The organism is Pseudomonas sp. GW821-FHT05H12 (assembly GCF_059419385.1).
In genome coordinates this window covers 75,351-158,204 of record NZ_JBWKRS010000015.1, presented here as the reverse complement: position 1 = coordinate 158,204, position 82,854 = coordinate 75,351, and the positions used below count along the sequence as shown (strand labels likewise).

Below are 82,854 nucleotides of genomic sequence, written 5' to 3'. Positions count from 1 at the left end.
GGCTCGGAGATATGTATAATAGACAGCTTCAAGGACCTCATCGCCGGCAAGCCGGCTCCTACAGGGAGGTTGTGGTGGCTGTTAGTGTGCGGTGGCCTGTAGGCCGGCGAGTAGCAGGCGCTGGTAGAGGTCTTCTTTCAAGCCTTCAGGCTTATCCAACCCCATCCGCTTCAAATGCCCGGGAAACGCCTCCGGCTCCGGCGCGTCCAACGCAGCCTTGCCCAACTCCAGAATCTCCGTCAGCTTGAATCTGCTCTTGAGCCAGTTCAACGCCCGCAACAGATCCCGCTCTTCCTCCGTGAAGTCGCTGCCCAGCGGGTACTCCGGAAACAACCGCCGATGCCGCGCCTGAATGCCCTTGAGCCGTTCCGGGGTGTTGTCGGTAAAACGCGGCTCCAACTGGAAACCCTCGGGTAACTTGCCGGCCTTTTGCGCCTGCTCGATCAACTCGTCCTGGAAGCGTGAGTCGGTGATCTTGAGCAACGCCTTGATCACGTTGGCATCCGTCTGACCGCGCAAGTCGGCAATACCGTATTCAGTGATCACAATGTCCCGCAGGTGTCGCGGAATGGTGCAGTGGCCGTAGTCCCAGACAATATTGGAACTCACCTCCCCCGCCGATTCGCGCCAGCTGCGCAAAATCAGGATCGAGCGCGCCCCTTCCAGTGCATGGCCCTGGGCGACAAAGTTGTATTGCCCGCCCACGCCACTGAGTACGCGGCCGTCTTCCAGCTGGTCGGCAACGCCCGCGCCCAGCAGCGTGACCATGATCGCGCTGTTGATAAACCGTGCATCCAGGCGCTGCAGGCGCTTGAGTTCTTCCTGGCCGTACAGCTCGTTGATGTAGCTGATGCGGGTCATGTTGAATTCGAGACGCTTGGCGTGGGTCATTTCCTGCAAACGCTGGTAAAAACTGCGCGGCCCGAGGAAGAAACCTCCATGGATCGATACACCGTCGGGCTGCGCGGCGTCGTCCAGCGTGCCGGCGTTGGCCTGCTCCTGGGTGGCCACATCCGGGTACACCTTGCGCCGTACGATCCCGGCATCCGCCAGCACGAGCAAGCCGTTGACGAACATCTCGCTGCAGCCATACAGGCCCCGCGCAAACGGCGCGACGCCACCTTCATGGCTGATCAGCGGCGCCCACTGGTACACATCAAGGTCGGTCAGCAACAAGCGGTAGGCTTCGTTATCAGCCTGACGGGCCAGCAACGCGGCGGTCAGCGCATCCCCCATGGAGCCGATGCCGATCTGCAACGTGCCGCCATCACGCACCAACGTGCTGGCATGCAGGCCGATGAAATGGTCCTGAAACCCGACCGGCATGTTTGGTGTGGAGAACAGCGTGGTGCTGTCTTTTTCATCGATCAGGTAATCGAACGCGTCCATGCCCAGCTCGGAATCCCCCGGCATGTAGGGTAAGTCGCTGTGGACCTGGCCCACCACCAGGATGGTTTCCCCGGCGTCGCGGCGCTTGGCGATCATGGGTAGCAGGTCGAGGGTGATATCCGGGTTGCAGCTCAGGCTAAGGCGGTCGGGGTGTTCGGCACTGCTGGCGACCAGTTGCGCCACCAGGTTCAGGCCGGCGGCGTTGATGTCGCGCGCAGCGTGGCTGTAGTTGCTGCTGACGTAGTCCTGCTGCGCCGAACGGCTGTGGAGCAAACTACCAGGCTGCATGAAGAACTGCTGAACGCGAATATTGGCCGGTAGGCTGTCCTTGTGCAGGTCAGCGAGGAAATCCAACTCGGGGTAATCGCCGAACACTCGCTCGATAAAAGGCCCGAGAAAGCGCTTCTGCAAACCATCACCAAAAGGCGGACGACCCAGGCTCAAGGCGGTGTAGATCGTCAGTTGCCGCTCTGGCAACTTGGCGATACGCCGGTACAGCGCGTTGACGAACAGGTTGGGCTTGCCCAGGCCCAACGGCATGCCCATGTGGATATGCGCCGGCAAGCGCGCCAGTACGTCGTCAACTGCTTGCTCGATTGAACACAACTGCACCATCCGATCCTCCCGAACATTCCATGATTAGGGGTTGGACCGAGCTTGCCGGGTCTTTGCTGCAATGAACAGCGCCGAAACACAAATGGCGGGCACAAAAAAGCCGCTTACAAGCGGCTCTTTTGGCGAAGATCGGTTGATCAGAGGCCGGACATCTTCTTGATCGCGCCTTTGAGGTCATCATCCGAGCAATCGGCGCAGGTGCCTTTTGGCGGCATGGCGTTCAGGCCGGTGATGGCCTTGGCCAGCAGGCCGTCGAGGCCACCCTGGTGGTCGGCGCGGTCTTTCCAGGCGGCCGTGTCACCGATTTTCGGGGCACCCAACAAGCCAGTACCGTGGCACGCGTTGCAATGCTTGGCGATCACGTCATCCGGAGTCTTGGCAGCACCGCCGCCACCTGCGGCCACGGCCACTTCCATGCCCTTGCATTCCTGGCCCTGGACACAGACCTGGCCCACGGGCTCCAGGCGCTTGGCAATTTCATCATTGGTCGCAGCTTGAGCGCTGACAGCCCATAGGGCCAGTACGGTTGCTGGTGCAGCCAGCATTTTCATAATTAGGTTCACGCGTTCACCCTCAATGGTGGCTATTCACGCCTGCGGCCACGGTTTCGCAGGCGGCGAAAGTATAACGGTTAGCCCGCCTGGCCGAAACAACCCTATTAAATAAAGGGAGATTCGGCGCCACGGTTAAAGCTGCGGGTGTGTCTGCAACGCTGGCAGCACGCCTCTTCTGTCAAAAGTTCGCCGGTGTGGCTGCGCTGATTAGTCGCGCCGGCACATCGAACGGGTTGCGAAAACGATGGGGCTTGGTGCTTTCAAAGTAGTAGCTATCGCCGGCTTCGAGCACAAAAGTTTCAAGACCGACCACCAATTCCAGGCGGCCTTCCACCAGAATCCCGGTTTCTTCGCCCTCATGGGTGAGCATTTCTTCGCCGGTGTCGGCGCCTGGCGGGTAGATCTCGTTCAGGAACGCAATTGCCCGGCTGGGGTGCGCCCGGCCTACCAGTTTCATGGTGACGGCACCGTCGGAGATGTCGATCAGCTCATTGGCTTTATAGACGATCTGCGTCGGTATTTCCTGGAGGATCTCCTCGGAAAAGAACTCGACCATGGACATGGGGATGCCACCCAGCACCTTGCGCAAGGAGCTGATCGAGGGGCTGACGCTGTTTTTTTCGATCATCGAAATGGTGCTGTTGGTGACACCCGCACGCTTGGCGAGCTCACGCTGGGAAAGACCCTTGAGTTTACGGATGGATTGCAGTCGTTCGCCGACGTCCAATGCAGGAGCCTCCTAGGATTCAGGCGTTGTTGTAATTGAGCGTTATCATGGCGACAGCGTTCAGTATTTACAACACTTGGGCCTAAATCCCGGGCACCTGCGTTCGTACCCGGCGGTCAAGCGCCGGAATAGAGCCTTGGCACGCGGCGCAGGTTGCAGAAGATCTGGTAAGGGATGGTCTCGGCGGCCACCGCAACATCACTGGCGAGGATGTTTTTGCCCCACAGCTCCACCGTGGAACCGAGGCCGGCCTGGGGCACGTCCGTCAGGTCGATGCACAGCATGTCCATGGATACGCGGCCCAGCAATTGGCTACGTTGGCCCGCGACCAGTACCGGCGTGCCGGTCGGCGCATGACGCGGGTAGCCATCGGCGTAGCCCATGGCAACCACGCCAATGCGCATCGGCTTGGGCGTGATGAACTTGGCGCCATAGCCCACCGGCTCGCCAGCCGGCAGCTCACGCACAGAAATCACTTTGGACTCCAGGGTCATCACCGGCTGCAAACGTGCGGCCACCGCCTGGTCTTCGCCAAACGGCGTGGCGCCGTAGAGCATGATGCCCGGGCGTACCCAGTCGCTGGACACATTCGGCCAGCCCATGACCGACGGCGAGTTACGCAGGCTGACCTCGGCCGACAAGCCTTGGCGCGCCGCTTCAAACACCGCCACCTGTTCATTGCTGCGCACGCAGTCGAGTTCATCGGCGCGAGCGAAGTGGCTCATCAAGACGATCTTGGCGACTTTGCCACTGGCCAGCAGGCGCTGGTACGCCTCGTGGTAATCCTTGGGGTGCAAGCCAACCCGGTGCATGCCGGAGTCGAGCTTGAGCCAGACGGTCAGCGGCTTGCTCAGCCTGGCCTGCTCGATCGCCTCCAGCTGCCACAACGAATGCACCACGCACCAAAAATCATGCTCGTTGATCAGCGGCAGCTCGTCGGCCTCAAAAAAGCCTTCGAGCAACAGCACCGGCGCCCGGATGCCGGCGGCGCGCAGCTCCAGTGCCTCTTCGATGCACGCCACGGCAAACCCGTCGGCCTCGGCTTCCAACGCCTGGGCCACGCGCACGGCGCCATGGCCGTAGGCATCGGCCTTGACCACGGCAAGCGCCTTGGCCCCCGTGACTTCACGGGCCAATTGGTAGTTGTGGCGCAGGGCTTGGAGATCGATCAGGGCACGGGCAGGACGCATGGCGGCAGGCTTCTAGGCGGCAGAGTGAAGAAAAACCGGCACCGACCAACAACGTCGGCACCGGGAGAGGGATCCAGGTTTAAGGCAGCGCCGCCACGACGGACAGCTCTACCAGGATTTCCGGTTCGCACAGCTTGGCTTCAACCGTGGCACGGGCCGGAGCGACGCCCTTGGGCAGCCACTTGTCCCACACCGCGTTCATGCCGGCGAAGTCGGCGTCGATGTCTTTGAGATAGATCGTCACCGACAGCAACTTGCTCTTGTCGGTGCCAGCCAGGTCCAGCAAACGCTCGATATTGGCCAGGGTTTCACGGGTCTGCTGTTCAATTCCGGCACTCATGTCGTCGCCGACTTGCCCTGCCAGGTACACGGTGCCGCTGTGGACAACGATCTGGCTCATGCGCTCATTGGTGAGCTGGCGCTGGATTGACATGTTTTGCGGACTCCTGGTAGTTGCCATAACGGGAAATATCGAGGCCTGCGGCACTAATTTGCGGGGTTTTCTTCGCCATCAGGTCGGCCAGCAGGCGGCCCGAACCACAGGCCATGGTCCAACCGAGGGTGCCGTGGCCGGTATTCAGGAACAGGTTCTTGAACGGTGTGGCACCGACAATCGGCGTGCCGTCGGGTGTGGTCGGGCGCAGGCCGGTCCAGAAGCTGGCCTCGGTCAAATCGCCGCCCTGAGGATAAAGGTCGTTGACGATCATCTCCAGGGTTTCACGTCGGCGCGGGTTCAGCGACAGGTCAAAACCAGCTATTTCAGCCATGCCGCCAACGCGGATGCGGTTGTCGAAACGGGTGATCGCGACCTTGTAGGTCTCGTCCAGAATGGTCGAAGTCGGCGCCATCGCCGGGTTGGTGATCGGCACGGTCAGCGAGTAACCCTTGAGCGGGTACACCGGCGCCTTGATCCCCAGCGGCTTGAGCAGCTTCGGCGAGTAGCTGCCGAGGGCCAGCACGTAGCGGTCGGCGGTTTCCAGCTTGCCGTCGATCCACACGCCGTTGATGCGGTCGCCGGCGTAGTCGAGGCGCTGGATATCTTGTTCGAAGCGGAATTCCACGCCCAGTTGCTTGCACATCTCGGCCAGGCGAGTGGTGAACATCTGGCAGTCGCCGGTCTGGTCGTTCGGAAGGCGCAGGGCGCCGGCGAGGATGTCGGTGACGCTGGCCAGGGCCGGTTCAACGCGGGCGATGCCGGCGCGGTCGAGCAGCTCAAAAGGCACGCCGGACTCTTTCAGCACGGCGATGTCCTTGGCGGCACCGTCCAACTGGGCTTGGGTGCGGAACAACTGGGTAGTCCCCAGGCTGCGGCCTTCGTAGGCAATGCCGGTCTCGGCGCGCAGTTCGTCGAGGCAATCACGGCTGTACTCGGACAAACGCACCATGCGCTCTTTGTTCACCGCATAACGGCTGGCGGTGCAGTTGCGCAGCATCTGCGCCATCCACAGGTATTGGTCGATATCGGCAGTGGCCTTGATCGCCAGCGGCGCGTGGCGTTGCAGCAGCCATTTGATGGCCTTGAGCGGCACGCCTGGCGCGGCCCAGGGCGACGCATAGCCTGGAGACACCTGGCCGGCGTTGGCGAAACTGGTTTCCATGGCAGCGGCAGGCTGACGGTCGACGACCACGACTTCAAAGCCGGCCCGAGCCAAATAGTAGGCACTGGTCACACCAATGACGCCGCTACCCAAGACCAGAACGCGCATTTTTATATCCTCATCGCGGGCATGGCCGCTGACGTGTGTTGTTCGAGCAATGATGTGCGCAGTGTAAAAAACTATTGCCAGTGCATTTCACTATATAAGTGCCTATATTTGGCGACAATTCTTGGCAAAAACCCTTTTCACAGAGGCGTATCCCCTATGCGTACCAACACCCAGACCAAGCGGGAGCTGGACAAGATCGACCGCAACATCCTGCGCATCCTGCAAACCGATGGGCGAATTTCGTTCACGGAGCTGGGAGAAAAGGTCGGGCTGTCCACCACGCCGTGCACCGAACGGGTCCGTCGGCTGGAGCGCGAGGGGATCATCATGGGCTACAACGCACGGCTGAACCCGCAGCATTTGAAGGGTAGTTTGCTGGTATTTGTCGAGATCAGCCTCGATTACAAGTCTGGCGACACCTTTGAAGAGTTTCGCCGCGCCGTGCTGAAACTGCCCCACGTGCTGGAATGCCACCTGGTGTCAGGCGACTTCGACTACTTGGTGAAAGCGCGGATTTCCGAGATGGCGTCGTACCGCAAATTACTGGGCGACATCCTGCTCAAACTGCCCCATGTGCGGGAGTCCAAGAGCTATATCGTGATGGAAGAAGTGAAAGAAAGCCTGAACCTGCCAATTCCTGATTAACCAAATGACACAACTCGGTCAAATGTGGGAGCTGGCTTGCCTGCGATAGCGGTGGCGACTGACCCACCGTCATCGCAGGCACCAGCTCCCACATTAACCGAGTTAAACCAGCACTTGCCGAGTGCTGGCCATGTACTCATGGATCTGCTTCTCCACCCGTGGGTGAATCAGCTCCACCGGCCGCCGCCCGTTCGGGCACGGCAACGTCTTGGTGGTGCCGAACAACCTGCAGATCAGCGGGCGCTCGTCATACACGGTGCAACCATTTGGCCCCAGGTGTACACAGTTCAGCTCGTCCATGGCCGCATCCTGCTCGGCAGCGGTCTTGCGGGGCAGACGCGACATTTCCTCGGGCGAGGTGGTCACCGGCCCACAGCAGTCGTGGCAACCCGGGACGCACTCGAACGATGGGATCTGACGGCGCAGCGCGCTGATTTTCTGACTGTTGCAACTCATCGAAACACGTACCGAACGGCGAATAGGCGTGGATTCTGCCGCAAAAGCCTGCGGTGAGACAGCTTCGCCCGACCGCTGTATCCTGCGTCAAATTTTCCAAACAGGGATGCTCCCCATGACCGCCAGCGCCCGGCACACCGCTTCCTACTACGCCGCCAGCAGCGTGCCGCAACCCGATTACCCGGCGCTGGCCGGTGAGGTGACGGCAGATGTGTGCGTCATCGGCGGCGGTTTTTCAGGGCTCAACACCGCTCTGGAACTGGCTGAGCGAGGTTTGCGCGTAGTGCTGCTGGAAGCGCGCAAGATCGGCTGGGGCGCCAGCGGGCGCAACGGCGGCCAGTTGATCCGGGGCGTCGGCCATGGCCTGGACCAGTTCACCCACGTGATCGGCACCGACGGCGTGCGCCAGATGAAACTGATGGGCCTCGAAGCGGTGGAGATCGTGCGCGAGCGCATCGAGCGTTACCAGATCCCTTGTGACCTGACCTGGGGCTATTGCGACCTCGCCAACAAACCCCGCGACCTGCATGGCCTGGCCGAAGACGCCGAAGAACTGCGAAGCCTCGGCTATCGTCACGAAGTGCGCCTGCTGCAAGCCGACGAGATGAGCAGCGTGATCGGCTCCGAGCGCTATGTGGGTGGCATGATCGACATGGGTTCCGGCCACCTGCACCCGCTGAACCTGGCCCTCGGCGAAGCAGCTGCCGCGCAGCAATTGGGCGTGGAGCTGTACGAACAATCCGAAGTGACCCGCATCGACTACGGCCCCGAGGTCAACGTGCACACCGCCTCGGGCAACGTACGCGCCAAGACCCTGGTACTGGCCTGCAACGCCTACCTGAATGACCTGAACCCACAGTTGGGCGGCAAGGTGCTGCCAGCCGGCAGCTACATCATCGCCACCGAGCCGCTGAGCGAAGCGCAGGCCCACAACCTGCTGCCACAAAACATGGCAGTGTGCGACCAGCGGGTGACGGTGGACTACTTCAGACTGTCCGCTGACCGACGCCTGCTGTTCGGTGGTGCCTGTCACTATTCCGGCCGCGATCCCCAGGACATCGGCGCCTACATGCGTCCGAAAATGCTCAAGGTGTTCCCGCAACTGGCCAACGTGAAAATCGACTACCAATGGGGCGGCATGATCGGCATCGGTGCCAACCGTTTGCCGCAGATTGGCCGGTTAGCCGACCAGCCCAATGTGTATTACGCCCAGGCGTACGCGGGCCACGGTCTCAATGCCACGCACCTCGCGGGCAAGCTGCTGGCCGAAGCCATCAGCGGCCAGCAGCAGGGCCGTTTCGATCTGTTCGCCCAGGTGCCACACATCACCTTCCCGGGCGGCAAGCACCTGCGCTCGCCGCTGTTGGCCCTGGGCATGCTCTGGCACCGCCTCAAGGAACTGGTCTGATCAATCGCGCCAGAAGGGTTTCAGGCCTTCCTGGCGCGCCTGTTCCAAGGTCAGCCCGACATCGCGCAACTGTTCACGAGTCAGGTGCAGCAACGCCTTGCGGGTGTGGCGACGGTGCCAGAACAGGTCCCAGCGACTGATATTGCGCGGCGCCCTCGCCCGCTCCTCTCCGGCCTCCAGTTCCTGGCTGTATAACGCCAACCGCACATCGCTCATGCCGCTCATTTTGCTGCCCCTCATTTGCTTGTTGCCATGAGTGACCAGAATGGGCGGACGGCCAAAACCGATACAGATTCAACCAACCTTTATTAAATGCATACAGACTCTGCCTATCAACGGCTGAATCCTGTATTTTCGTCTTATCTGTACTGGTCCCTTGGGAGCGACCGCCATGACCCTCTACGTCAACCTCGCCGAACTGCTGGGCACCCGCATCGAACAGGGCTTCTACCGCCCGGGCGACCGCTTGCCCTCGGTCAGGGCCTTAAGCGTGGAACACGGGGTCAGCCTGAGCACCGTGCAGCAAGCCTACCGCCTGCTGGAAGACAACGGCCTGGCGATGCCCAAGCCCAAATCCGGCTACTTTGTGCCGGTCGGCCGCGAGCTGCCGGCGTTACCTGAAGTGGGGCGTCCGGCACAGCGTCCGGTGGAGATTTCGCAGTGGGACCAAGTGCTCGATCTGATTCGCGCCGTGCCGCGCAAAGACGTCATACAGATGGGCCGGGGTATGCCAGACGTATTGTCGCCCACCATGAAACCCCTGCTGCGCAGCCTCGCACGGGTCAGCCGACGCCAGGATCTGCCGGGCCTGTATTACGACAACATCCTCGGCTGTATGGAACTGCGTGAGCAGATTGCGCGGCTGTCACTGGATTCGGGCTGCCAGCTGACCGCCGAGGACATCGTGATCACCACCGGTTGCCACGAAGCACTGTCCGCCAGCATCCACGCCATCTGTGAGCCCGGCGATATCGTTGCCGTGGATTCGCCGAGCTTTCACGGCGCCATGCAGACCCTCAAGGGCCTGGGCATGAAAGCCCTGGAAATCCCCACCGATCCCATCACCGGGATCAGCCTCGAAGCCCTTGAACTGGCCCTGGAACAGTGGCCGATCAAGGTCATCCAACTCACGCCCAACTGCAACAACCCGTTGGGCTACATCATGCCGGAGGCCCGCAAAAAAGCATTGCTGACCCTGGCACAGCGCTTTGACGTGGCGATCATCGAAGACGATGTGTATGGCGAGCTGGCCTACAGCTACCCTCGCCCGCGCACCATCAAGTCGTTCGACGAAGACGGCCGCGTGCTGCTGTGCAGTTCGTTCTCGAAAACCCTGGCGCCCGGGCTGCGCATTGGCTGGGTGGCGCCCGGGCGCTACCTGGAACGGGTGCTGCACATGAAATACATCAGCACCGGCTCTACCGCGACCCAACCGCAGATCGCCATCGCCGAATTTCTCAAAGGCGGGCACTTCGAGCCACATTTGCGGCGGATGCGCACCCAATATCAGCGCAATCGCGACTTGATGATCGACTGGGTCAGCCGCTACTTCCCAGCCGGCACCCGGGCCAGTCGCCCCCAGGGCAGCTTTATGCTCTGGGTAGAGCTGCCCGAAGGTTTCGACACGCTCAAACTCAACCGTGGCCTGGTGGAACAGGGCGTACAGGTGGCGGTGGGCAGTATCTTTTCTGCCTCCGGCAAATACCGGAACTGCCTGCGCATGAACTACGCTGCCAAGCCAACCCCGCAGATTGAAGACGCGGTGCGCAAGGTCGGTGCCGCGGCAATCAAGTTGCTGGCTGAGGCGGCCGACTGACCTTTCGCGGGAAATGGCCGTCATATGCCCACAACCGCCCTGAACTGGAAGCAGCGCCCTTGATGATTCGACGGCTTTTACCGTTTTTAATGCTGGGCGCCCTGGCGCTGGGTGGCTGTGCGACGGTGGATGTACCGCGCGTCCCCAGCGACGCACTGCCCGCAGCGCAATCCTCATTCGGCCGCTCGATCCAGGCCCAGGCGGCGCCCTATCAAGGACGCTCGGGCTTTCGCCTGCTGCCCAACAGCAGCGAAGCCTTCATGGCCCGCGCCGAACTGATCCGCAACGCCCAGGTCAGCCTCGACCTGCAGTACTACATCGTGCACGACGGTATCAGCACCCGCATGCTGGTGGACGAGCTGCTCAAGGCCGCCGACCGGGGCGTGCGCATCCGCATCCTGCTGGACGACACTACCAGCGATGGCCTTGACCAGATCATCGCCACCCTCGCCGCCCACCCCAAGATCGAGATTCGCCTGTTCAACCCGCTGCACCTGGGGCGCAGCACGGGCGTAACCCGGGCCATGGGCCGCCTGTTCAACTTGTCGCTGCAACACCGGCGCATGCACAACAAGCTATGGCTGGCCGACAACAGCGTGGCCATCGTGGGCGGGCGCAACCTGGGGGATGAATATTTCGACGCCGAGCCCAACCTGAACTTCACCGACATCGACATGCTCAGCGTGGGCCCGGTGGCCGAGCAACTCGGCCACAGCTTTGACCAGTACTGGAACAGTGCCCTGAGCAAACCTATCGATGAGTTTGTTTCCAGCGCCCCGTCCAAAGGCGACCTGGCCGCAGCCCGCGTGCGCCTGGAGGCCTCGCTGGCCGAATCGCGCCAGCAGAACCATGCGCTGTACAACCGCTTGCGCACCTACCAGACCCAACCGCGCATGGATACCTGGCGGCGCGAACTGATCTGGGCCTGGAACCAGGCGTTGTGGGATGCGCCGAGCAAGGTACTCGCCACGGCCGAGCCGGACCCGCGACTGCTGCTGACCACTCAATTGGCGCCGGAGCTGGAAGGGGTCAATCACGAGCTGATGATGATCTCGGCGTACTTTGTGCCGGGGCAACCCGGCCTGCTCTACCTCACCGGCCGCGCGGATGCGGGCGTCTCCGTGAGCCTGCTGACCAACTCCCTGGAAGCGACCGACGTACCTGCAGTGCACGGCGGCTACGCGCCCTACCGCAAGGCGTTGCTCGAGCACGGTGTGAAACTCTATGAGTTGCGTCGCCAACCGGGCGATGCCGGGGGCGGCAGCGGCCCGCACCTGTTTCGTCGCGGCACGTTCCGTGGTTCGGACTCCAGCCTGCACAGCAAGGCGATGATCTTTGATCGCGAGAAGTCGTTTATCGGCTCGTTCAATTTCGACCCGCGCTCGGTGTTGTGGAACACCGAAGTCGGCGTGCTGGTGGACAGTCCCGAGCTGGCGGAGCACGTTCGCAACTTGGCGCTGCAGGGCATGGCGCCTGCCTTGAGCTACGAAGCGAAATTGCAGGATGGCCAGGTGGTGTGGGTGACTGAAGACAACGGCCAGTTGCACACCCTGACCCGAGAGCCGGGCAGTTGGTGGCGGCGGTTCAATGCGTGGTTCGCCACCAGCGTTGGCCTGGAACGCATGCTGTAGGAGCCGGCTTGCTGGCGATAGCGGAGTGTCAGCCGAATAATTTGTTGACTGACATACCTCAATCGCCGGCAAGCCGGCTCCTACAGGGGTTGTATTTCAGGCAGGTTGTGCGGCGCCGAATGCGCCTTGGCGCAACAGCAGCACCACCAGGCCCAACGCCCCGGCAGCCATCAACAGCGGCAACGCATGCCCGCTGATCCACTGGCTGCCCGCGCCGGCCACCAACGGCCCGATCAGGCAACCGATCCCCCACAACTGCGCGATGTGGGCATTGGCGCGCACCAGCGCATCATCGCGATAACGCTCGCCGATCAAGATCAACGACAGGGTGAACAACCCGCCCGCACTGGCGCCGAACAACACCCACACCGGCCAGATCACCAGCGTGTGCAACACCACGGGAATCGCCAGGCTCGAGGCCAGCAACAGCACCGCACAACTCAGAAACAGCGTGCGCCGCGGCAGGTAGTCGGCCAGCGCGCCGATAGGCAACTGCAACAGCGCATCGCCGACCACCACCGTGCTGACCATGGCCAAGGCGATTTCGGCGGTGAAGCCCTGTTGCAGGCAATACACCGGCAGCAGCGTCAGAATCATTGCTTCGAACGCGGCGAACAAGGCCACCGCCCAGGCAATTGCCGGCAGGCTCAGGCAGAAGCGCCACAGGTCGCCCAGGGTCACGCTGAAGGATTCGGCGGTCGGCGCACCGCTGCGGCCCAGCAACAACAAGGGCGCTACCATCAGCAAACCCACGCCCACCCAGAAACCGTAGTCATGGTCGGTGCCCAGCACTCCCAGCAGCAGCGGCCCCGACAGCTGGCTCAAGGCATAACTGCAGCCATACAGCGCCACCAGCCGGCCGCGCCATTGCTCCACCACCAACTGGTTGATCCAGCTTTCGCCGAGGATAAACACGATGGTGAGGATCACCCCGATCATCAGCCGCAGCACCAGCCACACCGGGTAGCTTGGCAGGATCGCCAGCAAGCCAATGGACACCGCGCCGGCCCACAGGCACAGGCGCATCAGGTTGGCGGTGCCCAGCCACGACGCCATCCTACTGGAGACCTTGGCCCCCAGCAGGACGCCAAAGGCTGGCATCGCCGCCATCACCCCAATCGCAAAACTGCCGTAGCCCCAGCTTTCAAGGCGCAGGGACACCAGCGGCATGCTCACACCCAGGGCCAGGCCGACGCTGAGGACTGAGGCCAAGACGGCGAAATAAGTCGCCCAACGCATTTCCACGCTCCTGTGGATCATTTTTGAGGTCACACAAAACAGTGTGGGAGCGGGCTTATGTGGGAGCTGGCTTGCCTGCGATGCAGGCACCTCGGTTGTTCAGATGAACTGAGGTGATGCTATCGCAGGCAAGCCAGCTCCCACACAAGCCGGCTCCCACATGTTGCCAGCAGTGTTGCTTACAGCTTGATCCAGGTCGCCTTCAGCTCGGTGTACTTGTCGAACGCGTGCAGCGACTTGTCGCGGCCATTGCCCGACTGCTTGAAGCCACCAAACGGGGCGGTCATGTCGCCGCCGTCGTACTGGTTGACCCACACGCTACCGGCACGCAGTGCCTTGGCGGTCAGGTGCGCCTTGGAGATGTCGGCAGTCCACACCGCTGCGGCCAGGCCGTAGACGGTGTCGTTGGCGATCTTCACCGCTTCCTCGGCGCTGTCGAAGGTGATCACCGACAGGACTGGGCCAAAGATCTCTTCCTGGGCGATCTTCATGGCGTTGGTCACACCGTCGAAGATCGTCGGTTCGACGTAGGTGCCACCGGTTTCTTCCAGGGTGCGCTTGCCACCCGCGACCAGCTTCGCACCATCGGCGTGGCCGGCCTCGATGTAGGACAGCACGGTGTTCATCTGCTGGGTATCCACAAGGGCGCCGACGTTGGTCGCCGGGTCCAGTGGGTTGCCCGGCTTCCAGCCCTTGAGGGCCTCGATCACCAGCGGCAGGAATTTGTCCTTGATGGAGCGCTCGACGAGCAGACGCGAACCGGCCGTGCAGACTTCGCCCTGGTTGAAGGCGATCGCGCCGGCCGCTGATTCGGCAGCGGCCTTAAGGTCCGGGGCATCGGCAAACACGATGTTCGGACTCTTGCCACCGGCTTCCAGCCAGACGCGCTTCATGTTCGACTCGCCGGAGCGGATCAACAATTGCTTGGCGATCTTGGTAGAGCCGGTGAACACCAGGGTATCGACGTCCATGTGCACCGCCAGCGCGTTGCCCACGGTGTGGCCGTAGCCTGGCAGTACGTTCAGCACGCCTTTTGGAATGCCGGCTTCAACCGCCAGGGCCGCGATGCGGATGGCGGTCAGCGGGGATTTTTCGGACGGTTTGAGGATCACCGAGTTACCGGTGGACAGCGCCGGGCCGAGCTTCCAGCAGGCCATCATCAACGGGAAGTTCCACGGCACGATAGCGCCCACGACACCGACCGGCTCGCGGGTCACCAGACCCAACTGATTGTGCGGGGTGGCGGCGACTTCGTCGTAGATCTTGTCGATGGCTTCACCGCTCCAGCTCAGGGCATTGGCGGCGCCGGGTACGTCGATTTCCAGGGAGTCGGTGATTGGCTTGCCCATGTCCAGGGTTTCAAGCAGCGCCAGCTCTTCGGCATTGGCGTTGAGCAACGCGGCGAAACGCAGCATGACGGACTTGCGCTTGGCCGGCGCCAGGCGCGACCACACACCGGAATTGAAGGTGGCGCGAGCGTTTTCCACGGCGCGCTGGGCGTCGGCGGCGTCACAGCTGGCAACAGTGGCCAGCAGGCGGCCATCGACCGGGCTGATGCATTCGAACGTGTCACCGGAAGCAGCGGCGGTGTATTCGCCGTTGATGTAGGCGCGGCCTTCGATCTTCAGATCCTTGGCGCGTTGTTCCCAGTCGGCACGGGTCAGGGTGGTCATGCGAGTGTCCTCCTCTTATTGAATACAAGGGCCAGGCGATGTCCCCCGGCAGCCTCACAGAATTCTTGCCCGGCCAGCCAGCTGTTCGGCTCAAGGCAGTTGCCACCCTAAACCAGCGGCTGGGGATGTTTCAATATATTTGACATAACGCCGGCAAACGCCCTTGCGATGTTCATTTTAATAAACATAGACTTTGGGCTCTCCAACCGCAGGCCAGACGGGACACGCACATGAGCATCCAGGACATCGTCGACTTCAGCCAAGCCAACACCGCCCCCGATCGCTACCGCCCTGCTGCGGAAAAAATCCTCAAGGGCGACCCGGAGCAAACGATCTACAACCACTACAACAGCCCGTGCGGCCAGATGAGCGCCGGGGTGTGGGAAGGTGAGGTCGGGCAATGGAAGGTCAACTACACCGAACATGAGTACTGCGAGATTGTGCAGGGCGTTTCGGTATTGCGAGATGCCGCGGGCAATGCCAAGACCCTGCGCGCCGGCGACCGCTTCGTGATTCCCGCTGGTTTCAGCGGCACCTGGGAAGTGCTGGAACCGTGCCGCAAGATCTACGTGGTGTTCGAGCAGAAGGCCTGATCAGTAAATCGCAGGCAAAAAAAAGCCCGACTCGTGAGAGACGGGCTTTTTTTCACAAGGAGGAAAATCAATTACTTGATTTTGCCTTCTTTGTAGATCACGTGCTTGCGAACGCGCGGGTCGAACATTTTCTTTTCGAGCTTGTCCGGGGTAGTACGCTTGTTCTTGTCGGTAGTGTAGAAGTGACCAGTACCGGCGCTAGAGATCATTCGAATCAATTCACGCATGATAGAGCTCCTTAGATCTTGCCAGCGGCACGGATTTCGGCCAGCACGACAGTGATGCCACGCTTGTCGATGATACGCATGCCTTTAGCAGATACACGCAGGCGAACAAAACGTTTCTCTTCTTCAACCCAGAAGCGGTGATGCTGCAGGTTCGGCAGGAAACGACGACGGGTTTTGTTATTTGCGTGGGAAATGTTATTCCCAGTCACCGGACCCTTACCGGTAACTTGACAGACTCTCGACATGCCTCAGCCCTCTAAAACCACATGCCCAACCCGGCATGGGTTGGCCGCTTAATCTCTCAGTCATTTGGCGCCAGGCGCCGCGTTTCTTTAGGGTCTTACCGGCTACACCTACAAGCGAAGGAACCGGGCCCCTAGAAAAGAGCGCTGCTTTATACCAGAAAGACCCCAGTGCAACAACAGCCCGTGTGTTTTTACCGGCGTAAATCTTGGCAGCAGACGCCTAAACCGTTGCCAGGAGGGGCCGCTGTAATAGCCGACCGCTCGTCGCACAGAATGATTTACAGCGCCCGCCCGCACCGAAAAGTGAAGGGCGAAACGCGCTGAGGCGTCATCAAAACAGCATTTTGGCGAAAAGCACAGGCAAAAATGGGCTAGTCATTTGCCAATCAGACCACTACGGTAGGCTTTTTCCAGACTGCACTCGCAGATGGGCCTTCGATCTGCAAAGGAAACCGAATATGCGCTTCGCTGCCCTACCGCTATTGCTTGCCCCTCTCTTTATGGCGCCGCTGGCCCAGGCGGCCACCAACCTGAGTGTGTGTACCGAGGCCAGCCCCGAAGGGTTTGACGTGGTGCAATACAACTCGCTGACCACCACCAACGCCTCGGCCGACGTGCTGATGAACCGCCTGGTGGACTACGACGAGGCCAGCGGCAAGCTGGTGCCAAGCCTGGCGGACAGCTGGGACGTCTCGCCCGATGGCCTGACCTATACCTTCAAGCTGCACCCGGATGTGAGATTCCACCGCACCGAGTATTTCACCCCAAGCCGCACCCTGACCGCTGAAGACGTGCGCTTCAGCTTCGAACGCATGCTAGACCCGGCCAACCCATGGCATCAGGTCGCCCAAAGCGGCTTCCCGCACGCGCAATCCCTGCAACTGCCAACACTGGTCAAGAAAATCGACGCCCTCGACCCACTGACCGTGCGCTTTACCCTGGACCATGCCGACTCCACCTTCCTTGCCGCCCTGAGCATGGGTTTCGCGTCGATCTACCCAGCCGAATACGCCGACAAACTGCTCAAGGCCGGCACCCCCGAGAAGCTCAACAGCCAGCCGATCGGCACCGGCCCGTTCGTGTTCGTGCGGTTCCAGAAAGACGCCGTGGTGCGCTACAAGGCCAACCCGGACTACTTTGCCGGCAAACCGGCTGTGGATAACTTGATCTTCGCCATCACGCCGGACGCCAACGTGCGCCTGCAGAAACTCCACCGTGATGAGTGCCAGATCGCCCTGTCGCCCAAGCCCCTGGACGTGGGTGAAGCCGCCAAAGACGCAGCATTGAAGGTGGAAAAAACCGCTGCATTCATGACGGCGTTTGTCGCCATCAACACCCAGCACCCGCCCCTGGACAAACCGGAAGTGCGTCAGGCCATCAACCTGGCGTTCGACAAGGACAGCTACCTCAAGGCCGTGTTTGAAGGCACTGCCGAAGCCGCCAATGGCCCATACCCGCCCAACACCTGGAGCTATGCCAAGGATCTGCCGGGTTATCCACAGGACCTCGCCAAGGCCAAGGCCCTGCTGAACCGGGCTGGCCTCAAGGACGGCTTCAAGACCACGATCTGGACCCGCCCCACCGGCAGCCTGCTGAACCCCAACCCGAACCTCGGCGCACAACTGCTGCAGGCTGACCTGGCCAAAGTCGGCATCCAGGCAGAAATTCGCGTGATCGAATGGGGCGAGCTGATCCGCCGCGCCAAGGCCGGCGAGCACGACCTGTTGTTCATGGGCTGGGCCGGTGACAACGGCGACCCGGACAACTTCCTCACGCCGCAATTCTCTTGCGCGGCAGTGAAGTCCGGCACCAACTTCGCCCGTTATTGCGACCCGGCCCTGGACAAGCTGATCAGCGCGGGCAAGACCACCAGCGAACAAGGCGTGCGCAGCAAGTTGTACCAGCAGGCCCAGGCCCAGATCCAGCAGCAGGCACTCTGGCTGCCACTGGCTCACCCGACGGCATTCGCGCTGACCCGCAAGAATGTCGAGGGGTACAAGGTCAGCCCGTTCGGTCGACAGGACTTCTCCAACGTCAGCCTGAAACCCTGACCGCCCTGCCTGAAACACCGACCCCGCCCTTGTAGGAGCCGGCTTGCCGGCGATGGCGCCCCGAAAACCTCATGGATTTCATGGATGCTATCGCCGGCAAGCCGGCTCCTACAGCCATCCGTATTCAGCCATCGACAGCGGGTCACCATCGCCCACGATGATGTGATCCAGCACGCGCACGTCCACCACCTCCAGGGCCTTTTGTAGCAACTTGGTCATTTTTCGATCCGCCGCACTCGGTTCCGCATTCCCGGAAGGATGGTTATGACACAGGATCAGCGCCGCCGCGTTGTAGGCCAGGGCACGCTTGACCACTTGCCTGGGGTAAACGACCGCAGAGTCGATGGTGCCCTGAAACAACGCCTCGAACCCCAGCACCCGGTGCTTCGAGTCCAGAAACAGGCAACCAAACGTCTCATGAGGCTCATGCCGCAACAGCGCCTTGAGGTAACTGCGCACCGCCAGCGGGCTCTCCAGCACCGAATCACTGCGCAGTCGTTCGGCCATATGACGGCGGGACATTTCCAACACGGCCTGCAACTGGGCAAACTTCGCTGGCCCTAGCCCCAAATGCTGGCTGAACAGCGTCTGGCTCGCCTCCAGCAGCGGCCGCAAACCACCAAATTGCGCCAACAAATGGCGCGCCAGGTCGACCGCACTGCGGCCAGAAACCCCGGTGCGCAGGAAGATCGCCAACAATTCGGCGTCGGACAGACTCGCCGCCCCCCACTCCAAAAGCTTCTCCCGCGGCCGCTCCGCTACGGGCCAATCGCGAATACTCATCCCACCTCCGTGTGTACGTGCGCCGCTGTTGCCAGGCAGACGCTGTGTTATCTTAAGCCCTCTTTTTTGCCTGCGATTTCCCCTGGGGAGGGGGCATCGCAGGCGTCATTGAACTGGCATCACTGAACTGGAAAGGCAAACCAATGCAGCGTCTGTATCGGAAACGCATCGTTCTCGGCGTCGGCGGCGGCATCGCCGCCTACAAGAGCGCAGAGCTGGTTCGCAGGCTCCTGGACCAAGGCGCCGAAGTGCGCGTGGTCATGACCCGTGGTGGCAGCGAGTTCATCACCCCATTGACCATGCAGGCCCTCTCCGGCCACCCGGTTCACCTCGACCTGCTGGACCCGGCAGCTGAAGCCGCCATGGGCCATATCGAACTGGCCAAATGGGCCGACCTGGTGCTGATCGCACCGGCCACCGCCGACCTGATCGCCCGCCTGGCCCAGGGCATCGCCGATGACCTGCTGACCACCCTGGTGCTAGCCACCGACGCCACCGTCGCCATCGCCCCGGCCATGAACCAGGCCATGTGGCGTGACCCGGCGACCCAGGCCAACACCCAACTCCTGCAAAGCCGCGGCCTCAAGGTGTTCGGCCCGGCCTCCGGCAGCCAGGCCTGCGGCGACGTCGGCATGGGCCGCATGCTCGAGGCCACCGACCTGGCGCTGTGCGCCGCCGAGTGCTTCCAGCACCTGGCCCTGACGGGCAAGCACGTACTGATCACCGCCGGCCCGACCCAGGAAAACATCGACCCGGTGCGCTACATCACCAACCATAGCTCAGGAAAAATGGGCTTTGCCTTGGCAGAAGCGGCGGTTGAGGCAGGCGCGCGCGTCACCTTGATCACGGGCCCGGTGCATTTGCCGACCCCCGATCGGGTCACGCGAATCGACGTGGTCAGCGCCCGCGACATGCTGGCGGCCTGCGAAGCGGCTATTCCCTGCGACCTGTTCATCGCGTCGGCAGCGGTTGCAGACTACCGCCCGGAAGTTGTCGCCCCGCAAAAGCTCAAGAAAGACCCTACGAGCGGCGACGGCCTGCTCCTGCAAATGGTGCGCAACCCGGACATCCTGGCCACCATCGCCACGCGCCCGGACCGTCCGTTCAGCGTCGGCTTTGCCGCCGAGACCGAGCACCTGCTGGACTACGCCGCACGCAAACTGAAAGACAAAAACCTCGACCTGATCGTCGCCAATGATGTCGCCAACCCGAGCATCGGCTTCAACAGCGAGGAAAACGCCTGCAGCGTGATCGACCGCGATCTGCACGCCACCCTTTTCGCCCAGACCAGCAAGGGCAAGATTGCCCGCCAACTGATCTCTTTTATCGCCCAACGGCTGAACCAGGTTTAATTCACATGCACGCTTTGCAAGCCAAGATCCTCGACCCACGCATCGGCAGCGATTTCCCACTGCCGGCCTACGCCACACCGGGCTCTGCCGGCCTTGACCTACGCGCCATGCTCAAGGAGGACACTGTCCTTGAGCCGGGCCAGACAATCCTCATTCCGACCGGCCTGTCGATCTATGTCGGCGACCCCGGCCTGGCGGCTTTGATCCTGCCGCGCTCCGGCCTGGGCCATAAACATGGCATCGTGCTGGGCAACCTCGTGGGCCTGATCGACTCCGACTACCAGGGCGAACTGATGGTGTCGTGCTGGAACCGTGGCCAGACCGCGTTCAACATCGTTGTCGGCGAACGCATCGCCCAGCTGGTGCTGGTACCGGTGGTTCAGGCGCACTTCGAGCTGGTTGAGGAGTTTGTTGAAACACAACGCGGCGCAGGTGGTTTTGGGCATTCCGGCAGCCACTGACTAAGCTGAATCAGGCCGGGCGCCCTTGCCCGGCCCGATGCCACCGCATGGCTTTCCAGGATGAAGAATGCGCGAACCTTCTCAGCGAGATTTCGTCATTGAAATCAATGTATTACGCATCAAAAAGCACGGAGTGCCAGCGCCGATGGCATTTTTGCACCACGAACTCTCTGCCGAAAACGTCGTCATACCCTTCAGTTTGAGCCCGCCGGTCAGCCACATTCAGGCCAGCTTTGCCCCCTTCAGATGGAGTTTCCCCCCGCGATGAGTACCGCCGCCCGAGTAGCCCCGACTTTCCCCGACAGCATCTTTCGCGCCTATGACATTCGTGGCGTAGTGCCCAAGACCCTGACTGCCGAAACCGCCTACTGGATTGGCCGCGCCATCGGCGCCCAGAGCCTGGCCCAGGACGAGCCCAACGTCTCGGTAGGCCGTGACGGCCGCCTGTCCGGCCCGGAACTGGTCGAGCAACTGATCCAGGGCCTCGCCGACAGCGGCTGTCACGTCAGCGACGTCGGCCTGGTGCCAACGCCCGCGCTGTACTACGCCGCCAACGTACTGGCCGGCAAATCGGGCGTGATGCTCACCGGCAGCCACAACCCGTCGGACTACAACGGCTTCAAGATCGTCATCGCCGGCGACACCCTCGCCAACGAGCAGATCCAGGCGCTGCACGACCGTTTGAAAAACAACGATCTGACCAGCGGCAAGGGCAGCATCACCAAAGTCGACATCCTGCAACGCTACTCTGACGAAATCACCGGCGACGTCAAACTCGCCCGTCGCCTGAAAGTGGTGGTGGACTGCGGCAACGGCGCTGCCGGCGTGATCGCCCCGCAGCTGCTCGAAGCCCTGAATTGCGAGGTAATCCCGCTGTTCTGCGACGTCGACGGCAACTTCCCCAACCACCACCCGGACCCAGGCAAGCCCGAGAATCTGGTGGACCTGATTGCCAAGGTCAAGGAAACCGGGGCCGATGTCGGCCTGGCTTTCGACGGTGACGGTGACCGTGTGGGTGTAGTGACCAATACCGGCGAGAACGTCTTCGCCGACCGCCTGCTGATGCTGTTTGCCCGCGATGTGGTGGCGCGCAACGCCAACGCCGAGATCATCTTCGACGTGAAGTGCACCCGCCGCCTGACGCCGCTGATCAAGGAATACGGCGGTCGGCCACTAATGTGGAAGACCGGCCACTCGTTGATCAAAAAGAAAATGAAGGAAACCGGCGCCCTGTTGGCCGGCGAAATGAGCGGCCACGTGTTCTTCAAGGAGCGCTGGTTCGGGTTCGACGACGGTATTTACAGTGCCGCCCGTCTGCTGGAGATCCTCAGCAAGGAAAAATCCACGGCGCAGGAGCTGTTTCAGACCTTCCCGAATGATATTTCTACGCCAGAGATCAATATCCATGTGACCGAGGAGAGCAAATTCAGCATCATTGACGCACTGCACGATGCGCAATGGGGCGAAGGCGCCAACCTGACCACCATTGATGGTGTGCGAGTCGATTACGCCAAAGGCTGGGGCCTGGTTCGCGCGTCCAACACCACACCGGTGCTGGTCCTGCGTTTCGAGGCGGATACCGAGGCTGAGTTGCAGCGCATCAAGGACGTGTTCCACGCCCAGTTGAAACGTGTTGCCCCTGATCTCCAATTACCGTTCTGATTTTTTACCGGAGCCCTGAATGACCCTCGAACGCGAAGCCGCTGCCAATACCGCCAAAGTTCTTTCCGAAGCGTTGCCTTACATTCGACGCTATGTCGGCAAGACGCTGGTGATCAAGTACGGCGGCAATGCCATGGAAAGCGACGAGCTGAAAACCGGCTTTGCCCGCGACATCGTGTTGATGAAAGCCGTGGGGATCAACCCGGTGGTGGTCCACGGCGGCGGCCCGCAAATCGGCGACCTGCTCAAGCGCTTGTCGATCGAGAGCCACTTCATCGATGGCATGCGCGTCACGGATGCGCAGACCATGGACGTGGTGGAGATGGTCCTCGGCGGCCAGGTCAACAAGGACATCGTCAACCTGATCAACCGTCATGGCGGCAGCGCCATCGGCTTGACCGGCAAGGATGCGGAGCTGATCCGTGCAAAAAAACTGACGGTAACCCGTCAGACGCCGGAAATGACCCAGCCGGAAATCATCGACATCGGCCAAGTGGGCGAAGTGATCGGCATCAACACCGACCTGCTGAACCTGCTGGTCAAAGGTGATTTCATCCCGGTAATTGCGCCAATCGGCGTGGGCGCCAACGGCGAGTCCTACAACATCAACGCCGACCTCGTGGCCGGCAAGGTGGCCGAAGCACTGAAGGCTGAAAAGCTGATGCTGCTGACCAACATCGCTGGCCTGCTGGACAAGGAAGGCAAGGTACTGACCGGCCTGACCACCCAGCAAGTCGACGACTTGATCGCCGACGGCACTATCTACGGCGGCATGCTGCCGAAGATCCGTTGCGCGCTGGAAGCCGTGCAAGGCGGCGTCGGCAGCTCGCTGATCATCGATGGCCGCGTGCCGAATGCGGTACTGCTGGAGATCTTCACGGATACCGGCATGGGTACGCTGATCAGTAACCGCAAGCGTCCTTAAACGCTGAAAACAAAAGGCCCCGCTCAATTTGATTGAGCGGGGCCTTTTGTTTGTGCACGGTCCAAATGTGGGAGCTGGCTTGCCTGCGATGACGGCGGCGCATTCAACAATTTCATCGCCTGATACGCCGCTATCGCGGGCAAGCCCGCTCCCACAGGGGATTTGTGTCAGACGCCGAACTGCTCGCGGTAGGCGCGAACAGCAGGCAGATGCTGCTTGAGCTGCGGATCATCTTCCAGGAACTGCAGTACCTGATTCAACGACACGATGCTCACCACCGGAATGCCGAAGTCGCGCTCCACTTCCTGGATCGCCGACAATTCGCCATTGCCACGCTCCTGGCGGTTCAGCGCGATCAGCACGCCAGCGGCCTTGGCGCCTTCCTGGGAAGCAATGATCTGCATCACTTCACGGATAGCGGTGCCAGCGGTGATCACGTCGTCGATGATAAGTACTTCGCCCTTGAGCGGAGCCCCGACCAGGCTACCGCCTTCGCCGTGGGCCTTGGCTTCTTTGCGGTTGAAGCACCAAGGCAGGTCCTTGCCATGATGCTCGGCCAACGCCACGGCAGTTGCCGCTGCCAGGGGGATTCCCTTGTAGGCCGGGCCGAACAGCACGTCGAAGGGAATACCGCTTTCAACGATGGCGGCCGCATAGAAACGACCCAGCTGGGCCAGGGCCGAACCCGAGTTGAACAAGCCTGCATTGAAGAAGTACGGGCTGGTGCGCCCGGACTTGAGGGTGAACTCGCCGAAGCGTAAAACGCCGCGATCGATGGCAAAACGAATGAAATCGCGTTGATACGCCTGCATGAAAAAAGCCTCAGATACCACGGATTTAGCTAATTAGGTAGACGGCGTGTATCATACACGCACGCGATTTTTGGGGCCATTTATGCGGATCATCAGTGTGAACGTCAATGGTATTCAGGCTGCAGTCGAGCGTGGTTTGCTCAGTTGGCTGCAAGCACAGAATGCCGACGTCATCTGCCTGCAGGACACCCGCGCCTCCGCCTTTGAACTGGACGACCCAGCCTTCCAACTGGATGGCTACTTCCTTTATGCCTGCGATGCCGAAGTGCCCACCCAAGGTGGCGTGGCTTTGTACTCGCGGTTGCAACCCAAGGCGGTCATCAGCGGCCTCGGCTTCGAGACAGCCGACCGCTACGGGCGCTACCTGCAAGCCGATTTCGACAAGGTCAGCATCGCGACCTTGCTGCTCCCTTCGGGGCAGAACGGCGATGAAGACTTGAACCAGAAGTTCAAGCTAATGGACGACTTCGCCCGTTATCTGGATAAACAGCGGCGCAAACGTCGCGAGTACATTTACTGTGGCTCGCTGTACGTGGCGCAACAAAAGCTGGATATCAAGAACTGGCGCGACAGCCAGCAATCCCCGGGCTTCCTGGCGCCGGAACGTGCCTGGATGGACGAGATTGTCGGCAACATGGGCTACGTGGATGCCCTGCGTGAAGTCAGCCGTGAGGGCGACCAGTACAGCTGGTGGCCGGATAACGAACAGGCCGAGATGCTCAACCTGGGTTGGCGTTTCGACTACCAGTTGCTGACCCCAGGTCTGCGCCGGTTCGTTCGCAGCGCACGCCTGCCGCGCCAGCCGCGCTTCTCGCAGCACGCACCGCTGATCGTGGACTACGACTGGACTCTGACCATCTGAGGTCTTTTTCCAGGTACAAAAAAACCGACATCGCTGTCGGTTTTTTTGTGGGCGCTCGGTTATTCAACCGGGCGCCAGGTGAGGGGATAACGGTAGGCAATGCCTTTATTGGCCTTGATACCGGCAATGATCGTCAGCACCAACGCTCCGATCACCAGCACACCCATCAGCAGGAAGCCGATCACCACGAACCCGAGCACCATGCAGACCATCCAGGCGATTGCCACGGTGATCTGGAAGTTGAGGGCTTCCTTGCCCTGATCGTTGATGAACGGGTGCATATCTTTCTTGATCTGCCACAAAATCAGCGGCCCAATCAGGCTACCGAAGGGGAAGACCAACCCCAGAAACGCCGCGAAATGACACAACATCGCCCACTGGCGAACTTCCTTGGAAGGTTCCGGCACGGCCACCTGGCTGTCATTCATGGCGCTTCTCCTTGAAGCCTGTTCAGTCGGCCAATGCGGCGTTCTGCAGTTCGAAAATTTCAGTCATGCCCTTCTGGGCCAAGGCCAACATAGCGTTCAGCTCGGCCGGCTGGAATGGCGCGCCTTCGGCAGTGCCCTGCACTTCGATGAAACCACCGGTGCTGGTCATGACCACGTTCAGGTCGGTCTCGGCCGCCGAGTCCTCCAGGTAATCCAGGTCCAGTACAGGCTCGCCCTGGTACATGCCCACCGAAACGGCAGCGATCATTTGCTTGAGCGGGTCGCCGCCCTTCAGGCCGCCGCGCTTCTTGATCACTTTGAGCGCATCGACCAGCGCTACCATGGCACCGGTAATGGACGCAGTGCGGGTACCGCCGTCGGCCTGGATCACGTCGCAGTCGACGTACAGGGTCACGTCGCCCAGCTTGGACATGTCCAGGGCTGCGCGCAGGGAGCGGCCGATCAGGCGCTGGATTTCCAGGGTACGGCCGCCTTGCTTGCCACGGCTGGCTTCACGCTGGTTACGCTCGCCGGTGGCGCGCGGCAGCATGCCGTATTCGGCGGTCAACCAGCCTTGGCCCTGGCCCTTGAGGAAACGCGGCACGCCATTCTCGACGCTGACGGTGCAGATAACCTTGGTATCGCCAAACTCGACCAGTACAGAACCCTCGGCGTGTTTGGTGTAGTTGCGGGTGATGCGGATCGAGCGGAGCTGATCGGCAGCGCGACCACTTGGACGTTTCATAGGGGATACCTGTACTGAGGACGAAAAACTGCCGAGCATTATAGAGCCGTGAACCGCTTCGGGGCACTGCTAAAAAATTCGGTTACCAATGGTCGAGTTTGGGCGCGTCCGCCCCACTGCGCTACAATCCTGCGCCTTCTTAACCATTCAGCCCGTGTTTGCGGGCTGCAACGCGAGGTACCTCCATGGTGCACAGCATGACCGCCTTCGCCCGCGTCGAAAAAGCCGGCGCCCAAGGCACCCTGAGCTGGGAACTGCGCTCGGTCAACAGCCGCTACCTGGAGCCGCACCTGCGCCTGCCGGAATCGTTCCGCGACCTCGAAGGCGCCGTGCGCGAAGCACTGCGCCAGGGCATTTCCCGTGGCAAGCTGGAATGCACCCTGCGCTTTACCGAGGAAACCACCGGCAAACCGCTGCAGGTCGACCGCGACCGCGCCGCGCAACTGGTCGCCGCGGCTGAAACCATCGCCGGCCTGATCAAGCAACCCGCCGCGCTGAACCCTTTGGAAGTGCTGGCCTGGCCCGGCGTGCTGGTGGCCGACGCCACCGACCCACAGGCCCTCAACGCCGAAGCCCTCGCCCTGTTCACTCAAGGTTTGAAGGAGCTGAAAGCCGGTCGCGAGCGCGAAGGCGCCGAACTGGCCCGCCTGATCAGCGATCGCCTGACCGCCATCGAGGAAGACGTGGTCACCCTGCGCGAGTTGGTGCCACAGATGCTCGCCACCCAGCGCCAGAAGGTCCTCGACCGCTTCACCGACATGAAGGCCGACCTCGACCCGACGCGTCTGGAGCAAGAGATGGTGCTGCTCGCACAAAAAAGCGACGTGGCCGAAGAACTCGACCGACTGAGCACCCACATCCTCGAAGTGCGCCGCGTGCTCAAGTCGGCGGGTGCCGCCGGTCGGCGCCTGGACTTCCTGATGCAGGAACTCAACCGCGAAGCCAATACACTGGGCTCCAAGGCTTTCGATCCGCGCAGCACCACCGCTGCGGTCAACCTCAAGGTGTTGATCGAGCAGATGCGCGAACAAGTACAGAATATTGAGTAAGGCAACTTCCATGACCCACAGCACCGGCACCCTTTACATCATTTCCGCCCCCTCGGGCGCGGGCAAGAGCAGCCTGGTCAAGGCCCTGACCGACGCCGACGAGCAGATCCGCATCTCGGTCTCCCACACTACCCGCGCCATGCGCCCGGGTGAGGTGAACGGCGTGCACTACCACTTCGTCGAGCGCACCGAGTTCGTGAAGATGATCGAGCACGGCGACTTCCTGGAGCGCGCCGAAGTGTTCGGCAACCTCTACGGCACCTCGCAAAGCCACCTGCAGCAGACCCTGGACGAAGGCCACGACCTGATCCTGGAAATCGACTGGCAAGGTGCCGAGCAGGTACGCCAGCTGATGCCCAAGGCGCGTTCGATCTTCATCCTGCCGCCGTCCCTGGAAGCCTTGCACCAGCGCCTGACCAACCGTGGCCAGGACAGCGACGAGATCATCGAAGGCCGCATGCGTGAGGCCGTCAGCGAAATGAGCCACTACGTCGACTACGACTACCTGATCATTAACGACGACTTTTCCCACGCGCTGGAGGATTTGAAGGCGATTTTCCGCACCAATCAGCTCCAGCAAAAGCGCCAACAGCAGCGTTTCGGCAAATTGCTGGCCGAACTGCTCGGTTGATTGGCTCTTCCCAAAATGGCTGCAAGGGCTTTACATTGGTGCTTGCAGCGGTTTTACGAAGGCTCGCGAAAAATCAGCGCTTCCCTAAACGCTGGTGATTTTTTAAACTGCTCAGTCCGCTCGCCCAACCGGGCAGCGCGCATCTTGCATTCGCTCCGAGGAATACCATGGCCCGCGTAACCGTTGAAGACTGCCTAGAACACGTGGATAACCGCTTTGAGCTGGTCATGCTCTCTACCAAGCGTGCCCGTCAACTGGCCACTGGCGGCAAAGAGCCCCTGGTCCAGTGGGAAAACGACAAGCCTACCGTTGTCGCCCTGCGTGAAATCGCTGAAGGCCTGATGAGCTACGAGTTCATCGCCAACGCTGAAATCGTTGAAGACGAACCGCTGTTTGCAGCGTTCGAGGACGAGTCCAACGAGGCCGTCTAAGCCTATGCCTGGTCGACGTAGCACGGCGCGGGGTCACAGCCAACGGCAGGAGTTAACACTTTGCCGAGCATAGACGCCCTCGCCGATCGCTTATCGACCTACCTCGGCCCAGACCAGGTCAACCTGGTCCGCCGAGCGTATTTCTACGCCGAACAAGCCCACGACGGCCAACGCCGCCGCAGCGGCGAGGCGTATGTCACCCATCCTCTTGCGGTGGCAAACATTCTTGCCGACATGCACATGGACCATCAGAGCCTGATGGCCGCGATGCTGCATGACGTGATCGAAGACACCGGCATCGCCAAGGAAGCGCTCAGCGCACAATTTGGCGAAACCGTGGCCGAACTGGTCGACGGGGTCAGCAAACTGACCCAGATGAACTTCGAGACCAAGGCCGAAGCCCAGGCGGAAAACTTCCAGAAGATGGCCATGGCCATGGCCCGCGATATCCGGGTAATTCTGGTCAAGCTGGCCGACCGGCTGCACAACATGCGCACGCTGGAAGTGCTGTCCGGCGAAAAGCGCCGGCGCATCGCCAAGGAAACCCTGGAAATCTACGCGCCCATCGCCAACCGGCTGGGCATGCACGCCATTCGTATCGAATTCGAAGACCTCGGCTTCAAGGCCATGCACCCGATGCGCTCAGCGCGCATTTACCAGGCGGTCAAGCGCGCCCGGGGCAACCGCAAGGAAATCGTCAACAAGATCGAAGAGTCCCTGAGCCATTGCCTGGCGATCGACGAGATCGAGGGCGAGGTCAGTGGCCGACAGAAGCACATCTACGGCATCTATAAAAAGATGCGCGGCAAGCGCCGGGCCTTCAATGAGATCATGGACGTGTACGCGTTCCGGATCATCGTCGACAAGGTCGACACCTGCTACCGCGTGCTGGGTGCTGTACATAATTTGTACAAACCCCTGCCAGGCCGCTTCAAGGACTACATCGCGATTCCCAAGGCCAACGGCTACCAGTCGCTGCATACCACGCTGTTCGGTATGCACGGCGTGCCGATCGAGATCCAGATCCGCACCCGCGAAATGGAAGAGATGGCCAACAACGGCATCGCCGCCCATTGGCTGTACAAATCCAGCGGCGACGAGCAGCCAAAAGGCACCCATGCCCGCGCCCGCCAGTGGGTCAAGGGCGTGCTGGAAATGCAGCAACGTGCCGGCAACTCCCTCGAATTTATCGAAAGCGTGAAGATCGACCTGTTCCCGGACGAGGTCTACGTGTTCACGCCCAAAGGCCGGATCATGGAGCTGCCAAAAGGCTCCACGGCGGTCGACTTTGCTTACGCCGTGCACACCGACGTAGGCAACAGCTGTATTGCGTGTCGGATCAATCGTCGTCTCGCGCCGCTGTCTGAACCGCTGCAAAGCGGCTCCACAGTCGAGATCGTCAGCGCACCGGGCGCACGCCCGAACCCGGCGTGGCTCAACTTCGTGGTCACCGGCAAGGCGCGCACCCACATCCGTCACGCCCTGAAGCTGCAGCGCCGCTCCGAGTCCATCAGCCTCGGCGAACGCCTGCTGAACAAGGTGCTCAACGGCTTCGATAGCGCCCTCGACAAGATCCCGGCCGAGCGCGTGCAAGCGATGCTCCACGAATATCGTCAGGAAACCATCGAGGACCTGCTGGAAGATATCGGCCTGGGCAACCGCATGGCCTACGTGGTCGCCCGTCGCCTGCTCGGCGAAGGCGAACAGTTGCCAAGCCCGGAAGGCCCGCTGGCAATTCGCGGCACCGAGGGCCTGGTGCTCAGCTACGCCAAGTGCTGCACGCCGATCCCGGGCGACCCGATTGTTGGCCACCTGTCGGCGGGCAAAGGCATGGTGGTGCACCTGGACAACTGCCGCAACATCACCGAAATCCGCCACAACCCGGAAAAATGCATCCAGCTCTCGTGGGCCAAGGATGTCACCGGCGAATTCAACGTCGAGCTGCGGGTGGAGCTGGAACACCAGCGCGGCCTGATCGCACTGCTGGCCAGCAGCGTCAACGCGGCCGACGGCAATATCGAGAAAATCAGCATGGACGAGCGCGATGGTCGCATCAGCGTGGTCCAGTTGGTGGTCAGCGTCCACGACCGCGTGCACCTGGCCCGCGTGATCAAGAAACTGCGCGCCTTGACTGGTGTGATTCGTATCACCCGCATGCGTGCATAACCTGCCTCTTACAAGGAGTCACTCATGACCAAGACTGTTATCACCAGCGACAAGGCCCCGGCGGCCATCGGCACCTACTCCCAGGCCATCAAGGCGGGCAACACCGTCTACATGTCCGGCCAGATCCCGCTGGACCCAAAGACCATGGAGCTGGTTGAAGGCTTCGAAGCCCAGACCGTACAAGTCTTCGAGAACCTCAAGTCTGTTGCCGAAGCCGCTGGCGGTTCGTTCAAGGACATCGTCAAGTTGAACATCTTCCTCACCGACCTGAGCCACTTCGCCAAGGTCAACGAGATCATGGGCAAATACTTCGAACAACCCTACCCAGCCCGCGCCGCCATCGGCGTTGCTGCCCTGCCAAAGGGCGCACAGGTTGAGATGGACGCGATTCTGGTCATCGAGTAAAACACCCGGCGCAGCCCTCAAAGGGCTGCGCCGACTTTGTTTCAGAAGGATTTCGTAATGCGCAAAGCGCTTGTAGCCTCATCGTTGCTCGCCCTGTTGCTCGGCGGCTGCGCCAGCAACCCTGCCGACCTGGATGTGAGCGGCACCTGGATCAACCAGGTCGCCATCGATGCGGCAGCCAAGGGCGGCCCTTTGCGTGAAGCCCTGCAAACCTATGGCCCTAACCTTGAATGGGAAGTGAACACCAAGGCTTCACAGGCACGCTACTACAACGGTTTTGAAGTAGCCGAAGGCAAGTTGCTCGGTGAGAAATCCGGCGCCTGGAGCGTGGATTTCTACGGCAGCACGGCCACCGAACTCAAGCGCAAAGGCAAACAACTGCTGCAAGTGGCCAATGACAACGAGCCTGAGCAGCTGTTCGCCCGTGCCAAAGACCCTGCCCCGGAAGGCGCGCCACTGGGCGCCAACTTTGAACGGGCGCTGTATGCGGCCTACATGGGCGGCGACTGGAAGATCAAAGACGGCAACGGTGACGGCGCCACGGTCCAGTTCCAGGCCAATGGCCAGGTGGCTGGCCTGCCGGGTGTCGACCAGTATTCGCTGTGCCTGGCGGGCGACTGCGCCTCCATGAGCGGCGGTTACGACAGCATCTGGCTGCAACTGAACGGCAAGGGCAACCCGTGGATCTTTGCGCGCAAGGGCAAACAGCTGGAAATCTTCCAGGCGGTGAACACTGCGCAGGCGGATGAAGTGCCCTCGTTCACCCCAGGCCCCCGCCAGTGGCTGCTTGAAAAGCAGTAATCCGCCTCACGAGAATCCAAATGTAGGAGCTGGCTTGCCAGCGATGGCGGTGCCACATCCAATGCAGATGTGACTGACACACCGCTATCGCAGGCAAGCCAGCTCCCACATTTTCAACCGCGTTTCAGCCTTTGAGAATCGCGGCATAGCCTTCGCGATACGTTGGATACGTCGGCTTCCAGCCCAACGCCTTGACCCGTGCATTGCTGCACTGCTTGCTCCCCGCCCGGCGCACACTGGCGTCATCCGCCCACTCCGTCACACCCAGATACTCACGCAACCACCCCACCACCTCAGCCAACGGTGCCGGCGCATCGTCGACGCCAATGTAGACCTTATCCAACGCGCCGCCCTGCTCCACATGCCGCAACAAAAACGCCAGCAAGCCCGCCGCGTCATCCGCATGAATGCGGTTGCCATATAAAGGTGGATCGATTGCCACGCGATAGCCCTGGCGTACCTGGGTCAGCAGCCACTCTCGGCCCGGGCCGTAAATGCCCGTCAGGCGCACGATGCTCGCCGGTATGCCACTGTTGAGCGCCACTTGCTCGGCTTCGAGCATGATCTTGCCGGAATACCCCTGCGCCTGGGTGTCGGACGTTTCATCAACCCACTCACCGTTCTGCTGCCCATACACACTGCTGCTGGACACAAACAGCAAGTGTTTCGGCGCCTGGCCATAGTCCTGCAGCCACTCCAACACATGCTGCAACCCTTGCACATAAGCGGCGCGATAGCCGGCTTCGTCGTGGTCGGTGGCCGCTGCGCAATACACCAGGTAATCCACCCCGCCGATCGGCCAGGTGTCGGGGCAGTCCTTATTGAACAGGTCGCCGGCAATGCCAATCACCCCCTGCGGAAGCCGCGAAATATCGCGCCGCAGGCCGTGGACCTCCCATTTTGAGTCCAGCAATTGGCTGGCCAGACGACTACCCACATCACCGCAGCCGGCAATCACAACAGAGGGCGCAGACATTACAAAACTCCATGACTAAAGGCGCAGATTAGCCGCCGAAGATGACCAGCGGCCAGCAAAAGGACAAATTAAGTAACTGTATTACTTTTGTTAACAAGAATTACTTGCAATAATAACCGCCCATTTGTCCTCGACCCCCACGGGTCTGGCAGGACGATCACTCATTTTTTCTCTCAGGTCCGGCCAGCATGACACGTAATACAAACCCCGCTTCGCCAACCAAGCCTCACAGCCCATCCCGCGCCTGGCGTGCGATTGCTGCGTTGCTGTTCAGCGTAATGCTGGCACCGACCGCCGCATTCGCCGATGCCACTGCACCGTCTGCTGCTCCAGCTGCCGCAGCACAAACACCCGCAGCGCACGTCGAACAAATAGCTGTGCCAAAAAACGCTGACGGCACCGTCGACGTTTCCAAGCTGCCGCCGGAACTCAAAAACGCGATCGACGGCATCAATGCCCTGGGTGAAGAAGCTCAAGCCGAACAGGACAACTCCCTGGGCATGGCCCACGACCTGTCCCCATGGGGCATGTACCAGAACGCAGACGTCGTGGTGAAAGCCGTGATGATCGGCCTGGCCATTGCCTCGATCATCACCTGGACCATCTGGATCGCCAAGGGCTTCGAGCTGCTGGGCGCCAAACGCCGCCTGCGCACTGAAATCGTCCACCTGAAAAAAGCCACCACCCTCAAGGAAGCGAGTGAAACCGCGACCAAGAAGGGCACCCTGGCCAACCTGCTGGTCCACGACGCTCTGGAAGAAATGCGCCTGTCGGCCAACACCCGCGAAAAAGAAGGCATCAAGGAACGCGTCAGCTTCCGCCTGGAGCGCCTGGTGGCTGCCTGCGGTCGCAACATGAGCAGCGGCACCGGCGTGCTGGCAACCATCGGTTCTACCGCGCCGTTCGTCGGCCTGTTCGGTACCGTGTGGGGCATCATGAACAGCTTCATCGGCATCGCCAAAACCCAGACCACCAACCTCGCAGTCGTTGCCCCAGGCATCGCTGAAGCCCTGCTGGCCACGGCCCTGGGCCTGGTTGCCGCGATTCCTGCGGTGGTGATCTACAACGTCTTCGCCCGTTCCATCGCCGGCTACAAGGCCCAGGTATCGGACGCGTCGGCAGAAGTCCTGCTGCTGGTCAGCCGTGACCTCGATCACCTGCCTACCGAGCGCAGCTCGCAACCGCACATGGTGAAAGTGGGGTAATCGGCCATGGGCCTGCATTTGAATCAAGGCGACGACGAACTCGTCGAGAACCACGAAATCAACGTCACACCGTTTATCGACGTGATGCTGGTGCTGCTGATCATCTTCATGGTGGCAGCCCCCCTGGCGACCGTGGACATCAAGGTCGACCTGCCCGCGTCCAGCGCCAAGCCTGCGCCGCGGCCGGAAAAACCGATATTCCTCAGCGTGAAGGCGGACCAGCGCCTGTTCCTGGGCGAAGAAGAAGTCAAAGCTGAAACCTTGGGCCCGGTGCTCGACGCCAAGACCCAAGGCAAGAAAGACACGACCATCTTCTTCCAGGCCGACAAAGGCGTGGACTACGGCGACCTGATGAGCGTGATGGATGCCCTGCGGGCAGCCGGCTACCTCAAGGTAGGCCTGGTCGGACTTGAGACGGCAGCCAAGAAATGATCACGACGCGCCACAAACTGACGCGATATGGCACCAGCCTCGCCGTCGTACTGGGCGTGCATGCCGTCGCGATCGCTATCGCGCTTCATTGGTCAGCACCGCGTACGGTGCAGTTGCCACCGGCAGCCATGGTCATCGACCTGGCACCGATGCCAGCCCCGCCGCCGCCGGCACCGCCCAAGGTGATCACGCCGCCGCAACCGCCTGCACCGGTGGAAGAGCTGCCCCTGCCGAAGCTGGCCGAGGCACCCAAGCCAACGATCCAGGTGCCCAAGCCGGTCAAGCCAAAGCCTAAACCTCAGCCGCCCAAGCCCGTGGAAAAAAAGCCCGAGCCGCCCAAGGAGAAACCTTCCGAGGAGCCGCCGAGCGAAACCCCACCGACCAACGCACCCGCTGAGAAGTCGGCCCAGCCCGTTCCTGGCCCGTCGCCTCAACAGATTGCGGCCAAAGCGTCTTGGGAAGGCACCCTGCTGGCCCACTTGCAGAAGTACAAAAAGTACCCGCAAAGTGCCCAACAGCGTGGCAAGGAAGGCATGAACCGCCTGCGCTTTGTGGTCGATGCCGAAGGCAATGTATTGTCCTACGAACTGGTGGGCCGCTCCGGCAACGCCGATCTGGACCGTGCGACCCTGGAGATGATCCGTCGTGCCCAGCCACTGCCCAAGCCACCGGCCGATATGTTGAAGGGCGGCAGCGTCGAGATCGTCGCGCCGTTCGTTTACAACATCGAGAAGCGTCGCCGCTAACAACTGAAGCTGGTTTGTCGGATCGCCGCACCGCTGCGATAGCATCACCTCGGTGCAACTTAAGACCGAGGTGCCTGCATCGCCGGCAAGCCAGCTCCTACATTGATTTACTGCATCAGCAAAATCCTCCCTATTCCCCGCTCAATCCCCACCAAAGTTCTGATAACGTGCGTCTATCGATTGCAGCCGGTATGCTTGGCCCGCAACCTCATGGACGCTCGCTATGACTCTTACAGAATTACGCTACATCGTGACCCTCGCCCAAGAGCAGCACTTCGGCCACGCGGCCGAGCGTTGCCATGTCAGCCAGCCGACGCTGTCGGTGGGTGTGAAAAAGCTTGAAGACGAACTCGGTGTGCTGATTTTCGAGCGCAGCAAGAGCGCCGTGCGCCTGACTCCGGTGGGCGAAGGCATCGTTGCCCAGGCCCAGAAGGTCCTGGAGCAAGCCCAAAGCATTCGCGAACTGGCCCAGGCCGGCAAAAATCAGCTGACGGCACCGCTCAAAGTCGGCGCCATCTACACCGTCGGCCCGTACCTGTTCCCGCACCTGATCCCGCAACTGCACCGCGTTGCGCCGCAGATGCCGCTGTATATCGAAGAAAACTTCACCCACGTGCTACGCGACAAACTGCGCAACGGCGAGCTGGACGCGATCATCATCGCCCTGCCGTTCAACGAGGCGGACGTGCTCACCCTGCCGCTCTACGATGAGCCGTTCTACGTGCTGATGCCGGCCAGCCACCCGTGGACGCAAAAAGACACCATCGACGCCGGCCTGCTCAACGACAAGAGCCTGCTACTGCTGGGCGAAGGTCACTGTTTCCGCGACCAAGTGCTGGAAGCGTGCCCGACCCTGACCAAAGGCAACGACGGCGCCAAGCACACCACCGTGGAATCCAGCTCCCTGGAAACCATCCGCCACATGGTCGCCTCCGGCCTGGGCATTTCGATCCTGCCGCTCTCGGCAGTCGACAGCCATCACTACGCCCCCGGCGTAATCGAAGTGCGCCCACTCACGCCACCCGTGCCATTCCGTACCGTGGCGATCGCCTGGCGTGCCAGCTTCCCACGGCCAAAGGCCATTGAGATCCTGGCCGACTCGATCCGCCTGTGCTCGGTGGCCAAGCCGACTGTTGCGAGCTGATTAGCCGTATGACCGAGTTGTCACAGGTGTCGGTGACGGCACTCAAGGGTGTCGGTGAAGCCATGGCCGAGAAATTGGCCAAGGTCGGCCTGGAAAACCTCCAGGACGTACTCTTCCACCTGCCCCTGCGCTATCAGGACCGCACCCGTGTGGTGCCCATCGGCCAGTTGCGCCCCGGGCAGGATGCGGTGGTCGAAGGCACCGTCAGCGGTGCCGACGTGGTGATGGGCAAGCGTCGCAGCCTGGTGGTGCGCCTGCAGGACGGTACCGGCGGCCTGAGCCTGCGCTTCTACCATTTCAGCAATGCTCAAAAGGAAGGCCTCAAGCGTGGCACCCGCGTGCGCTGCTACGGCGAAGCCCGCCCGGGCGCGTCGGGCCTGGAGATCTACCACCCGGAATACCGCGCCATCACCGGCGACGAGCCGCCGCCGGTAGACACCACCCTCACCCCGATCTACCCACTCACCGAGGGCCTGACCCAACAGCGCTTGCGCCAGTTGTGCATGCAGACCCTGACCATGCTTGGCCCGAAAAGCCTGCCCGACTGGTTGCCCCTGGAACTGGCCCGCGACTACCAGCTGGCACCCCTGGCCGATGCAATCCGCTACCTGCATCACCCTCCGGCCGACGCCGATGTCGATGAATTGGCATTGGGCCATCACTGGGCCCAGCATCGCTTGGCGTTTGAAGAGCTGCTGACTCACCAACTGTCCCAGCAACGCCTGCGTGAAAGCATGCGCTCCCTGCGCGCGCCAGCCATGCCCAAGGCCACGAAACTGCCTGCGCAATACCTGGCCAACCTCGGCTTTGCGCCAACCGGTGCCCAACAGCGGGTGGGCAATGAGATCGCCTACGACCTCAGCCAGAAAGAACCGATGTTGCGGCTGATCCAGGGCGACGTGGGCTCGGGCAAGACCGTGGTCGCCGCCCTTGCCGCCCTGCAAGCGCTGGAAGCCGGTTACCAAGTGGCGCTGATGGCGCCCACCGAAATCCTCGCCGAGCAGCACTTCATCACCTTCAAGCGCTGGCTCGAACCGCTGGGCCTGGAGGTGGCGTGGCTGGCCGGCAAGCTCAAGGGCAAGAACCGCGCCGCCGCGCTGGAACAGATCGCCGGGGGCGCACCGATGGTTGTGGGCACCCACGCACTGTTCCAGGACGAAGTGCAGTTCAAGAACCTGGCGCTGGTGATCATCGACGAACAGCACCGCTTCGGCGTGCAACAGCGCCTGGCCCTGCGCCAGAAAGGCGTGGGCGGGCGCATGAGCCCACACCAGTTGATCATGACCGCCACGCCGATCCCGCGCACCCTGGCCATGAGCGCCTACGCCGACCTCGACACCTCGATCCTCGACGAACTGCCGCCCGGCCGTACACCGGTCAATACCGTGCTGGTCACCGACACCCGCCGCGTCGAAGTGATCGAACGCGTGCGCGGCGCCTGCGCTGAAGGCCGCCAGGCCTACTGGGTGTGCACGCTGATCGAAGAGTCCGAAGAGCTGACCTGCCAGGCGGCCGAAACCACCTATGAAGACCTCACCAGCGCCCTGGGCGAGCTGAAGGTCGGGCTGATCCACGGCCGCATGAAGCCCGCCGAAAAAGCCGCAGTGATGGCCGAATTCAAGGCCGGCAACCTGCAACTGCTGGTGGCCACCACGGTGATCGAGGTGGGCGTGGACGTGCCCAATGCCAGCCTGATGATCATCGAAAACCCCGAACGCCTGGGCCTGGCCCAACTGCACCAGTTGCGCGGCCGCGTCGGTCGGGGCAGCGCCGCCAGCCACTGCGTGCTGCTGTACCACCCACCGCTGTCACAGATCGGCCGCCAGCGCCTGGGCATCATGCGTGAAACCAACGACGGTTTTGTCATCGCCGAAAAAGACCTCGAACTGCGCGGCCCCGGCGAAATGCTCGGCACCCGCCAGACCGGCCTGCTGCAATTCAAGGTCGCCGACCTGATGCGCGACGCCGACCTGCTGCCCGCCGTTCGCGACGCCGCCCAGGCCCTGCTCGAACGCTGGCCGGATCATGTCAGCCCGCTGCTCGACCGCTGGCTGCGCCACGGCCAACAATACGGCCAAGTCTGAAATACCCTGTAGGAGCCGGCTTGCCGGCGATGGCGTCAGGTTGAACAACCGCTTCCCATAGCCAACCACGTCACAAACCACAGTTAGTCGACCAACAGTTGTATCAAGCTGGTTATACTTCGGGAACTGTAAGAAATTGGATCAGGCCATGTCAGAAGTAGCCCTCGCCACAGCCCCGCTGACCGCTCCGCCGGTTATTCGGGCTCTGCTCGCAAAGCTCGCCATCAGCTACACGGAAGTTGCCGAACAACCTGGCCTGAATCCCGCACGAAAGGTCCAGGCAGTGCTGCTGGAAGATGCCGTCGGCGCACTCATGGTGCTGTTCCCTCAGAACCAGTTGCTCGACCTCAACCGCCTCGCCGAACTCACTGGGCGCCGCCTCACCGCCGTCGCGCCGGAGCGTGTCGAACGCATGCTGGGCAAACATGACCTGAGCCTGCTGCCGGGCCTGCCGGCACTGACCACCTCGCCGTGCCTGTACGAAGGCAGCCTGCTCAACGAGCCCAGCCTGCTGGTGCATTCGGGTGAAGCCGGCCTGCTGCTGGAAATCTCCAGCGACGACTTCAAGACCATGCTCACCAAGGCCAGCGCCGGTCACTTTGGCGAGCCGTTGAGCAACATCCGCCCCAACCTGGACCGCCCTAACGATGACCGCGAGGAAATCACCCAGGCGATGCAGGCGTTCACCGCCCGCCGCATCCAGCAGCGCCTGGAAGCGACCATCGAGATTCCACCGCTGGCCGACACCGCGCAGAAGATCATCAAGCTGCGGGTCGACCCCAATGCCACCATTGATGACATCACCAGCGTGGTCGAGACCGACCCCGCGCTGGCCGCCCAAGTGGTGAGCTGGGCAGCGTCGCCGTACTACGCCTCGCCGGGCAAGATTCGTTCAGTTGAAGACGCCATCGTGCGCGTGCTGGGCTTCGACCTGGTGATCAACCTGGCACTTGGCCTGGCTTTGGGCAAGACCCTGAGCCTGCCCAAGGACCACCCGCACCAGTCCACGCCCTACTGGCACCAGTCGATCTACACCGCCGCCGTGATCGAAGGCCTGACCCGTGCCATGCCACGCGCCCAGCGCCCGGAAGCCGGCCTGACTTATCTCGCCGGCCTACTGCACAACTTCGGTTACCTGTTGCTGGCTCACGTGTTTCCGCCGCACTTCTCGCTGATCTGCCGTCACCTGGAGGTCAACCCGCACCTGTGCCACAGCTATGTGGAACAGCACCTGCTGGGGATCAGCCGTGAGCAGATCGGCGCCTGGTTGATGCGCTACTGGGACATGCCGGACGAGCTGTCCACTGCCCTGCGCTTCCAGCACGACCCGACCTACGACGGCCAATACGCCGAGTACCCGAACCTGGTGTGCCTGGCGGTGCGCCTCCTGCGCAGCCGCGGTATCGGTTCCGGGCCGGACGAAGCGATCCCCGACGCCATGCTTGAGCGCCTGGGCCTGAGCCGTGAGAAGGCTGAGGAAGTGGTGGGTAAAGTGCTGGATGCAGAAGTGCTGTTGCGTGAGCTGGCGTCCCAGTTCAGCCAGGGCTGAATCTTTAACCGGTTAGACCGCTATCGCAGGCAAGCCAGCTCCCACCGTTGACCGAGTACATTCTTTGGAATGCGGTTGAATGTGGGAGCTGGCTTGCCTGCGATGAATCCCACTCGGTCTACCTGAAAAACCCTATTTCTTTTTCTTCGGCTTCAGATACTTGGTCAACCCCTGGAACCAGATCACCAGCGCCGGGTTGCCCTTGATCTGGATCGTCTTGTCCTGAATCCCCGTCATGAACGCCAGTTGCTTGTTCTTCGCCTGCATCGTGGCGAAGCCGAAAGCCGCGTCCTTGAACGCAATGGCGAACGCCGGCGAGGGGTGAACACCCGAGCGGCTGGTAATGCGCTGATCTTTGACGATGAAGTGACGGGCAACCTTGCCGTCGAGGGTCTGCAACTGGAACGCCAGGTCTTTGTCACCCAACTGTTGCTGGAAGGCGGGATTGGTGCGGCTGGCTTTGCCCATCATCAGGCCCAGCACCCACAGGAGAAGACGAAATTTCATGCACACGGCCTCGGTGTAATTATTGAGTGGCCGCAGCAGTGTAACGATTTGTCCGGGGAACGCCACCGATCTCGCGCTTTAGCAGGAGATCGGCTGGCGTTTAACGCTTATAGCAACATGTTACTTAAACGTTAGGGCAAGGCACCGGCGCCCAGTCGGCCAGGTTTGGATCGCGGCAGGTGCCTTCGATCTGCGCTTTACCGGCGCTGGCCACTTGCTTGCTTTCAGCTTGCTTGGCCTGCACGGTCTGGATGCTCTTCTCGGTGGTCACCGCTTCTTTCGGCACGGTGGGCAGTGGCGGCTTCTTCGCAGGCTTCACGGCTTTCTTGCCCTTGGCCGGCGCAACCGGTGGCGTGGTGTCGGCTTGGGCCACAGTCACCACGTCAGTACGCTGCACACCCACTTGCTGCAGGTCTTTCTCGTAGGCCTGGGTGTAGTTGTTCAGGTCTTCGCTGGCTTTGCCGTTGACCGCGACGATCAGGTCATTGGACTCTTTCAGGCCCGCGACGATTTCCGCCAGGCGCTTGCGGCCTTCAGTGTCGTTGACGGTCTTGGCCTTGCGGTCATTGACCAGCTTGGTGAATGCGCTCTGGTAGCACTGCTGCGACGCACGGGCGTAGGCGGTGCTGCGGTCGATATCCGACGCGCTTTTGTTGAAGTCGGTGGAGTAGGACGCGATGCGCTGGTTGTCATCGCTGATCTGCTTCTGACGCTCGGTGTAGTAACCGGCAGCACCACCGGCCAAGGCGCCGCCCGCCGCACCGATGGCGGCGTTGCGGCCGCGCTTGTCGGAGTCGCCGGTCAGGGCGCCCAGCAATGCACCACCCGCCGCACCCAGCGCCGCGCCGGTGACGACCGACTTGGTCATGTCCGAATCGGTGGCACGCAGGTGCTGCACGGGCTCGTAGCAGTTAGGGTAGTACTCGACCTTGGTGCTCGACGCGACCTTGGAGGTCGGCGACGTGGCGCAACCGGTCAGCACGGTGCTGAAGCCGGCCGCGATCAGCAGCAAGTGACGCTTGGAAACCGCCTTACGGGAAAAAAGCATAGGTGTGTTCTCTTTTAAGTTTGACTTGCCCAGCACGGCCCACCGCCGCCTGAGTCCCTTCCAAGCTCGCCATACAGCCAGCGATCATCGCTGTCCGCTCGCTGCGAGCAATTCCTTCAAGATCGTTGCCGGGTCGGCCCGCTGTTGCTTGCGGTAATTGCCGACATGGCGAACGAACAGTGTTGCGCGCGTCACCAGGCTCTTGCCGAGCACTGGCTTGCGATCCAACTCTTCCTTGATCCGTTGAAACTGCGCCTGGATCACCGCATCGGTGTAACGCGTGCCGGTGGCCAGGTTGTCGATATAGATCGCCACCGCGCCATCCAGCGCGCTGCGGCCGTTGTCGATGGCCGTGGCAAACAGCTGCGCGCTGGCCTCGTCCTTGTTGTCCAGGGCCTGCTGGCGACTCTTCTGCAGGTTGGCCAGGCGAATGTTGTAGTTGCTGATGGTTTCGGCCACCAACGCGGCCGACTGGATCAGGTTGCCCGCCGCTTCTTCGCGCTGCTGGGCGATCAGCGAGACGTTGCGCTTGAGCTCTTCGTTGACCAGCCCCAGCTCGGCTTGCAGCTTGGGGTCGACGCTGGCAGCGATGATGCTGTCCAGGCGTTTGGTCGGGTCTTGGGCGTCGTCGATCGCGTCGGTCAGCGAGGCCAGGCGGCCCTCTTTCTGCCACTGGGCGAACAGCTCCTTGTAGCGCGAACGCGGCGCCGACAGCGCACCAATCGCCACGCGGAAACCGGTGGTCTCGTTGCTTTGCTCGGTGCCATCGGCGGCGAACAGCGGGTACTCGCGGCGCATGCCGGTGAACAACGTGCCCTCGCCTTCCAGGTAGTTGCCGCCCTTGACCACAAAGCCGCCGTAGGTGCCCTGGCGGCGACCGGCGTGGACCAGTTGAAAGGATTCCTGGACCATTTCTGCGGCGTTGCCGATCACATCAAACATACCGATGGGGTTGGGCAACTTGGTGCCGATGGGCATCAGGCGAGCAGCCTGGCCGGTGCCACCGGCAACCTGGTTGAACACCGCGTAATCGGCCAGCGGGCCGTCGGTTTCACTGCCCTCGGCGCGGCGAGGAAACAGGCGCCCTTCCAGGTCCTGGCGACTCACCGCCTGGCCACCGCGTGCGGCGAACTCCCACTCCACTTCGGTGGGCAGGCGCACAAAGCCCAGGCCGCCGTCTTCGGCCGAAGAACCACGCCCGCTCACGGGCAGCAGGTCGCGGTGGTATTTCATCAGCCAGGCGCTGTACACCGCCGAGAAGCGCTCGGCCTCGAAGCGCGACAGCTTCACCTTGGGCAAGCGCGCCGCCATCCCCGTCGGCGCATCGCACGCCGGGGCCGGCTCGCCGCTGGCCAGGGACTGCGCCTGGGACATCACTTGCGCGTACTGGCGCGTGGTCACTTCGTACTTGCCAATGAAGTAGAGCATCGGCTTGAGCGGGGTCTTCGCGTCGGTCTTGGGCATCAACGGCGCGATGACTTTGTTCCAGTCCTTGGGCAGGTCCTTGAGGGTGAATTGGCCGTTGATGAAGTCGCGGCGGTAGCCGGAAATGAACGACTGCTGATAACCCGCCTCGCCTTCGGCAAAGGGGTAGCCGAGGCTGATCTCGCGGTCATCCAGGGTGCCCTGGGCCAGCACGTAGGCGTAGCGGAACAGCATGTTGCCGTCGCACGGCAGCGGCAGGCTGACGTCGCCTTCCAACGGCTTGGGGTTGTCCAGCTTGTCGCTCGCCTCATCGGCCCAGGCCATCGAGGCCAGGCTCAGCGCCACACAGGCGCCCAGTAACTTATACATCTCTGATTCCTTCAGAAGCCTGGATACGCGCCACTCGCCAACCACCACAGGCCGCCGCCACGGCGCTTACGCCCAGGACAGCAACCAGGGCCAGGCCGTAGTGACGCGCCAGCAGGTGGCTGGCGTATTCGCCCGGCACCTGCACAAAGAGTTGATTCAAACCCGCCTCGGCCACGCCATACAGCGCGGCACTGAGCACGGCGGCGGCACCCGCGCTGTACAGCGCCTGCACCACCACAAACAGCAGCAGCCCACCGGTGGAAAACCCCAACAGGCGCAACACCGACAATTCCCGCCGCTTGCGCGCCACGGCAGCCAACGCCCCGGCGAAGATCGCCGCAAACGCCCCCACCCACGCCACTCCGGCAATCACCCAGAACACGATCGACAGGTTGCGGCTCAACGACTGCACCTGCGCGATGGTCTGCGCCTGGGTCGAGACCAACAGGTTCTGCCCGGCAAAAAACACCCGCAGCGGCTCCACATCGCTGAGGGTACGGGCGTACAAGCGAAACGCCGGATACACCCGCTGCTCATTCGCGCCAGCCGCCTCACCGTCCCAACCCAGCGCCGGCACTGCACGGCCGTCGCGATAATCTTCCGCCACTTCCAGCAAGCCCAGGTCGGCAAACAAACCGTCTCGGGCGAAAGCTTCCAGCGGCAACACTGCCAGCACTTGCAAGCGTGTGCGCCGGGCTTCGACGCGCCCCGCCACTTGCCGGGCAAAGCTTGCGTCCAACCAATCGCCAGGCCGCGCTGCCAGCTTTTCAGCGGCGGTGTGACTCAGCACGATCTGCTCCAGCCCCTTGGGCATCGGCAGGCCGTTCAATAACGGGTCACCCGCGGCCGTCGGCAGCATTTCCAGAGTCAAGGTGCCCACCTGCGCGGTCGCCGCAATCTGTCGCGTACGCGGTACGGCAAACGCCACATCACTACGCTCGCCAAGCTGCTGGATAAATGCGCTGCTGAATCGACCACCGCCCAACGGAATAATTTCACGGGTGGCGGGGTCGGTCTCCAAACGTTCGGTCAAACTGCTAACCAGTCCAAACTTCAGGCCGAATAACACCAGCAGCGGCGCGATCACCGCCACCAGCGCCAGCACTGAACAGGCCGACAACCAGGCGTCATTGCGATAGTCCTGCCAGGCCAGCGACGCCACCAGACCGATACGCATCAGCACGCCTCCCCGAGGGTAGCGGTGACGCCGCCGTCGGTATCACGACGGCAACTGATGCGCCTTACCTGCAAGCCACTGGCACGGGCCAGAGGTTCGTCATGGGTGGCGATCACACAGGCGGCACGGTGCTCGCGGGCCTGGGCCAGCAGCGCCTGCATCACCCGTTCTGCGTTCAGCGGGTCGAGGGAGGCGGTCGGCTCATCGGCCAACACCAATTGCGGTGCATGGGCCAAGGCGCGGGCACAGCTCACACGCTGGCGTTGGCCCACCGACAGGGCGGCGGGTTTCTTGGCCAATTGGTCGCTGATCTCCAACTGCTCGGCCAGCCGCGTCACACTGCCGTCGTCCTTCAAGCCCAGCAGTTGGCGCGACAACGCAATATTGCTGCGCACATCGAGAAAGCCCAGCAAGCCACCGGTTTGCAGCACATACCCGAGGTGCTGGCTGCGCAAGGCGGCCAACGTGGTTTGCTGATCACCGCGCCACAACCCGGCGATGTCGTGCTGATGGAATTCAAACTGCCCGACTTGATCGGGCGCCAGCACCAGCGCCAGCAGGTCCAGCAAGGTGCTCTTGCCGCAACCGCTGGGCCCGACAATCGCCAATTGCTCGCCCGCACGCAGCGCAAGCGCCGGGATCACCAGGCTATAGCGCTGGCTACCGACGCCCCGGCTCTTGTGCACCGCGCTCAGACTCAACATCACGGCAACGTCGACAACGGCACGCGGTACAACGCATCGCCCGGCTCGGCATCGCCGAAACGGACCCAGTTGGCCACGTCATTGTGGAAGGTTTCGTAGAGGCGGATTTTCGAATCCAGCTCGTCGATAAAGTCTTCCTGCTCGGCCACGCTCAACGACAACCACAGGTCCTGGGTCATGTTCAGCGACTTGCTGCGGTACGGCAGGCCTTCCAGGTATTCGCCGAGGATGCCGCCGTCGGCCAGGTTGCCGCCCTTGCGCAGGGCCTGTGGGTCGCGGCTCATGTAGGCCGAGGCGCTGGCGATTTCCTGGAAGAAATCCTTGGGGGAAGTCTGAGTCTTGCGCGCGGCATCGACGATCAGTTTCAGCGACTGCTGCAAGTCGTTGAGCTGCAACTTGGTGAGCATCACGCACACCTGGAACGCCGGCAGCGCCGGGTTGGTGAGGTCACGGTCGGCGGTCCAGGCGCTGACCAGCTGCGGCGCCTGGCTCGCAGTCTTGCGACCGAGGAAGTCCATGTGCATCGCATAACCCACCGCCGCCGACTTGTCCGCCAGGCTCGGCGCACTGCTCAGCAACGGCACCGGTTGCGGCGTGTTGCTGCGCACCTGGTGCACGAGGTTGGCGAACACGCTGCCGATCTCGTCCACGCGCTCACCCAGCTTGTGTACATCGCCACCCGGCACCGGCGTGTACAGGTCGCCGATCTGCGGGTTGGCGTCGGCCGTAAGGATGCGGTACTGGCTCTCGGCGCCGGCGTGGGTTTTCTTGCCGGCATCGGTGCGCAAGTGCAGGGCGTAGATCTTGATCTGCTTGCCCAGTGCCGCCTGGCGCACCTCGGCTTCGTTCATCTGGGTGGCGGCAAACAGGTCGTTCTTGCGCAACGCACCCGCATCAGTGACCAAAAGGATGATGCGCCCGCCGTAGCCGGACCAGTCCATGCCATCCACTGCCTGCATCACACCGGCGAAGGCATCTTCGTTGAAGGAATGGCTGGACACGGTCGACGCCTTGACCTGACGCGCCATGTCGAGGAAGCGTTGCGGGTCGCGGCCCTGATCGAGGGTGATCAAGGTCTTGGCCACATACTCAAGGCCCGGGGTTTTCTTCGTGCTGTTACGGAACCCCACCAAGCCAAAACTCACGCTGTCCAGCTCGCCGCGCTCGGCGATGCGGGTTTGCAGCTCGTGCACCACGTCGCGCACCTGGTCAATGTACGGCTGCATCGACACGGTGGTGTCCACCACCAGCACCACGGCAGTCCGGAAGGCGTCGGCGTTGGCGCTGATCACCGGCGTGGCGGGCTTGGCCGCTGCGCTGCCGGGGTCGATGGACGCCACATTGAGCAGCTGCACCGGCTGGCCGTTTTCGTCGAAGCTCTCTTTGGAATCGAAGATCGGCAACAGGTAGAACTGGTTCTGCGGCACCGCGCTGGCCGTGGGTTCCAGGGCCAGCACCTGGCCGTTGTCGTCACTGTTTTTCTGCGCCTTGGCCAATACGCCTTTGGCGGCTGCCGGGTCAGCCAGCAGCTTTTCCACCTCTGCGGATTGGCGCAGGAACATCACCGGCGCTCGGCCTGAGCGCTCGGTGAACTTGAGCACCAGGCTCTGCTTCCAGTCGCTGACTTGGGACGCGGGCAACCAACCGTCGCTGCGCCCATCGGTGGCGGCACCGACGCGTACCCATGGGCTGCCGTCGACGTCTTTGCGTTGATACACATACAGCACGGAAAACGCCGGCAACGCCTTGCCCGGCGCACTGCCCGCCTCGGCCGAAAGTTTGGCCCCCGGCTTGCTCAGGACCCGCTGGAACAAGGTCTTCTTGCCCGCCATCAGCAACGGACGCTGGCCGCCATCCACCTCAGCCACCGATGCAACTGGCGTAGGCGGTGGTGTGACCGTCGGCACCACGGCAGCCGGTGGCTTGGCGGCAGGGGTATCGCTGCCACTCAACCACCAATAACTGGCCCCACCAATGGCCAAGGCAACCGCCACCGCAACGGCCGCCAGTGCCAACACCGGACCACGCCGCTGTTCGCTGTGCTGGGTGGGGGGTACCACTGGCTGGCGCACCGGCTGGGGTTTATCAGTGGGGATCTCGATGGACTCTGGCGTGATGCCGGCCAGGTCGAAACTGACTGGGGTCGGAACGGGAATCGGCAACGGCCGCACCAGTGTTGCTTCCGGCGAATCCACCGGCAGTTGATCCAACGCACGCAGCAAGGCCGCCGCATCCGGAAAGCGTTCTGCCGGGTCCTTGGCCAACAGCTTGCGCAGCACGTCCTGATAACGGCCGTGGTGCACCGGCAATTCCGGCAGGGGTTCGGTCAGGTGCGCCAGCGCGGTGGAAAGCGCATCGGTGCCGGTGTACGGCAGCTTGCCCACCAGGATTTCGTAGAGCACCACGCCCAACGCGTACAGGTCGGCGCGGCCATCGATCTCCTGGCCCCGCGCCTGTTCCGGGCTCATGTAGCTCGGCGTGCCCACCGCAAACCCGGCCTGGGTGAACTGGGTGCGGTCGTCCAGGGACTTGGCGATGCCAAAGTCCGACAACACCGCCGTGCCATCGGCGCGGAACAGGATGTTCGCCGGCTTCACGTCGCGATGCACCAAGCCTTGGGCGTGGGCATAACCCAGTGCCGAGGCGATCTGGCGGATCAGCGTCACGCCCTGCTCCGGGGTCATGCCGGCGGCAATGCGCTCCTTGAGCGTTCCGTTGGGCAGGTACTCCATGGCCATGTAATACAGCTCACCGACATTGCCGATGTCATGGATGGTCACGGTGTGCGGGTGGGACAGACGCGCCAGGGTCTTGCCCTCGCGCAAAAAGCGTTCGCAGAAGGTCGGATCCGCCGCCAGGGCCGCCGCCATCACTTTCAGCGCCACCTTGCGCTCCAGCGAGCGCTGGGTCGCCAGATACACGCTGGCCATGGCGCCTTCGCCGATCTCGCCGTCGATGTCATAACCCGGGATCACGATGTTCATGGCGAGACCTTCACGACAATGGCGGTGATGTTGTCCGGTGCGCCCCGGTTAAGCCCCAGGTGCACCAGGCTGCGCACGATTTCGTCGGGGGCGTCGTGGCTCAGCACTTCGCGGATTTCATGGTCTTCGACGGTCTTGTTCAGGCCATCGCTGCACAACAGGTAGCTGTCGCCGGGGGCGATCAACAAGTCGGTCACGGCCAGGTCCAGCTGTGCCTCCACCCCGATGGCGCGGGTGACGATGTTGGCGCGCGGGTGTACGCGGGCGTCGGCTTCGCTGAGCAGGCCGCTGTCTTGCAGGTCCTGCACGTAGCTGTGATCGCGGGAGATGCCTTCCAGCACACCGTCGCGCAGGCGGTACAAGCGGCTGTCGCCGGCCCACAGGCACACGCCTCGCAGGCCACGCGCCGCCAGCACCACGACGGTGCTGCCCATCAGGCTCACGCCACGGTTGGCGGTTTCTTCGCGCACGGCGGCGTTGATGCGGACCAGGTCGTTGCGCAGGGCGGCCGAGTACTCGTCCAGGGAACGCCCCACCGGCACGCCGCGCAGGCTGTCGACGATCAGGCTGCTGACATAGTCGCCTGCCGCATGCCCGCCCATGCCGTCGGCCACCACCCACAGGCAGTTCTCCGGCAGGTCCAGGCACGCGTCTTCGTTGACCTGGCGGACCATGCCCACATGGCTTTTGCTCGCGGATTTGAACGTCGACCCCATCTACACCACACCTTCTTGTCCGAGCAAAAACTGCGCAAAATCGCCGGCGGCAGGCAGGCCCTGACACCGTAATAAACCAGGGGAAATCTGTTGCGAACCGCGGCCCCACCACAGGCTCGCCCCTTCGCAGGCCTGTTCGGCCAGCGCGGCCAGGCGCCCGTGGGGCACGGTGGCGGCCACCCGTTGCAGGCCGGCGAAACGGCTGTCCACCGCGCGGGGTTCACTGCCCGGCAGGCCCAGGTTGTCGACGCCCTCGTTGAAACTTTCGAAGGTCGCGCCCGCGTCCAGCGTGCTCAGCAGCAGTTCTTCAGCTTGCTCGAACCAGGTGTCCGGCCCGCCGACCAGGGATGCAGGGTTGGTGTCGTGATCGAGCAACATGACCACCGCCAGCGGAAAATAACGCCCGACCCGGTCAATACTCGGCATCACCACACCCGCTGCGGCGTCCGGCCCGCACACGCCCGGCGCCAGCACAAAACGCCACAGCGGGCTGACCAGGTAGGTGTTGAGCCAGTCACCGCCGAGGCTGTTCTGGCTGGCGAGCAAACCTGCGGCCAGCCAGCTGTCCCACGGGCCGATAAAGCTCTGGGGCAAGGCGCGGCTGACAAAGTCACCGCGGCTGGCCAACTTGCCGTAGAAACCCAACGTCGTCATAGCCGCTCCGGCAGGCTGAAACCGCTGAGCACCCGGCTCTTGAACGGGTTGAACGCGCTGTTGGCGCGCAACTCGTAGGCGATGCTCGCACCGTCAACCCGTAGGCGCAGGTTGAAGCGGTCCGGCGAGTTGCCCGCCGTGAGGTCCGATTGCTCCAGCAGGCGGAACCAAGCCCACGGCCCGTCCAGGGTCACACCGGAACGGCCACTGGCCGACGGCGGCATGATGGAAATCCGCACCACACCAATGCTGCCGGGGTTCGGCCATTGCATGGCCACCGGGCGGCTGGGGCCGTGGTCGTAGCTCAGTTGCTGACCATCCAGATCCAGCAGGAACTGGGTGATGGTCGGGTCCATCGACACCGGCTTGAGTTCAAAACGCACAATGGGCTGGGTGCCCCCGGCGCGGAAGAACGCATCCCGGATCGCCGCCGCACGCTGGAAGGTTTGCAGCACACCCGGCGCAATCCCGAGCTTCTGCGCCGCGCCCGGCTGCCAGCGCCAGGTCTGGGCGGAGGTGTCCACGTAAGGCTGCAGGTATTTGCGGAAGTAGTTGTCCATCACCCCGCCCACGCCGAAGAACTGGCCGAAGTCATCCAGGGTGGCATCCCGCGCACTGCCCGGCGCCATCGGGTAACGCCCGGCCAGGGACTGGCGATACACGTTGACCACTTCGCTGACCCACGCCGCGTTCAGCTGGTTACGCACCCCGCCCATCATGGTGTTGGTGGTGGAGTTGACCACCGACTTGACCATGCCTTGCACCAGCGGTGGCTGACGCTCGGCATTCAGGCTGACCCGCGTGGCCGCAGCCGCCGCCTGGTTCTTCGCCTCGCCGAGCAAGGCGTCGCCACTGGCACCGACCATGGCACTGACCTGCACGTACAGCGCATTCATGTCGGACAGCAAGCCATCAATGGCCGCCGGCTCACCTTCGTTTTTGCTGACGATGCTGTTGAGCTCGGCAAAGTGCACGGTCACCGGATCATCCGCAGCAGCGGGCGCGCTGGCCGCCGGTTGCTCCTGGCCGAGCAGGCTGCCCAGGCGCTCTTTGAGCTTGTCCACGCCGCCTTCTACCGGCACACCTTTGGCGGCCAGTTGGCGTTCTTCGGCTTGCAGGTCGGTTTCCTTGGCCACCGCCACCAGCAGTTTTTTCAGCGGCGAGGTCGGGCCGGAGATCACCCGCAGCACGTCGGCCGCCTGGGCCACGCTGGTGATCGGCACAAAGTCGATGTCTGCCAGCAGCGCGTCCCACTGACGCTGATAGTCCTGGAAGTACAAACGGCGCACATCACCGGCCAGGCTCACCACGTTTTGCTGATCCGCCTGTTCGCGGCCCAGCACCCATTGCTCTTCGGCCAGGGTGCCGGTCTGGTTCAGGCTGCTGAGCAAGAACGCCTGGCGGTAGCCCTTGGCGGTGAAGAAACCACTCAACGGCTCGCCCAACGGCTTGCCGCTTTTGCGGCTGAACACCAGCGCCGCATCACGGCCTGCGGCTTCGTTGAGGCGAAAGTCCGGGATGCCTTCGGGCAGTTTCTGCCGCTTGACCCGGTCATACACACGCTGCGCCACCGGCAGTTGTTGCAGTTGCCGGCGCAGGTCATCGATCAAGCGTGGGTCCAGGCGCGCACTCGGCGGGTGGCGTTCGAACAGCGCCTGCAAGTGCCCGCTCAGGGCCTGGCGCTGATCGGCCGGCAGGTCGCGCGGCAGGTTGCGGTCCCAGTCGAGGGCGATCCAGGCCTTGATGAAGTCCGGGTCGTAATGCTCGCTGTCGGCCAGCATCAGGTAGGCCTTGAGGCCTTCGTAGAGGAAGTCGGAATTGCCACCGCCGTGCAGTTGCTCTTCGATGCGCGTCACCAGGCGTGGTGCAAACACCGCGATCAACAGCTTGCGGTAGACACTGGCCGACTCGGCTTCGAGCATGTCGCCCTGGTAAAGCCCCAGCCCTTCGGACCAGCTCGGCGAGTCACCCGCCAGGTGCTTCACCGCGTTGAGCAATGGCAGCACGGCGAGGACTTCGCGCTGCGCCGGGCTCAGGCTTTGAACCGCCTGCCCCAGCGGCGCAACCTTCTGGTCGACCTGGGCGATGTAGGCCTGGTTGGCGCGGTAACTCACCCACCACAGGCCACTGACCACCACGACCACCGCCACGGTGGCCGCCAGCACGCCACGCGCAATCCACTTGCGTCGACGTTCGACCTTGGGGTTCACGCCCACCAACCCGCGTTCGGCAAACGCCACGGCGGTGAAGAGTTTTTCGATGAAGTAACTGCGCCCGGTGCCGCTCTGGCGCGCCAGTTGTTGGCGGTCCAGGTTCATGCTCTGGGCCATGGCGCCGATCAGGCGATCAATCGGGCTGCCCTCCTGGGTGCCGCTGGTGAAATACACACCGCGCAGCAACACGCGCTCTTCAAAGGCATTGGGTTTGAACACGCCTTCGAGGAAGCTTTGCAGGCAATCTTTCAACGCGCCGAACTGCTGCGGGAAACCGTAGATCAGGTCGCGGCGCGCCGGGTCGCGCTCCTGTTGCAGGCGTTCCACCAGGCGTTCGTTGAGGCGCTGTTCCAGCCCGGCGAATTCGCTTTGCAGATGCGCCAGCGGGCTGTCGCTGTTTTTGCCGTCGTCCAGGGCAAAGGTCATGCCCCACACCTGGGCGCGGTCTTCCTTGCTCAGGTTGTCGAAGAACTCCATGAAGCCTGGTACCAAATCGAGCTTGGTCAGCATCAGGTAGATGGGGAAGCGCACGCCCAATTGGGTGTACAGCTCCTGGATACGCAAGCGGATAGCGGCCGCGTGGGCGGCACGTTCCGCGTCGGTGCCCAGCAACAAATCCGACAGGCTGATGGCGATGAACGCACCATCGATGGGGCGGCGCGAGCGCTGCTTTTTCAGCAGGTCGAGAAAGCCCAACCACGCGGCCTTGTCCACCGTGGAGTTGCTGTCCTGGGTGGTGTAGCGGCCTGCTGTGTCGAGCAACACCGCCTGGTCGGTGAACCACCAATCGCAGTTGCGCGTACCGCCAACGCCGCGCACGGCACCGGCGCCCAACTGGGCCGCCAATGGGAAATGCAGGCCGGAGTTGACCAGCGCGGTGGTCTTGCCCGAGCCCGGTGGGCCGATGATCACGTACCACGGCAGTTCGTAGAGGTTGCGGCGCTCATCGCCACCCAGTTTGGCTTTTTTCAGCAGCGCCAGGGCCTCGTCCATGCGCTGGCGCAGGGTGGTGAGTTCTTCGGCGGTGGCCACGCTGTTAGGGTCGGCCGGGGTTTCGGCAGCCAGGCTGCGCATCACTTCGGCGGCCTGGCGACGGGCCTGGATGATGCGGAATACGCGGTAGGCAATCCACACCGCGAACACCAGGATGATCAGCGCCCAGCGGCGGCCTTCCGGCACCAAGGCATCGAGCAACGGCCCGACAAACCAGATGATCAGGCTCAAGGCGATCAAGCCCAGCACCGGGATCACCCAGCGAATCATGAAACTGAAAAACGCCTTCACTCGACGCCCTCCGCCAATACAGTGATTTCAACCCGACGATTGCGGGCGCGGCCTTCGGCTGTGCTGTTGGTGGCCACAGGCTCCGTGTCGCTGCGGCCTTCGGCGCTGAAGCGCTCGGCCTGGCCAGTCTTGGCCGCCAGGATCTCCAGCACCGACTTGGCCCGCGCTTCCGACAGCGCCCAGTTGGACGGGAAGCGCAGCGTGGCAATCGGGCGGTTGTCACTGTGGCCAGTAACCCGCACCTGGCCCTTCACTTTGCGAATGGCGTCGGCGATGCGCAGCATCAGCGGCTGGTAGTCATCGACAATGCTGGAACTGGCGGACGCAAACAGCTCGTCACCCCGGATGGTCACCATCGAACGGTCCACGGCATCTTCCACGGCCACGCGGCCGGCCTTGATGTCTTCCACCAGGAAGCCCGCCAGGCGGGGTCGCTCGATCACCTTGGGCTGCGCCACCGGGCGGTCTATGGCTTGCACCGGGATCTCGCCCAGGGCATGGATATTCTTGAACACCGGCTCCGCGTCGGACGCCAGCTTGAGGCGCAAGCCGAACAGCAACGCCAGCAACAGCGCAACGCCGATGGCCACCGCGATCCACGGCGGCATGAATTGCGCCAAGCGATCGCGGGCCACGGTCACACCGCGCCAGTGCGGCGACAGTTCGCGCTCGTGTTCGCCACGGGCGCTGCGAATCGCAGCGGCGGTACGTTCGCGCAACGCTTCCAGCTGGCTGCGGCCGTCGTTCATCACGCGGTAGCGGCCTTCGAAACCCAGGCACATGCACAGGTACAACAGCTCCAGCAGGTACAGGCGTTCCCGTGGGCTTTGCAGGCAGTGGTCGAGCAACTGGAAGACCTTTTCGCCGCCCCAGGCCTCGTTGTGCACGGTGATCAACAGGCTCTGCTTGCCCCACTCGCTGGTGCTGCCCCACGGCGTGCTCAACACCGCTTCATCCAGCGCGGTGCACAACGCGTAGCGCGCCAGCAGCACTTCATTGCGCGCAATGCCGGCGGCTTCGGCGCGCTCTTCGAACTGGCGCAGGTATGCCAGCAACTGCGCACGCAAGCTGGCGGGCGCCGGGTGGGCGATGGTGTTGCGCAGACGCGTCAGCAGCGCCAGCAACGGGCCAGCCGCGCTTTCCAACGGGTTGAGGCCCTGGCTCTTGCCGGTGAGCATCGGCGCGGCCGGCATCGACAAAGGCGCGGGTTCGGCACGCGCAGGTTCTGGCGCACGGCCACCCGGGCGCGGCATGAACTGGGTGCGGTCGTCATCATTGGGATGCATCGCGGATTATCCTCGGATCGCCCAGAAGGCCAGGTTCAAGCCCGGGAACTGCCCGGCGATGTGGAAGGCAAACCCACCGGAATTGCTCAACTGCTGCCAGTGCTCGCTGCCCCGGTCCAGTTCGTAATAGGTGGAGCCTGCGTGGTAGGGGATCTGCCGTGGCGCCACCGGCAACGGCAGCAGGCCGATGCCCGGCAGTTGCAGGTTGACCATGTCGCGGATGTGCTCCACCGAGCCGACCTTGCTCTGCTGGCCGAAGCGCGCACGCAGGGTCTCGCCGGGCACATCGGCGCGCACCACGAGGATGAAGCTGGCAGTGTCGATCAGGGTCTTGTCGGCCAGCATCGCCACGTGGATGCCGTAGGCTTTCTCGACAATCGGGATCGGCGTGGCCTTGCTGTCGATCAGCATCGACAGGGCCTCGCGCAGCGCCGCCATCACCGGAGCAAAGCTCAGGGCCAAGTCGTCGTGCTGGTAGTGCGGATATTCCTGGGGGCGCCGGCCGGTGGTGGAGAAGGTGGAGAATTCGCCGGCCAGGCTCACCAGCTCACTGAAAAAACGCTCCGGGTGCAGCGGGCTCAACTGGCTGAAATGCTGGATCAGCGGCTGGGCGCGGTTGACCAGTTGCAGCAGCATGAAGTCGGCAATCTCCGACGCGCCCCCGGCGCCCGAGGCGACCACGCGGCCAGCCAGGGCTTCGCCACGCTGGTGCAGCAGGCCCAGCAGTTCACTGCGAAACGCCGTGAGCGGTTTGCTCGCGGCCACGTCGAGCACGGGTGGGATGTAGGTGTCGTCGAGCACCAGCGCGCGGTCGGCACGTTTTTCCTTGATGCGCACCAGGCCCACGGCGGCGTAATCGCTGATGCCATCTTGGGCGGTCAGCAAGCGCAGGGCCCGGGAGCCCACGGCCACCGGTGCGCGGTTTTCGAACGGCGCGTTGTCATCACGCACTTCGCGCACCTGGCTCACATAGCGCGCGGCGCCAAGGGCTTCGCCTTCGTCGACGGTGTCGCGCGCGCCCGCGCGCTTGAGCGGCAAGGCCAGGTACACCAGGCCGTCGCGCAGGTTGTCGTCGATATTCAGCGGGCTCGGCGCCAGGTCGTCCTGGGGGATATTGAATGGCGTGCCGTCGGGCAACAGGCCGCGTGCAGACACGATGGCCAGCTTGCCCTGAGCCAACAGGCCCTGGTCGATCAGCAATTCAGAAAAACCCCAGCTGCCTGCAGACAATGGACGGCTGCGGGCATCAATGAGGTTTTCCAGGTAACGGTCATGCTGCTGGAAGTGCTGCGTTCCGATGAACATGCCTTCCGACCAGACCACGCGATTGTTCCAGGACATGGGGGCTCCGATTGCTTCTTATCTGGCAGGGCTGGATGGGGGAACCACGACGTCGGCGCGCACGGCACGCACATCGAGGCTGATCTGGTATTCGGTGTATTGGCGCGCCGGCACGTTGATCACCGTGCGCCATTGCGCGCGGTCGAGCTCGCGGTAACCCACCAGCAAGCCGATCTGGCGGGTGGACGGGTCAAGGTCGCGCTGAATGCTCAATTGCTGGCCGGGATGCACCATCACTTCGTCCTGGTCGAGCAGGTCCAGGCCGAGGGTGGATTGCGCACGGTCAGCCAAGGCGAAGTAATCGGAACGACCGAAGGTGGCGGCGTTTTTCAGCTCGAAGATGCGCACCCGCACCGGTGCTGCCTGGCCGTTGGCACCGGGGTTGAGCCCGGCAATCGCGTGGAAGTGCAATTCGACGGCGGCGGTGTCGGCTTCAGCCTCGGCCGGTGCGTCGGGTTTGGCGGCGTCCGTGGCACACGCCGTCAGCAGAAGCGCCGTGGCGGCTGCGAGTAAAAACCTGGGAATCATCCTGCGTCCTCAATGACGTACTTAGCTATCCGTTAATCCATGTACTGCGTGTCAGCGTCGCTGTCGGGCGCTGTGCTCTTCGTAGGCTCGGCTGAATTCGCGGCCGAACAGGTCCTGGAAGTCTTCCTGGGCCTCGCGGGAAATATTGCTGTAGAGCTCGGTGAACTGTTGCCAGTACTGGGCCTGGCGCGAACCGTTGAACAGGCTGGAGAGCCCGCCCGGCTTGCCCATGCGTTCTTCCAGCTGGGCCGGTTCAAAGCGCTTGAGCAGGTGCTTGATGGCGGCTTCCACCCCGGCCATCACTGCCAGCTGGTGGGCGCGCAAGTCGTCGAAACTGTCGCGCACCGCCGCGTCCGGCGCCATAAACGCCTGGTTGCCGTGGCGAAGCAGCAGCAGTAACGCTTCATCGGCATTCGGGGCGAATTTCAACGGGTTGTTTTCGGCGGGCTGGATCATCGTCTGCTGCATGCGGAACTCGCCCTTGAGGCTGGCCCGGGCACGCAACACATCGATCAGGCCTTCGACCATCAGGCGGTAGCTGCGGCCGATGTTTTCCATCTGGGCGCAGGCGTCGGTCTTGTCCAGGCGCAGTTGGTCCAGGCCGGCACCGCGCAGGAAGGCTTGCAGCAGGTCGGGTTGCGCGGTATCGGCAAGCACCGGCGGCGCGATGACGGGCGCAGGGAGCGGCTCAGGTGTGCCGACTGGTACGGGCGTGGCCACCACAGGCGCGGGCGCGGGCGTGTCGCCGAACAGGTCCCAGTCCTCGGGGATCACCGAGCCGGACACCACGGGTTTTTCGACCACGGGGACCGCCACGGGCGTCGGCGGACGGAAATCGTGCTGCTCGGAAGGCACATGGTCCGCCACGGTCGGCGGCGGCACGGCGGTGGGGCTGAGAAAGTCGAACAGGTCGGGCAAGGTGTCCATCGAGGACGCGCCCTGGAATTGCGGGGCGATCACCGGCACGGGGGTCGGCGTGGGCGTGCTCACCACGGCACCCATCAGCGCTTCGAAGCTGTTGGGTGAATCTCCGACAAACGGCTGGCTGTCGACGGCCTGCACGTTGAAGTCGATGCGGGCCTGGATCTCGTAATCGCCGATGCGGATCAGCTCGCCGTCCTGCAGGGGCTCGCTGTTGCCCCGGCGCAAACGAATACCGGCGTTAACCAACTCCACGCCGTTGGTGCTGTTATCGGTTAAATAATAACGGCCATCTTTGTATTGAATAACACAGTGTTGCGAAGAAACCAGACGCTCAGGATCAGGCAATACCCAGTCATTATCCGAGCTGCGGCCAATAGCCATCGAGCCCTGGTTCAAGGACTTTTCCGGACACTGCCCAGGGGTAATCTTGTGATAACTAGTGATAGTCAAACACAGCGACATCTTGCCTCCTTGCTGATACTTCGCGCGCGGTCAACTCCCGGGACAGCGTTTCCCGGGAGGTCCCCACCAGGTCGTGCAATCGACCTTCAAAACCTGCTTTTGTCAGCATGATCGCTGATCTTAACTGGCCTCTATGACAAAAATCCTGTCCTGGTGCGCCGCTAGACCCACCAGTCGCGCAGGTTGTTAAGCACCGCACATCTGTCACAGAGGGCGAATAGCTTACCTTGACAAGGCATAAGTACTACACCAAAAATGCACAACTTCTTGAATACCAGTGATGGCACTTTGAAATCAACTTGAGTTCAAAGTTCCAATATGACCAAGAAAACATGCCTAGTTCCTCGCGCAACTAATGCATGCATTGCCCGCCATCTAACGGGCTGATAGGGAGATCAATTTCAGTGGATGTGCCGTTGCTGCTCACCGCCGTTTCCGCGACTTCGCCCTGTGGCGAAGACATGGAATATGACGCGGATTTCCTCCACCTGGAGCGTGCCGCCAAGGGGCAACCCGAGCGCAGCATGGGCGACTCGATCCTGCCCGCCGAACCTCCGGAATGGCGCAGCATCCAGCAGCAAAGCCTCGACTTGCTGGCGCGCAGCAAAGACCTGCGCATCACCCACTTTCTGGTGCAAAGCTCGCTCGCCCTGCAAGGCGTTGCCGGGTTTGCCGAAGCCCTTTCGCTGATCAACGCGCTGTTGCGCGACTACTGGGCCGAGCTGCACCCGCGCCTGGACGCCGACGACGATAACGACCCCACCGTGCGCATCAACGCTCTCACCGGCCTGACCTGCGATACGAACATTCGCCTGCTGCGCGAAAGCATCCTCACGCGCTCGCGCACCTTCGGCCCCGTGAGCCTGCGCGCCGCGCTCAACGCCAGCGGCCTGCAGAGCTTTGCCGATGAGCAACTGGGTGCCCAGCAACTCAACGCCGCCTTCCTCGACAGTGACCCCGAGCAACTGCAAGCCACGCGCGATGCCTTGAGCGCAGCGCGTGCGGCCTGCGAAGCCATCGAGCAACAGGTCAACGATCAAGTCGGTTCCGCCCAGGGCGTGGACCTCAGTGCCCTGAAGCAGCCGCTCAAGCAAGCGCTGCAGATACTCAACCAAGCGGTGCCCGGCACCGACAGCAGCAGCGAACCCGAGGCCGTCAGTGACGACAATGCCCCCTCGGCCGACTTCGCTGCCGCGCCCGCAGTACAGCGTCCGGTCGGCGATATCGCCAGCCGCGACGACGTGCTGCGCAGCCTCGACAAGATCCTTGCGTACTACACCCGTCACGAGCCTTCGAGCCCGCTGCCGGTGCTGTTGAACCGGGCGAAGAATCTGGTGCACGCCGACTTCGCGGCCATCGTGCGCAACCTGATTCCCGACGGCATGTCCCAATTTGAAAACCTGCGCGGTCCGGACGGCGAGTAAGCCGCCCGACTGTGCAGTAACAACACCGTCGCTCAAGCGACCAGGAGCAGCAACGTGGCGAAGCAAAGTTCTCAGAAATTCATCGCGCGCAACCGTGCGCCTCGAGTGCAGATCGAGTACGACGTCGAGCTCTACGGCGCCGAGAAAAAGGTCCAACTGCCCTTCGTGATGGGCGTGATGGCCGACCTCGCCGGCAAGCCTGCCGAACCGCTCGCGCCCGTGGCCGACCGCAAGTTCCTTGAAGTGGACGTCGACAATTTCGACTCGCGCCTCAAGGCCATGCAGCCGCGCGTGGCGTTCCACGTACCGAACGAGCTGACCGGTGAAGGCAACCTGAGCCTGGACATCACCTTCGAAAGCATGGACGACTTCAGCCCGGCCGCCGTGGCCCGCAAGGTCGACTCGCTGAACCAACTGCTCGAAGCCCGCACCCAGCTGGCCAACCTGCTGACCTACATGGACGGCAAGACCGGCGCTGAAGAAATCATCATGAAGGCGATCAAGGACCCGGCACTGCTGCAAGCACTTGCCAGTGCGCCCAAGCCTGCAGGGGACCAGTAATCATGACTGACAATACCGCCCGCGAAGGCGCCCCGATTCTGGGCGCCACCGAAGAAGCCAGCGAGTTCGCGAACCTGCTGCTGCAAGAGTTCAAGCCCAAGACCGAGCGCGCCCGCGAAGCCGTGGAAACCGCCGTGCGCACCCTGGCAGAACAGGCTCTGGCGCAAACCGACCTGGTGTCCAACGACGCGATCAAGTCGATCGAATCGATCATCGCCGCCATCGACGCCAAGCTGACGGCCCAGGTCAACCAGATCATCCACCACCAGGATTTCCAGCAGCTGGAAAGCGCCTGGCGTGGCCTGCACTACCTGGTCAACAACACCGAGAGCGATGAGCAGCTCAAGATCCGCGTGCTCAACATCTCCAAGCCGGACCTGCACAAGACCCTGAAGAAATTCAAGGGCACCGCGTGGGACCAGAGCCCGATCTTCAAGAAGATGTACGAAGAAGAATACGGCCAGTTCGGCGGCGAACCTTACGGCTGCCTGGTGGGCGACTACTACTTCGACCAATCGCCTCCCGACGTGGAGCTGTTGGGCGAGCTGTCGAAAGTCTGCGCCGCCATGCACTCCCCGTTCATCGCCGCCGCTTCGCCGACCGTGATGGGCATGGGTTCGTGGCAGGAACTGTCGAACCCGCGCGACCTGACCAAGATCTTCACCACCCCGGAATACGCCGGCTGGCGCTCTCTGCGTGAGTCGGAAGACTCGCGCTACATCGGCCTGACCATGCCGCGCTTCCTGGCGCGCCTGCCGTACGGCGCCAAGACCGACCCGGTGGAAGCCTTCGCCTTCGAAGAAAACACCGACGGCGCCGACAGCTCCAAGTACACCTGGGCCAACGCCGCCTACGCGATGGCAGTGAACATCAACCGTTCGTTCAAGCATTACGGCTGGTGCTCGCGCATCCGTGGCGTGGAATCTGGCGGTGAAGTGGAAAACTTGCCGGCCCACACGTTCCCGACCGATGACGGTGGCGTGGACATGAAGTGCCCGACCGAAATCGCCATCAGCGACCGCCGTGAAGCGGAGCTGGCGAAGAACGGTTTCATGCCGCTGCTGCACAAGAAAAACACCGACTTCGCCGCGTTCATCGGCGCCCAGTCGTTGCAGAAACCGGCCGAATACGACGACCCGGACGCCACCGCCAACGCCAACCTGGCCGCGCGCCTGCCGTACCTGTTCGCCACCTGCCGTTTCGCCCACTACTTGAAGTGCATCGTGCGCGACAAGATCGGTTCCTTCAAAGAGAAGGACGAGATGCAGCGCTGGTTGCAGGACTGGATCCTCAACTACGTGGACGGTGACCCTGCGCACTCCACCGAAACCACCAAGGCCCAGCACCCGTTGGCGGCGGCGGAAGTGATCGTGGAAGAAGTCGAAGGCAACCCGGGTTACTACAACTCCAAGTTCTACCTGCGCCCGCACTACCAGCTTGAAGGGCTGACAGTGTCGCTGCGTCTGGTATCGAAGCTGCCTTCGGCCAAGAGCGCGTAAGTAGCTGTTGAACCGGCTCTTCTGTGGGAGCCGGGCTTGCCCGCGATGCAGGCGGCGCGGTCCGGCAGGCAGACCGCGGTGATGCAATCGCAGGCAAGCCAGCTCCCACAGAAGAGCAAAGCCCCATTGGGCTTAACCAAATTTCGTGGCCTGGGCCACACAGGGAGAAAACATGGCTGTTGATATTTTCATCAAGATCGGCGACATCAAGGGCGAGTCCATGGACAAGGCCCACAAGGACGAAATCGACGTGCTGAACTGGAGCTGGGGCATGGCCCAGTCCGGCAACATGCACGTGGGCGGTGGCGGCGGCGCGGGCAAGGTGAATATCCAGGACCTGTCGCTGACCAAGTACGTCGACAAAGCCTCGCCGAACCTGATGATGCACTGCGCCAGCGGCAAACACATCGACAAGGTCAAGCTGACCGTGCGCAAGGCCGGTGGCGAAAGCCAGGTCGAGTACATGGTGATCAACCTGGAAGAAGTGCTGGTGACCTCGCTGAGCACTGGCGGTTCGGGCACCGATGACCGCCTGACCGAGAACGTCACCCTGAACTTCGCCCAAGTGATGGTCGACTACCAGCCGCAGAAAGCCGACGGCACCAAAGACGGCGGTGCGATCAAGTTTGGCTGGAACATCCGTTCCAACACCAAACGCTGATAGCCCTTGTGGCCGTGGCTTCGCGCCACGGCCACAGCCCGATTGTCCCTCTCACACCCCGTCCGTGGAGCCGCTTTGGTGGTCACTGAAATCGCTTCCCGCGACCGTCTGCAACCGTCCCTGCTGGACCGGTTGACCGACGACGACCCGACCAATCCCAAGGAAAGCGCCGACAAACGCGTGCTGTCCCTGACCCAATTGAAAGCCTCGGTGCTGCGTGACCTGGCGTGGCTGCTCAACACCACGTCGTTGCTCGATGCCGATGCGACGCTGCACACCCCGGCCGGTACGTCGGTGGTCAATTACGGCCTGCCGGCGCTGGCGGGCAACAGTGTTTCCAGCGTGGACATCAAGGCCCTGGAGGCGTTGATCTACCAGGCCATCGCCACCTTTGAGCCGCGTATTCTGCGCCACACCCTGCGCGTCAAAGCCCGCGTCGGCCATGGCGAGATGAACCACAATGCGCTGAGTTTCGAGATCGAAGGCGACCTGTGGGCACAGCCGGTGCCGTTGCGCCTGTTGCTGCAAACCGACCTGGACCTGGAGTCCGGCCACGTGCGCGTGGTCAATGCCGACCAGCGGAGACGCCCATGAACCCGCGCCTGCTGGAGCTGTACAACCAGGAACTGCATCACGTGCGCGAAAGCGCCGCCGAGTTCGCCAAGGAATACCCGAAGATCGCCAGTCGGCTGACCCTGTCCGGCATGGACTGCGCCGACCCGTACGTTGAGCGCTTGCTCGAAGGTTTTGCCTACCTCACCGCCCGCGTGCAGCTCAAGCTCGACGCCGAGTACCCGACCTTCACCCACAACCTGCTGGAAATTGCCTACCCGCATTACCTGGCGCCGACGCCGTCGATGACCGTGGTGCAATTGCAGACCGACCCGGACGAAGGCTCCCTGGCCAGCGGTTTCCCGCTGCCCCGCGACAGCGTATTGCGGGCCGCGTTGGGCCGCGAAACCCAGACCTGCTGCGAGTACCGCACCGCCCAACCGGTGACGTTGTGGCCGTTGCAAGTGGCCAATGCCGAGTACTTCGGCAACCCTGCCGCCGTGCTCGGGCGTTTGGCCGCCAGTGAGCCGAAAGCCAAGGCCGGCTTGCGCCTGACCCTGCGCACGGGCGCCGAATTGCCGTTCAACAGCCTCGACCTCGACAGCCTGCCGCTGTACCTCAGCGGCGCCGACGAGCAGCCGTTCCGCCTGTACGAACAATTGCTGGGCAATGCCTGCGCGGTGTTCGCACGCAAACCGGGCGGCGATTGGGTCGAGCGCCTGCCGCAAGATGCGCTGCGCTCCCGTGGCTTCGACGATGCCGACGCGGCCATGCCCGTTGTCGCACGTGCCTTCCAGGGCTATCGCCTGTTGCAGGAATACTTCGCCCTGCCCCACCGTTTTCTGTTCGTCGAGTTCGCCGAACTGAGCCGTGCGGTCAAGCGCTGCGACGGCCAGGAGCTGGAGCTGATCGTGCTGTTCGACCGCCATGAGCCGAGCCTGGAAGGCAGCGTCGGCGCGGCGCAGTTCCTGCCGTTCTGCACGCCGGCGATCAACCTGTTTCCCAAGCGGGTGGACCGCATCCACCTGTCTGACCGGGTCAACGAACACCACGTGATCGCCGACCGCACACGCCCCATGGATTTCGAGATTCACTCGTTGAGCGGCATGACTGGCCACGGCACCGGGCCGGAGCAGCCATTCCTGCCGTTCTACGCGGTGCGCGATCCGTCGCGGTACGGTCGCGACCAGGCCTACTACACCGTGCGCCGTGAGCCGCGTGTGCTGTCCAGCGACCAGCGTCGCAACGGCCCGCGCTCCACCTACGTGGGCAGCGAGACCTTCGTCAGCCTGGTTGACAGCAAGCAAGCGCCTTACGGCCACGACCTGCGCCAGCTCGGCGTGACCGCGCTGTGCACCAACCGCGACCTGCCCCTGTTCATGAGCGTGGGCAATGGCAAGACCGACTTCACCCTGGCCGACAGCGCGCCGGTATTGGCCGTGCGCTGCGTGACCGGTCCGAGTCGTCCACGCGCCAGCCATGCCCATGACGCCAAGGCCTGGCGCCTGATCAGCCAACTCTCGCTCAACTATTTGTCGTTGAGCGAACAAGGCCAGGGCGCCGGCGCCTTGCGCGAACTGCTGCGCCTGTACGGCGACAGCAACGACGCTGCCCTGCAGTTGCAGATCGAAGGCCTGCGTGAAGTCAGCAGCAAGGCCGTAACCCGGCGCCTGCCCATGCCCGGCCCGATCGTGTTTGGCCGTGGCCTGGAAATCACCTTGGAATTCGATGAAAACGCGTTTCGCGGCACCGGCGTGTTCCTGCTCGGTGCCGTGCTGGAACGTTTCCTGGCGCGCTACGTGTCGATCAACAGCTTTACCGAGACGGTGATCCGTACCACCGAACGCGGCGAGATCATGCGATGGAAAGCCAAGCCCGGACGGCGTCCGACCCTGTGAACACACTGGATGCGATGCATCAGGAACCCTGGGAATACGATTTCTTCCAGGCGCTGCGCCGTATCGAGTGCGAATCGCCGGAGCTGCCGCGCCTGGGCCATTCTCTGCGCCTGGCCGATGACCCGTTGCGCCTGGGCCAACAGGCCGATTGCACCTTTGCCCCGGCCACCCTGGCGTCGGTCGACCCCGGTGGTGACGGCAAGCCGGCGCGGCTGGAGCAGTTCTTCTTCGGCCTTGGCGGCCCCAACGGCCCGCTGCCGCTGCACATCACCGAGTACGTGCGCGAGCGCCAGCGCAACAACGCCGACAGCACCAGCAAACAGTTTTTGGATGTGTTCCACCATCGCCTGCTCAGCCTGTTCTACCGGGCCTGGGCCGAGGCGCGGCCGACGGTCAGCCACGACCGCCCGGACGACGACTACTGGTCGGCACGCCTCGCCGCCCTGAGCGGTCGCGGCATGCCGAGCCTGCTCAAGCAGGGGCTCATCCCGGACACCGCGAAGCTGCATTACAGCGGCCACCTGTCGGCGCAAACCCGCTACCCGGATGGCCTGAAGGCCATTCTCGGTGAGTACTTTGGGCTGCCGGTGGAGATCGAAGAGTACGTCGGCCAATGGCTCGAATTGCCCGAGCGTAGCCGCGTCAGCGTGAGCGCCAACCGCTTGGGCGTGGACTTTTGCCTGGGCAGCTTCGTGTGGGACCGCCAGCACAAATTCCGCATCCGCCTCGGCCCGCTCAAGCTTGATGACTACATGAGCATGCTGCCCGGCCAGCAGCCGTTCAACGAGCTGGTGGCGTGGGTGGCCGAGTACCTGGGCCATGAACTGGACTGGGACCTGAACCTGGTCCTGCAACAGCCCGAAGTCCCGGCGCTGCAACTCAACGGCCAGTTTCGCCTGGGCTTCAACACCTGGCTCGGCCAACCCGAGCGAGACGCCAACGACCTAATCCTGGCCCGGCATTACGCCGATCAGGCCACCACCTCAAGGAATCCAGAGCATGGGTGAAATCAGTCGCGCCGCACTGTTCGGCAAACTCAACAGCGTGGCCTACAAGGCCATCGAAGCCGCCACCGTATTCTGCAAACTGCGGGGCAACCCGTACGTAGAACTGGCCCACTGGTTTCACCAGTTGCTGCAACTGCAGGACTCGGACCTGCACCGCATCATCCGCCAGTTCAACGTGGAGCCGGCGCGCCTGGCCCGTGACCTGACCGAAGCCCTGGACCGCCTGCCGCGTGGCTCGACCTCGATCACCGACCTGTCCTCCCATGTGGAAGAAGCCGTGGAACGCGGCTGGGTGTACGGCAGCCTGATGTTTGGCGAAAGCCAGGTGCGCACCGGCTACCTGGTGCTCGGCATCCTCAAGACGCCAAGCCTGCGCCATGCGCTGTTGGGTCTGTCTTCGGAGTTCGACAAGATCAAGGCCGAAGCCCTGAGCGAACGCTTTGACGAATACGTCGGCGACTCGCCGGAGAACGCGTTGAGTGCCAGCGATGGGTTCAACGCCGGCGCCGTACCGGGCGAAGCCAGCGGGGCCATGGCGCCGAGCGCGATGGGCAAGCAGGAAGCCCTCAAGCGCTTCACCGTGGATCTGACCGAACAGGCGCGCAGCGGCAAGCTCGACCCCATCGTGGGCCGTGACGAAGAGATCCGCCAACTGGTGGATATCCTCATGCGCCGTCGCCAGAACAACCCGATCCTCACCGGTGAAGCCGGTGTGGGCAAGACCGCCGTGGTCGAAGGTTTCGCCCTGCGCATCGTCGCCGGTGACGTGCCGCCGGCGCTCAAGGACGTGGAGCTGCGCAGCCTGGACGTGGGCCTGTTGCAGGCCGGCGCCAGCATGAAGGGCGAGTTCGAACAGCGCCTGCGCCAGGTCATCGAAGACGTGCAGGCGTCGCCCAAGCCGATCATCCTGTTCATCGACGAAGCGCATACGCTGGTGGGTGCCGGCGGCGCTGCGGGCACGGGCGATGCGGCCAACCTGCTCAAGCCAGCCCTGGCACGCGGCACCTTGCGCACCGTGGCGGCGACCACCTGGGCCGAGTACAAGAAGCACATCGAGAAAGACCCGGCCCTGACCCGCCGCTTCCAGGTGGTACAAGTGGCCGAGCCGTCGGAAGACAAGGCGCTGCTGATGATGCGCGGCGTGGCCTCGACCATGGAAAAACACCATCAGGTGCAGATCCTTGACGAAGCCCTGGAAGCCTCGGTGAAGCTGTCTCACCGCTACATCCCGGCGCGTCAGTTGCCGGACAAATCCGTGAGCCTGCTGGACACCGCCTGCGCCCGCGTCGCCATCAGCCTGCACGCGGTACCGGCCGAAGTGGACGACAGCCGCCGCCGCATCGAGGCGCTGGAAACCGAGCTGCAAATCATCGCCCGCGAGCATGCCATCGGTATTGCGATTGGCGCGCGCCAGACCAACACCGAAGCGCTGTTGAGCGCTGAGCGTGAGCGCCTGGCGACCCTGGAAAGCCGCTGGGCTGAAGAGAAAACACTGGTCGACGAACTGCTCGCCACCCGCGCGACCTTGCGCGAAACCGCAGGCGTGGTCGATAGCGGCAACGATGAACTGCGTGCCCAACTGGTTGACCTGCAACAGCGCCTCAGCGCCCTGCAAGGCGAAACCCCGCTGATCCTGCCGACCGTGGATTACCAGGCCGTGGCCTCGGTGGTCGCTGACTGGACCGGCATCCCGGTGGGCCGCATGGCGCGCAACGAACTGGAGACGGTGCTCAACCTCGACCAGCACCTGAAAAAACGCATCATCGGCCAGGACCATGCCCTGCAGATGATCGCCAAGCGCATCCAGACCTCCCGCGCCGGCCTCGACAACCCGAGCAAGCCGATTGGCGTGTTCATGCTGGCCGGCACCTCCGGCGTGGGCAAGACCGAAACCGCCCTGGCCCTGGCCGAAGCCATGTACGGCGGCGAGCAGAACGTGATCACCATCAACATGAGCGAGTTCCAGGAAGCTCACACGGTGTCGACCCTCAAGGGCGCGCCACCGGGTTACATCGGCTATGGCGAAGGCGGAGTGCTGACCGAAGCCGTGCGCCGTAAACCCTACAGCGTGGTGCTGCTGGACGAGGTGGAAAAAGCCCACCCGGACGTGCATGAGATCTTCTTCCAGGTGTTCGACAAGGGCGTGATGGAAGACGGCGAGGGCCGGGTGATCGACTTCAAGAACACCCTGATCCTGCTGACCACCAACGCCGGTACCGAACTGATTTCCCACGTGTGCAAAGACCCGGCGAACGTGCCGGAGCCGGAAGAGATCGCCAAGGCGCTGCGCCAGCCGCTGCTGGAAATCTTCCCGCCGGCCTTGCTCGGCCGCTTGGTGACTATTCCGTACTACCCGCTCAGCGACGAGATGCTTAAGGCGATCACCCGCCTGCAGCTCAACCGCATCAAGAAGCGCGTGGAGAGTACGCACAAGGTGGCCTTCGATTACGACGACGCGGTGGTCGACCTGATCGTCTCGCGTTGCACCGAAACCGAAAGCGGTGGGCGCATGATCGACACCATCCTCACCAACAGCCTGCTGCCGGATATGAGCCGTGAGTTCCTCACGCGCATGCTGGAAGGCAAGGCGTTGGCGGGGGTGCGGATCAGCAGCCGGGATAATGAATTGCACTACGACTTCAGCGACGCCAACTGACGCAACACCATTAAAACTGTAGGAGCCGGCTTGTGTGGGAGCTGGCTTGCCTGCGATAGCATCACCAAGGTGTGACTGACACACCGAGGTGCATGCATCGCGGGCAAGCCCCGCTCCCACACAAGCCAGCGCCTACAGGGGTTCGGTTTCGTCAGGTACATCGACATTTACGGGTTAACCGATGCTATTCAACCAAGCCTCACGCCTGGCCAAAGTCACCAGCCCCCTCGGGCCGGATGTGCTGCTGCTCAATGAAATGGGCGGCGGTGAAGAGCTGGGCAGGCTGTTCAACTATGAGCTGCAACTGACGTCCCTGGACGCCAACATCGACCTTAACCAATTGCTCGGCAAACCCATGAGCGTGGGCCTGCAATTGGCGGATGGCGGTGAGCGGCACTTCCACGGCATCGTCGCGCGCTGCAGCCAGAACATCGACCAGGGCCAGTTCGCCAGCTACCAGGTGACGCTACGTCCGTGGCTGTGGCTGTTGAGCCGTACCTCCGATTGCCGGATCTTCCAGAACCTGAGCATCCCGCAGATCATCAAGCAGGTGTTCCGCGATCTGGGGTTTTCCGACTTTGAGGACGCCCTGAGCCGGCCGTACCGCGAGTGGGAATACTGCGTGCAGTACCGCGAGACCAGCTTCGATTTCGTCAGCCGCCTGATGGAACAGGAAGGGATCTACTACTTCTTCCGCCATGAGCAGGACCGCCATGTGCTGGTGCTGGCCGATGCCTACGGGGCCCACACCACGGTGCCGGGCTACGCGTCGATCCCGTACTACCCCAAGGACGAGCAGCAGCGCGAACGCGACCATATGCACAACTGGCACCTGGCGCACGAAGTGCAGCCGGGTTCGCTGGAGCTCAACGACTACGATTTCCAACGCCCCAGCGCCAGCATCGACGTGCGCTCGGCCATGCCGCGCCCGCACACCGCCGGCGACTATCCGCTGTACGACTACCCCGGCACCTACGTGCAGAGCGAAGACGGCGAACACTACGCACGCACCCGCATCGAAGCCCTGCAAACCCTGCATGAACAAATCGAGTTCAGCGGCAATGCGCGGGGCCTGGGCTCCGGCCATCTGTTCAGCCTCACCGGCTTCAGCCGCCAGGACCAGAACCGCGAATACCTGATCGTCGGATGCCGCTACTACATCGTGCAGGAAAGCCTGGAAAGCGGCGGCGGCTCGGGTTCGGCACAGTTTGAAAGCAGCCTCACCTGTATCGACGCCCAACAGAGCTTCCGCCCGCTGGCCAACACGCATCGGCCTATCGTCAAGGGCCCGCAAACCGCCTTGGTGGTGGGCCCCAAGGGCGAGGAAATCTGGACCGACCAGTACGGCCGCGTGAAGGTGCATTTCTATTGGGACCGCCATGACCAATCCAACGAAAACAGCTCGTGCTGGATTCGTGTGTCGCAGTCCTGGGCCGGCAAGAACTGGGGCTCGATGCAGATCCCACGGATCGGCCAGGAAGTGATTGTGAGCTTCCTTGAGGGTGACCCCGACCGGCCGATCATCACCGGCCGCGTCTACAACGCCGAACAGACCGTGCCCTACGATCTGCCGGAAAACGCGACCCAGAGCGGCATGAAAAGCCGTTCGAGCAAAGGCGGCACGCCAGCCAACTTCAATGAAATCCGCATGGAGGACAAGAAGGGCCTGGAGCAGCTGTATATCCACGCCGAGCGGAATCAGGACATTGTGGTGGAGGTGGATGAGAGCCATTCGGTGGGGCATGACCGCAACAAGAGCATCGGCCACAACGAGACGGTGACCATCGGCAACAACCGCCTGCGCATCGTCAAGCAGGAAGACATCCTCTCGGTGGGCCAGAGGAAGACCGACAGCATCAGCCAGAGCTATGTCATCGAAGTCGGCGAAAATCTGCGCCTGGTCTGCGGCGAAAGCATTCTGGAGTTGAACGCCAGCGGGCAGATCAACCTCACCGGCGTGCAGATCAGCTTCTATGCCAGCGGCGATGCCGAGTTCAACACGGGTGGCGTACTGCACCTGAACAACGGCGGCGGCCCCGGTGCCACGCCCGATGGCCAGGGCCAGAAAGGCGCCATCGACGCCAATATCAAAGCCGCGTTCCCCGCGCCTAAAAGCTCCTGACGAGACCTGTTTGCCATGACGTACCGCATCAACGAATTCCAGTTTCAACTGCCGACCAGTGAGCTGCAGGACGCCTCGATCAATATCCTCAAGTTCCCTGAACTGGGGACTTCACTGATCGTCAGCCGCAGCCTGCTCGCCGAGGGTGAAACCCTGCACAGCAACTTCAATGACCAACTCCAGCGCCTGGAAAAACAGGTGCAGGATTTACGCTATCAACCCGGTGTCGACGTGCGTTTGGGCGCGGCCCAAGAGGTGGAAGGCATTGAGCTGCGCAGCCAATTCAACAAGGGCAATGACAAGGTGTTCCAGTATCAACTGGCACTGGTGCTACCGGGTACGCGCAAGATGCTCGCCTTGAGTTACGTGAAGGCCGACAAGCTTGGGGATGCCGAGGCGGCGCACTGGGCGTTGATCAAAAACTCGCTGTCGTTCGACGCTGTTTCCTGATGAGCTGCCTGCATGTCTGACGCGTTATGGGCAGCCCGTATGGGCGATGCGCTCTCCCACACCTCGATGATGGCCGACATTCTCGGCGGTGTGCTGGAGGTCGCGGCCAACATCGCGATCACGGCCGTGGCCACGGCTGCCGTGGTCGCGGCCACCGGGATTACCGTGGCCACCGGCGGGCTCGGCTGCTTCCTGCTGGGGGCCGTGGTGGGCACGATCGTCGGCCTGGCCATGAGCAAGACAGGGGCGGACAAAGGCCTGACGAATTTATGCGATAGCTTCAGCAACGCGCTATTCCCGCCCACGGTGCAGGCGAACATTCTCACCGGTTCCACCGACACCCTCACCAACAACCTTCCCGCGGCCCGCGCAGCCGGTGCGATCAGCTCCCATGTCGCGCCAGCGGGCACCGAGCTGGAAGCACCCGCGCCAGAACCCAGCTACCTGGACATGGCCGAGAGCTTCTTCTCGCAGATGTGGCGCCCTACCGTCGCGACGCCTGCGCCAGGTGCAGTGCCCAAGCCGCTGGACCTGGTCACGTGCATGAAGCACCCGCCGATGCCGCCGCAGTTTCTGGCCGAGGGCTCGGACAAGGTCACGGTCAACGGCCAGCCCGCCGTGCGCAGCGGCGACCGCAGCACGTGCGATGCGACGGTGGTGTCGTCCGGGCTGGTTTCTTCCAACGTGACCATCGGTGGCGGTTCGGTGGTGGTGCGTGAGATCCGCAGTGGCAAGACCCCGGGCGTCGGCCTGGCGGTCACGGCGCTGTTGATGCTCAAGGGTGGCAAGGGCAAGTTCTTCAGCAAGTTGCCGTGCATGTTGATCGGCGGGGCCACGTCGATGGCGGTCAGCAGCGCGATGGGGGCCGTGGCGAACGCAGCGATGGGTTCATCGAATCCGGTGCATGCGGCCACGGGCGCGAAGGTGCTGGGCAATGCCGAGGAACTGGATTTTGTGCTGCCCGGCATCCTGCCGATCGACTGGCAGCGCTTCTACAACAGCCGCGATGAGCGCCCGCGCGGAATGTTGGGCGCAGGCTGGAGCGTCCCATATGAAGTGTGCGTCGAGATCCTGCCCCATTCAGAGGGCGGTGAAACGCTGATTTATACCGATGAGCAAGGTCGGCCTATCGACATGGGCTCGATTCCCTTGGGCGGCGCGGTATTCAGCGCCGGTGAAGGGCTCGCGGTGCGGCGTCACCTCAATGGGCAGTTGCTAATCGAGAGCGATGACGGCCTGTATCGCTTGCTTGAACCCTCCGCCAACCCGTCGCTGCTGCGCCTTACTCAATTGGGCGACCGAAACGACAACCGCATCTATATCGATTATGACGAAGCCGGGTACATGGTGCGGCTACGCGACACATTCGACCTGGTGCAGGTTGAGTTGATCCGTGATCAGGGCCAGTTGGCGCGCATCGAACGTCTGTACCCTGATCAGCGCCGAGAAGTGCTGGTCAGCTATGGCTTCGACGCGCAGGGCAGCCTGGCTGAAGTGCGCGATGCGACGGGCCAGGTTCAGCGTCGTTTTGCCTACGACAGCGGTCGCAGGATGGTGGAGCATCAACTGCCGACCGGGCTTCGTTGCTTCTACGAATGGTCTTTGGTTGAAGGTTTGGAATGGCGCGTGGTACGGCACTGGACCGATGAGGGCGACGCTTACCAGTTCGACTATGACTTGCAGGTCGGTATCACCCGTATTACCGACGGCTTGCAACGCGTCAGTACCCGGCATTGGAACACCCAACACCAGATCATTCGTTACAGCGACAACCTTGACCACACCTGGCTGTTCGAATGGAACGACGAGCGCCAGTTGCTCAGCGCCACCGACCCGCTGGGCGGGCGCTTTGAATACAGCTACGACGAGGCCGGCAACCTGATCGGCGAAACCGACCCGCTGGGTCGCAGCGATTCGACGCTGTGGTTGGAACATTGGGCCTTGCCCCTGGTGGAAACCGACGCCGCCGAAAACAGCTGGCAATATCGCTATGACTCACGCGGCAACTGCATCGCCGAAACCGATCCACTGGGCTACGTCACGCGCTATCGTTATGACGCCCACGGCCAGCCCGTGGAAATTATTGACGCCACTGGCAAAAGCAAAAAGCTGCGCTGGAACCCGTTCGGACAACTGGTCGAGCACATCGACTGCTCAGGTTACCCGATGCGATTCAGCTACGACGAGCGCGGCTATCTGCAGGTCATTACCGATGCCCTGGGTGAGCGTACCCAATTCAGCTATGACGCCCAGGGCCGTCTGCTCACCACCCAATTGCCGGACGGCCGTACCGAGCAGTACCAGCGCGCGGTCAGCGGCCAATTGGTGGGCTACACCGACCCGGCCGGGCATACGACGCTCTATCAACATAATCGCCGTGGCCTAGTCAGCCAGCGCATCGACGCCCATGGCCGGCAGGTGCAGTTCGGCTATGACAGCTATGGACGGCTGCAAGCGCTGATCAACGAAAACGACGAGCGTTATCGTTTTGCCTGGGATGCTGGCGACCGTCTGGTTGAACAGCAGGACCTCGACGGCAGCGTCAAGCACTACAGCTATGACCCGCTGGATAACGTCACGGCGGTGACTGCCGTGCCGGCGCCTTACGGAAACGGTCTGGCCCTGGTGCCCGAAACGCCGCCCGCGCCTATCGTCCATCGATTGGAACGCGATGCAGTGGGCCGGCTGATTGCCAAGACCACCGACGATGGCCGCACCGACTACAGCTACGACGCAGTGGACCAGCTCACGGCTGTCACCTTCACCGATTCGCAGGGCAACGTCCAAACCCTGGGCTTTGCCTACGATGCCCTCGGCCAACTGCTTTGCGAGCAGAGTTCGGCGGGCAACCTGCAACACCACTACGACGAACTCGGCAACCTGATCCAGACCCAACTGCCGGACGGCCGCTGGCTCAATCGCCTGTATTACGGCAGCGGCCATCTGCACCAGATCAACCTCGACGGCCAGGTCGTCAGCGACTTTGAGCGTGACCGCCTGCACCGCGAAGTACTGCGCACCCAGGGCCAACTCACCACCCGCAGCGAATACGACCGTAGTGGCCGCCTGCGTTCGCGCCAACGCCGCTTGGCAAGTCAGCCATCGTTGATGCCGGCGGCTGCGCAAAAGCAGTTCGAATACGATCCCGCCGACAACCTGATCGGCAAACTCGACCAACAACCCGCCGCACAGCACCGCCAACTGCTGCACTACGACGCCACCGGCCGCATCATCGCCAGCCAGGACAGCCTGCACGGCCAGCGCGAAACCTTCGCCTACGACGCCGCCGCCAACCTGCTGGACGGCCCGCAGGCGGGTGCCGGGTTGGTGGTGCATAACAAGTTGCTGACCTATCAGGACAAGCGTTATTGCTACGATGCGTTTGGGCGGATGATCGAAAAACGCAGCGCCAAACGGGGCGTGCAGCGGTTTGCCTACGATGCTGAAAGCCGCTTGATTGAAGTGCGTAACGATGACGGCAGCGTCGTGCGAATGGCCTACGACCCGCTGGGCCGACGCATCGAAAAAACCCAGCATGGCAGTGACGGGTATCCGCTGGGAGGAACGCAGTTTGTGTGGGATGGACTGCGGTTGTTGCAGGAGCATAAACACAGCCAGACCAGCCTCTTTGTTTACGACGATGACGGCTATGAACTGCTGGCCCGCGTCGATGGCATGGGCCCGTTGCAGAAGATTCGTTACTACCACAACGATCTAAATGGGTTGCCGGAACAACTGACCGAGGCCGATGGGCACAGCGTCTGGCAGGCGACTTACCGGGTGTGGGGCAACACGCTGGAGGAGGTGCGCGAGCCTTATTACATTGAAGAGCAGAATCTGCGGTTCCAGGGGCAGTATCTGGATCGGGAGACGGGGCTGCATTTCAATACGTTCAGGTTTTATGATCCGGATGTGGGGCGGTTTACGACGCCGGATCCGATTGGGTTGCTGGGTGGCCTGAACCTCTACTCGTACGGTGCAAACCCTATTACCTGGCTGGATCCACTAGGCTGGACCCCAACGCCCCTAAACAAACCTGGTTTCTATGTTTACGGGCTCTACGCCCCCGGTGCTAAAACGCCTTACTACATCGGTCACACCGAGCAGGATCCTGCGGCGCGTGAAAGTCAGCACGACAGGTCCACGCGGCTTGGAAAAGGAGAGCTGCGTGTGTTGAAAGGTCAGGACGGCAAGATGACTTACTCTCAAGCCAAAGGTTACGAACAGGCCTACCGAGAGAAATACAAAACAAAAGGCAAATTCCCCGGCAACGTCATCGAACCCATCAATAAAAGCCGCACTGATGCACGGGGCAAAAGTCACTATAAAAACTACAGGGCTGCGGCCAAAGCGCTGGGCATCAAGCCGAGCAAAATCAAATCTTGTACCTAAAAGAGGCTGCTGTATGAAAACCCTCAAGGCACCCAAGCCGGGTGATCTTTTCTACATCCCAGCCCTCAACGCTTCAGATGAGCCTGGCTTTGTGATTGCACGCTATATCGAGATGATTCCTCCTGCGCTGGGACATCTGATTGAGGTTTTTGAGAAATTCTATACACAAATCCCAACCTCGATCAGCGAGGTGGACACCTCAAAACGTTTGTTTCGACCGATTTTCTGCAGCATGCGTTTTTCAGATCTCCCTCGCTGGAAGATTCTTTTCAGTGACCCCGACTACACAAAATCCACCTCTGGTTATGACAGAATTCAATTCGCGTTTGAGTCAGAAATCTGGACCGGCGGCGTAAGCAAGCCCGCATCTGAGGAACAGTTGGTAAATATTGAACCCTCAATTTGCTGGCGTATGCATCACATAATTTTCAGAGTAATTGCCCATCTGCGTGGAGCGCTAAAAGAGGACGAGGTCATGGACTATGAGCACACACCCGACGACTTACGCATTGATAGCGTTACCGCTTCAGAGCGCGTAAACAAGGCAGTCCGGCATACGCAAGAATTGTTTGACTCCAAATAAAAATAGACCGCTTACTCAACGATAAAGGCGATGGCGATAAAGGGGACGGGTCTATTTACTCCAAACAGGGACTATAAATAAATCTGACCCCTTTATCTTTATGACCCCGATATCGGCAGATTCACTACAGAAGACCCGGTTGGATTGCTGGGCGGCATTAACCTCTATCAGTACGCCACCAACCCTCTGGGCTGGAGTGACCCACTGGGCTGGTGCTCGACGAAGCTAGGCAAGAACATGGGGGCTCGCAAAGGTGACGGTATGGCCAACCATCACCTGATACCCGAGGAGCTGATCAAACACAAAGAGTTCGGCAAAATGTTCTCCAGGCTGAAAAAGATAGGTTGGGACCCGGATGGCGCCTCCAACGGTGCTTTCCTGCCAGGATCAAAAGACCTTGCCGCCAAAACGCAGCTTCCTGGACATTGGTCGAACCATAACAAGTACACCGATGCTGTCAGGGACAGGCTCAGGGGCTTGAACAAACAACAATCCGGGTTATCTGATATGGACCTCGCACTGGAAGTCTCGAACATCCAAAAATGGGCGAGCGGCGGGCTGCAGAATGGCCTCTTCAAAACTGATGCAGTTACAGGACGACTTTTATGACCGGCGCCAGCGCTGATTTTTTCATCGTGAACTACCACACCAACGGGGCGGATGCGCCCAGCTTCTTTGAGTCGGACTGGACTCCTGGCGTCCCGGAGTTTCATTACCCTTCAGAAACACCGGATGAGAGTCAGTTTGCTAGCGCTTATAAAGTCAAAGCCAAGATCAAGGAGTTGAAAGCGGACCTCATGATTGAGGAGTTACTGGCGACAGATGCCGTCTTGAACATCTGCGCAACGCTCGAAATTCCTCATATCACGCGTCAGGTCGAGATAGAGTTAAAAGGAAAAAAAACACCTGAAAAACGCTACAACCTTTTCGTTCCGACCGCCCGACTCAGCCTGCTTGATCTTGAGCATTCGGTATTCACCATCGACCGCGACAAATACACCGGCAAACTCAAGACACCAGAAGAAAGTGATGTACCCGCTATCGTTTTTGAGTCCATCGAATCATTCAAGATAAAACCAGGCATTCATCAACACCTGTTTCTATGCACGGATATTAACGAAACGGTCTGTTCGGCTGAGTTCAAGGCGATGTTCGAATCCAAGGCGCTCTTTGGGCTAGCGTTCACACCGTTGGATGCCACTTATAAATTTGATCCTTGGGGGGAGTTGTAACCGGGAGGTTACTACTGGCCTGACATTCTCCAGCCTACAAAAAATGGGCACCCGACCCAGTCGGCGTGCCCATTCTTTTTACCGCCCCGCCTCCCTTCGAGACGGTGTCGCTGTTACGGGTTAACGCTGTCTTTGAGCGACTTGCCCGGCTTGAACGCAACGGTGTTGCTGGCCTTGATCTTCACAGGCTCACCGGTTTGCGGGTTTTTGCCGGTGCGGGCGCCACGGTGGCGTTGCAGGAAGGTGCCGAAGCCAACCAGGGTGACGCTGTCCTTGCGATGCAGGGCGCCGGTGATTTCTTCGAGAACGGCGTTGAGTACGCGGTTGGCCTGTTCTTTGGTGAGATCTGCTTTTTCAGCAATGGCGGCTGCGAGTTCTGGTTTACGCATAAGTGAAGCCTCTTTGACGGTTTTTTGTTGTTATGTCCGTGCTGCTCTCTGCTGGAGCAGCGCCCAAGGCGCCGCAGGCTCTACTCTGCGGCAGACGGGAGTGAGGATGGCATGCCCTCGCACGCTCCGCCAGTCTCGCGGCGACCTTTCTAGGGGTAAGACCGTGCTGATTCCGACAGAACGACAGGTATTTACGCCAGCAACGGCGGAAGTTCTTTGTTCAGGGCCAGTTTTTCCATGACGGCGGTGCCGGTCAGCGCGTAACCCAACAGGCGCCCGCCTGCGTCGCGGCACAGGGCCTTGATGTCGGCGCCCTGGCCTTCAACGCTCCATACACCTTCGGTACCCCGTGGTGGTGGCGAAACCACCAGCGGGCACACCGGTGTCTTCACGGTCACCGGCATCGGCCCGTAGCTGACGGCCGTGGCGTTGCCGGCCAGGGTCTGGGCCAGGGCTCGGGCGCAGCTCATCAGCGGCATCACGTACAGCAGGTTCAGGCCGTCGACCTCGGCGCAATCGCCCAGGGCGTAGATATTGGCGTGGGAGGTCTTGAGATGACGGTCTACCGTGATCCCACGATTGGTTTGCAGGCCGGCAGCGGCCGCCAAGTCGACCCGTGGGCGCAGGCCGATGGCCGAGACGACCAGGTCGCAATGCACCACTTCACCGTCGGACAGGTGCGCTTCCAGGCCGTCCGCCGTGCGCTGCAAGCGGTTGAGCACAGGCCCGAGGTGGAAGCGCGCGCCGAGGCCTTCGAGCCCGGCCTGCACGGCAGCGGCGGCCGCCGGGTGCAGCAGGGTCGGCATGACTTGCTCGCAGGGCGCCACCAGATCGATTTCGTAGCCGCCGAGGATCAGGTCATTGGCAAACTCGCAGCCGATCAGGCCGGCGCCGAGCAGCAACACGCGGCGTTTGCCCGCAGCCGCCGCGCGAAAACGCGCATAGTCTTCGAGGTCATTGATGGGGAAAATCAGCTCAGCTGCATCACCTTCCACCGGTACACGCACGGTTTCGGCGCCCCAGGCCAGGATCAGGTCGCGGTAAGCCACCGCTTCCTCACCGATCCACAAGCGCTTGTGGCCAGGGTCGATGCCGCTGACACGGGTGTGGGTGCGCACTTCGGCCTTGAGTTGCTCGGCCATCGCGCCGGGTTCAGCCATACTCAGGCCATCGGCTTCCTTGTTCTTGCCAAAGCCGGTGGAGAGCATGGGCTTGGAGTAGGAGCGCCCGTCATCCGCGGTGATCAGCAGCAATGGGGTCTCGCTGTCGAGCTTGCGAAACTCCCGGGCCACGTTGTAACCGGCCAATCCTGTGCCGATGATCACGACAGGTGCGTTCATTCCTTTCTCCTTGTAGTACGGTTCTTTAAATTCAGATCAGCCGATTTCGATCATTTCGAAATCCATCTTGCCCACGCCGCAGTCCGGGCACAGCCAGTCTTCCGGGACGTCTTCCCAACGGGTGCCAGGCGGGATTCCGTCATCTGGCCAACCGTCTTTCTCGTCATAGATCAGGCCGCAGACTACACATTGCCACTTCTTCATTTACTTGCTTCCTCAGGGTCCAGGCATCTTGGCCGACGGTCGATAGACCAACGTTGCCGTGCGGCTCAGGGCGTTTTGTACTGATCGGGGCCGGCAGATGCAAGCATGATCGACGCATGGAGCCGGTTCAGCCCGGCAAAAGATCAAGCCGCCATGGTAAGCTCGCCGCCTCTTTTGCTGCCAATACTGACTCACCGTGCCGCACTCAATCGCCCGTCCCGATGCTTGCCAATGGCTGACCCAGAGCCTTCTGAGCCCCTTGCCCACGCCCCTGACCCTCAATTGGCTGTTCAACGAAGACTCGCTGACGCGACGGCTGACGTGGCTGTCCAACGACGGTTTCAGCGTGACGCCGCTGTTCGAAGGCTGGCAGCCGCTGCGCGATGACGAGTGCGCGGCCCTGGGCCTGCCTGCGGCCACCCTTGGCTGGGTGCGCGAGGTGTATCTGCGTGGGCATGGCCAGCCATGGGTGTTCGCCCGTAGCGTGGCCTCACGCGGTGCCTTGCAAGGTGACGGCCTGCACATGGATGAACTGGGCAGCCGCTCCCTGGGCGAGCTGCTGTTTTGCGATCAGGCGTTCACCCGCCAAGCCATTGAAGTGTGCCATTACCCAAGGGACTGGCTGCCTGCGGCGGACAAGGCTGAGGGGTTGTGGGGGCGCCGTTCGCGCTTCGACCGTGGGGCGCTGAGTGTGCTGGTGGCGGAAATCTTCTTGCCGAGTTTCTGGCACGCGCTGCACGACCACCCGGAGAACTGCTGATGTATCAACGTGTGCTCAAGTCCTTGAACCACCTGAACCCCAGGGCCTGGGACTTCATTCAGCTGACCCGCATGGACAAGCCGATCGGCATCTACCTGCTGCTGTGGCCGACATTGTGGGCACTGTGGATTGCCGGCAAGGGCTCGCCTTCCCTGATCAACATCGTGATTTTCGTACTGGGCGTGGTGCTGACCCGCGCCGGTGGTTGCGTGATCAATGACTGGGCCGACCGCAAGGTCGATGGCCATGTAAAGCGCACCGAGCAACGCCCGCTGGTCAGCGGCAAGATCAGCTCAAAAGAGGCGCTGGTGTTTTTTGCAGTGCTGATGGGCATCAGTTTCCTGCTGGTATTGCTGACCAACGCCACCACCATCCTGCTGTCCCTGGGCGGCCTGGCCCTGGCGGCGAGCTACCCGTTCATGAAGCGCTACACCTATTACCCGCAAGTGGTGCTGGGGGCAGCGTTTTCCTGGGGCATGCCGATGGCGTTCACCGCAGAAACCGGCCACCTGCCGGCCACGGCGTGGCTGCTCTATATTGCCAACCTGCTGTGGACGGTGGGCTACGACACCTATTACGCGATGACTGACCGTGACGACGACTTGAAGATCGGTGTGAAATCCACCGCCATTCTGTTCGGCGATGCCGACCGCGTGATCATCCTCACCCTGCAAGGCCTTTCTCTGGTGTGCCTGTTACTGGCGGGGGCACGGTTCGAACTGGGAGGCTGGTTCCATTTGGGACTGTTGGCCGCAGCGGGCTGTTTTGCCTGGGAGTTCTGGTACACCCGGGACAAGGACCGCTTGAAGTGCTTCAAGGCGTTCCTGCATAACCATTGGGCTGGGTTGGCGATCTTTGTCGGGATTGTGGCGGACTACGCGTTTCGCTGAAGTTTCGTAGCGGCTGGGCTGGCGCCTTCGCGGGCAAGCCCGCTCCCACATTTGGAATGCATTCCGCTGTAGGAGCCGGCTTGCCGGCGATAGCGGTGTATCAAGGTTTGGCGACTTTCCAGGCGCCGTCCATTTTGCCGTCACCGGTCATGTCCCCGGCCTTCTTGTCCATCACGAAGGTGTAGAGCGGCTTGCCATCATAGGCCCATTGGCTTTTCTGATCATCGCGGGTGATCACCGTCCATTTGCCTGAAGACTTGTCAGTCGAGGCGGCCGTCAACGGTGGCCAGTTGGTCGCGCACTTGTCGTTGCACACCGACTTGCCGTCAGCATCCTTGGCGAAGGTATAGAGCGTCATGCCCTTGTGATCCACCAGCATCCCGTCTTTCGTCATCGCGGGGTCCGCCGCGAAGGCCAGTGTCGGCAGCGTCAACGCCGCCGTGACCAGCAGGGCTTTCCAGGAAACACTGTTGATAGCCATCGGAACCTTCCTTTTGTGGTTGTAAGGATTCGGACCCAAAGCGTAGTCCAGAGAGGCGCGAATTGCCCAAGCGACTAAATTACTGTCACACGACTGCAATAATTCCGTTATCTAATGCGGCGCAAGACAGTTAAATGACAAGAGGATTTAGGCATGGTTGGCAGGAGCATTCTGATCGTTGACGACGAAGCGCCCATTCGCGAGATGATCGCCGTTGCGTTGGAAATGGCCGGCTATGACTGCCTGGAGGCGGAGAACTCCCAGCAGGCCCATGCCATTATCGTCGACCGCAAGCCGGACCTGATCCTGCTGGACTGGATGCTGCCCGGCACCTCCGGCATCGAGCTGGCCCGTCGCCTCAAGCGTGACGAGCTGACCGGGGACATCCCGATCATCATGCTCACCGCCAAGGGTGAAGAGGACAACAAGATCCAGGGCCTGGAAGTGGGCGCCGATGACTACATCACCAAACCTTTTTCCCCACGTGAGCTGGTCGCGCGTCTGAAGGCCGTATTGCGCCGCGCTGGCCCGACCGACGGTGAAGCACCGATCGAAGTCGACGGCCTGATCCTGGACCCGATCAGCCACCGCGTGACCATCGACGGCAAGCCGGCCGAGATGGGCCCGACCGAATACCGCCTGCTGCAATTTTTCATGACCCACCAGGAACGCGCCTACACCCGTGGCCAACTGCTGGACCAGGTCTGGGGCGGCAACGTGTACGTGGAAGAACGCACCGTGGACGTGCACATCCGTCGCCTGCGCAAAGCCTTGGGCGATGCCTACGAGAATCTGGTACAAACCGTGCGCGGCACTGGCTATCGCTTTTCCACCAAAGGCTGAGCCAGCCCCTTTCCTTCCTTAACAGCTGACAAGGACGCATGTTTAAGTGAACCAGAACTGGCATGGCACCCTGATCCGCCACATGCTTCTGTTGATCACCGGCTGCCTGTTGGTGGGCCTGGTCAGCGGTTATTACGGCTGGAGCCTGGCCGTCGGTATCGGCCTGTACCTGGGCTGGACCCTCAAGCAACTGTTGCGCCTGCATGAATGGCTGCGCCAGCACAAACCCGATGAAGCACCACCCGACGGCTACGGCCTGTGGGGCGAGGTGTTCGACAGCATCTACCACCTGCAACGCCGCGACCAACGGGTCCGCGGGCGCCTGCAAGCGGTGATCGACCGCGTGCAAGAGTCCACTGCCGCGCTCAAAGACGCGGTGATCATGCTCGACAGCGACGGCAACCTGGAATGGTGGAACCGCGCCGCCGAGACCTTGCTGGGCCTCAAGACACCCCAGGACAGCGGCCAACCGGTGACCAACCTGGTGCGCCACCCGCGCTTCAAGGAGTACTTCGAACAGGAGAACTACGAAGAAGCCCTGGAAATCCCCTCGCCCACCAACGACCGCGTGCGCATCCAGCTGTACCTGACGCGCTACGGCAACAATGAACACTTGATGCTGGTGCGCGATGTCACCCGTATCCATCAGCTTGAACAGATGCGCAAAGACTTCGTTGCCAACGTCTCCCACGAACTGCGCACGCCCTTGACGGTGATCTGCGGTTACCTGGAGACGCTGCTGGACAACGTCGACGAGATCAACCCGCGCTGGAGCCGTGCCCTGCAGCAGATGCAGCAGCAAGGTTCACGCATGCAGACCCTGCTCAACGACCTGCTGTTGCTGGCCAAGCTGGAGGCCACCGATTACCCGTCGGACAACCACCCCGTGGCCGTGCAAAGCCTGTTGCAGACCATCAAGAACGACGCCCAGGCCCTTTCCGGCCAGCGCGGACAACAGATCACCCTGGAGGCCGACCCGGCCGTGCTGCTCAAAGGCAGTGAAGGCGAGTTGCGCAGCGCTTTTTCCAACCTGGTGTTCAACGCCGTGAAATACACCCAGGACAAGGGCAATATCCGCATCCGCTGGTGGGCCGACGAGCACGGCGCGCACCTCAGCGTGCAGGATTCGGGTATCGGCATCGACGCCAAGCACCTGCCGCGCCTGACCGAGCGTTTCTACCGTGTGGACTCCAGCCGCAACTCCAACACCGGCGGCACCGGGCTCGGCCTGGCCATCGTCAAGCACGTGTTGCTGCGCCACCGTGCCCGCCTGGAAATCAGCAGCGTGCTGGGGCATGGCAGTACCTTTACCTGCCACTTTCCACCGGTGCAGATGACCCGTTCGCGGCTGGTCGGGAATGATGAATAACCCGAACACAACACTGAACCACGTGTGGGAGCTGGGGTGGGGGGGGGGGGGGGGGGGGGGGGGGGGGGGGGGGGGGGGGGGGGGGGGGGGGGGGGGGGGGGGGAG

75 protein-coding genes and 1 pseudogene are annotated in these 82,854 nt (G+C 62.2%); 42 read left to right on the top strand and 34 right to left on the bottom strand.

Features of this window, described 5'->3' with window-relative positions; all coding sequences use genetic code 11:
• Positions 1-81: 81 nt before the first annotated feature.
• From AC07SU_RS15685 to dadA, 6 genes are all read right to left on the bottom strand, one after another.
• Positions 82-2,004: an acetyl-CoA hydrolase/transferase C-terminal domain-containing protein gene (locus AC07SU_RS15685; RefSeq protein ID WP_494997540.1), complete on the bottom strand. Its 1,923-nt coding sequence runs from the start codon at positions 2,002-2,004 to the stop codon at positions 82-84.
• A 137-nt stretch (positions 2,005-2,141) separates the two neighbouring features.
• Positions 2,142-2,555, bottom strand: coding sequence for a c-type cytochrome (locus AC07SU_RS15680; RefSeq protein WP_176994669.1), 414 nt, complete (start codon positions 2,553-2,555; stop codon positions 2,142-2,144).
• Positions 2,556-2,736: 181 nt separating this feature from the next.
• Positions 2,737-3,285: a cupin domain-containing protein gene (locus AC07SU_RS15675; protein WP_003176893.1), complete on the bottom strand. Its 549-nt coding sequence runs from the start codon at positions 3,283-3,285 to the stop codon at positions 2,737-2,739.
• A gap of 116 nt (positions 3,286-3,401) precedes the next feature.
• Positions 3,402-4,475: an alanine racemase gene (alr, locus tag AC07SU_RS15670; protein WP_494997539.1), complete on the bottom strand. Its 1,074-nt coding sequence runs from the start codon at positions 4,473-4,475 to the stop codon at positions 3,402-3,404.
• A 79-nt stretch (positions 4,476-4,554) separates the two neighbouring features.
• Positions 4,555-4,908, bottom strand: coding sequence for a RidA family protein (locus AC07SU_RS15665; protein ID WP_145158111.1), 354 nt, complete (start codon positions 4,906-4,908; stop codon positions 4,555-4,557).
• The gene (gene dadA, locus AC07SU_RS15660) at positions 4,880-6,181 is read right to left on the bottom strand and encodes a D-amino acid dehydrogenase (RefSeq protein WP_494997538.1); all 1,302 of its coding nucleotides are present in this window, start codon (positions 6,179-6,181) and stop codon (positions 4,880-4,882) included. The genes AC07SU_RS15665 and dadA overlap by 29 nt, the downstream gene beginning before the upstream one ends.
• A gap of 156 nt (positions 6,182-6,337) precedes the next feature.
• Between dadA and AC07SU_RS15655 the strand changes: the two genes are divergently transcribed.
• On the top strand, positions 6,338-6,826 hold the full coding sequence (locus AC07SU_RS15655; RefSeq protein WP_003176896.1) for an Lrp/AsnC ligand binding domain-containing protein: 489 nt from the start codon (positions 6,338-6,340) through the stop codon (positions 6,824-6,826).
• A gap of 102 nt (positions 6,827-6,928) precedes the next feature.
• Here the strand turns inward: AC07SU_RS15655 and AC07SU_RS15650 are convergent, their stop codons facing one another.
• Positions 6,929-7,282: a YkgJ family cysteine cluster protein gene (locus AC07SU_RS15650; protein WP_016975913.1), complete on the bottom strand. Its 354-nt coding sequence runs from the start codon at positions 7,280-7,282 to the stop codon at positions 6,929-6,931.
• A gap of 115 nt (positions 7,283-7,397) precedes the next feature.
• Here AC07SU_RS15650 and AC07SU_RS15645 point away from each other — a divergent pair, with 115 nt between their 5' ends.
• Positions 7,398-8,690 carry an NAD(P)/FAD-dependent oxidoreductase gene (locus AC07SU_RS15645; protein ID WP_176994445.1) on the top strand — a complete coding sequence of 431 codons (1,293 nt, stop codon included), beginning with the start codon at positions 7,398-7,400 and terminating at the stop codon, positions 8,688-8,690.
• On the opposite strand, the gene AC07SU_RS15640 is transcribed toward AC07SU_RS15645, so the two are convergent.
• A complete protein-coding gene (locus AC07SU_RS15640) occupies positions 8,691-8,915 on the bottom strand; it encodes a DUF1127 domain-containing protein (RefSeq protein WP_176994446.1) in 225 nt (74 codons plus the stop codon).
• A gap of 166 nt (positions 8,916-9,081) precedes the next feature.
• Here AC07SU_RS15640 and AC07SU_RS15635 point away from each other — a divergent pair, with 166 nt between their 5' ends.
• Both AC07SU_RS15635 and AC07SU_RS15630 read left to right on the top strand, forming a co-directional pair.
• Positions 9,082-10,506 carry an aminotransferase-like domain-containing protein gene (locus tag AC07SU_RS15635; protein ID WP_494997537.1) on the top strand — a complete coding sequence of 475 codons (1,425 nt, stop codon included), beginning with the start codon at positions 9,082-9,084 and terminating at the stop codon, positions 10,504-10,506.
• 62 nt (positions 10,507-10,568) lie between these two features.
• A complete protein-coding gene (locus AC07SU_RS15630; RefSeq protein ID WP_176994448.1) occupies positions 10,569-12,137 on the top strand; it encodes a phospholipase D family protein in 1,569 nt (522 codons plus the stop codon).
• 96 nt (positions 12,138-12,233) lie between these two features.
• Here the strand turns inward: AC07SU_RS15630 and AC07SU_RS15625 are convergent, their stop codons facing one another.
• Entirely contained in the window at positions 12,234-13,376 is a 1,143-nt protein-coding gene (locus AC07SU_RS15625) for an MFS transporter (protein WP_494997536.1), read from the bottom strand.
• A gap of 179 nt (positions 13,377-13,555) precedes the next feature.
• The gene (locus tag AC07SU_RS15620; protein ID WP_176994450.1) at positions 13,556-15,049 is read right to left on the bottom strand and encodes an aldehyde dehydrogenase; all 1,494 of its coding nucleotides are present in this window, start codon (positions 15,047-15,049) and stop codon (positions 13,556-13,558) included.
• 230 nt (positions 15,050-15,279) lie between these two features.
• On the opposite strand from AC07SU_RS15620, the gene AC07SU_RS15615 reads away from it, so the two are divergent.
• The gene (locus AC07SU_RS15615) at positions 15,280-15,642 is read left to right on the top strand and encodes a cupin domain-containing protein (RefSeq protein WP_176994451.1); all 363 of its coding nucleotides are present in this window, start codon (positions 15,280-15,282) and stop codon (positions 15,640-15,642) included.
• Positions 15,643-15,713: 71 nt separating this feature from the next.
• On the opposite strand, the gene rpmG is transcribed toward AC07SU_RS15615, so the two are convergent.
• Both rpmG and rpmB read right to left on the bottom strand, forming a co-directional pair.
• A complete protein-coding gene (gene rpmG / locus AC07SU_RS15610) occupies positions 15,714-15,869 on the bottom strand; it encodes a 50S ribosomal protein L33 (RefSeq protein WP_003176906.1) in 156 nt (51 codons plus the stop codon).
• Between the two features lie 11 nt (positions 15,870-15,880).
• Positions 15,881-16,114, bottom strand: a complete 234-nt coding sequence (rpmB, locus tag AC07SU_RS15605) for a 50S ribosomal protein L28 (RefSeq protein WP_003176907.1) — start codon at positions 16,112-16,114, stop codon at positions 15,881-15,883.
• Positions 16,115-16,572: 458 nt separating this feature from the next.
• Between rpmB and AC07SU_RS15600 the strand changes: the two genes are divergently transcribed.
• Entirely contained in the window at positions 16,573-18,165 is a 1,593-nt protein-coding gene (locus AC07SU_RS15600) for an ABC transporter substrate-binding protein (RefSeq protein WP_494997535.1), read from the top strand.
• Between the two features lie 108 nt (positions 18,166-18,273).
• Here AC07SU_RS15600 and radC read toward each other — a convergent pair whose 3' ends face one another.
• Positions 18,274-18,948, bottom strand: a complete 675-nt coding sequence (gene radC, locus AC07SU_RS15595) for a RadC family protein (RefSeq protein ID WP_176994453.1) — start codon at positions 18,946-18,948, stop codon at positions 18,274-18,276.
• Positions 18,949-19,091: 143 nt separating this feature from the next.
• On the opposite strand from radC, the gene coaBC reads away from it, so the two are divergent.
• The 5 genes and pseudogenes from coaBC to argB all read left to right on the top strand — a co-directional run bounded on the left by coaBC (position 19,092) and on the right by argB (position 23,348).
• Positions 19,092-20,300, top strand: a complete 1,209-nt coding sequence (gene coaBC / locus AC07SU_RS15590) for a bifunctional phosphopantothenoylcysteine decarboxylase/phosphopantothenate--cysteine ligase CoaBC (RefSeq protein ID WP_016970585.1) — start codon at positions 19,092-19,094, stop codon at positions 20,298-20,300.
• Positions 20,301-20,305: 5 nt separating this feature from the next.
• Positions 20,306-20,761, top strand: a complete 456-nt coding sequence (gene dut, locus AC07SU_RS15585) for a dUTP diphosphatase (protein ID WP_176994454.1) — start codon at positions 20,306-20,308, stop codon at positions 20,759-20,761.
• Between the two features lie 67 nt (positions 20,762-20,828).
• Complete coding sequence (locus AC07SU_RS15580; protein ID WP_494997534.1) at positions 20,829-21,029, top strand: hypothetical protein; 201 nt, start codon at positions 20,829-20,831, stop codon at positions 21,027-21,029.
• Positions 21,002-22,423, top strand: a pseudogene (locus AC07SU_RS15575) (phosphomannomutase/phosphoglucomutase); the annotation flags it as partial. The gene AC07SU_RS15580 and the pseudogene AC07SU_RS15575, both read left to right, overlap by 28 nt.
• 19 nt (positions 22,424-22,442) lie before the next feature.
• The gene (gene argB, locus AC07SU_RS15570; protein ID WP_065902486.1) at positions 22,443-23,348 is read left to right on the top strand and encodes an acetylglutamate kinase; all 906 of its coding nucleotides are present in this window, start codon (positions 22,443-22,445) and stop codon (positions 23,346-23,348) included.
• A 167-nt stretch (positions 23,349-23,515) separates the two neighbouring features.
• Here the strand turns inward: argB and pyrE are convergent, their stop codons facing one another.
• The gene (gene pyrE, locus AC07SU_RS15565) at positions 23,516-24,160 is read right to left on the bottom strand and encodes an orotate phosphoribosyltransferase (RefSeq protein ID WP_494997533.1); all 645 of its coding nucleotides are present in this window, start codon (positions 24,158-24,160) and stop codon (positions 23,516-23,518) included.
• Positions 24,161-24,242: 82 nt separating this feature from the next.
• On the opposite strand from pyrE, the gene crc reads away from it, so the two are divergent.
• Positions 24,243-25,022 carry a catabolite repression control protein Crc gene (crc, locus tag AC07SU_RS15560; RefSeq protein WP_003195493.1) on the top strand — a complete coding sequence of 260 codons (780 nt, stop codon included), beginning with the start codon at positions 24,243-24,245 and terminating at the stop codon, positions 25,020-25,022.
• Between the two features lie 59 nt (positions 25,023-25,081).
• Here crc and AC07SU_RS15555 read toward each other — a convergent pair whose 3' ends face one another.
• Together AC07SU_RS15555 and rph are read right to left on the bottom strand one after the other, a co-directional pair.
• Complete coding sequence (locus tag AC07SU_RS15555) at positions 25,082-25,450, bottom strand: DUF4870 domain-containing protein (RefSeq protein WP_176994457.1); 369 nt, start codon at positions 25,448-25,450, stop codon at positions 25,082-25,084.
• A gap of 22 nt (positions 25,451-25,472) precedes the next feature.
• Positions 25,473-26,195, bottom strand: coding sequence for a ribonuclease PH (gene rph / locus AC07SU_RS15550; RefSeq protein WP_016975928.1), 723 nt, complete (start codon positions 26,193-26,195; stop codon positions 25,473-25,475).
• A gap of 185 nt (positions 26,196-26,380) precedes the next feature.
• Between rph and AC07SU_RS15545 the strand changes: the two genes are divergently transcribed.
• The 6 genes from AC07SU_RS15545 to AC07SU_RS15520 all read left to right on the top strand — a co-directional run bounded on the left by AC07SU_RS15545 (position 26,381) and on the right by AC07SU_RS15520 (position 31,678).
• Positions 26,381-27,244, top strand: coding sequence for a YicC/YloC family endoribonuclease (locus AC07SU_RS15545; RefSeq protein WP_176994458.1), 864 nt, complete (start codon positions 26,381-26,383; stop codon positions 27,242-27,244).
• A gap of 10 nt (positions 27,245-27,254) precedes the next feature.
• A complete protein-coding gene (gene gmk, locus AC07SU_RS15540; protein WP_176994459.1) occupies positions 27,255-27,875 on the top strand; it encodes a guanylate kinase in 621 nt (206 codons plus the stop codon).
• Positions 27,876-28,042: 167 nt separating this feature from the next.
• Entirely contained in the window at positions 28,043-28,306 is a 264-nt protein-coding gene (rpoZ, locus tag AC07SU_RS15535) for a DNA-directed RNA polymerase subunit omega (RefSeq protein WP_003176920.1), read from the top strand.
• Between the two features lie 60 nt (positions 28,307-28,366).
• Positions 28,367-30,472 (top strand): bifunctional GTP diphosphokinase/guanosine-3',5'-bis pyrophosphate 3'-pyrophosphohydrolase, encoded by a 2,106-nt coding sequence (gene spoT, locus AC07SU_RS15530; protein ID WP_017735756.1) that lies wholly within the window; start codon positions 28,367-28,369, stop codon positions 30,470-30,472.
• Positions 30,473-30,496: 24 nt separating this feature from the next.
• Positions 30,497-30,877, top strand: a complete 381-nt coding sequence (locus AC07SU_RS15525; protein WP_003176922.1) for a RidA family protein — start codon at positions 30,497-30,499, stop codon at positions 30,875-30,877.
• Between the two features lie 57 nt (positions 30,878-30,934).
• The gene (locus AC07SU_RS15520; protein WP_176994460.1) at positions 30,935-31,678 is read left to right on the top strand and encodes a hypothetical protein; all 744 of its coding nucleotides are present in this window, start codon (positions 30,935-30,937) and stop codon (positions 31,676-31,678) included.
• A gap of 124 nt (positions 31,679-31,802) precedes the next feature.
• Here the strand turns inward: AC07SU_RS15520 and AC07SU_RS15515 are convergent, their stop codons facing one another.
• On the bottom strand, positions 31,803-32,654 hold the full coding sequence (locus AC07SU_RS15515; RefSeq protein WP_494997532.1) for an SDR family oxidoreductase: 852 nt from the start codon (positions 32,652-32,654) through the stop codon (positions 31,803-31,805).
• A 188-nt stretch (positions 32,655-32,842) separates the two neighbouring features.
• Between AC07SU_RS15515 and exbB the strand changes: the two genes are divergently transcribed.
• From exbB to AC07SU_RS15485, 6 genes are all read left to right on the top strand, one after another.
• Positions 32,843-33,859, top strand: a complete 1,017-nt coding sequence (gene exbB, locus AC07SU_RS15510; RefSeq protein WP_176994462.1) for a tonB-system energizer ExbB — start codon at positions 32,843-32,845, stop codon at positions 33,857-33,859.
• 6 nt (positions 33,860-33,865) lie between these two features.
• Positions 33,866-34,291 (top strand): TonB system transport protein ExbD, encoded by a 426-nt coding sequence (gene exbD, locus AC07SU_RS15505; RefSeq protein WP_003195519.1) that lies wholly within the window; start codon positions 33,866-33,868, stop codon positions 34,289-34,291.
• Positions 34,288-35,037 (top strand): TonB family protein, encoded by a 750-nt coding sequence (locus AC07SU_RS15500; protein ID WP_494997531.1) that lies wholly within the window; start codon positions 34,288-34,290, stop codon positions 35,035-35,037. Before exbD ends, AC07SU_RS15500 begins: the two co-directional genes overlap by 4 nt.
• A gap of 223 nt (positions 35,038-35,260) precedes the next feature.
• The gene (locus AC07SU_RS15495) at positions 35,261-36,181 is read left to right on the top strand and encodes a hydrogen peroxide-inducible genes activator (protein ID WP_494997530.1); all 921 of its coding nucleotides are present in this window, start codon (positions 35,261-35,263) and stop codon (positions 36,179-36,181) included.
• An 8-nt stretch (positions 36,182-36,189) separates the two neighbouring features.
• Positions 36,190-38,265: an ATP-dependent DNA helicase RecG gene (recG, locus tag AC07SU_RS15490; protein ID WP_494997529.1), complete on the top strand. Its 2,076-nt coding sequence runs from the start codon at positions 36,190-36,192 to the stop codon at positions 38,263-38,265.
• Between the two features lie 148 nt (positions 38,266-38,413).
• Positions 38,414-39,814 carry an aminoacyl-tRNA deacylase and HDOD domain-containing protein gene (locus AC07SU_RS15485; protein WP_176994466.1) on the top strand — a complete coding sequence of 467 codons (1,401 nt, stop codon included), beginning with the start codon at positions 38,414-38,416 and terminating at the stop codon, positions 39,812-39,814.
• A gap of 132 nt (positions 39,815-39,946) precedes the next feature.
• Here AC07SU_RS15485 and AC07SU_RS15480 read toward each other — a convergent pair whose 3' ends face one another.
• From AC07SU_RS15480 to tagH, 13 genes are all read right to left on the bottom strand, one after another.
• Positions 39,947-40,321, bottom strand: coding sequence for a helicase (locus tag AC07SU_RS15480; protein WP_176994467.1), 375 nt, complete (start codon positions 40,319-40,321; stop codon positions 39,947-39,949).
• A 124-nt stretch (positions 40,322-40,445) separates the two neighbouring features.
• Positions 40,446-41,369, bottom strand: coding sequence for a type VI secretion system-associated lipoprotein TagQ (gene tagQ, locus AC07SU_RS15475; protein ID WP_176994468.1), 924 nt, complete (start codon positions 41,367-41,369; stop codon positions 40,446-40,448).
• 84 nt (positions 41,370-41,453) lie between these two features.
• A complete protein-coding gene (locus AC07SU_RS15470; RefSeq protein WP_176994469.1) occupies positions 41,454-43,163 on the bottom strand; it encodes a formylglycine-generating enzyme family protein in 1,710 nt (569 codons plus the stop codon).
• Positions 43,156-44,340: an ABC transporter permease family protein gene (locus AC07SU_RS15465; RefSeq protein ID WP_494997528.1), complete on the bottom strand. Its 1,185-nt coding sequence runs from the start codon at positions 44,338-44,340 to the stop codon at positions 43,156-43,158. The genes AC07SU_RS15470 and AC07SU_RS15465 overlap by 8 nt, the downstream gene beginning before the upstream one ends.
• On the bottom strand, positions 44,340-45,044 hold the full coding sequence (locus tag AC07SU_RS15460) for an ABC transporter ATP-binding protein (RefSeq protein ID WP_176994471.1): 705 nt from the start codon (positions 45,042-45,044) through the stop codon (positions 44,340-44,342). Before AC07SU_RS15460 ends, AC07SU_RS15465 begins: the two co-directional genes overlap by 1 nt.
• A complete protein-coding gene (locus AC07SU_RS15455; RefSeq protein WP_494997527.1) occupies positions 45,044-48,028 on the bottom strand; it encodes a serine/threonine-protein kinase in 2,985 nt (994 codons plus the stop codon). Before AC07SU_RS15455 ends, AC07SU_RS15460 begins: the two co-directional genes overlap by 1 nt.
• Positions 48,025-48,744 (bottom strand): PP2C family protein-serine/threonine phosphatase, encoded by a 720-nt coding sequence (locus tag AC07SU_RS15450; RefSeq protein ID WP_494997526.1) that lies wholly within the window; start codon positions 48,742-48,744, stop codon positions 48,025-48,027. Before AC07SU_RS15450 ends, AC07SU_RS15455 begins: the two co-directional genes overlap by 4 nt.
• Positions 48,745-49,398, bottom strand: coding sequence for a type VI secretion system-associated protein TagF (gene tagF / locus AC07SU_RS15445; RefSeq protein WP_176994474.1), 654 nt, complete (start codon positions 49,396-49,398; stop codon positions 48,745-48,747).
• Positions 49,395-52,895 carry a type VI secretion system membrane subunit TssM gene (gene tssM / locus AC07SU_RS15440; protein ID WP_494997525.1) on the bottom strand — a complete coding sequence of 1,167 codons (3,501 nt, stop codon included), beginning with the start codon at positions 52,893-52,895 and terminating at the stop codon, positions 49,395-49,397. Before tssM ends, tagF begins: the two co-directional genes overlap by 4 nt.
• Positions 52,892-54,181 (bottom strand): DotU family type VI secretion system protein, encoded by a 1,290-nt coding sequence (locus tag AC07SU_RS15435; protein ID WP_494997524.1) that lies wholly within the window; start codon positions 54,179-54,181, stop codon positions 52,892-52,894. The genes tssM and AC07SU_RS15435 overlap by 4 nt, the downstream gene beginning before the upstream one ends.
• 6 nt (positions 54,182-54,187) lie before the next feature.
• Positions 54,188-55,522, bottom strand: a complete 1,335-nt coding sequence (tssK, locus tag AC07SU_RS15430; RefSeq protein WP_176994477.1) for a type VI secretion system baseplate subunit TssK — start codon at positions 55,520-55,522, stop codon at positions 54,188-54,190.
• Between the two features lie 18 nt (positions 55,523-55,540).
• Positions 55,541-56,050, bottom strand: a complete 510-nt coding sequence (tssJ, locus tag AC07SU_RS15425; protein ID WP_494997523.1) for a type VI secretion system lipoprotein TssJ — start codon at positions 56,048-56,050, stop codon at positions 55,541-55,543.
• 51 nt (positions 56,051-56,101) lie between these two features.
• Complete coding sequence (gene tagH / locus AC07SU_RS15420) at positions 56,102-57,436, bottom strand: type VI secretion system-associated FHA domain protein TagH (protein WP_494997522.1); 1,335 nt, start codon at positions 57,434-57,436, stop codon at positions 56,102-56,104.
• Between the two features lie 404 nt (positions 57,437-57,840).
• Here tagH and tssA point away from each other — a divergent pair, with 404 nt between their 5' ends.
• The 14 genes from tssA to AC07SU_RS15350 all read left to right on the top strand — a co-directional run bounded on the left by tssA (position 57,841) and on the right by AC07SU_RS15350 (position 76,473).
• Positions 57,841-58,860 (top strand): type VI secretion system protein TssA, encoded by a 1,020-nt coding sequence (gene tssA / locus AC07SU_RS15415; protein WP_176994480.1) that lies wholly within the window; start codon positions 57,841-57,843, stop codon positions 58,858-58,860.
• 54 nt (positions 58,861-58,914) lie between these two features.
• Positions 58,915-59,421, top strand: coding sequence for a type VI secretion system contractile sheath small subunit (tssB, locus tag AC07SU_RS15410; protein WP_010207547.1), 507 nt, complete (start codon positions 58,915-58,917; stop codon positions 59,419-59,421).
• Positions 59,422-59,423: 2 nt separating this feature from the next.
• Positions 59,424-60,920, top strand: a complete 1,497-nt coding sequence (gene tssC, locus AC07SU_RS15405; RefSeq protein ID WP_176994481.1) for a type VI secretion system contractile sheath large subunit — start codon at positions 59,424-59,426, stop codon at positions 60,918-60,920.
• A 172-nt stretch (positions 60,921-61,092) separates the two neighbouring features.
• Entirely contained in the window at positions 61,093-61,581 is a 489-nt protein-coding gene (locus tag AC07SU_RS15400; RefSeq protein ID WP_005792512.1) for an Hcp family type VI secretion system effector, read from the top strand.
• A 78-nt stretch (positions 61,582-61,659) separates the two neighbouring features.
• Positions 61,660-62,175, top strand: a complete 516-nt coding sequence (tssE, locus tag AC07SU_RS15395; RefSeq protein ID WP_005792513.1) for a type VI secretion system baseplate subunit TssE — start codon at positions 61,660-61,662, stop codon at positions 62,173-62,175.
• On the top strand, positions 62,172-64,031 hold the full coding sequence (gene tssF, locus AC07SU_RS15390; protein ID WP_494997521.1) for a type VI secretion system baseplate subunit TssF: 1,860 nt from the start codon (positions 62,172-62,174) through the stop codon (positions 64,029-64,031). The genes tssE and tssF overlap by 4 nt, the downstream gene beginning before the upstream one ends.
• Positions 63,995-65,038, top strand: coding sequence for a type VI secretion system baseplate subunit TssG (tssG, locus tag AC07SU_RS15385; RefSeq protein ID WP_494997520.1), 1,044 nt, complete (start codon positions 63,995-63,997; stop codon positions 65,036-65,038). The genes tssF and tssG overlap by 37 nt, the downstream gene beginning before the upstream one ends.
• Positions 65,031-67,694 (top strand): type VI secretion system ATPase TssH, encoded by a 2,664-nt coding sequence (gene tssH, locus AC07SU_RS15380; protein ID WP_494997519.1) that lies wholly within the window; start codon positions 65,031-65,033, stop codon positions 67,692-67,694. The genes tssG and tssH overlap by 8 nt, the downstream gene beginning before the upstream one ends.
• Positions 67,695-67,875: 181 nt before the next feature.
• Complete coding sequence (locus AC07SU_RS15375; RefSeq protein ID WP_176994485.1) at positions 67,876-69,816, top strand: type VI secretion system Vgr family protein; 1,941 nt, start codon at positions 67,876-67,878, stop codon at positions 69,814-69,816.
• Positions 69,817-69,831: 15 nt separating this feature from the next.
• A complete protein-coding gene (locus AC07SU_RS15370; RefSeq protein WP_494997518.1) occupies positions 69,832-70,266 on the top strand; it encodes a DcrB-related protein in 435 nt (144 codons plus the stop codon).
• Between the two features lie 12 nt (positions 70,267-70,278).
• A complete protein-coding gene (locus AC07SU_RS15365) occupies positions 70,279-74,658 on the top strand; it encodes an RHS repeat-associated core domain-containing protein (protein ID WP_494997517.1) in 4,380 nt (1,459 codons plus the stop codon).
• Between the two features lie 13 nt (positions 74,659-74,671).
• Complete coding sequence (locus tag AC07SU_RS15360) at positions 74,672-75,241, top strand: hypothetical protein (protein ID WP_494997516.1); 570 nt, start codon at positions 74,672-74,674, stop codon at positions 75,239-75,241.
• Positions 75,242-75,385: 144 nt separating this feature from the next.
• Positions 75,386-75,850, top strand: a complete 465-nt coding sequence (locus tag AC07SU_RS15355; protein WP_494997515.1) for an AHH domain-containing protein — start codon at positions 75,386-75,388, stop codon at positions 75,848-75,850.
• Positions 75,847-76,473 (top strand): hypothetical protein, encoded by a 627-nt coding sequence (locus AC07SU_RS15350; protein WP_176994489.1) that lies wholly within the window; start codon positions 75,847-75,849, stop codon positions 76,471-76,473. The genes AC07SU_RS15355 and AC07SU_RS15350 overlap by 4 nt, the downstream gene beginning before the upstream one ends.
• A 113-nt stretch (positions 76,474-76,586) precedes the next feature.
• On the opposite strand, the gene AC07SU_RS15345 is transcribed toward AC07SU_RS15350, so the two are convergent.
• The 3 genes from AC07SU_RS15345 to AC07SU_RS15335 form a co-directional block, all read right to left on the bottom strand.
• The gene (locus AC07SU_RS15345; protein WP_003213368.1) at positions 76,587-76,862 is read right to left on the bottom strand and encodes an HU family DNA-binding protein; all 276 of its coding nucleotides are present in this window, start codon (positions 76,860-76,862) and stop codon (positions 76,587-76,589) included.
• A 191-nt stretch (positions 76,863-77,053) separates the two neighbouring features.
• Entirely contained in the window at positions 77,054-78,202 is a 1,149-nt protein-coding gene (locus AC07SU_RS15340; protein WP_494997514.1) for an NAD(P)/FAD-dependent oxidoreductase, read from the bottom strand.
• Between the two features lie 36 nt (positions 78,203-78,238).
• Complete coding sequence (locus tag AC07SU_RS15335; protein WP_494997513.1) at positions 78,239-78,406, bottom strand: rubredoxin; 168 nt, start codon at positions 78,404-78,406, stop codon at positions 78,239-78,241.
• Between the two features lie 196 nt (positions 78,407-78,602).
• Here AC07SU_RS15335 and AC07SU_RS15330 point away from each other — a divergent pair, with 196 nt between their 5' ends.
• A complete protein-coding gene (locus AC07SU_RS15330; RefSeq protein WP_494997512.1) occupies positions 78,603-79,166 on the top strand; it encodes a chorismate--pyruvate lyase family protein in 564 nt (187 codons plus the stop codon).
• The gene (gene ubiA / locus AC07SU_RS15325) at positions 79,166-80,056 is read left to right on the top strand and encodes a 4-hydroxybenzoate octaprenyltransferase (RefSeq protein ID WP_176994492.1); all 891 of its coding nucleotides are present in this window, start codon (positions 79,166-79,168) and stop codon (positions 80,054-80,056) included. The genes AC07SU_RS15330 and ubiA overlap by 1 nt, the downstream gene beginning before the upstream one ends.
• Before the next feature lie 100 nt (positions 80,057-80,156).
• Here ubiA and AC07SU_RS15320 read toward each other — a convergent pair whose 3' ends face one another.
• Positions 80,157-80,537, bottom strand: coding sequence for a COG4315 family predicted lipoprotein (locus tag AC07SU_RS15320; protein WP_176994493.1), 381 nt, complete (start codon positions 80,535-80,537; stop codon positions 80,157-80,159).
• Between the two features lie 153 nt (positions 80,538-80,690).
• Here AC07SU_RS15320 and phoB point away from each other — a divergent pair, with 153 nt between their 5' ends.
• Together phoB and phoR are read left to right on the top strand one after the other, a co-directional pair.
• Positions 80,691-81,380, top strand: coding sequence for a phosphate regulon transcriptional regulator PhoB (gene phoB, locus AC07SU_RS15315; RefSeq protein ID WP_003195617.1), 690 nt, complete (start codon positions 80,691-80,693; stop codon positions 81,378-81,380).
• Between the two features lie 82 nt (positions 81,381-81,462).
• Complete coding sequence (gene phoR, locus AC07SU_RS15310; RefSeq protein ID WP_494997542.1) at positions 81,463-82,749, top strand: phosphate regulon sensor histidine kinase PhoR; 1,287 nt, start codon at positions 81,463-81,465, stop codon at positions 82,747-82,749.
• The last annotated feature ends 105 nt before the right edge of the window (positions 82,750-82,854 follow it).

Coding starts and splice junctions, on each gene's coding strand:
- AC07SU_RS15685 (WP_494997540.1), bottom strand. CDS start 2,004: ATGGTGCAGTTGTGTTCAATCGAGCAAGCAGTTGACGACGTACTGGCG.
- AC07SU_RS15680 (WP_176994669.1), bottom strand. CDS start 2,555: ATGAAAATGCTGGCTGCACCAGCAACCGTACTGGCCCTATGGGCTGTC.
- alr (WP_494997539.1), bottom strand. CDS start 4,475: ATGCGTCCTGCCCGTGCCCTGATCGATCTCCAAGCCCTGCGCCACAAC.
- AC07SU_RS15665 (WP_145158111.1), bottom strand. CDS start 4,908: ATGTCAATCCAGCGCCAGCTCACCAATGAGCGCATGAGCCAGATCGTT.
- dadA (WP_494997538.1), bottom strand. CDS start 6,181: ATGCGCGTTCTGGTCTTGGGTAGCGGCGTCATTGGTGTGACCAGTGCC.
- AC07SU_RS15655 (WP_003176896.1), top strand. CDS start 6,338: ATGCGTACCAACACCCAGACCAAGCGGGAGCTGGACAAGATCGACCGC.
- AC07SU_RS15650 (WP_016975913.1), bottom strand. CDS start 7,282: ATGAGTTGCAACAGTCAGAAAATCAGCGCGCTGCGCCGTCAGATCCCA.
- AC07SU_RS15645 (WP_176994445.1), top strand. CDS start 7,398: ATGACCGCCAGCGCCCGGCACACCGCTTCCTACTACGCCGCCAGCAGC.
- AC07SU_RS15640 (WP_176994446.1), bottom strand. CDS start 8,915: ATGAGCGGCATGAGCGATGTGCGGTTGGCGTTATACAGCCAGGAACTG.
- AC07SU_RS15635 (WP_494997537.1), top strand. CDS start 9,082: ATGACCCTCTACGTCAACCTCGCCGAACTGCTGGGCACCCGCATCGAA.
- AC07SU_RS15630 (WP_176994448.1), top strand. CDS start 10,569: ATGATTCGACGGCTTTTACCGTTTTTAATGCTGGGCGCCCTGGCGCTG.
- AC07SU_RS15625 (WP_494997536.1), bottom strand. CDS start 13,376: ATGCGTTGGGCGACTTATTTCGCCGTCTTGGCCTCAGTCCTCAGCGTC.
- AC07SU_RS15620 (WP_176994450.1), bottom strand. CDS start 15,049: ATGACCACCCTGACCCGTGCCGACTGGGAACAACGCGCCAAGGATCTG.
- AC07SU_RS15615 (WP_176994451.1), top strand. CDS start 15,280: ATGAGCATCCAGGACATCGTCGACTTCAGCCAAGCCAACACCGCCCCC.
- rpmG (WP_003176906.1), bottom strand. CDS start 15,869: ATGCGTGAATTGATTCGAATGATCTCTAGCGCCGGTACTGGTCACTTC.
- rpmB (WP_003176907.1), bottom strand. CDS start 16,114: ATGTCGAGAGTCTGTCAAGTTACCGGTAAGGGTCCGGTGACTGGGAAT.
- AC07SU_RS15600 (WP_494997535.1), top strand. CDS start 16,573: ATGCGCTTCGCTGCCCTACCGCTATTGCTTGCCCCTCTCTTTATGGCG.
- radC (WP_176994453.1), bottom strand. CDS start 18,948: ATGAGTATTCGCGATTGGCCCGTAGCGGAGCGGCCGCGGGAGAAGCTT.
- coaBC (WP_016970585.1), top strand. CDS start 19,092: ATGCAGCGTCTGTATCGGAAACGCATCGTTCTCGGCGTCGGCGGCGGC.
- dut (WP_176994454.1), top strand. CDS start 20,306: ATGCACGCTTTGCAAGCCAAGATCCTCGACCCACGCATCGGCAGCGAT.
- AC07SU_RS15580 (WP_494997534.1), top strand. CDS start 20,829: ATGCGCGAACCTTCTCAGCGAGATTTCGTCATTGAAATCAATGTATTA.
- argB (WP_065902486.1), top strand. CDS start 22,443: ATGACCCTCGAACGCGAAGCCGCTGCCAATACCGCCAAAGTTCTTTCC.
- pyrE (WP_494997533.1), bottom strand. CDS start 24,160: ATGCAGGCGTATCAACGCGATTTCATTCGTTTTGCCATCGATCGCGGC.
- crc (WP_003195493.1), top strand. CDS start 24,243: ATGCGGATCATCAGTGTGAACGTCAATGGTATTCAGGCTGCAGTCGAG.
- AC07SU_RS15555 (WP_176994457.1), bottom strand. CDS start 25,450: ATGAATGACAGCCAGGTGGCCGTGCCGGAACCTTCCAAGGAAGTTCGC.
- rph (WP_016975928.1), bottom strand. CDS start 26,195: ATGAAACGTCCAAGTGGTCGCGCTGCCGATCAGCTCCGCTCGATCCGC.
- AC07SU_RS15545 (WP_176994458.1), top strand. CDS start 26,381: ATGGTGCACAGCATGACCGCCTTCGCCCGCGTCGAAAAAGCCGGCGCC.
- gmk (WP_176994459.1), top strand. CDS start 27,255: ATGACCCACAGCACCGGCACCCTTTACATCATTTCCGCCCCCTCGGGC.
- rpoZ (WP_003176920.1), top strand. CDS start 28,043: ATGGCCCGCGTAACCGTTGAAGACTGCCTAGAACACGTGGATAACCGC.
- AC07SU_RS15525 (WP_003176922.1), top strand. CDS start 30,497: ATGACCAAGACTGTTATCACCAGCGACAAGGCCCCGGCGGCCATCGGC.
- AC07SU_RS15520 (WP_176994460.1), top strand. CDS start 30,935: ATGCGCAAAGCGCTTGTAGCCTCATCGTTGCTCGCCCTGTTGCTCGGC.
- AC07SU_RS15515 (WP_494997532.1), bottom strand. CDS start 32,654: ATGTCTGCGCCCTCTGTTGTGATTGCCGGCTGCGGTGATGTGGGTAGT.
- exbB (WP_176994462.1), top strand. CDS start 32,843: ATGACACGTAATACAAACCCCGCTTCGCCAACCAAGCCTCACAGCCCA.
- exbD (WP_003195519.1), top strand. CDS start 33,866: ATGGGCCTGCATTTGAATCAAGGCGACGACGAACTCGTCGAGAACCAC.
- AC07SU_RS15500 (WP_494997531.1), top strand. CDS start 34,288: ATGATCACGACGCGCCACAAACTGACGCGATATGGCACCAGCCTCGCC.
- AC07SU_RS15495 (WP_494997530.1), top strand. CDS start 35,261: ATGACTCTTACAGAATTACGCTACATCGTGACCCTCGCCCAAGAGCAG.
- recG (WP_494997529.1), top strand. CDS start 36,190: ATGACCGAGTTGTCACAGGTGTCGGTGACGGCACTCAAGGGTGTCGGT.
- AC07SU_RS15485 (WP_176994466.1), top strand. CDS start 38,414: ATGTCAGAAGTAGCCCTCGCCACAGCCCCGCTGACCGCTCCGCCGGTT.
- AC07SU_RS15480 (WP_176994467.1), bottom strand. CDS start 40,321: ATGAAATTTCGTCTTCTCCTGTGGGTGCTGGGCCTGATGATGGGCAAA.
- tagQ (WP_176994468.1), bottom strand. CDS start 41,369: ATGCTTTTTTCCCGTAAGGCGGTTTCCAAGCGTCACTTGCTGCTGATC.
- AC07SU_RS15470 (WP_176994469.1), bottom strand. CDS start 43,163: ATGTATAAGTTACTGGGCGCCTGTGTGGCGCTGAGCCTGGCCTCGATG.
- AC07SU_RS15465 (WP_494997528.1), bottom strand. CDS start 44,340: ATGCGTATCGGTCTGGTGGCGTCGCTGGCCTGGCAGGACTATCGCAAT.
- AC07SU_RS15460 (WP_176994471.1), bottom strand. CDS start 45,044: ATGTTGAGTCTGAGCGCGGTGCACAAGAGCCGGGGCGTCGGTAGCCAG.
- AC07SU_RS15455 (WP_494997527.1), bottom strand. CDS start 48,028: ATGAACATCGTGATCCCGGGTTATGACATCGACGGCGAGATCGGCGAA.
- AC07SU_RS15450 (WP_494997526.1), bottom strand. CDS start 48,744: ATGGGGTCGACGTTCAAATCCGCGAGCAAAAGCCATGTGGGCATGGTC.
- tagF (WP_176994474.1), bottom strand. CDS start 49,398: ATGACGACGTTGGGTTTCTACGGCAAGTTGGCCAGCCGCGGTGACTTT.
- AC07SU_RS15435 (WP_494997524.1), bottom strand. CDS start 54,181: ATGCATCCCAATGATGACGACCGCACCCAGTTCATGCCGCGCCCGGGT.
- tssK (WP_176994477.1), bottom strand. CDS start 55,522: ATGTCCTGGAACAATCGCGTGGTCTGGTCGGAAGGCATGTTCATCGGA.
- tssJ (WP_494997523.1), bottom strand. CDS start 56,050: ATGATTCCCAGGTTTTTACTCGCAGCCGCCACGGCGCTTCTGCTGACG.
- tagH (WP_494997522.1), bottom strand. CDS start 57,436: ATGTCGCTGTGTTTGACTATCACTAGTTATCACAAGATTACCCCTGGG.
- tssC (WP_176994481.1), top strand. CDS start 59,424: ATGACTGACAATACCGCCCGCGAAGGCGCCCCGATTCTGGGCGCCACC.
- AC07SU_RS15400 (WP_005792512.1), top strand. CDS start 61,093: ATGGCTGTTGATATTTTCATCAAGATCGGCGACATCAAGGGCGAGTCC.
- tssF (WP_494997521.1), top strand. CDS start 62,172: ATGAACCCGCGCCTGCTGGAGCTGTACAACCAGGAACTGCATCACGTG.
- tssG (WP_494997520.1), top strand. CDS start 63,995: ATGGAAAGCCAAGCCCGGACGGCGTCCGACCCTGTGAACACACTGGAT.
- tssH (WP_494997519.1), top strand. CDS start 65,031: ATGGGTGAAATCAGTCGCGCCGCACTGTTCGGCAAACTCAACAGCGTG.
- AC07SU_RS15375 (WP_176994485.1), top strand. CDS start 67,876: ATGCTATTCAACCAAGCCTCACGCCTGGCCAAAGTCACCAGCCCCCTC.
- AC07SU_RS15370 (WP_494997518.1), top strand. CDS start 69,832: ATGACGTACCGCATCAACGAATTCCAGTTTCAACTGCCGACCAGTGAG.
- AC07SU_RS15365 (WP_494997517.1), top strand. CDS start 70,279: ATGTCTGACGCGTTATGGGCAGCCCGTATGGGCGATGCGCTCTCCCAC.
- AC07SU_RS15360 (WP_494997516.1), top strand. CDS start 74,672: ATGAAAACCCTCAAGGCACCCAAGCCGGGTGATCTTTTCTACATCCCA.
- AC07SU_RS15350 (WP_176994489.1), top strand. CDS start 75,847: ATGACCGGCGCCAGCGCTGATTTTTTCATCGTGAACTACCACACCAAC.
- AC07SU_RS15345 (WP_003213368.1), bottom strand. CDS start 76,862: ATGCGTAAACCAGAACTCGCAGCCGCCATTGCTGAAAAAGCAGATCTC.
- AC07SU_RS15340 (WP_494997514.1), bottom strand. CDS start 78,202: ATGAACGCACCTGTCGTGATCATCGGCACAGGATTGGCCGGTTACAAC.
- AC07SU_RS15335 (WP_494997513.1), bottom strand. CDS start 78,406: ATGAAGAAGTGGCAATGTGTAGTCTGCGGCCTGATCTATGACGAGAAA.
- ubiA (WP_176994492.1), top strand. CDS start 79,166: ATGTATCAACGTGTGCTCAAGTCCTTGAACCACCTGAACCCCAGGGCC.
- AC07SU_RS15320 (WP_176994493.1), bottom strand. CDS start 80,537: ATGGCTATCAACAGTGTTTCCTGGAAAGCCCTGCTGGTCACGGCGGCG.
- phoB (WP_003195617.1), top strand. CDS start 80,691: ATGGTTGGCAGGAGCATTCTGATCGTTGACGACGAAGCGCCCATTCGC.
- phoR (WP_494997542.1), top strand. CDS start 81,463: ATGCTTCTGTTGATCACCGGCTGCCTGTTGGTGGGCCTGGTCAGCGGT.